Annotated in this window: 105 protein-coding genes, 1 tRNA gene and 2 pseudogenes; 53 read left to right on the forward strand and 55 right to left on the reverse strand. The window is 58.6% G+C overall.

Going from position 1 to position 98,533, the window contains the following annotated elements:
* Positions 1 to 12: 12 nt before the first annotated feature.
* Entirely contained in the window at positions 13 to 462 is a 450-nt protein-coding gene (gene rpiB / locus ACR0FE_RS14165; RefSeq protein ID WP_170614764.1) for a ribose 5-phosphate isomerase B, read from the reverse strand.
* 67 nt (positions 463 to 529) lie between these two features.
* Positions 530 to 1,549: a ribose-phosphate pyrophosphokinase gene (locus ACR0FE_RS14170; protein WP_170614763.1), complete on the reverse strand. Its 1,020-nt coding sequence runs from the start codon at positions 1,547 to 1,549 to the stop codon at positions 530 to 532.
* Between the two features lie 107 nt (positions 1,550 to 1,656).
* Here ACR0FE_RS14170 and ACR0FE_RS14175 point away from each other — a divergent pair, with 107 nt between their 5' ends.
* Both ACR0FE_RS14175 and ACR0FE_RS14180 read left to right on the forward strand, forming a co-directional pair.
* Positions 1,657 to 2,259, forward strand: a complete 603-nt coding sequence (locus ACR0FE_RS14175; RefSeq protein ID WP_480913423.1) for a DsbA family protein — start codon at positions 1,657 to 1,659, stop codon at positions 2,257 to 2,259.
* On the forward strand, positions 2,256 to 3,080 hold the full coding sequence (locus ACR0FE_RS14180) for an alpha/beta fold hydrolase (protein WP_480913425.1): 825 nt from the start codon (positions 2,256 to 2,258) through the stop codon (positions 3,078 to 3,080). Before ACR0FE_RS14175 ends, ACR0FE_RS14180 begins: the two co-directional genes overlap by 4 nt.
* Positions 3,081 to 3,115: 35 nt before the next feature.
* Here the strand turns inward: ACR0FE_RS14180 and ACR0FE_RS14185 are convergent, their stop codons facing one another.
* The 7 genes from ACR0FE_RS14185 to ACR0FE_RS14215 all read right to left on the reverse strand — a co-directional run bounded on the left by ACR0FE_RS14185 (position 3,116) and on the right by ACR0FE_RS14215 (position 9,290).
* The gene (locus ACR0FE_RS14185; protein WP_480913427.1) at positions 3,116 to 4,150 is read right to left on the reverse strand and encodes a threonine aldolase family protein; all 1,035 of its coding nucleotides are present in this window, start codon (positions 4,148 to 4,150) and stop codon (positions 3,116 to 3,118) included.
* The gene (locus tag ACR0FE_RS14190) at positions 4,150 to 4,623 is read right to left on the reverse strand and encodes a YcgN family cysteine cluster protein (protein WP_480913429.1); all 474 of its coding nucleotides are present in this window, start codon (positions 4,621 to 4,623) and stop codon (positions 4,150 to 4,152) included. Before ACR0FE_RS14190 ends, ACR0FE_RS14185 begins: the two co-directional genes overlap by 1 nt.
* Positions 4,620 to 5,552, reverse strand: a complete 933-nt coding sequence (locus tag ACR0FE_RS14195) for a bifunctional riboflavin kinase/FAD synthetase (RefSeq protein ID WP_480913431.1) — start codon at positions 5,550 to 5,552, stop codon at positions 4,620 to 4,622. The genes ACR0FE_RS14190 and ACR0FE_RS14195 overlap by 4 nt, the downstream gene beginning before the upstream one ends.
* A gap of 68 nt (positions 5,553 to 5,620) precedes the next feature.
* Complete coding sequence (locus ACR0FE_RS14200) at positions 5,621 to 6,064, reverse strand: MaoC family dehydratase (protein WP_170614757.1); 444 nt, start codon at positions 6,062 to 6,064, stop codon at positions 5,621 to 5,623.
* Between the two features lie 101 nt (positions 6,065 to 6,165).
* Complete coding sequence (locus ACR0FE_RS14205) at positions 6,166 to 7,041, reverse strand: HAD family hydrolase (RefSeq protein ID WP_480913433.1); 876 nt, start codon at positions 7,039 to 7,041, stop codon at positions 6,166 to 6,168.
* Positions 7,042 to 7,280: 239 nt separating this feature from the next.
* Complete coding sequence (locus tag ACR0FE_RS14210; RefSeq protein ID WP_480913435.1) at positions 7,281 to 8,201, reverse strand: manganese-dependent inorganic pyrophosphatase; 921 nt, start codon at positions 8,199 to 8,201, stop codon at positions 7,281 to 7,283.
* 108 nt (positions 8,202 to 8,309) lie between these two features.
* Positions 8,310 to 9,290 carry a TraB/GumN family protein gene (locus ACR0FE_RS14215; RefSeq protein ID WP_480913437.1) on the reverse strand — a complete coding sequence of 327 codons (981 nt, stop codon included), beginning with the start codon at positions 9,288 to 9,290 and terminating at the stop codon, positions 8,310 to 8,312.
* A 121-nt stretch (positions 9,291 to 9,411) separates the two neighbouring features.
* Between ACR0FE_RS14215 and ACR0FE_RS14220 the strand changes: the two genes are divergently transcribed.
* The 6 genes from ACR0FE_RS14220 (at position 9,412) to ACR0FE_RS14245 (ending at position 15,285) form a co-directional block, all read left to right on the forward strand.
* Positions 9,412 to 10,086, forward strand: coding sequence for a DUF2161 domain-containing phosphodiesterase (locus tag ACR0FE_RS14220; RefSeq protein ID WP_480913439.1), 675 nt, complete (start codon positions 9,412 to 9,414; stop codon positions 10,084 to 10,086).
* A gap of 174 nt (positions 10,087 to 10,260) precedes the next feature.
* Positions 10,261 to 10,548, forward strand: coding sequence for a co-chaperone GroES (locus ACR0FE_RS14225; protein ID WP_170614752.1), 288 nt, complete (start codon positions 10,261 to 10,263; stop codon positions 10,546 to 10,548).
* Between the two features lie 55 nt (positions 10,549 to 10,603).
* The gene (gene groL, locus ACR0FE_RS14230; RefSeq protein WP_480913441.1) at positions 10,604 to 12,244 is read left to right on the forward strand and encodes a chaperonin GroEL; all 1,641 of its coding nucleotides are present in this window, start codon (positions 10,604 to 10,606) and stop codon (positions 12,242 to 12,244) included.
* A gap of 238 nt (positions 12,245 to 12,482) precedes the next feature.
* Positions 12,483 to 13,325 (forward strand): DMT family transporter, encoded by an 843-nt coding sequence (locus ACR0FE_RS14235; RefSeq protein WP_480913443.1) that lies wholly within the window; start codon positions 12,483 to 12,485, stop codon positions 13,323 to 13,325.
* 38 nt (positions 13,326 to 13,363) lie between these two features.
* On the forward strand, positions 13,364 to 14,137 hold the full coding sequence (locus ACR0FE_RS14240; RefSeq protein WP_480524309.1) for an alpha/beta fold hydrolase: 774 nt from the start codon (positions 13,364 to 13,366) through the stop codon (positions 14,135 to 14,137).
* On the forward strand, positions 14,134 to 15,285 hold the full coding sequence (locus ACR0FE_RS14245; protein WP_480913445.1) for an alpha-D-ribose 1-methylphosphonate 5-triphosphate diphosphatase: 1,152 nt from the start codon (positions 14,134 to 14,136) through the stop codon (positions 15,283 to 15,285). The genes ACR0FE_RS14240 and ACR0FE_RS14245 overlap by 4 nt, the downstream gene beginning before the upstream one ends.
* 67 nt (positions 15,286 to 15,352) lie before the next feature.
* Here ACR0FE_RS14245 and ACR0FE_RS14250 read toward each other — a convergent pair whose 3' ends face one another.
* From ACR0FE_RS14250 to ACR0FE_RS14260, 3 genes are all read right to left on the reverse strand, one after another.
* The gene (locus ACR0FE_RS14250) at positions 15,353 to 16,420 is read right to left on the reverse strand and encodes a 5-(carboxyamino)imidazole ribonucleotide synthase (protein WP_480913446.1); all 1,068 of its coding nucleotides are present in this window, start codon (positions 16,418 to 16,420) and stop codon (positions 15,353 to 15,355) included.
* Positions 16,413 to 16,901 carry a 5-(carboxyamino)imidazole ribonucleotide mutase gene (gene purE, locus ACR0FE_RS14255; RefSeq protein ID WP_321254452.1) on the reverse strand — a complete coding sequence of 163 codons (489 nt, stop codon included), beginning with the start codon at positions 16,899 to 16,901 and terminating at the stop codon, positions 16,413 to 16,415. Before purE ends, ACR0FE_RS14250 begins: the two co-directional genes overlap by 8 nt.
* Before the next feature lie 64 nt (positions 16,902 to 16,965).
* Entirely contained in the window at positions 16,966 to 17,190 is a 225-nt protein-coding gene (locus ACR0FE_RS14260; RefSeq protein WP_037308505.1) for a YdcH family protein, read from the reverse strand.
* Positions 17,191 to 17,354: 164 nt separating this feature from the next.
* On the opposite strand from ACR0FE_RS14260, the gene ACR0FE_RS14265 reads away from it, so the two are divergent.
* The 4 genes from ACR0FE_RS14265 to ACR0FE_RS14280 all read left to right on the forward strand — a co-directional run bounded on the left by ACR0FE_RS14265 (position 17,355) and on the right by ACR0FE_RS14280 (position 19,868).
* Positions 17,355 to 17,768, forward strand: a complete 414-nt coding sequence (locus ACR0FE_RS14265; RefSeq protein ID WP_010441788.1) for an Hsp20 family protein — start codon at positions 17,355 to 17,357, stop codon at positions 17,766 to 17,768.
* Positions 17,769 to 17,773: 5 nt separating this feature from the next.
* Positions 17,774 to 17,998, forward strand: a complete 225-nt coding sequence (locus ACR0FE_RS14270; protein ID WP_170614745.1) for a DUF1150 family protein — start codon at positions 17,774 to 17,776, stop codon at positions 17,996 to 17,998.
* A 113-nt stretch (positions 17,999 to 18,111) separates the two neighbouring features.
* A complete protein-coding gene (locus ACR0FE_RS14275) occupies positions 18,112 to 18,999 on the forward strand; it encodes a PhzF family phenazine biosynthesis protein (protein ID WP_480913449.1) in 888 nt (295 codons plus the stop codon).
* Positions 18,996 to 19,868: a glycosyltransferase family 10 domain-containing protein gene (locus tag ACR0FE_RS14280; protein WP_480913451.1), complete on the forward strand. Its 873-nt coding sequence runs from the start codon at positions 18,996 to 18,998 to the stop codon at positions 19,866 to 19,868. Before ACR0FE_RS14275 ends, ACR0FE_RS14280 begins: the two co-directional genes overlap by 4 nt.
* A 56-nt stretch (positions 19,869 to 19,924) precedes the next feature.
* Here the strand turns inward: ACR0FE_RS14280 and ACR0FE_RS14285 are convergent, their stop codons facing one another.
* The 3 genes from ACR0FE_RS14285 to trxB form a co-directional block, all read right to left on the reverse strand.
* Positions 19,925 to 21,643: a bifunctional sulfate adenylyltransferase/adenylylsulfate kinase gene (locus ACR0FE_RS14285; protein WP_170807918.1), complete on the reverse strand. Its 1,719-nt coding sequence runs from the start codon at positions 21,641 to 21,643 to the stop codon at positions 19,925 to 19,927.
* Between the two features lie 206 nt (positions 21,644 to 21,849).
* Positions 21,850 to 23,520 (reverse strand): adenylate/guanylate cyclase domain-containing protein, encoded by a 1,671-nt coding sequence (locus tag ACR0FE_RS14290; RefSeq protein WP_480913452.1) that lies wholly within the window; start codon positions 23,518 to 23,520, stop codon positions 21,850 to 21,852.
* Between the two features lie 123 nt (positions 23,521 to 23,643).
* Positions 23,644 to 24,585 carry a thioredoxin-disulfide reductase gene (gene trxB / locus ACR0FE_RS14295; RefSeq protein WP_480913454.1) on the reverse strand — a complete coding sequence of 314 codons (942 nt, stop codon included), beginning with the start codon at positions 24,583 to 24,585 and terminating at the stop codon, positions 23,644 to 23,646.
* 227 nt (positions 24,586 to 24,812) lie between these two features.
* On the opposite strand from trxB, the gene ACR0FE_RS14300 reads away from it, so the two are divergent.
* A complete protein-coding gene (locus ACR0FE_RS14300) occupies positions 24,813 to 25,313 on the forward strand; it encodes an Lrp/AsnC family transcriptional regulator (protein ID WP_170619551.1) in 501 nt (166 codons plus the stop codon).
* A gap of 117 nt (positions 25,314 to 25,430) precedes the next feature.
* Here ACR0FE_RS14300 and ACR0FE_RS14305 read toward each other — a convergent pair whose 3' ends face one another.
* From ACR0FE_RS14305 to lgt, 4 genes are all read right to left on the reverse strand, one after another.
* Positions 25,431 to 26,213: a Hint domain-containing protein gene (locus ACR0FE_RS14305; RefSeq protein ID WP_170614738.1), complete on the reverse strand. Its 783-nt coding sequence runs from the start codon at positions 26,211 to 26,213 to the stop codon at positions 25,431 to 25,433.
* Positions 26,214 to 26,949: 736 nt separating this feature from the next.
* Positions 26,950 to 27,708, reverse strand: a complete 759-nt coding sequence (gene pgeF / locus ACR0FE_RS14310) for a peptidoglycan editing factor PgeF (protein WP_480913456.1) — start codon at positions 27,706 to 27,708, stop codon at positions 26,950 to 26,952.
* Positions 27,705 to 28,772, reverse strand: coding sequence for a class I SAM-dependent methyltransferase (locus ACR0FE_RS14315; protein WP_480913458.1), 1,068 nt, complete (start codon positions 28,770 to 28,772; stop codon positions 27,705 to 27,707). Before ACR0FE_RS14315 ends, pgeF begins: the two co-directional genes overlap by 4 nt.
* A complete protein-coding gene (gene lgt, locus ACR0FE_RS14320) occupies positions 28,769 to 29,656 on the reverse strand; it encodes a prolipoprotein diacylglyceryl transferase (protein WP_480913460.1) in 888 nt (295 codons plus the stop codon). Before lgt ends, ACR0FE_RS14315 begins: the two co-directional genes overlap by 4 nt.
* Positions 29,657 to 29,754: 98 nt before the next feature.
* On the opposite strand from lgt, the gene ACR0FE_RS14325 reads away from it, so the two are divergent.
* From ACR0FE_RS14325 to ACR0FE_RS14345, 5 genes are all read left to right on the forward strand, one after another.
* Positions 29,755 to 30,003, forward strand: coding sequence for an accessory factor UbiK family protein (locus tag ACR0FE_RS14325; protein WP_050604795.1), 249 nt, complete (start codon positions 29,755 to 29,757; stop codon positions 30,001 to 30,003).
* Positions 30,004 to 30,330: 327 nt separating this feature from the next.
* Complete coding sequence (locus ACR0FE_RS14330; RefSeq protein WP_170614734.1) at positions 30,331 to 30,831, forward strand: type III secretion system chaperone family protein; 501 nt, start codon at positions 30,331 to 30,333, stop codon at positions 30,829 to 30,831.
* Between the two features lie 39 nt (positions 30,832 to 30,870).
* Entirely contained in the window at positions 30,871 to 31,686 is an 816-nt protein-coding gene (gene proC, locus ACR0FE_RS14335) for a pyrroline-5-carboxylate reductase (RefSeq protein ID WP_170614733.1), read from the forward strand.
* Positions 31,679 to 32,017: a tRNA-binding protein gene (locus tag ACR0FE_RS14340; RefSeq protein ID WP_480913462.1), complete on the forward strand. Its 339-nt coding sequence runs from the start codon at positions 31,679 to 31,681 to the stop codon at positions 32,015 to 32,017. Before proC ends, ACR0FE_RS14340 begins: the two co-directional genes overlap by 8 nt.
* Entirely contained in the window at positions 32,017 to 32,967 is a 951-nt protein-coding gene (locus tag ACR0FE_RS14345) for a 2-hydroxyacid dehydrogenase (RefSeq protein ID WP_480913464.1), read from the forward strand. Before ACR0FE_RS14340 ends, ACR0FE_RS14345 begins: the two co-directional genes overlap by 1 nt.
* On the opposite strand, the gene ACR0FE_RS14350 is transcribed toward ACR0FE_RS14345, so the two are convergent.
* On the reverse strand, positions 32,964 to 33,542 hold the full coding sequence (locus ACR0FE_RS14350; RefSeq protein ID WP_480913466.1) for a thymidine kinase: 579 nt from the start codon (positions 33,540 to 33,542) through the stop codon (positions 32,964 to 32,966). The two genes, ACR0FE_RS14345 and ACR0FE_RS14350, sit on opposite strands and share 4 nt — an antisense overlap.
* Positions 33,543 to 33,897: 355 nt before the next feature.
* Between ACR0FE_RS14350 and ACR0FE_RS14355 the strand changes: the two genes are divergently transcribed.
* Positions 33,898 to 34,359 carry a hypothetical protein gene (locus tag ACR0FE_RS14355; protein WP_170614729.1) on the forward strand — a complete coding sequence of 154 codons (462 nt, stop codon included), beginning with the start codon at positions 33,898 to 33,900 and terminating at the stop codon, positions 34,357 to 34,359.
* A gap of 65 nt (positions 34,360 to 34,424) precedes the next feature.
* Here the strand turns inward: ACR0FE_RS14355 and ACR0FE_RS14360 are convergent, their stop codons facing one another.
* Positions 34,425 to 35,549: a beta-ketoacyl-ACP synthase III gene (locus ACR0FE_RS14360; protein ID WP_480913468.1), complete on the reverse strand. Its 1,125-nt coding sequence runs from the start codon at positions 35,547 to 35,549 to the stop codon at positions 34,425 to 34,427.
* Between the two features lie 219 nt (positions 35,550 to 35,768).
* Positions 35,769 to 39,113, reverse strand: coding sequence for a carbamoyl-phosphate synthase large subunit (carB, locus tag ACR0FE_RS14365; protein WP_480913470.1), 3,345 nt, complete (start codon positions 39,111 to 39,113; stop codon positions 35,769 to 35,771).
* A 178-nt stretch (positions 39,114 to 39,291) separates the two neighbouring features.
* On the opposite strand from carB, the gene ACR0FE_RS14370 reads away from it, so the two are divergent.
* The 4 genes from ACR0FE_RS14370 to aspS all read left to right on the forward strand — a co-directional run bounded on the left by ACR0FE_RS14370 (position 39,292) and on the right by aspS (position 43,544).
* The gene (locus ACR0FE_RS14370; RefSeq protein WP_480913472.1) at positions 39,292 to 40,419 is read left to right on the forward strand and encodes an aminodeoxychorismate synthase component I; all 1,128 of its coding nucleotides are present in this window, start codon (positions 39,292 to 39,294) and stop codon (positions 40,417 to 40,419) included.
* Complete coding sequence (locus tag ACR0FE_RS14375; protein ID WP_170680879.1) at positions 40,374 to 41,021, forward strand: aminotransferase class IV family protein; 648 nt, start codon at positions 40,374 to 40,376, stop codon at positions 41,019 to 41,021. The genes ACR0FE_RS14370 and ACR0FE_RS14375 overlap by 46 nt, the downstream gene beginning before the upstream one ends.
* Positions 41,018 to 41,689 carry a CPBP family intramembrane glutamic endopeptidase gene (locus ACR0FE_RS14380; RefSeq protein WP_480812294.1) on the forward strand — a complete coding sequence of 224 codons (672 nt, stop codon included), beginning with the start codon at positions 41,018 to 41,020 and terminating at the stop codon, positions 41,687 to 41,689. The genes ACR0FE_RS14375 and ACR0FE_RS14380 overlap by 4 nt, the downstream gene beginning before the upstream one ends.
* 79 nt (positions 41,690 to 41,768) lie before the next feature.
* A complete protein-coding gene (gene aspS, locus ACR0FE_RS14385) occupies positions 41,769 to 43,544 on the forward strand; it encodes an aspartate--tRNA ligase (protein WP_480913474.1) in 1,776 nt (591 codons plus the stop codon).
* Between the two features lie 346 nt (positions 43,545 to 43,890).
* On the opposite strand, the gene ACR0FE_RS14390 is transcribed toward aspS, so the two are convergent.
* Positions 43,891 to 44,610 (reverse strand): response regulator, encoded by a 720-nt coding sequence (locus tag ACR0FE_RS14390; protein ID WP_480913476.1) that lies wholly within the window; start codon positions 44,608 to 44,610, stop codon positions 43,891 to 43,893.
* 151 nt (positions 44,611 to 44,761) lie between these two features.
* Between ACR0FE_RS14390 and ACR0FE_RS14395 the strand changes: the two genes are divergently transcribed.
* Entirely contained in the window at positions 44,762 to 45,736 is a 975-nt protein-coding gene (locus tag ACR0FE_RS14395) for a 2-dehydropantoate 2-reductase (RefSeq protein ID WP_480913478.1), read from the forward strand.
* 6 nt (positions 45,737 to 45,742) lie between these two features.
* Here ACR0FE_RS14395 and ACR0FE_RS14400 read toward each other — a convergent pair whose 3' ends face one another.
* The 3 genes from ACR0FE_RS14400 to hrpB form a co-directional block, all read right to left on the reverse strand.
* On the reverse strand, positions 45,743 to 47,221 hold the full coding sequence (locus ACR0FE_RS14400) for an inorganic phosphate transporter (RefSeq protein ID WP_170614721.1): 1,479 nt from the start codon (positions 47,219 to 47,221) through the stop codon (positions 45,743 to 45,745).
* Between the two features lie 90 nt (positions 47,222 to 47,311).
* A complete protein-coding gene (locus ACR0FE_RS14405) occupies positions 47,312 to 47,770 on the reverse strand; it encodes an NUDIX hydrolase (protein ID WP_170614720.1) in 459 nt (152 codons plus the stop codon).
* Positions 47,771 to 47,947: 177 nt separating this feature from the next.
* Positions 47,948 to 50,395: an ATP-dependent helicase HrpB gene (gene hrpB / locus ACR0FE_RS14410; protein WP_480913481.1), complete on the reverse strand. Its 2,448-nt coding sequence runs from the start codon at positions 50,393 to 50,395 to the stop codon at positions 47,948 to 47,950.
* Positions 50,396 to 50,518: 123 nt separating this feature from the next.
* Here hrpB and meaB point away from each other — a divergent pair, with 123 nt between their 5' ends.
* The 5 genes from meaB to ACR0FE_RS14435 all read left to right on the forward strand — a co-directional run bounded on the left by meaB (position 50,519) and on the right by ACR0FE_RS14435 (position 54,570).
* A complete protein-coding gene (gene meaB, locus ACR0FE_RS14415) occupies positions 50,519 to 51,496 on the forward strand; it encodes a methylmalonyl Co-A mutase-associated GTPase MeaB (protein ID WP_170614718.1) in 978 nt (325 codons plus the stop codon).
* A gap of 165 nt (positions 51,497 to 51,661) precedes the next feature.
* Complete coding sequence (locus ACR0FE_RS14420; RefSeq protein WP_480913483.1) at positions 51,662 to 52,798, forward strand: Hint domain-containing protein; 1,137 nt, start codon at positions 51,662 to 51,664, stop codon at positions 52,796 to 52,798.
* A gap of 222 nt (positions 52,799 to 53,020) precedes the next feature.
* On the forward strand, positions 53,021 to 53,308 hold the full coding sequence (gene rpmB / locus ACR0FE_RS14425; RefSeq protein WP_170614716.1) for a 50S ribosomal protein L28: 288 nt from the start codon (positions 53,021 to 53,023) through the stop codon (positions 53,306 to 53,308).
* A 397-nt stretch (positions 53,309 to 53,705) separates the two neighbouring features.
* On the forward strand, positions 53,706 to 54,056 hold the full coding sequence (locus ACR0FE_RS14430) for a hypothetical protein (RefSeq protein WP_170614715.1): 351 nt from the start codon (positions 53,706 to 53,708) through the stop codon (positions 54,054 to 54,056).
* A 40-nt stretch (positions 54,057 to 54,096) separates the two neighbouring features.
* The gene (locus tag ACR0FE_RS14435) at positions 54,097 to 54,570 is read left to right on the forward strand and encodes a copper chaperone PCu(A)C (protein WP_480913485.1); all 474 of its coding nucleotides are present in this window, start codon (positions 54,097 to 54,099) and stop codon (positions 54,568 to 54,570) included.
* A gap of 96 nt (positions 54,571 to 54,666) precedes the next feature.
* Here ACR0FE_RS14435 and ACR0FE_RS14440 read toward each other — a convergent pair whose 3' ends face one another.
* Together ACR0FE_RS14440 and ACR0FE_RS14445 are read right to left on the reverse strand one after the other, a co-directional pair.
* Positions 54,667 to 55,275 (reverse strand): HdeD family acid-resistance protein, encoded by a 609-nt coding sequence (locus ACR0FE_RS14440; RefSeq protein WP_480913487.1) that lies wholly within the window; start codon positions 55,273 to 55,275, stop codon positions 54,667 to 54,669.
* Positions 55,276 to 55,336: 61 nt separating this feature from the next.
* On the reverse strand, positions 55,337 to 56,032 hold the full coding sequence (locus tag ACR0FE_RS14445) for an NAD-dependent deacylase (protein ID WP_480491807.1): 696 nt from the start codon (positions 56,030 to 56,032) through the stop codon (positions 55,337 to 55,339).
* A 28-nt stretch (positions 56,033 to 56,060) separates the two neighbouring features.
* On the opposite strand from ACR0FE_RS14445, the gene ACR0FE_RS14450 reads away from it, so the two are divergent.
* Positions 56,061 to 56,504 carry a low molecular weight protein-tyrosine-phosphatase gene (locus ACR0FE_RS14450; RefSeq protein WP_480491642.1) on the forward strand — a complete coding sequence of 148 codons (444 nt, stop codon included), beginning with the start codon at positions 56,061 to 56,063 and terminating at the stop codon, positions 56,502 to 56,504.
* On the opposite strand, the gene ACR0FE_RS14455 is transcribed toward ACR0FE_RS14450, so the two are convergent.
* The gene (locus ACR0FE_RS14455; RefSeq protein ID WP_170614711.1) at positions 56,501 to 57,451 is read right to left on the reverse strand and encodes a LysR family transcriptional regulator; all 951 of its coding nucleotides are present in this window, start codon (positions 57,449 to 57,451) and stop codon (positions 56,501 to 56,503) included. The genes ACR0FE_RS14450 and ACR0FE_RS14455 overlap by 4 nt on opposite strands.
* A 65-nt stretch (positions 57,452 to 57,516) precedes the next feature.
* On the reverse strand, positions 57,517 to 57,828 hold the full coding sequence (locus ACR0FE_RS14460; RefSeq protein ID WP_170614710.1) for a hypothetical protein: 312 nt from the start codon (positions 57,826 to 57,828) through the stop codon (positions 57,517 to 57,519).
* 520 nt (positions 57,829 to 58,348) lie between these two features.
* Here ACR0FE_RS14460 and lepA point away from each other — a divergent pair.
* From lepA to ACR0FE_RS14480, 4 genes are all read left to right on the forward strand, one after another.
* Positions 58,349 to 60,148 (forward strand): translation elongation factor 4, encoded by a 1,800-nt coding sequence (gene lepA / locus ACR0FE_RS14465; protein WP_170807942.1) that lies wholly within the window; start codon positions 58,349 to 58,351, stop codon positions 60,146 to 60,148.
* 211 nt (positions 60,149 to 60,359) lie between these two features.
* Positions 60,360 to 61,181 (forward strand): hypothetical protein, encoded by an 822-nt coding sequence (locus tag ACR0FE_RS14470; RefSeq protein ID WP_480913491.1) that lies wholly within the window; start codon positions 60,360 to 60,362, stop codon positions 61,179 to 61,181.
* Positions 61,182 to 61,509: 328 nt separating this feature from the next.
* The gene (locus ACR0FE_RS14475; protein ID WP_480491646.1) at positions 61,510 to 61,995 is read left to right on the forward strand and encodes a hypothetical protein; all 486 of its coding nucleotides are present in this window, start codon (positions 61,510 to 61,512) and stop codon (positions 61,993 to 61,995) included.
* Positions 61,996 to 62,163: 168 nt separating this feature from the next.
* On the forward strand, positions 62,164 to 62,616 hold the full coding sequence (locus ACR0FE_RS14480; RefSeq protein ID WP_480913493.1) for a hypothetical protein: 453 nt from the start codon (positions 62,164 to 62,166) through the stop codon (positions 62,614 to 62,616).
* Positions 62,617 to 62,837: 221 nt separating this feature from the next.
* On the opposite strand, the gene ACR0FE_RS14485 is transcribed toward ACR0FE_RS14480, so the two are convergent.
* The 3 genes from ACR0FE_RS14485 to ACR0FE_RS14495 form a co-directional block, all read right to left on the reverse strand.
* Complete coding sequence (locus tag ACR0FE_RS14485; RefSeq protein WP_480913495.1) at positions 62,838 to 63,119, reverse strand: type II toxin-antitoxin system Phd/YefM family antitoxin; 282 nt, start codon at positions 63,117 to 63,119, stop codon at positions 62,838 to 62,840.
* Between the two features lie 442 nt (positions 63,120 to 63,561).
* Complete coding sequence (locus ACR0FE_RS14490; protein ID WP_480913497.1) at positions 63,562 to 63,771, reverse strand: hypothetical protein; 210 nt, start codon at positions 63,769 to 63,771, stop codon at positions 63,562 to 63,564.
* Between the two features lie 243 nt (positions 63,772 to 64,014).
* Positions 64,015 to 64,356: a metalloregulator ArsR/SmtB family transcription factor gene (locus ACR0FE_RS14495; RefSeq protein ID WP_170614702.1), complete on the reverse strand. Its 342-nt coding sequence runs from the start codon at positions 64,354 to 64,356 to the stop codon at positions 64,015 to 64,017.
* A gap of 341 nt (positions 64,357 to 64,697) precedes the next feature.
* On the opposite strand from ACR0FE_RS14495, the gene ACR0FE_RS14500 reads away from it, so the two are divergent.
* The 6 genes from ACR0FE_RS14500 (at position 64,698) to ACR0FE_RS14525 (ending at position 68,576) form a co-directional block, all read left to right on the forward strand.
* Positions 64,698 to 65,330, forward strand: coding sequence for an ATP-dependent Clp protease proteolytic subunit (locus ACR0FE_RS14500; protein ID WP_170614701.1), 633 nt, complete (start codon positions 64,698 to 64,700; stop codon positions 65,328 to 65,330).
* A 133-nt stretch (positions 65,331 to 65,463) separates the two neighbouring features.
* The gene (gene clpX, locus ACR0FE_RS14505; RefSeq protein WP_170614700.1) at positions 65,464 to 66,732 is read left to right on the forward strand and encodes an ATP-dependent Clp protease ATP-binding subunit ClpX; all 1,269 of its coding nucleotides are present in this window, start codon (positions 65,464 to 65,466) and stop codon (positions 66,730 to 66,732) included.
* A gap of 200 nt (positions 66,733 to 66,932) precedes the next feature.
* Positions 66,933 to 67,292: a RidA family protein gene (locus ACR0FE_RS14510; protein WP_480913500.1), complete on the forward strand. Its 360-nt coding sequence runs from the start codon at positions 66,933 to 66,935 to the stop codon at positions 67,290 to 67,292.
* 79 nt (positions 67,293 to 67,371) lie between these two features.
* Complete coding sequence (locus ACR0FE_RS14515; RefSeq protein ID WP_170680842.1) at positions 67,372 to 67,755, forward strand: NADH:ubiquinone oxidoreductase subunit NDUFA12; 384 nt, start codon at positions 67,372 to 67,374, stop codon at positions 67,753 to 67,755.
* Between the two features lie 12 nt (positions 67,756 to 67,767).
* Positions 67,768 to 68,220 carry an outer membrane lipid asymmetry maintenance protein MlaD gene (mlaD, locus tag ACR0FE_RS14520; protein ID WP_170614697.1) on the forward strand — a complete coding sequence of 151 codons (453 nt, stop codon included), beginning with the start codon at positions 67,768 to 67,770 and terminating at the stop codon, positions 68,218 to 68,220.
* Positions 68,217 to 68,576: a DUF2155 domain-containing protein gene (locus tag ACR0FE_RS14525; RefSeq protein WP_480913502.1), complete on the forward strand. Its 360-nt coding sequence runs from the start codon at positions 68,217 to 68,219 to the stop codon at positions 68,574 to 68,576. Before mlaD ends, ACR0FE_RS14525 begins: the two co-directional genes overlap by 4 nt.
* Here the strand turns inward: ACR0FE_RS14525 and aat are convergent.
* The 4 genes from aat to ACR0FE_RS14545 form a co-directional block, all read right to left on the reverse strand.
* The gene (gene aat, locus ACR0FE_RS14530) at positions 68,540 to 69,172 is read right to left on the reverse strand and encodes a leucyl/phenylalanyl-tRNA--protein transferase (protein WP_170614695.1); all 633 of its coding nucleotides are present in this window, start codon (positions 69,170 to 69,172) and stop codon (positions 68,540 to 68,542) included. The two genes, ACR0FE_RS14525 and aat, sit on opposite strands and share 37 nt — an antisense overlap.
* Before the next feature lie 48 nt (positions 69,173 to 69,220).
* Positions 69,221 to 70,570, reverse strand: coding sequence for an acetyl-CoA carboxylase biotin carboxylase subunit (gene accC, locus ACR0FE_RS14535; protein ID WP_170614694.1), 1,350 nt, complete (start codon positions 70,568 to 70,570; stop codon positions 69,221 to 69,223).
* A gap of 9 nt (positions 70,571 to 70,579) precedes the next feature.
* Positions 70,580 to 71,083 carry an acetyl-CoA carboxylase biotin carboxyl carrier protein gene (gene accB, locus ACR0FE_RS14540; protein ID WP_170807950.1) on the reverse strand — a complete coding sequence of 168 codons (504 nt, stop codon included), beginning with the start codon at positions 71,081 to 71,083 and terminating at the stop codon, positions 70,580 to 70,582.
* 152 nt (positions 71,084 to 71,235) lie between these two features.
* Positions 71,236 to 71,772, reverse strand: coding sequence for a LuxR C-terminal-related transcriptional regulator (locus tag ACR0FE_RS14545; protein ID WP_170614692.1), 537 nt, complete (start codon positions 71,770 to 71,772; stop codon positions 71,236 to 71,238).
* A gap of 224 nt (positions 71,773 to 71,996) precedes the next feature.
* Here ACR0FE_RS14545 and ACR0FE_RS14550 point away from each other — a divergent pair, with 224 nt between their 5' ends.
* The 5 genes from ACR0FE_RS14550 (at position 71,997) to ACR0FE_RS14570 (ending at position 77,835) form a co-directional block, all read left to right on the forward strand.
* On the forward strand, positions 71,997 to 73,292 hold the full coding sequence (locus ACR0FE_RS14550; protein ID WP_480907572.1) for a helix-turn-helix domain-containing protein: 1,296 nt from the start codon (positions 71,997 to 71,999) through the stop codon (positions 73,290 to 73,292).
* Positions 73,293 to 73,370: 78 nt separating this feature from the next.
* Positions 73,371 to 73,751: a response regulator gene (locus tag ACR0FE_RS14555; RefSeq protein WP_170614691.1), complete on the forward strand. Its 381-nt coding sequence runs from the start codon at positions 73,371 to 73,373 to the stop codon at positions 73,749 to 73,751.
* Positions 73,748 to 74,062: a hypothetical protein gene (locus ACR0FE_RS14560; RefSeq protein WP_170807953.1), complete on the forward strand. Its 315-nt coding sequence runs from the start codon at positions 73,748 to 73,750 to the stop codon at positions 74,060 to 74,062. The genes ACR0FE_RS14555 and ACR0FE_RS14560 overlap by 4 nt, the downstream gene beginning before the upstream one ends.
* Positions 74,050 to 76,728, forward strand: a complete 2,679-nt coding sequence (locus ACR0FE_RS14565; protein ID WP_480913506.1) for an ATP-binding protein — start codon at positions 74,050 to 74,052, stop codon at positions 76,726 to 76,728. Before ACR0FE_RS14560 ends, ACR0FE_RS14565 begins: the two co-directional genes overlap by 13 nt.
* Before the next feature lie 78 nt (positions 76,729 to 76,806).
* A complete protein-coding gene (locus ACR0FE_RS14570) occupies positions 76,807 to 77,835 on the forward strand; it encodes a FliM/FliN family flagellar motor C-terminal domain-containing protein (RefSeq protein ID WP_480913508.1) in 1,029 nt (342 codons plus the stop codon).
* A gap of 81 nt (positions 77,836 to 77,916) precedes the next feature.
* On the opposite strand, the gene ACR0FE_RS14575 is transcribed toward ACR0FE_RS14570, so the two are convergent.
* Genes ACR0FE_RS14575 through ACR0FE_RS14590 form a run of 4 tightly spaced genes read right to left on the reverse strand, consistent with a single transcriptional unit; the run spans position 77,917 to position 80,108 of the window.
* Entirely contained in the window at positions 77,917 to 78,348 is a 432-nt protein-coding gene (locus ACR0FE_RS14575) for a protein tyrosine phosphatase family protein (protein ID WP_480913510.1), read from the reverse strand.
* Between the two features lie 9 nt (positions 78,349 to 78,357).
* Positions 78,358 to 78,789, reverse strand: coding sequence for a DUF6691 family protein (locus tag ACR0FE_RS14580; RefSeq protein ID WP_170680821.1), 432 nt, complete (start codon positions 78,787 to 78,789; stop codon positions 78,358 to 78,360).
* Positions 78,789 to 79,211, reverse strand: a complete 423-nt coding sequence (locus tag ACR0FE_RS14585; protein WP_480913512.1) for a YeeE/YedE family protein — start codon at positions 79,209 to 79,211, stop codon at positions 78,789 to 78,791. The genes ACR0FE_RS14580 and ACR0FE_RS14585 overlap by 1 nt, the downstream gene beginning before the upstream one ends.
* A 33-nt stretch (positions 79,212 to 79,244) precedes the next feature.
* The gene (locus ACR0FE_RS14590; protein WP_480913514.1) at positions 79,245 to 80,108 is read right to left on the reverse strand and encodes an MBL fold metallo-hydrolase; all 864 of its coding nucleotides are present in this window, start codon (positions 80,106 to 80,108) and stop codon (positions 79,245 to 79,247) included.
* Between the two features lie 253 nt (positions 80,109 to 80,361).
* Here ACR0FE_RS14590 and ACR0FE_RS14595 point away from each other — a divergent pair, with 253 nt between their 5' ends.
* Complete coding sequence (locus ACR0FE_RS14595) at positions 80,362 to 80,577, forward strand: hypothetical protein (RefSeq protein WP_170614683.1); 216 nt, start codon at positions 80,362 to 80,364, stop codon at positions 80,575 to 80,577.
* Between the two features lie 10 nt (positions 80,578 to 80,587).
* Here the strand turns inward: ACR0FE_RS14595 and ACR0FE_RS14600 are convergent, their stop codons facing one another.
* Complete coding sequence (locus ACR0FE_RS14600; RefSeq protein WP_480913515.1) at positions 80,588 to 80,806, reverse strand: hypothetical protein; 219 nt, start codon at positions 80,804 to 80,806, stop codon at positions 80,588 to 80,590.
* Between the two features lie 163 nt (positions 80,807 to 80,969).
* On the opposite strand from ACR0FE_RS14600, the gene ACR0FE_RS14605 reads away from it, so the two are divergent.
* Entirely contained in the window at positions 80,970 to 81,239 is a 270-nt protein-coding gene (locus ACR0FE_RS14605) for a DUF2312 domain-containing protein (protein ID WP_170614681.1), read from the forward strand.
* A gap of 193 nt (positions 81,240 to 81,432) precedes the next feature.
* On the opposite strand, the gene ACR0FE_RS14610 is transcribed toward ACR0FE_RS14605, so the two are convergent.
* On the reverse strand, positions 81,433 to 82,308 hold the full coding sequence (locus ACR0FE_RS14610; protein WP_480913517.1) for a hypothetical protein: 876 nt from the start codon (positions 82,306 to 82,308) through the stop codon (positions 81,433 to 81,435).
* Between the two features lie 181 nt (positions 82,309 to 82,489).
* Between ACR0FE_RS14610 and ACR0FE_RS14615 the strand changes: the two genes are divergently transcribed.
* Positions 82,490 to 82,565 (forward strand) — tRNA-Thr (locus ACR0FE_RS14615).
* Between the two features lie 432 nt (positions 82,566 to 82,997).
* Here the strand turns inward: ACR0FE_RS14615 and ACR0FE_RS14620 are convergent.
* From ACR0FE_RS14620 to ACR0FE_RS14630, 3 genes and pseudogenes are all read right to left on the reverse strand, one after another.
* Complete coding sequence (locus ACR0FE_RS14620; protein ID WP_480553112.1) at positions 82,998 to 84,362, reverse strand: alpha/beta fold hydrolase; 1,365 nt, start codon at positions 84,360 to 84,362, stop codon at positions 82,998 to 83,000.
* Positions 84,363 to 84,841: 479 nt separating this feature from the next.
* Positions 84,842 to 85,381 carry a luciferase domain-containing protein gene (locus ACR0FE_RS14625; RefSeq protein WP_480553113.1) on the reverse strand — a complete coding sequence of 180 codons (540 nt, stop codon included), beginning with the start codon at positions 85,379 to 85,381 and terminating at the stop codon, positions 84,842 to 84,844.
* Positions 85,382 to 85,446: 65 nt separating this feature from the next.
* Positions 85,447 to 86,038 (reverse strand): annotated as a pseudogene (locus tag ACR0FE_RS14630) (YceI family protein).
* 111 nt (positions 86,039 to 86,149) lie between these two features.
* Here ACR0FE_RS14630 and ACR0FE_RS14635 point away from each other — a divergent pair.
* The gene (locus ACR0FE_RS14635) at positions 86,150 to 86,731 is read left to right on the forward strand and encodes a TetR/AcrR family transcriptional regulator (RefSeq protein WP_480909505.1); all 582 of its coding nucleotides are present in this window, start codon (positions 86,150 to 86,152) and stop codon (positions 86,729 to 86,731) included.
* Between the two features lie 767 nt (positions 86,732 to 87,498).
* On the opposite strand, the gene ACR0FE_RS14640 is transcribed toward ACR0FE_RS14635, so the two are convergent.
* The 3 genes from ACR0FE_RS14640 to ACR0FE_RS14650 form a co-directional block, all read right to left on the reverse strand.
* Positions 87,499 to 88,008 carry a nucleoside deaminase gene (locus ACR0FE_RS14640; RefSeq protein ID WP_480553115.1) on the reverse strand — a complete coding sequence of 170 codons (510 nt, stop codon included), beginning with the start codon at positions 88,006 to 88,008 and terminating at the stop codon, positions 87,499 to 87,501.
* 137 nt (positions 88,009 to 88,145) lie between these two features.
* Complete coding sequence (locus ACR0FE_RS14645; protein ID WP_480553116.1) at positions 88,146 to 88,823, reverse strand: ankyrin repeat domain-containing protein; 678 nt, start codon at positions 88,821 to 88,823, stop codon at positions 88,146 to 88,148.
* 206 nt (positions 88,824 to 89,029) lie between these two features.
* Entirely contained in the window at positions 89,030 to 89,533 is a 504-nt protein-coding gene (locus ACR0FE_RS14650) for a GNAT family N-acetyltransferase (protein ID WP_480553117.1), read from the reverse strand.
* Between the two features lie 556 nt (positions 89,534 to 90,089).
* Between ACR0FE_RS14650 and ACR0FE_RS14655 the strand changes: the two genes are divergently transcribed.
* A complete protein-coding gene (locus ACR0FE_RS14655; RefSeq protein ID WP_480913521.1) occupies positions 90,090 to 90,761 on the forward strand; it encodes an ion channel in 672 nt (223 codons plus the stop codon).
* Between the two features lie 6 nt (positions 90,762 to 90,767).
* On the opposite strand, the gene ACR0FE_RS14660 is transcribed toward ACR0FE_RS14655, so the two are convergent.
* Positions 90,768 to 91,532, reverse strand: coding sequence for a bestrophin-like domain (locus ACR0FE_RS14660; protein ID WP_170676228.1), 765 nt, complete (start codon positions 91,530 to 91,532; stop codon positions 90,768 to 90,770).
* Between the two features lie 361 nt (positions 91,533 to 91,893).
* On the opposite strand from ACR0FE_RS14660, the gene ACR0FE_RS14665 reads away from it, so the two are divergent.
* Positions 91,894 to 92,409 carry a hypothetical protein gene (locus ACR0FE_RS14665; protein ID WP_480913523.1) on the forward strand — a complete coding sequence of 172 codons (516 nt, stop codon included), beginning with the start codon at positions 91,894 to 91,896 and terminating at the stop codon, positions 92,407 to 92,409.
* A 65-nt stretch (positions 92,410 to 92,474) separates the two neighbouring features.
* Here the strand turns inward: ACR0FE_RS14665 and ACR0FE_RS14670 are convergent, their stop codons facing one another.
* From ACR0FE_RS14670 to ACR0FE_RS14690, 5 genes and pseudogenes are all read right to left on the reverse strand, one after another.
* Positions 92,475 to 93,476 carry an AraC family transcriptional regulator gene (locus tag ACR0FE_RS14670; RefSeq protein WP_480913525.1) on the reverse strand — a complete coding sequence of 334 codons (1,002 nt, stop codon included), beginning with the start codon at positions 93,474 to 93,476 and terminating at the stop codon, positions 92,475 to 92,477.
* A 273-nt stretch (positions 93,477 to 93,749) separates the two neighbouring features.
* Positions 93,750 to 93,986 (reverse strand): annotated as a pseudogene (locus tag ACR0FE_RS14675) (integrase core domain-containing protein); the annotation flags it as partial.
* Positions 93,987 to 94,320: 334 nt separating this feature from the next.
* The gene (locus tag ACR0FE_RS14680) at positions 94,321 to 94,785 is read right to left on the reverse strand and encodes a CoA-binding protein (RefSeq protein WP_480909246.1); all 465 of its coding nucleotides are present in this window, start codon (positions 94,783 to 94,785) and stop codon (positions 94,321 to 94,323) included.
* Between the two features lie 3 nt (positions 94,786 to 94,788).
* Complete coding sequence (locus ACR0FE_RS14685; RefSeq protein ID WP_480499791.1) at positions 94,789 to 95,148, reverse strand: 2Fe-2S iron-sulfur cluster-binding protein; 360 nt, start codon at positions 95,146 to 95,148, stop codon at positions 94,789 to 94,791.
* Positions 95,149 to 95,150: 2 nt separating this feature from the next.
* Positions 95,151 to 96,506: a selenium-binding family protein gene (locus ACR0FE_RS14690; RefSeq protein WP_480714034.1), complete on the reverse strand. Its 1,356-nt coding sequence runs from the start codon at positions 96,504 to 96,506 to the stop codon at positions 95,151 to 95,153.
* A gap of 70 nt (positions 96,507 to 96,576) precedes the next feature.
* On the opposite strand from ACR0FE_RS14690, the gene ACR0FE_RS14695 reads away from it, so the two are divergent.
* Positions 96,577 to 97,338 (forward strand): IclR family transcriptional regulator, encoded by a 762-nt coding sequence (locus ACR0FE_RS14695; RefSeq protein ID WP_480714035.1) that lies wholly within the window; start codon positions 96,577 to 96,579, stop codon positions 97,336 to 97,338.
* Positions 97,339 to 97,435: 97 nt separating this feature from the next.
* Positions 97,436 to 97,789 (forward strand): putative quinol monooxygenase, encoded by a 354-nt coding sequence (locus ACR0FE_RS14700; protein WP_480714036.1) that lies wholly within the window; start codon positions 97,436 to 97,438, stop codon positions 97,787 to 97,789.
* Positions 97,790 to 98,533: the final 744 nt, after the last annotated feature.

Consider the following 98,533-nt stretch of genomic DNA (forward strand, 5'->3'; position numbering starts at 1 on the left):
GAAGCCCGTTTCTTACGCGTCGGTGCCTTCGATCATGTCCACGCGTGTTGCGTGGCGGCCACCTTCGAACGCGGCCCCCAAAAACGCGTCCACGATATCCAGCGCCTGACCTTCGCCAATGACGCGCGCGCCCATGGACAGCATGTTGGCATCATTGTGCTGCCGGATCATCCTGGCTGAGAATGTGTCGGAACACACACCGCAACGGATGCCCGGAACCTTGTTTGCCGCCATCATGATGCCCTGACCGGTGCCACACAACAGGATGCCAAGAGCACAATCGCCCGAGGCGACGCGCTCGGCAGCGGCCTTGCCATGCAGGGGATAATGTGTGCTTTCCGGGGTGGTCGGGCCGATATCCACGACCTCCCACCCGGCGTCCGCGATATGTGCGGCGATTGCCTGGCGCAGTCCGATGGCGGCATGGTCACTGGAAAGGACGACGCGTTTGTTGTCAGTCATGAAAAGGCTGTCCGTTCTGAGATGCGCGTGTAAGAAAGATGGGCCCTGTCCAGGCGCCCCTTTCCGGTCAGTTCATCTGATACAGGGATTCGTAGATTGGTGTCAGTGTCTTGTCTTCGAACAGCGAAGAAACGCTTGTGCCGTTCCAGATGTTCAGGATCGCCTGGGTAAAGATCGGTGCCGTCGGGACGATCCGGATGTTCTTGGCCTTGGCGATTGCGTCGGTGGGCTGGATCGTGTCGGTCAGCACCAGCGACTTCATGACCGAGTTGGTCACACGTTCGACCGCCGGGCCGCTCATGACGCCGTGGGTGATGTACGAGTGAACCTCTTTCGCGCCGTTATCCAGTAGCACCTGCGCCGCTTTGCAAAGCGTACCGGCAGTGTCGCACATGTCGTCCACGATCAGGCAGATCTTGTCCTTGACGTCGCCGATTACGGTCATCTCGGCCACTTCACCGGCTTTCTCGCGGCGTTTGTCCACGATCGACAGGGGGGCGTTGATCCGTTTGGCCAGTTCGCGCGCACGGGCCACGCCGCCGACGTCGGGCGACACCACCATGATTTCATCCAGGCTGTCCTTGAACTGGTGTTTCACATCCAGGGCAAAGATCGGCGAGGCATAGAGGTTGTCCACCGGAATATCGAAGAAACCCTGAATCTGGGCCGCGTGCAGGTCCATGGTCAGGACCCGCTCGATTCCGGCACCGGTCAGCATGTTGGCGACCAGCTTGGCAGAGATCGGCGTACGCGCCTTTGTGCGGCGGTCCTGACGGGCATACCCGAAATAGGGGATCACGGCAGTGATCCGCTGGGCCGACGACCGACGCAGCGCGTCGGCGATGATCAGAAGTTCCATCAGGTTGTCATTGGCCGGGTTCGAGGTCGGCTGGATGATGAACATGTCCTCGCCGCGCACATTCTCGAACACCTCGACGAAGATCTCGCCATCGTTGAACCGTTCGACCCGCGCATCGACCAGCCCCTGATCGACGCCGCGGTAAAGGCTCATGCGGCGGGCTATGGTTTTGGCAAGCGGAAGGTTGGCGTTCCCAGCGATTAGCTTGGGTTCGTGAAGTGTCGGCATCGGCTGAGGTCCCCGGGCAGCAATGGCAATGTGACAGATTCGTGATGTTGACACCGCTTAGCATGGCCTTACCGTCCCGCAAAGGTAACGCAGCGGAGAAAGTGCACATGACCCAGATTGACTACTATTTTGCGACACTCTCGCCCTATTCCTATCTGGCCGGAACCCGGTTGGAGGAGATCGCGGCAAAGCGCGGTGCGACGATCAACTACAAGCCGTTGGACATTATCGCTCTGTTCTCGCGCACTGGTGGGGTTCCGCCAAAGGATCGGCACATCTCTCGCATCGAATACCGGGCTCAGGAATTGCTGCGCCAGTCCAGAAATCTGGGAATGGAATTCAACCTGCAACCCGCGCACTGGCCAACGAATATGGCCCCCTCATCCTACGCCGTGATCGCCGCCGTTCAGGACGGGTCCGGCGATGTCGGGCAGCTTTGCCATTCAATCCTGCGTGCCTGCTGGGCCGAGGAAAAGGACATCGCTCAGGATGATGTGATCCGCGATTGCCTGTCACAGGCCGGGTTCGATCCCGGACTTGCCGACAGCGGCCTGCTTGTGGGTGCGGAAACCTACGCCGCCAATCTTGAAGAGGCCGTTGATCGCGGCGTGTTCGGCGCGCCGTTTTATATCACCCCGGATGACCAGCGGTTCTGGGGGCAGGACAGGCTGGACGATCTGGACCGGCACCTGTCGACGCTGAAGGCATGACAGGCCGTACCCTGCCGCAAGATGTCTTTGTGCGAACACTGGGCAAGGGCGCGCATCAGGTGCTCGCCCTGCATTGCACCATTGCCCATTCCGGCGCCTGGTCGGGCCTTGCAGCTGCGCTGAGCGGGAAGGCAAGCCTGATTGCGCCGGACATGCTGTCACACGGCCGCAGCCCCGATTGGGACGGGCGCGGCGACTTTTTTGACCGGATGACCGAACTGGCGGCCAGCCAGCTGCAAAAACCGATGGATGTGATCGGCCACTCCTTCGGTGCGATGATCGCGTTGCGCCTGGCGGTCGAACACCCCGACCTCGTGCGCCGCGCTATTCTGATCGAGCCGGTCTTTTTTGCCCTGGCAAAGCTGGACGCCCCGAACCTTTACGATCAGCATGAGCGAGATGCAGAACCCTTTGTCTCCGCGCTCGCCACAGGCAACGCATCGCAGGCAGCCCGCCTGTTCAACCGCATGTGGAGCACACAGGACAGCCCCCGCTGGGCGGATCTGCCGGACCGTACCCGCGCCGCAATGATCCGCGGGGTGCATGTAGTCCCGGCCTCCAACAATGCCCTATACGAGGACGGTGCGGGCCTGTTGCAACCGTGCAAACTTGAACGCGCCCAGATGCCGGTCCGGATCCTCAGCGGATCGCTGACGCACCCGGTCATCCCCGCAATATGCAACAGCCTGCAACGCCGTCTGCCTGCGGCAACCACCGAAATCATCCCGGGGGCAGGGCACATGCTGCCGATTTCCCATCCAAAAGAGACGGCGCGCAGCCTGTCGGAGTTCTTCCGAATTCCGTTGGCTTCTTCTGTCTGAATTTGCTGCGGCGGGGGCGACGCCACCGACAACCGTCAGAAAAGGGCCAGAAACCGGTCGATCTGTTCCGCACTGATGGACCAGTCGCAGACAAGGCGGCAGGCCAGCATCTCGTCTTCGTCCGCCCCGTCCAGTTCATCACCCCACATGTGATAGACCGCGCCCTTTTCGTGCAGGCGACGATGCAGGTGCCTCGGGAAACGGGCGAAAACGATATTGGCTTTCGGCTCGTGCAGGAAATCCGCACCGGCCGCCTGCAATCCTGCCGCCAGCCTTGCGCAATTCGCGTTTGCCTGCCGGGCTGCGCGCAGCCACAGATCGTCCCGCAGATAGGCCGCCATCTGCGCGGACAGATAGCGGTGTTTGGAAAACAGATGCGCGCCCCGCTTGCGGCGCAATTCGAATTCCCATGCTTTGCTTTCGTCAAAGAAAACAACGGCTTCGACGCCCATTAGCCCGTTCTTGGTGCCGCCAAAGCTTACGGCGTCCACCCCGGCTTTCCACGTCATTTCGGCAGGCGAACAGTTCAGCGCGACCAGAGCATTGGCGAACCGTGCCCCGTCCAGATGCACCGGCAGGCCGTATTCCCGTGCCACACCGCACAGCCCCTGCAATTCGGCAAGCGAATAGACAGAACCGCGCTCGGTCACCTGAGTGATCGATACAGGGCCGCGCTGCGGACCATGTACGCCGCGGGTCTCCTCGCCCAGAATGCTGCTGCGCAATGCCTCTGGCTGCATCTTGTCGCCGCCGGGCACCAGCGTCAGCTTGGCGCCGCTGTAGAACTCGGGCGCGTTGCACTCATCCTCGTGAATGTGGGCGACGGGCGAGCAAAAGACGGTGTCCCAAGGGTTCGCCAGTGTCGCCAGCGCCAGCGAGTTTGCAGCCGTGCCTGTCGCCACCAGGTATACCGCCGCGCCCGGCGCCTCGAAGACGCCCCGGATCCGGTCGCGCACCTCGTTCATCAGCGTGTCGGCGCCATAGGCCATCTGATAGCCCTGATTGGCTTCACTCAGCGCGGTCAGCACTTCGGGATGGACTGGTCCGGAATTGTCAGAGGCGAAAAACATCAGACGGGCTCCTCGATAATATGGTCTTCCCACTCTTCCAGAGGGGTCTCGAATTCGGAAACGGTGCGCCCCTGAACGGAAACCCCGGCCGCATGAACGCTGTCCGGCGTCCCCGATATCAAGGGGTGCCAGTCATACAAGGGCTTGCCTTCCCACAGCAGCCGGTAGGCACAGGTCTGCGGCAGCCAATAGGCGTGATCGTCAATATTGTCCGGGGTCATCACGATGCATTCCGGCACGAACTGATGGCGGATGTCGTATTGCGTGCAGCGGCAGCTTTCGTCGTCCAGCAGGCGGCAGGCGACGCAGGTCAGGGCGACCTCGCCCGTGTCTTCATCTTCCAGCTTGTTCAGGCAGCATTTACCGCAGCCATCACACAGGGCCTCCCATTCGCGCTCGTTCAGGCGACGCAGGGGCTTACGCTCCCAAAAGCGATGCGACAGGCCGCCGCGTTCGATCGGGTCTTGTTTCATTGGCCCGCCAGAACCTCGCGGGCACGGGCACAATCCGCATCCATCTGCGCGACCAGCCCGTCCAGCCCCTCAAACGTCATTTCCGGGCGCAGATAGTCCACCAGCCCCACCGACAATGTGGCCCCGTAAAGATCGCCCGAGAAGTCGAACAGAAAGGTCTCGATATTCGGCACTGCGCCATTGAACATCGGGCGCGTCCCAACGGATGCGGCACCGCGATAGCTGCCCTGATTGGGTCCATCCAGAACGTCAACCAGCACCGCGTAGACGCCGAATTTCGGCGGGTGCAGCCCTTCGATGGACATGTTGGCCGTCGGAAAACCCAGTTCGCGCCCGCGTTGTTCCCCACCGATGACCTCGCCTTCGATCCGGTGCCAGTGACCCAGCATCGAGGCGGCGTCGCGCGGGCGTCCGTCACTCAGCGCCTGTCGGATCGCGGTGGATGAGACCACATGCTCGGACCGTTCCATCAGCGGCGCGATGGTGACCCCAAACCCCATGCCCTGGCCAAACCGGACCATGTCATCGGCTGTGCCGCTGCGTCCCTTGCCAAAACAGAAATCGGCCCCCACCACCACATGCGCCAGACCCAGGCCTTTGCAAATGACATCGCGCGCGAATTCCTCGGGGGTCAGGCCGGCCAGCGCACTGTTGAAGGGCAGTTCATACAGCTTCTGCACCCCCAGCTTTTCCAGCCGATGCGCTCTGCTGTTACCACGCATCAGCCGAAAGGGGGGGCTGTCCGGCGCGAAAAACTCGCGCGGATGCGGCTCGAACGTCATGACACCCAAGGGCGCATCCGGCGCGGCCTTGCGCGCCAGTTCGATGACCGACTGATGGCCGATATGAACGCCGTCAAAATTCCCGATCGCCACGCTGGCGCCCCGGTCCTGAGGCTCGACAAACTGAAAATCCCGGATGATGCGCATGGCGTCTGCCTAGCGGGACTGAGAGGCGGGTTCAAGACCTGCCGATACCGGACCAGTCAGAGTTCGCCTCAGTCGAATTTCCGCGAGGGGGCCAGAACCATGGCTTCGCCAACCAGAACCTTTTTACCTTCGACAGAACAATGGCAGTCCAGCTTGACGCGCCGCTTCGAAAAGTCGATGTCGATGACCTTGACCTCGGCATAAACCATGTCCCCGGGACGGACCGGAGCCAGAAACTTCAGCGACTGCCCCATGTACACGGTACCGTGGCCGGGCAGCTGTTCGCCGATTACCGCCGAAATCAGGCCGGCCGTCAGCATCCCATGCGCGATGCGCCCTTCGAAAATCGTGTCGCGGGCATAATCGTCGTCCAGATGAACCGGGTTCCGGTCGGTCGACACCTGGGCAAACATCTCGATGTCCTCGTCCGTCACCACTTTGCGCAGGTGGCGGCTCATGCCCATTTCAATGTCTTCGATACAGATCGTTCCGCGCGGAAGATTGTCCAACATGTTGCCCTCACTTGCAGTTGGCGGAGAAATAAAAAACCGCCCGTAGTCATCGATTGGCAACTTTATTACTTCGCAAGTGCAGAAAATCAAGCCCTATTTTATTACCTCAGACGGCCGATCGAATAGGTTGGGTTTATTTTTTCTTTTTCAATATAGCTGTTTAGCGCATCCGGGTCAGGCTGGTATGACGTTTTTGTCTCGGATGCAGCCAGACCGCCGGATATGAACAGGGAATCAATCCCTTCCCCCATGCCGCCGGCGATGTCCGTATGTGGACCGTCACCGATTGCCAGAATATCGGCATCGGCAATGTCTGCGCCCAGTTCCTGCAGCCTGCGCCGGGCCAGATCGTAAATCGGCGGATGAGGCTTGCCAAAATACAGGCTCTCACCGCCCATTTCGGTGTAAAGGCGGGCCAGAGCCCCTGCACACCATTCCCGCACTTCACCACGATCCACGACAATATCGGGGTTTGCGCAGAGCAGCTTCAGCCCTTTTTGTTTGGCGTACAGAAAATCGGCCCGGTTGACCGCCGGGTCCGCCATGGGGTCGAACGGGCCGCAGCAAACGATCCCTTCGGCCTCATCCAACGGCACCCGTTCGATCTGGATTGGGTGATGCAACAGCTTGAGCGGTTCAAAGAACCCTTCGTCGCGCTCCCATTCGCCCATGAAAAAGACCTTCTGACCAACCGTTCCGCGGAACATGGCCGACCGGGCCGAGTCGCCACTGGTGGCGATGGTGTCATAGGCGTCGGCCGGTACGTTGAACTGCGTCAGTTGCATTGCCACACCGGCACGGGGTTTTGGTGAGTTTGTGACCAGAACCACCAAACCACCCGACGCGCGGTAAGATTGCAGCGCAGCAACCGCTTCGGGGAAGGCTGTAATGCCATTGTGCACGCAGCCCCACAGGTCGACGAACAGAGCTTTGTAGCGGTCGGAAACCTCGGCAAGCGATTGGATGATCTGTGTCATGTCAGGCCCCTGTTGACGCGGTGGGAAAGTCATCAAAGCCTATGGCAGAGGAATACCGGTTTGGCCAGTAGGGGCTTTGCCCCCGCCGCCCTTCGGGCGTCTCCCCCAGGATACTTTCAGCCAGATGAAGCAGGGGATCCAAACTTCATCTGGCCAAAAATATCCCGGAGCGCGAGGCAGAGCCTCGCAAAAAAAAGGCGCCCGATAAGGGCGCCTGACAATCTGAAAAGAGTTCGGTGTCAGACCTTGAGGTTCGGGATGATCTGTTTCTTGCGGCTCATGATGCCGGGCAAAACCACTGCATCGTCGTCGACCGAGGCGCCAAAGCTTTTTTCGGCAACGGATTTGACCAGATCGTTCGGAACCAACAGGGTGGCTTCTTCGTTCAGGATGTCCACAACGAACAGCAGAACCTGATCCACACCATCTTCCCTGGCGACATCCGCCATCGAGCCTGCCAGGCTGTCCTTGCGGTCCAGAACAACACCGGGCGCGGTGGTTTCTAGAACCGAGACGCGGAATTTGGTGCCGTCGACTTCGTATTCCTTGCTGTCCATGCGGATCAGTTCCGCGTCGGAAAAGCACGAAACGTCCGACTTCGCGGCGAACATGTCGGCAGCGTATTCCGAAATATCCAACTCAAGTTCGGCGGCGAGCTTTTCCGCGACCGCACGATCGCGCGGTGTTGTTGTGGGCGAGCGGAACTCCAGCGTATCGGACAGAATGCAGGTCAGCGCCGCGCCTTTGATGGCGTCAGGCATCTTGGCCGCGTCATCCCCGATCAGGTCGATCATGATGGTTGCGGTACAGGCCAGCGGGCGAACGGTAATGTCGATCGGGCCTTTGGTTTCCAGGCCGCCGACCAGCTTGTGGTGATCGATGATGGCGCGGATATCGGCGCCGTTGATACCGGCAGGCAGCTCGGCGGGGTTGTTGGTGTCGACGATGACGACCGGAGCGCCCTCACTCACGTCATCGATGATCCGCGGTTTCGGCAGATCCCAGTGGCGCAGCATGAAGGCGGCTTCGGTATTGGGCTCGCCCAGCAGCACCGGCTCGGCTTTCTCGCCCTGGATTTCGTTCAGATACCAGGCCCACAGAATGGGCGAGCCGGTCGAGTCAGTGTCGGGGGACTTGTGGCCGAAAACCTGAATTGTCATGTCAGTGTCCTGCAGAAATGGGATTTTGCGGGCCTTATAGGGTGGACAGACAGGCTTGTCACCCGGCTGTGCGCCAGATGCGACTGTTAGTCAAATCTGACTGTCAGATCAAAAGGGCGCGCGGGTCAGCGTGAAACCCGCAAGCTGTAATTGATGCAACAACCCCTGCTGACCTGCCAGATGCCCCGCACCCACGGCGATGACGGCCGTTTGGTTCTTCAGTTCCAGAATGTGCTTCAGCCAGTTGTCGTTGCGCTGGATCAGCAATTGCTGCTCGAACGCCTTCCATTCGGCATCAAATTCTTCCTGCGTCAGATCTGATGCGTCGAACCCCTGCAGCAAGGAAAGCTGGATGATTTCGGCATGTTTTTCTTCCAGATAGGCGTTGGTCATCGTGGCCAGCTGGTCTTCGCTGGCCTCCAGCGCGCCGGCAAGCCGGGCCAGTGACTGGGCCTGTTCTTCGATCGGATGACTTTCGAACATCGCAATGACATTCTCGACCTGTTCCAGCGAGTATTGCGGAATACCATGGGTATCGGCGAGTTCGGACAGGCGTGCATCCATGCCGCGGTCTCCGTCCGGGGTCTGGGCGACGCAGGATGGCACGCCCAATGTCAGGCTCAAAAACCAGGGGCGCAACTTGGCGGCGGTCCAGGCGGGAATGCCGCGTTTGGCCAAGGTGGCTGACAGGGCGGCCCAATCCTCGGCCGACATCAGATCAATCAGAGTCGGCCCCGATGTGATCAGCAAAGGGCTGGGGTCCTTGGCCAGAGCCTGCTCGAACGCTTTCATCTCGGCCTGCGAGGTTTCAAAGAAAAAGGCGTCGGCGTCTTTCAGGAGCGGTTCCAGCCGCTCGACCACGGCGGACATGCGCGGGTCATTGACGTGCAGGGTTCCGATCAGATGCAACACCGTGTCGCCCCTGACAGCAACCCAGTGGTTGCCTTCGGGAAAGGGGATGCCGTCCAAGGCGTGTTCAAGGCGGGTCGCCATCTCGGGTGTCATGTCCGCCCTCAGGTCGCGGCCTTCGCAAGCGGCGTGAAGGCTGGCAGGCAAGATCAGGCACAACAGAAATATCAGAAGGCGCATCGTTTTCCCCGGTTTGACGGTTATCCTATCGGGCGCGACATTGCCTTTCCTTTCGGCGGGGCGCAAGCTGAAGGGGGTGGCAACGTCTGGCAATCCCGGCCGAATAGCCTAGCATGGTGAGATGAAGCGCGAACAGGACCTATACCCGCCGATCAAGGCGTTGCTTGAACGTCAGGGATACACCGTCAAGGGCGAGGTCGGCGCAGCCGATATCGTCGCCGCGCGCGACGGCGATGATCCGGTCATTGTCGAACTGAAGCTGGGGTTTTCGCTGGCCCTGTTTCATCAGGCGATCACGCGCCTGAAAGTGACCGATCAGGTCTATGTCGGCGTGCGTAAACCCAAGGGCCGGACCGCAAGGCGGGCGCTGAGGGATAACCTGTCCTTGTGTCGCAGGTTGGGTTTGGGCCTGATTACCGTCCGGGAAGATGGCCGGGCCGAGGTGCATTGCGACCCGGGGCCTTACGCGCCTCGCAAGAACAAGGTAAGGGCCGCGCGGTTGTTGCGGGAATTCGACCGGCTGCAGGGCGACCCGAATGCGGGCGGGGCCACGCGGCACGGAATCGTGACCGGGTACCGCCAAGACGCCCTGAAATGTGCGGCCCATCTGGCGGAATGCGGCGCGACCAAGGGATCTGACGTGGCCAGCGCAACCGGAGTTACCGGCGCGACGCGCATCATGCGCGACAATCACTATGGCTGGTTCGAAAAAGTCGAAAAGGGGGTCTACCAATTGTCGGCCTGTGGATCCGAGGGGCTGAAGCACTGGGCCTACAGCTGGGAACAGCAGGACTGAAGCCTGAAACGGCCCCGCTGGAATCCCTGACGCAAAAAGTTTCTCACATCTTGTTGACTCGGCCTTTCCAACTCCCTAGCTATGCGTCGTTATCACTCGGGTGACTCGAGTGCTAACGCCTCGCCATTAGGTGAGGGGAGGATAAACAAACTTTGAGCCCAAGGAGCTGCAAAGATGGCATTGAAACCGCTTCATGACCGTGTGCTGGTCCGTCGCGTTGAAAGCGAAGAGAAAACAGCAGGCGGCCTGATCATTCCTGACAGCGCAAAAGAAAAGCCCAGCGAAGGCGAAGTCGTTGCAACCGGCGAAGGTGCACGCAAGGACAGCGGCGAACTGATCGCAATGGCCGTAAAAGCCGGCGACAAGATCCTGTTCGGCAAATGGTCGGGCACCGAGGTCAACGTCGGCGGCGAAGAGCTGCTGATGATGAAAGAAAGCGACATCATGGGGATCATCGAGTAAGCCCACGCGCTTTCTCTGATCTTCATTTCCAACATATTTCTCAAGGAGAAACGACATGGCTGCAAAGGACGTCAAGTTCGACACCGATGCCCGCAACCGTATGCTGAAGGGTGTGAACATCCTGGCTGACGCGGTTAAAGTGACCCTGGGCCCCAAAGGCCGCAACGTGGTTCTGGACAAATCCTTCGGCGCGCCGCGCATCACCAAAGACGGTGTTTCGGTTGCCAAGGAAATCGAACTGGAAGACAAGTTCGAAAACATGGGCGCGCAGATGGTGAAAGAAGTCGCCAGCCGCACCAATGACGAAGCCGGCGACGGCACCACCACCGCAACTGTTCTGGCACAGGCCATCGTCAAAGAAGGTCTGAAGCAGGTTGCAGCGGGCCTGAACCCGATGGACCTGAAGCGCGGCATCGACCTGGCAACCGCCAAGGTTGTTGAAGGCATCAAGGCCGCTTCGCGCGAAGTCAAGGACTCGGCAGAAGTTGCTCAGGTTGGCACCATCTCGGCCAACGGCGAAGCCGAAATCGGTCAGCAGATCGCAGACGCGATGCAGAAGGTTGGCAACGAAGGCGTTATCACCGTCGAAGAAAACAAAGGTCTGGAAACCGAGACCGACGTTGTCGAAGGTATGCAGTTCGACCGTGGCTACCTGTCGCCCTACTTCGTCACCAACGCAGACAAGATGATCGCAGAACTCGACGACTGCATGATCCTGCTGCACGAAAAAAAACTGTCTTCGCTGCAGCCGATGGTTCCGCTGCTCGAGCAGGTGATCCAGTCGCAAAAGCCGCTGCTGATCATTGCCGAGGACGTTGAAGGCGAAGCGCTGGCAACTCTGGTTGTCAACAAACTGCGCGGCGGCCTGAAAATTGCTGCTGTCAAAGCACCGGGCTTCGGCGATCGCCGCAAAGCCATGCTGCAGGACATCGCAATCCTGACCGGCGGTCAGGTCATCAGCGAAGACCTGGGCATGAAGCTTGAGTCCGTCACCATGGACATGCTGGGCACCGCCAAGAAAATCGAAATCACCAAAGACGAAACCACCATCGTCGACGGTGCTGGCGAGAAAGCCGAGATTGAAGCACGTGTTGCACAGATCCGCACCCAGATCGAAGAAACCTCGTCGGATTACGACCGCGAGAAGCTGCAAGAGCGCGTTGCCAAACTGGCAGGCGGTGTTGCTGTTATCCGCGTCGGCGGCATGACCGAAGTTGAAGTGAAAGAGCGTAAGGACCGTGTGGACGATGCTCTGAACGCAACACGCGCTGCCGTTCAGGAAGGCGTCGTTGTGGGCGGTGGTGTTGCTCTGGTTCAGGCCGGTAAAGCACTGGAAACTCTGAAGGGTGCAAACGCTGATCAGGACGCAGGCATCAACATCGTTCGTAAGGCTATCGAAGCGCCGCTGCGCCAGATCGCCGAGAACGCAGGTGTCGACGGTGCGGTTGTTGCAGGCAAAGTTCGCGAATCCTCGGATGCTGCCTTCGGCTTCAACGCGCAGACCGAAGAATATGGCGACATGTTCTCGTTCGGCGTGATCGACCCGGCCAAAGTTGTCCGTACCGCTCTGGAAGACGCGGCATCGGTTGCCGGTCTGCTGGTCACCACCGAAGCGATGGTTGCAGACAAGCCGCAGAAAGACGCACCTGCCGCAGGCGGCATGCCCGACATGGGCGGCATGGGCGGCATGATGTAAGACGTCGAATTCGCTCCGGCGAATTCTGACGACCCCGACAGGTGCCAGGCCCCATGGCCAGGTTGCTTCACGGGGACGCACAGTGCAAAGGAACGGGGTCGTCTTCGGGCGGCCCCGTTTCGGTTTCGATGGCCGCGATGCGGCCATGCCTCCGGCGGGAGTATTTGGGAAAAGATGAAGCGCCGGGTGTTTGCGGAAAGGACTGTCCAGTTCGCAGCGAACCAGCTATGCGGTTGATATGAGACTGTTCTTGCTGACCACCCTGACCATGTGCGCCTTCGCGGCGAACTCGATCCTGAACCGGCTGGCAATCGACAGCGGTGTCGCCGATCCGGCGGGATTTGCCGTGGTGCGGGTTCTGTCTGGGGCCTTGATGCTGGTGGTGCTGGTCCGGCAACAAGGCGGGCATCTGCCGGTATTTCACAAACGCAGGGTTATCGGGGCAGGGTCACTGTCCCTTTATATGATCGGGTTTTCGATGGCGTATCTGACCCTTGATGCGGGATTGGGGGCGTTGATCCTGTTCGGGGTCGTACAGATTTCCATGTTTGCCTTTGGCACCGTGACAGGTTCGGGCCCCACCGCGCGCCAGTTGGCCGGAGCGGGGATTGCACTCGCCGGACTTGGCTATGTGTTGTGGCCATCTGGTGCTGTTCAGGTCGACTTGTCCGGTGCCGCGCTGATGACAGCGGCGGGTGTGGGCTGGGCCGCCTATTCGCTGGCAGGCCGGTCCGAGCCCGACGCATTGCAGGGAACAGCTGCCAATTTCGTGGTGGCCCTGCCGGTCACGTCCGTTGCGCTGTTTTTGTTGGGCGGAGCGTGGCAGATGGCACCCGCTGGGTATGCGCTGGCGATTTTGTCCGGCGCCGTGACTTCGGGGCTGGGTTATGCGCTGTGGTACCGGGTTCTGCCTCAGCTTTTGCCTGCGACTGCGGCCGTGGTGCAACTGAGCGTTCCGATCATAGCCATCGCGGCTGGCATTGCCCTGCTGGGGGAAACGGCAGGTCTACGTCTGGCCGTTGGAACCGTCGCGGTTCTGGGCGGCATTGCGATGGCCATATCGCGACGGAAGACCGGCTAGGGGTTTTCACGATCCACGATAAGCCTTATCTGGCGGCTATGAGATTTCTGGTCGTATTGCTTCTTTGCCTCGCTCCATCTTTTGCCAGCGCGAAATGCGTTGTTTTGCTGCATGGGCTTGCGCGCACCAAGGCTTCGTTTTCGGTGATGGAGCAATTGTTTAGCGCCCACGGCTACAAAGTCGTGCGTCCGGATTACCCGTCAACGGATCTGCCCATACCCGAACTGGCCCGGCAAACCGTGCCGGGCGCCCTTGCCGCCTGCGGGGACGAGACCGCAAATGTCGTGGCCCATTCGATGGGCGGAATTCTTCTGCGGTACTGGCTGCAGGACAATACACCGGACAACCTGGGCCGCGTGGTCATGCTGGGCCCGCCAAACCAGGGCAGCCAACTGGTTGATGAGCTTGGCTCATGGGAGGTTTTCGGTATGCTCAACGGTCCAGCCGGGTTGGCGCTGGGAACCGGACCGGAGGGTATTCCCGGCCAGTTGCCGCCGGTCGAATTCGATCTTGGAGTAATCGCGGGAGAGAACTCGCTGAACCCTTTGTTTTCGTCGATGATCGAGGGGCGGGATGATGGAAAGGTGTCAGTGCGAACCACCCGTGTCGCAGGCATGGCCGATCACATCGTATTGCCGGTGACCCATACCTTCATGATGAACAACCCCCGGGTCATGGCGCAGGCGCTGCATTTTATCGAATTTGGCCGCTTTGATCCGCAGATCACCTGGCTGGACGGTGTCATGGATGTCATTGACGAGATCTGTATCGGAGAGGACTGTTCAGAACCTCCGTCGGAGCCGACGCGATGACCGCACTTGAACTGACCTTCACCCGGGCGGATGTTCTTGTGTCGGGTCACGAAGTGACGCGAACCGAACTGGCCGTGGCGGACGGGATCATTCAGTCCTCGGGGGCCGGACGGCAGATCGATCTGTCGGGATACACCATCCTGCCGGGGATCGTCGATCTGCACGGGGACGGGTTTGAGCGCCATCTTGCCCCGCGTCGCGGAGCGATGAAGCAAATGGCCGAAGGTCTGGTGTCGGCCGAGGCGGAACTGGCCGCAAATGGTATTACCACAGCCGTGCTGGCCCAGTTCCATAGCTGGGAGGGCGGCGTGCGCGGCCCGGGATTTGCGGGCCAGGTCTTTGACGCGATTGCCGGGGTCAGGGATACCGTCGTGACGGATCTGTTGCCCCAGTTGCGGTTTGAAACCCACATGCTGGACGACTATGCGGACCTGCCCGAGCGTATTGCCCGGTGGCAGGTGCCTTATGTGGTGTTCAATGATCATCTGCCGCATGACCGCCTGGCGCAAGGGCGCACACCGCCGCGTCTGACCGGGCAGGCGCTCAAGGCCGGGCGCAGCCCTGAAGCGCATCTCGAAATGCTGCAAGAAATGCATGCCCGGTCAGGGGAAGTACCGGCAGCGCTGGAACAGCTTTGCGCCACGCTGTCCGATCGCGGTGTCCGGTTGGGCAGTCATGACGACGCCACGGCCCGGGCCCGGGCAGACTGGCGCGCGCGTGGGGCCCGGATATCAGAGTTTCCCGAAACGCTGGAAGCCGCCGAGGCGGCCCGTGCTGCCGGTGATCACGTCATACTGGGGTCTCCGAACGTGGTGCGGGGCGGCTCGCACAAAGGCAATGCCAGCGCGCTTGACCTGATCACGATGGGCCTGTGCGACGCGCTGGCGTCGGATTACCATTACCCCAGCCCGCGCCGCGCGGCCCTGATGCTGGCCAAAAGCGGTCTGCTGGATCTGGCCGGGGCCTGGGCGCTGGTCTCGTCAGGGCCTGCGCAGGTGCTGGGTCTGACGGATCGCGGCACGCTTGCATCGGGCAAACGGGCCGATCTGGTGATCTTGGAAACCGCCACCAACCGTGTCGCGGCCACTCTGGCGGGTGGGCGCGTCAGCTACATGTCCGGGGACATCGCGGCGCGCCTGGTGGCATAAGCGCGCTGCGTCTCCTCTAGTTCACGAACAGCTTCGACTGAGGCATCGCACGCCGGCACGATACCCCTCAGCGGATGACCCGGTTGAAATGGCCCATCTTGCGGCCTGCCTTGACGTCGGCCTTGCCGTAAAGATGCAGCGCCACATCCCGCTCGCGGGCCAGATCGGGCACACGGTCCATATCGGCGCCGATCAGGTTCTCCATGACCACGTCGGAATGCCGCTGGCCATCCCCCAGAGGCCACCCTGCGACAGCGCGGATGTGCTGTTCGAACTGATCCACGGCGCATCCATTCTGGGTCCAATGTCCCGAGTTGTGAACACGCGGGGCGATTTCGTTGACGATAAGACCCTCGGCCGTGACAAACAGTTCAACGCCCATCACCCCGACATAATCCAGCGCGTTCAGAATATTGGCCGCCAGCAGCACGGCATCCGTTCGCTGCGAGGGCGACAGCCGCGCCGGTACGGTCGTTGTATGCAGGATACCGTCACGGTGGACGTTTTCACCGGGATCGAAACAGGCAACTTGACCGTCCAGACCACGGGCGGCGATGACGGACACCTCGTGCGAGAAATCCACGAAGCCTTCCAAAATGGCAGGCGCCCCCGCCATATCGGCCAGTGCGGATTCGGCGTCGTCGGGCGCGCGCAGCCGGGCTTGACCTTTGCCGTCATAACCGAACCGGCGGGTTTTCAGAATGGCGGGTGTGCCGATCTCATCAATCGCTGCGCGCAGGCTGTCCAGATCTGTGATGTCGGCAAAGGGTGCCGTTTTCAGGCCCAGTCCCTGCAGAAAGCTCTTCTCGGTCAGCCGGTCCTGACTGACCCGCAGGGCTTCGCGGCCCGGGCGAATGGGGCGATGCGCTTCCAGCAGATCCAGTGCCTCGGTCGGGATGTTCTCGAACTCATAGGTGATGAAATCCACGTCTTCGGCAAAGGCACTCAGGGCGTCGGCATCGTCATAGGCGGTAGTGGTCACGCGGTCGGCGACGTGGCCAGCAGGCGGGTTCGCGCCTGGCTCAAATATATGCGTGACAAACCCCAGACGGGCCGCTGCGACCGACAGCATCCGGCCCAGCTGGCCACCGCCCAGAATTCCGATCCGAGCCCCGGTTTGCAATGCTTCAGTCATCGGCAGGCTCCTCGGGGATAGAGGCCGACAGGGCCTCGCGCCAGGCATCCAGCCGTCCGGCCAGTTCGGCATCCTGCAGGGCCAGGATACCAGCAGCCATCAACCCGGCATTGGCACCACCCGCCGATCCGATGGCCATGGTCGCCACCGGAAACCCTTTCGGCATCTGAACGATGGAATAGAGGGAATCGACACCCGACAGGGCCCGCGTCTGAACCGGCACTCCGATCACCGGAATCCGTGTCTTCGAAGCCATCATGCCCGGAAGATGCGCTGCCCCGCCGGCACCCGCAATGATCACCTGCAAGCCGCGCGATACAGCGGTTTTTCCATAGTCCCACAGGCGATCCGGCGTGCGATGGGCCGACACGATGCGCGCCTCGTAGGCAACACCCAGTTCGTCCAGAATATCCGCGGCTTCCTTCATCGTGGGCCAGTCCGACTGGCTGCCCATGATGATGCCTACCTTGATCTCACCCATCCGCATTTTCCCCGGCTTTTCAAAGAGCGCGCACTATAGCCAAATCCACCTGTCTGGCAATGCGTCAGGCGATGATGTCGGGGGTCAGGCGGTCCTCGATCAGCCGGATGATGTCCTTCAGCCGCAGTTTCTGCTTTTTCAGACGTTTGATGGTCAGCTGGTCCGAGGTACCCGTTGCCTGCAGCGCCTCGATCGCTTCGTCCAGATCGCGGTGCTGACGTCGGAACACCTCAAGTTCAACCCGCAAAACCTCATCAGTTTTCATGGAAAGATCGGTAGGCGCATTCATAGGCGACTCAGTCGTAGTTGTGGTGCTTTCCACACAAGATAGTGTGTCAGGGTTTATCGGGCCAGACCTTGTGGACATCCCTGCATATTCCCATATTCTATTACACGCGGTTGCCGCAACGGGGCCGCACTACCCGTCGCTTTGACATAAAAGGACGAGAAAACGTGTCAAAACTTACTCTTGGCTCATACCCGCATCTTTTGGGGTTCGAGCAGTTGGAACGCCTTCTGGAACGGTCTGCAAAGGCTGGCAACGAAGGATACCCGCCCTACAATATCGAACAGACATCGGATTTTTCGTATCGCATCACCCTGGCCGTGGCCGGGTTCGCGGAAGAAGATCTGTCGATCACCATCGAGGATCGCCAGTTGGTGATCCGGGGCCGTCAACGCGACGACAGCGAGGGGCGCATCTTTTTGCACCGTGGCATCGCGGCGCGTCAGTTTCAGCGCATGTTTGTGCTGGCTGATGGGGTCGAAGTCGGCGAGGCGATCATGGAAAACGGTCTGCTGCACGTGGATCTGACCCGCGCTGTTCCGGAAACCGTGGTGCAGACGATCAACATAAAGAAGGGGTAAGAGCAATGAATACACCGATTGAGATTAACACCGAAGGCGACCGGATCGTGTATGTCAAAGCGGTCGATGTTGCCGATCTTCCCTTGGAAGTGCGAGAGCAGGCTGGTGATCTGGATCAGCTCTACGCGGTTCACGATTCCGACGGACAGCAATTGGCGCTGGTCGCCGACCGGAAACTGGCCTTTGTCCTGGCCCGTGAACATGACTTTTCACCGGTGGCCGTTCACTGAACGGCCCCGCCTCCGGCTGATTTTAGCGTGACAATTGCCGCCATAGCGGCGACATATGCGAACCGGAAGGGCCGGATGCGCCCGTAATTCATATGGTTCGGGGAAAGTGACGCATGAGCTGGTTCGATTTTGACTGGGTAGACGCCTTCAGCGACCGGGCATTTGGCGGAAACGGTTGTGCCGTGGTCCACGGTGGTGCCGTATTGCCGCAGGAAGTGTGCATGGCCTATGTCCGCGAAACCTCGCTTGTGGAATGCACCTTCACCGGCCCTTCGGAAGTCGCGGATGTGCATGTGCGTTACTTCCTGGCCAGCCGCGAAATCCCATTTGCCGGGCATCCCACCATCGCCACGGTTGCAGCCATGCGGTCGCGCGGGTTGTTCGAAGGCGACAGCCTAACGCTGGAAACCGGGGCAGGGATCGTATCGATCAACCTGAACGGCGATGAAATTGAGATGACGCAGGTTGCCCCCCAATTTGGCCAACACGTGCCCGCGGAACTTGTTGCCGCCGCGATCGGCCTGCCTGAAAGCGCCATCATCTCCCCGCCCCAGTTCGTGTCGACCGGATTACCGTTCTGCATCACCGTGTTGCGCGATCATGATGCCCTGCGCGCCGCAAAACTGTCCGAAGAGCCTCTGCGCAAGGTGGCCGAGAAGGCAGGTTTTTCGGGCTCAGATATGGCCGAACCCTTCCTAGTGACGCTGAAGGGTGCAACGTCTGCAGGTGACACATTCTCGCGCCTGCTGCTGGCGCCACCCAGCCCGCCAGAGGATCCGTTCACCGGCTCGGCCACGGGCGCCATGGCGGCTTACCTGTGGAAATACGGCCTGATGTCCAATGACAGCTTTGTGGCAGAGCAGGGGCACGACATGGGCCGCCCCGGACAGGCGACTGTCACGCGAGTCGGTCCCCCGGACGCGATGACCGGGATCAGGGTTGCCGGTCGCGGCCATGTCCTGATGCGTGGTCAGGTCGACCTGACTGAGATGTTGCAATGACCCGTCCCGCGATTGCCATTTTGCCCTACGGCCACCGTCTGGGTCCGAAACTGGGGGCAGTTCCACTGTCCGATCTCATCTGGCCCGAGGGCTGCCCGGAGCGCCTGACCGGCAAGACCATCGGCGATCTCGAGCGCACCGATCACCTGATCATGTACCCCAACTCTACCGTACATTTGCGGTTGCGTCGGGGCACACGCGCGCGCATTTCGTTGATGATGGGGGAACCTTCGGCCATTCACGCCAAGCACGACCGGATGCTGCGCTGGACCCATCGCCGTTTTTTCCGGGTGTTCACCTTTCACGACATCCTTCTGCAGACCATCCCGAACGCCGTGTTCCTGCCCTACGGCGATACGCAGGTGTTGGACTGGCAGGATCTGAAAATTGAAAAAAACCGCTCCTGTTCCCTCATCGCGTCTGCCAAACGGGATCAGGTTGGGCATGAATTGCGGCACGAACTGATTGACTGGGTCCGGGAAAGTGGCGCGGATGTCGATGTAATGGGCCGGGGTTACAAACCGTTTGAAAACAAGTCCGATGGTCTGGCCCCATACCGGTACTCGGTGGTTATCGAGAACGTCCGGGAACGGAACTACTTCTCGGAAAAGCTGATCGATGCGATCCTGTGTTCGACCGTGCCGATCTACTGGGGATGCCCGAATATCGACGACTTCATGGACACTTCGGGCATGATCCTGTGCGAATCCAAGGCTGAAATTCAGCAGGCGATTGCGGATGCATCGCCACAGGATTACACTGCCCGTCTGCCGCATGTGCAGGCCATTCAGGCCAAAGCCGCCGAATTTGGCGCCTTCGAACGCCGCGCGGTCGAGGCGCTGCGCGCGGAACTGAATTCCGGCAGTTAAGACAAAAAACCCCCGGCAAAGACCGGGGGCTTCCATGTTCAGGTTCTGAAACCGGCTCAGGTCGCGGCAATCAGGCCCATGCTTTCCAGTTTCAGCAGTACCTGGTGGGCGCAGTTGTCGACCTCGACATTCTCGGTTTCAACGCGCAGTTCCGGGTTCTGCGGTACGTCGTAAGGGTCCGAGATGCCGGTGAACTCCTTGATCTTGCCTTCCCGTGCCAGCTTGTACAGGCCCTTGCGGTCGCGGCGCTCGCATTCCTCGATCGTGGTGGCCACGTGAACCTCGCAGAACGCGCCGAACTGCTCGATCTCCTCGCGAACCGCGCGGCGGGTTGTGGCGTAGGGCGCGATCGGCGCGCAGATGGCGATGCCTCCGTTCTTGGTGATTTCGGACGCCACATAGCCGATGCGGCGGATGTTCAGGTCGCGGTGTTCCTTCGAGAAGCCCAGTTCCGATGACAGGTTCTTACGCACAATGTCACCGTCCAGCAGAGTCACCGGGCGGCCGCCCATTTCCATCAGCTTAACCATAAGCGCGTTGGCGATGGTGGATTTGCCCGAGCCCGAGAAACCGGTGAAGAACACCGTAAAGCCCTGCTGGCTGCGCGGCGGCTTGGTCTTGCGCAGTTCTGCAACGACTTCGGGGAAGCTGAACCATTCGGGGATTTCCAGACCTTCGGCCAGACGGCGGCGCAGTTCGGTGCCCGAGATGTTTAGGATCGTGACCTTGTCCTTGTCCAGGATCTCGTCATTCGGCTCGTACTGAGCACGCTCCTGAACATAGACCATGTGTTTGAAGTCGACCATCTCGACGCCGATTTCGTCCTGAAACTGGCGGAACAGATCCTGCGCGTCGTAGGGGCCATAGAAATCCTCGCCCTGGCTGTTCTTGCCGGGGCCGGCATGGTCGCGGCCCACGATGAAATGGGTGCAGCCGTGGTTGGCGCGGATCAGCCCGTGCCAGACCGCCTCGCGCGGGCCGGCCATGCGCATCGCCAGGTTCAGCAGCGACATCGATGTGGTGGATGCGGGATACTTGTCCAGTACCGCCTCGTAGCAGCGGACGCGGGTAAAGTGATCGACATCACCCGGCTTGGTCATGCCGACAACCGGATGGATCAGCAGGTTGGCCTGCGCCTCCTTGGCGGCGCGGAAGGTCAGTTCCTGATGCGCTCGGTGCAGCGGGTTGCGGGTCTGGAACGCCACGATGCGGCGCCAGCCCAGCTTGCGGAAATAGGCGCGCAGCTCGTTTGGGGTGTCGCGGCGGGCGCGGAAATCGTAGTGGACCGGTTGCTGAATGCCGACCACGGGGCCGCCCAGATATACCTTGCCGGCCACGTTGTGCAGATAGTTCACGGCCGGGTGCGCGTCGTCGTCCGCGCCAAAGACTTTCTCGGCCTCACGCGCCTTGTCCGGTGTCCAACGGTCGGTCACGGTCATGGTGCCCAGAATGACACCTTCCTGGTCGCGCAGGGCAATGTCCTGACCCAGTTCGATGTTCTCGGCAAAATCTTCGCTGACATCCAGCGTAATCGGCATCGGCCACAGGGTGCCGTCAGCCAGGCGCATGTTTTCCACGACGTTGTCGTAGTCGGCCTCGGACAGGAAACCCTTGAGCGGGTTGAACCCACCATTCATCAGCAGCTCCAGATCGCAGATCTGGCGCGGGCTCAGGTCCCAGCTTGTCAGATCGGCGGCTTCGACCTTCAGTTTCTGGGCCGAGTCATAGGATACGTACAGTTCAGGGATCGGTGCCAGATTGCTTAACATCGTCATCAGAATACTCTTATTACAGTGTGGTGTTGCCTGTCGTCGCGGCGCATGTGCCCCGATGCAGGCCCGGAGTCCATATACCTTCATGAAACAAAGGACGATATGCGTCGAATTCTCCCGGATTGGAAGGATTTTCCATGTTTGGAATGCAATTGCGATCGAGGTTCTTCAAATTGGCAACAATTCCGCCGTATTCAGCGAATGTGTTCCTATGCCGCGACGCTCAGCTCAAGTTCCGATGCACGCTTGACGGTCAGGGCCGGCACCGGGTGGCTCACACCGCGCAGCTCGAAAAAGTGGATGTCTGAAACGCTGTAATCAAACTCCGCCGCCTGCAAAAGCGTCTCGGACACCAGCAGTTCCGCACCCAGTGCCTTGGTTTCGGCTTCCAACCGGCTGGCCACGTTCACGGCATCCCCGATAATGGTGTGAGAAGCCGAACCGGCAGCGCCGATCTCGCCCAAAACCAGATCGCCCAGATGCAGACCCATGCCGATCCGGACACCCGGTGCGCCTTCGCCCTCAAGCTGACGGTTGAACTGCTGCAGCGCCTGGCTGATCTCGGCTGCCGCCTTCAGCCCGGCCCGGGCCGAGCTTGCGGTATCCGGTGTTTCAAACACGGCCAGCAGCCCATCGCCCATGTATTTGTCGACAACACCGCCCTGGGCAGTGATGGGCGGCACGATCGCGTCAAAGAACCGGTTCAGAAGGAACACAATGTCATACGGCAATTGGCCGGTCGTGCGCGCGGTGAACCCGCGCATGTCCAGAAACAGCACGGCAAGCTGGCGCTCTTTTCCCTGACTGGCATGCGCGCGCCCGCGGCGGCCTTCAGGGCGGAACATGCGGAACACGGTTGCGGGTTCGGTCGGGCGAATCTGACAGGCCAGGCGCGCGCCCTGCGGGGCGTTTACGGCGCTCAGACTGCGTGCCTCGACTGCACTGGGGGACGGAAGATCGTCGGCGCCTTTCTCGACAATTACACGGCAGGTGGTGCAACGCCCCTTGCCGCCGCACAATGCAGTGTGCGGGATGCCGTTGGCCTGAGAAATCTCAAGCAGGGTCATGCCTTTCTCTGCCACTACCTCGGGGCCGTCCACATACCGGACACGCACCGAATGCCTGCGCCGCCACATCTTGCGCCCGAAATAGATCAGAAGCGTCGCCCCAAGGGCCACCCAGAACACCATTAGCGAGGTGTTCTTGACACCGAACATGGTTTGGAAAGCTTCGGGGGAGGGCCAGTTGTAGTGCTCGATATACTGCTCGCGAAGGTCATCATCGGCGAAATCCAACCACAGCCGCCGCCCCTCGGTCAGCAGCCCCGCAAGCGCAAAGGTTGGGATGAAAACGGCCAATCCAATCAGATAGGGCACGGCCCGTGACCACCAACGGGTCAGGCGCAGCCACATATGCAGGCCGATACAGCCATGTATCCAGACCAACAACAGCAACAGGCTTTGCATCCAGATCGCGATGCTGGGCCACATCAGGATGATGATATAGCCCATCTCGTCATTCACATCGAAAATCTCGTGCGCATACCGTGTATGAACAATGTGAGAGATCAGCTGCAGCGGGATCAGCAACCCCAGAACAACCTGCAATCCGGTGCTGAACGGCATGCGCAGGGTTCTGCGCTGGGCGATGGAATAAAGCGCCAGACCGGCATGGGTGAACAGCGCCGCATACAGAAGGATTGCCCCGGCATCGTGCCGGGTCACAGCCTGACGCCCATCCTGCATGCCATGCAGGTAATCCGTGTGAAACAGGCCCAGGCCAATGTTGATGAAATGGAAGAAGGCAAAGGTAAACAGGACAAGGCCGCTGCCGATCCGAAGACGGGTAGCCCATCCGCCGCGCCACAGAACGTTACTCAATGATGCCACCCATATCCGGCCTTTCGTGCCCCAAAGTCTGATACGGGGTAGGGCGGCGGTCAAGACGGCCATCGGGCGAAGGACTGAATTCACCGTGCGGCGCTGGTGAATTCAGCCAATTGCTTATTCCTGTTCGGCCAGGAAACGCTCGGCGTCCAGTGCGGCCATGCAACCCATTCCGGCGCTGGTGACGGCCTGGCGATAGATATGGTCCGTCAGGTCACCCGCAGCGAAAACACCGGGAACCGAGGTTTCGCTGGACCCCGGTTTGGTCACGACATAGCCACCCATATGGGTTTCCAGCGTGTCCTTGACCAGTTCGTTGGCCGGAGCGTGGCCGATGGCCACGAATACGCCCTTGCAAGGAATTTCCGTGATCTCGCCGGTTTTCACGTTCTTCACGCGCACGCCTTCCACGCCCAGCGGAGCATCGGTTCCGTTCACCTCGTCCAGTTCATGGAACCACAGCGCCTCGATCTTTTCGTTTTTGAACAGGCGATCCTGCAGGATTTTTTCTGCCCGCAGTTCATCCCGGCGGTGAATCAGCGTGACCTTGCTTGCAAAGTTGGTCAGGAACAGCGCCTCTTCGACGGCGGTATTGCCGCCACCGATCACCACGATCTCCTGTCCACGATAGAAGAACCCGTCGCAGGTGGCGCAGGCAGATACGCCAAAGCCCTTGAACTTGTCTTCCGAGGGCAGGCCAAGCCACTTGGCGCGGGCGCCAGTGGCAAGAATGACCGCGTCTGCCGTGTAAACCGTGCCGCTGTCACCCTTCGCGGTGAACGGGCGCTTGCTGATATCCAGATCGCTGATGATGTCGCCGATGATCTCGCAGCCCATCGCCGCTGCGTGTTCCTGCATCTTGATCATCAGATCGGGGCCCTGCACCTCGGTAAAGCCGGGATAGTTCTCGACATCGGTTGTGGTGGTCAGCTGGCCGCCGGGCTCGATCCCCTGTACCAGGATCGGCTCCAGCATTGCCCGGCTCGCATAAACGCCGGCCGTGTATCCGGCCGGTCCCGACCCGATGATCAGAACCTTGGTGTGTTTTGTGTCGGCCATGGTACCCCCAACTCGATCTGCCTGATGTGGGCGCTCGGCCCGTTGAGGATGGATATAGCGACCGCTTGATCGGGCTTAAAGCCCCTTCCTGACGGTTCCTGTACGGCAGGCAGGTCAGGCGTTGTCGATCAATGTTGCATTACAAATAAACAATATTGCGCGGCGGTGAAATAATATTGCGCATTAGCTGGGCGCTGATATAACAACTGAAAATTCAGGAGCATTCCATGGTCGCCACACGGCTGGATGAGATTGACCGCAAAATTCTGGCGGAATTGCAGGCAGACGGTCGCATGACCAATGTAGAACTGGCCAAACGCGTGGGAATATCAGCCCCGCCGTGTCTGCGCCGAGTGCGCACGCTCGAGGAATCAGGCCTGATCCACGGCTACCACGCCGACGTCAACGCCCGCGAACTTGGGTTCGAAGTGCAGGTCTTTGCCATGGTCGGGCTCGAAAGCCAGGCCGAATCCGAACTCAGCGCGTTCGAAAATCGGTGCCGGGAATGGCCACTGGTCCGCGAATGCCACATGCTGAACGGCGAAGTCGATTTCATCCTGAAATGCGTTGCGCCAGATCTCAGCAGCTTTCAGCAGTTTCTGACAGGCGACTTGCTGACCACGCCGAACGTGGCCAGCGTCAAGACGTCGCTTGTCATCCGCGGCGCAAAAGACGAGCCCGGCGTGCCCTTCGACGTTCTGGAAGAACGAATGAACCGGACGGCGTAACCCCCGCGCGTTTTGGATGTGCCGTAACCGGCGGCAGCATTGCGGCGACCGCCAAAGATAAGATCCAACTGAGTACTAGCTGCATTATGCCCCCACTATGCAGTAATCGTTAACATTTCACGCTGATATCGCGTCCACCTCTCCATCTCCGGCGCGCGGCATAAGCAGCGGGCCAAAATCGTTGAGCGACTCGATATGAGCAAACAAGTTCAAATAGATCGACCGCAAAGAGTGGCTGATCATCCGAACAGCATTAACACCTGGATGATAAGACTCAAAAGATAACCCATCAACACTTATCACCGAATGCCGTTTGAGGCAGATATGAAACAGTTCGACCGGAGTGGGCGGCAATGTTTCGATAACGCCCATTCCGTCCTGGAACTCCCGAACCGGTGCCAGAATCGGCGCGCCGCCATGCAGGTGGCGCAAATGGGCCGGGCAGCCCAGCAGCCGGGCCGCTGGTCCGGCGATGACACCGGACATCGGTTTCTGCATCCCGAACGTGTCGGCCATGATCCGGGTCAATGGCCGCGTCCGGCCGCGAGAATCTTCGCGTCCTGGAATCAGCGTGACGGATCCTTTCCACAGCACGGTTTCCGAGGTGCCATCCTGTGTCAGGACCGTATCCCCCGGCATCAGATCTTCGATTGCAATCGGTCCGCGTTCGGTATCGACCAGCGAACCGCGCGTGAAAGCGCAGAACGCGTCCTCGAACATGGGCAGCGCCGGTGCGATGTGGCGGGTTTGCGAAACTTCACCGTTTTTCAGCAAGGTGCTGACTTCGTAGCGCCGCAGCTGCGCCTTTGCCTTTACTGGCGGTTGTTGGGCTTCGCGCAGCATCGCCGACGTTTCGACGGCATTTCTGGCGGCGCGTGCCAATGAATTTGGAATAGTCATATTTATTCCGTCCCCTCTAAATACCGGTCATGCAGGCCGAACCCTAGGGCAGACCCACCAGATCGGTGTTGTTCTTTGTCTTGAATGAAACGAGAGACCACAGGACGGCAGTCGGAATTCCCGCGCGTCGCGACGCAATATCGCATAACTTTGGTCAACACATTGACCCCCCAGACAAACTCACACAAACGCAAACTGAAATTGTTCACGCACACACGCCCCGTATCAGCGCCACGCAGTATGGTCGTGGCAGCTCGTGCATCGGGCCGGAGCACCCTCCCGTTGCACGTATTAGCCCTTGGAACCGGCAGCATGGTTCCGCGGGCCTTCATGATCAGCGCCGCGCCGCCAGACGGCGTGCAACTCTGACAGATCTGCTGGAAACTCGCTTCCATGGCATGTCAGGGTTTTGATCCCTGATCGCCGCGAAAACAGCGCTTAGAAAGCGTGATCTCGTCTTCATAACTTTGTCCTGCTCAATTATTGGGGCTTAGGCCCGTTTTCCCTTGTGTGAACCATTTGTGACGCTGATTTGCGGCACCGATAAGGCTGATCCGGGATCAATTGAGGACAAATTGAAGGTAAGCGGTTCCCTTTTGTTAACATTGCCGCGCCAATCAAAGGTCAAAACGTATAACTGTTTGACAGCGGACAATAATTTCCGTTCGATTCTGATTGGAATAAACACCAAAAATGTGGCGGAAAAGCGGCAAAATTGCCTTAATCTTGTCTAAAACTACAATCTGATCGCGGAAATCAGGCGCCCGTAGTCCGCCTCTTTGGCGTGTGTCGACCGGCGGTAGGAATAGAACCTTTCAGGGTCGGAATAGGTGCAATGCCGTGTCCATTCCGCCTGCCCGATACCCGCCGCCCGCAGCCGGTGCAGGCCAAAGGCGGGCAGATCGAAATGAAGTCGATCGCCTTGCCCATTTACGAAAAACCGCATGTTATCGGGCGAGTCCGCGGCAAAGTCATCCAAAAACTCCGGCCCGACCTCATATGCGCGTTGCGAGATCGTGGGGCCTATCACCGCAATGGTGTCTTCGCGGCGCGCGCCCAGGGCCACCATGGCCTCCAACGTGGCTTCCAGCACACCATCCAGGGCACCGCGCCACCCGGCATGTGCGGCCCCGATCACATTTGCGTTTGGATCAGCAAACAGCACTGGCTGGCAGTCGGCCGTCAGGATCGTCAGGGCCAGCCCGGGCATTGCAGTCACAACCGCGTCCGCCTTTGGCTTCTCACCGGTAACCGGGGCATCGACCGTCAGGACGGTTGGGGAATGCACCTGATGCACACTGATCAGCGCGTCGGGGGCAACTGCCATCGCATCGGCCACCCGGCTGCGGTTCACGGTTACGACGTCGGTCTGGTCAGACGACCCGTACCCGCAGTTCAGCCCCGAGAAGATTCCGGATGACGCCCCGCCGCGGCGGCTGAAAAACCCATGGCGGACAGGGGACAGAAGATCAGATGTCAGAATCTCGAGCGTCATGGTTCCAGTCCCGGTGGTGGAGAAGCGTTTGCCGGATAGAGGCCCAGCACTTTGAACAGGTTTCCCATTTCCTCGGGATGCGTCAACCGGCGATGTGCCGAGACCAGCGAATCCAGCGCCGGACCGGTTAATGATTGAGCCAGTCTTTGCGCGCGTGCCGTTATGCCCAGCCGCTCAAGGAAAACGCCCTGTGGGGTCAGGCGCGTGTGGGCACAGCCCGCTGTCCGGCTGGCCGCTGCAAGGGGTTCGAAATCAACATGAGCCGTCAGGTCGGCCTGGCCCGGATCCGTCAGCACGTCTGACCGCTGATGCCCGCGCAGCGCCTGCAACGTGTCGCCCAGCGACCGCCAGTCGCCATAATCCACGATCAGGCCAACGCCACCATTTGCGGCAATGCGGCCGGAAATCTCGCTGACGAAGGGAGTGGCCGGGGCGCAAATTTCAACCAGATCACCGTCCTGGGTATCCTCCAGCCGTGTGTGCAGGGCGGGCTGTGGCCCCGACGGTCCCAAACCAAAGCTCAGCGCGCCGTGATCCGCGCCGATCAGCCGCTCGCGCCAGCCCTCGCCATCCCGTACGAATTGCCGGATCGGCAGGGCATCAAAGAACTCATTGGCGACAAGATAGGTCGGAAGGTCCGGCAACATGTCGATCGTATCAATCCAGACTGGCGCATGATCTTTCAGCATCTCAAGCTGAACGGCGCGCAGTGTGGGTGATGCCTCCAGCAACACGACCTGCGCAGCATCATGAAAACCGGGAACATCCCCCGTGGCGCGCAGGATGTCCGACATCAGGGTTCCGCGACCGGGGCCCAACTCGACAAGGGTAATCCGTGCGGGACGGCCCTGATCCAGCCAGCATTGCGCCAGACACAGGCCGATCAGTTCTCCGAACATCTGGCTGATTTCCGGGGCGGTAATGAAATCGCCCTGCACGCCCAGCGGGTCGCGGGTTGTGTAGTATCCCAAATCAGGATGCAGCAGGCATTCGCTGATGTAATCGGCAATCGTCATCGGGCCGTCCTGCCCGATCCGTGCCAGCAGGTGATCGGTCAGGGTCATTTCGCCGCCCGGGCACGCAGGGCAAACCACAGGCCAAGAGCGATCATCGGCAGAGACAACAACTGTCCCATCGTCAGCCCATAGCCGCCCACATGCCACGCAAGACCCAACGGGTTGCCGGGAGAAACAAACTGCGCATCCGGCTGGCGGAAGAACTCGACTATAAAACGCGACGCGCCGTATCCGGCCAGAAACACGCCCATGATCAGGCCGGGTTTGCGGAACGCCCCGCGCCAATAGGCCAGCCACAGCAAAAGCGCGCCAAGCAGGATGCCTTCAAGTGCAGCCTCATACAATTGTGAAGGGTGGCGCGCGCACATGCCCGCCACAACGCCGGGGCAGTCCTGCGCGGCCATGCCGGGAAAGATCACAGCCCATGGCGCATCGCTTGGCCGCCCCCAGAGTTCCGCATTGATGAAATTTGCCAGTCGCCCAAGCAACAATCCCGGCGGTACGGTGTGGGCGATCAGATCGGCCAGAGACAGCGCCGGTATATTATGCCGCCTTGCATAAAGATATGCGGCGACAACCACGCCAAGCAATCCGCCGTGAAAGGCCATGCCGCCTTGCCAGACTTTCAGGATATCCAGCGGATGCGACAGGTAGTATCCGGGCTGATAAAACAGCACGAACCCCAGCCGTCCGCCCAGAATGACGCCAAGGATGATCCACGTGACCAGATCCTCCAGCTGTTCCTTGCGCAGAGGCGGCACCTCGTCGGGCCACAGGGCAGGGCGACGCAACGCGGACAGCGCCATCCGCCACGCGATCAGAATGCCGGCGATGTAAGCCAGTGCGTACCATCGCAGCGCGAACTCCATCCCGAACAGCGAGATCGAGAACAATTCGGGCGACAGATCAGGAAAATTCAGAACAGCCTGCATGTGCGTCTCATTGCCCGGGCTTTGCAGGGCAAGTCAACCTTGAGTCCGGCTCATTCTTTACCCATATAGGGACCAACCGCGAAACCGGAGTTAGAGACATGCAAACCCGCAACAAAATCCTGGACGACGTATCCCAGCTGATGACCAACGCGATGGGCGTGGCACAGGGCGCGCGGGAGGAGGCCGAAAACGCGATGAAGTCGATGATCGACCGCTGGCTGGCCGACCGCGATTTCGTCACCCGCGAAGAGTTTGATGCCGTCCGTGCCATGGCCCAGAAAGCGCGCGAAGAAAATGCGGCACTCGAAGCGCGGATTGCAGCGCTTGAGGCGAAACTGGACAAGTGACGTTCCGTTCGCGCCGCGTTGACCAAGTTTTCAGGACAAAATTTTCTGCCGCGCAATCCGAATTAACGGGTTGTGCAATGCGGTGTATTTTGACGCGTCGCAGAATTTAATCAAGAAAAAGCTGGGCAAAGTGCCAATATTTTGGATGCCGTTGCAGGCTGTCCACAACTTATTGCTGTTATCCCCAAGAATGGGGGTTGTCAGAATATCAACCACATCGCACCATATTTAGTACAGGCCCAAGGGGGAAGCCCGGCTTGTAGAGCAGGCAACTAGCAATGGGGCGCTGCCAGCCCCGAAATGCTAGAGAAGGAGCGAGGTGGCATTATGGCCCTTTCCGAACAGTTTCTAGAAGAAGACCTTCATCCGATTGATATTGTTGAACATCTGGCCGAACACCACGACTGGGATTTTGACCGCATCGGCGATGACCAGATTGCCATGGCCGTCGAAGGCCAGTGGCGGACCTATTCGATCACGCTGGCCTGGTCCAACTATGACGAAACACTGCGGATGGTCTGTTCGTTCGAAATGGAACCGCCGGCCGAACGGGAAATGCAGCTTTACGAGCTGCTCAACAAGATGAACGATCAGTGCTGGGCTGGGGCCTTTACCTACTGGGCCAACCAGAAACTGATGGTCTACCGCTATGGTCTGGTGCTGGCGGGCGGCCAGATGGCCAGCGCCGAGCAGATCGATACGATGATCAACGCCGCCGTACTCAGCGCCGAGCGGTATTACCCGGCGATACAACTGGTCACGTGGGGCAACCGTACCCCGGAAGAGGCCATTCAGGTCGCCATTGCAGAGGCCTACGGCCGCGCGTAAAGCTTTGCCCTGAATCGTTACGTTACGAGAGGGGCAATCATGGATATGTCACGCGTCGCCGATCAGGGGCTTGTGCTTTTGGGATGTGGCAAGATGGGGTCCGCCATGCTCGCCGGATGGCTTGAGCATGGTCTTCCCGCATCTTCGGTCTGGGTTATCGACCCTTACCCGTCCGACTGGCTCAAGGCGCAGGGCGTGAACATCAACACACCGTTGCCCGAAGCGCCCGCCGTGGTGCTTGTTGCCGTCAAACCGCAGATGATGGGCGACGCGCTGCCCGCGATCAAGGCGCTGGGCGGTGGCACCAGCCTGTTCATCTCTGTTGCAGCCGGAACTTCTCTGGCCACGTTCGAGGACGTTCTGGGGCAGGGCACCCCGATCATCCGTGCCATGCCGAACACGCCCGCCGCGATCCGCCAGGGCATTACCGCGCTGATCGGCAACGCCAACGCCACAGACGCCGATGCGGATCTGGCCGAATCCCTTCTCTCGGCCATCGGACAGACGGTCCGGCTGGAGAGTGAGGACCAGATGGATGCCGTAACCGGCCTCAGCGGGTCGGGTCCGGCCTATGTGTTCCACCTGATCGAAGCGCTCGCCAAGGCGGGCGAGGCGCATGGCCTGCCGCACGAACTGGCGATGAAGCTGGCCAAATCCACCGTGGCCGGGGCCGGTGCGCTGGCCATGGCCGCCGAGGAAGACCCCGCACAACTGCGCATCAATGTCACCTCGCCCAACGGGACAACGCAGGCCGCGCTTGAGGTTCTGATGCACGAGGAAACCGGGTTCCCGGATCTTCTGCACCGCGCCGTCGGCGCTGCAACCAACCGGTCGAGGGAGCTGTCGCGTGAGTGAGATTTCCTTCGACGACTTCCTCAAGGTCGATATCCGCGTGGGTCAGGTGGTGCGCGCGGAACCATATCCCGAGGCCCGCAAACCCGCGATCAAGATGTGGATCGACTTCGGCGACGAGATCGGCGAGCGCAAAACCTCGGCTCAGATCACGGCCCATTACGACCCGTCCGGGCTTGTTGGCAAACAGGTGATGGCCGTGATCAACTTTCCGCCGCGCCAGATCGGACGTTTCATGTCCGAAGTTCTGGTGCTTGGCCTGCCGGACGAGAATGGCGAGATCGTTCTGATCGGCCCTGATGGCAAGGTCCCGCTGGGCGGGCGGATGCACTGATGAAGCTCTGGATCACCCGACCGATGACACCCGCCGTCGAAGCCCGCGCCCGCGCCGAGTTCGACGTCCAGATCAGGTCTGAAACCACGCCGCTTGACCACGCTGAAATGCATCGTGCCTTGACCGAGTTCGATCTGGTGGTGCCGACGCTGGGCGATCAGTTCTCGGCACAGATCATCGGTGAGGTGCCCGCACCGCGATGCAAGCTGCTGGCCAATTTCGGCGTGGGTTACAACCATATCGACGTGGATGCGGCACGGTCGGCAGGTATCGCCGTTACCAACACGCCTGGCGCTGTCACGGACGCCACCGCTGACATCGCCATGACCCTTTTGCTATCCACTGCTCGCCGTGCGGGCGAGGGTGAGCGGCTGGTCCGTTCGGCTGGCTGGCGGGGGTGGCACCCGACCCAGATGCTGGGCCACCACGTGACCGGCAAGCGGGTCGGCATCGTGGGCATGGGCCGTATCGGGCAGGCCATCGCACGGCGCTGTCATTTCGGGTTCGGTATGCAGGTTGCCTATCAGTCCCGCAGCCCAAAGGACGTCGATTTTCCCGCTGACTACATCCCCAAACTGAGCGACCTTGCTGCGTCTGTCGATTTCCTGGTGCTTGCCGTCCCCGGCGGCGCGGAAACAAGGCATCTGGTCAACACGCAGGTTCTTGAGGCGATGAAGCCGTCCGGCCTGCTGATCAACATCGCGAGGGGCGAGGTTGTGGACGAGGCCGCCCTGATTGCGGCCCTGCAAGACGGCCGAATCGCGGGCGCGGGTCTGGACGTATACGAATTCGAACCGATCGTCCCTCAGGCCCTTCGTGATATGGAAAACGTGACATTGTTGCCGCATCTGGGCACAGCCACCGAGGAAGCGCGTACCGATATGGGGCAGATGGCGCTGGACAATGTCGCGGCCTTTGTTGCGGGGCGTCCGTTGCCCAACCTGGTTTAGGCGCCCACCGCCTCGCGCCAGTGTTTGCGGCACAGCGAAACATAGGTTTCGTTGCCGCCGATCTGCACCTGCGCGCCTTCGGTGATGGCCTGGCCATGTTCGTCCTGCCGGATCACCATGGTCGCTTTGCGTCCGCATCTGCAGATGGTGCGCACCTCGCGCATCTCGTCGGCCAACGCCAGCAGGGCGGCCGAGCCCGGGAACAGCTTTCCGAGAAAATCAACCCGCAACCCATACGCCAGCACGGGAACATCCAGATCGTCCACCGCGCGGGCCAGTTGCCATACCTGATCCTCGGTCAGAAACTGCGCCTCATCGACGAAGACGCAGGCGATTTTGCCTTTGTTCCGGCGATCTTGGATCATCTGAAAAACGTCGTCTTCCGTTGCGAACACATCCGCTTCGGCGGATATTCCGATGCGAGAGGCGATGCGACCGACACCGGCCCGTCCATCCAGCGCGGCGGTCATCAGATAGGTATCCATGCCCCGCTCGCGATAGTTGTGCGACGCCTGCAGCAACACGGTCGATTTGCCCGCGTTCATGGTGGAATAGTTGAAATACAGTTTTGCCATGGGCCGGGTCTAAATCGGGTGAACCAAGGGGGCAAGTCATCAATGGCATTGAGGAAGCGACGTCGCCGTTGCGGTTGCATGGGCCGAGCAGATGCTCTCTGGGGATGGAACCCGCGCGCCCACAACAACGACGCCGTCGGCCAACATATGGCCTAAACAGAGCGGAGCTAAGAATCAGCTCCGCGATCACTCATTACCGGCTTGAAATGCCGCCACTCACTCACAAAATCCCCGCATATCTGAGGGATAGCCAATATATGACATTTCAATTATGAATCGAATATGGGAAATTTCCCCACCCTTTCCCCCAAATGCGGTCGGCTGAAGGGTGATTACAGGTAACAAAGGTAAAACAATGGCAGATATCGGGGCCTATCTGAAAAAGCATACCGAAGCACTGGTCAAAGATGTGGGAATCGAATCTGCCTGTAAGATAACGGGCAAGTCCAAAGCGACACTTGGGCGGTACTATTCAGACAACGCCGAACACAGCGACCGGTTCATGCCGGTGGACGCCGTAGCGCGGCTTGAGACGGTGGCAGGCTTCCCCCACGTTACCTCTGCGCTGGCCGATCTCAATAACATTACTTTGTCGTATGACGGCCGGAATTCCGACTCCCCGCGCACCGGCGGCGTGAACTCGGACGTCATCGCCTTAAGTCAGCGTTTTGCGATGCTGATGACCGAATACCAGGCTGCCATCGAAGACGGTATCATCACCGTGAACGAGGCAAAGCGGCTGCTGAGAGAAACCAGTCTGTTGCAGCAGGTGCTGATCGAAATGAAGCTGCATCTGGAAGAAGAAAGCGTCAGCTGAACCGCCGGAACTCGGGTCCGAGATGCGATTTTCGTGAACAGACGCTTGCCCGAATGATTGTGAACTCAGCCGTGCCGCTTCACAATCACAGACCCGACCGAATAACCGGCCCCGAAGGAACAGATCAGGCCGATCTGGCCATCTTCCAGATCGTCCGAGTATTTCGAGAATGCAATGATCGACCCGGCTGATGAGGTGTTAGCGTAATCCTGCAGGATATTGGGCTGCTCACCCGGATCGGGCACGCGGCCCAGAACCTTTTTGCCGATGAAATCGTTCATGGTCTTGTTGGCCTGATGCAGCCACAGCCGTTTCAGATCGTCACTGCCTAGCCCCTCGGCCTCCATGTGATCGGTGATGTGCTGGCTGACCATCGGCAGCACCTCCTTGAACACCTTGCGCCCGTTCTGCATGAACTGCATGTCGCGCCGATCTTCCATCCCGGCCGGTCGGGTGCGGCGCAAAAAGCCGTTGTTGTTGCGGATGTTGTTGGAAAATGCCGTGGCGCAGCGGGTCGAGAGAATCTCAAAATGGGCGCCCGTGGCATCCTCCTGCCGCTCGATCAGCGTGGCGGTTGCAACATCGCCGAAAATGAAGTGGCAATCGCGGTCGCGCCATTCCAGATGGCCCGAGCAGATCTCGGGGTTGACCACCAGCGCCGCCCGGACAGACCCCGACCGGACCATATCCGCAGCCGCCTGAATCCCGAACGTGGCCGAGGAACAGGCGACATTCATGTCAAACCCGAAGCCCGTGATGCCAAGCGCCTGCTGGATCTCGATGGCAATGGCAGGATAAGCGCGCTCGTGGTTCGAGGCGGCGCAGATCACCAGATCAATGTCATCCGCCGTGCGACCGGCCTGCGCCATCGCCTTTTTGCAGGCATCCACCGCCATTTCGGTCATAATCCCCGGCTCATCATCGCCGCGCTGACGCAGAAGCGGGTGCATCACGTCCGGATCCAGAACGCCGGATTTGTCCATAACATAGCGGTTTTCGATCCCTGACGCCTTCAGGATGAACTCTTCCGACGAATGCTGCATCGCCTCCATGCGCCCGTCCGCGATGGCCTGCGCGTTCGCGGCGTTCTGTTTGTCGGCATAGGCGTTGAACGCTTCGACAAGCTCGGCATTGGTGATGACATTTTCGGGTGTGAAAACCCCGGAGCCGGTGATGGCAGGCGTATACATGGTCGGTCCTGATTGGTCTGGATCAGCACAAAATGCCGATGCAAGGCGGGCAGATCAAGGTTGGGTGACCTAAGGGAATGCGCGGGAACACGCCGGGTGATGTAACCTCCGGCGTGATTGCTTTTGCTTACCCGACTATGTGAACAACCTGCCCGAGACAGAAAAAACCCTCGGATTGCTCCGAGGGTTTCGCGTGACATTTTGGGGCGCTGAACCGTGTCAGCCCTGCAACGACCTGACCTCGACATCACCCTCGGCCTGCGCCTTGATTGCCAGAGCGGCAGCATGGCTGGCCGCGGCTGTGGTGAAATACGGGATCTTGTCATAAAGCGCGATCGAGCGGATGGCCTTACTGTCCTCGACCGCCTGCGCGCCTTCGGTGGTGTTCATCAGCAACTGAACCTGACCGTCTTTCAGCATGTCGACCACGTCCGGGCGGCCTTCATAAACCTTGTTGACCACGTCGCAGGGCACGCCCTGTTCAGCCAGCCAGCTTTGCGTGCCCCGGGTCGCGACAAGTGTAAAGCCCTGCGCCACCAGCACCTGCGCCGCTTCAAGCATCGTCCAGCCCTTGTCCGCGTCCTTGATCGAGATGAACGCGCGCCCCGAAGACGGCAGGACCATCCCGGCGCCCATCTGCGCCTTCAGGAAGGCGCGCGGGAAGCTGCGGTCCCAGCCCATCACTTCCCCGGTCGAGCGCATTTCGGGGCCTAGGATCGTGTCGACGCCGGGGAAGCGGGCAAAGGGCAGCACCGCCTCTTTAACCGAAAACCACGGCATGTCCGGGTCGGCCAGTGTCATCTGATCGGCGATCTTGGTGTCGTCCACGGTCTTGTAGGCCGGACGCATCGGGAAGTTCGAAAGCTTTTCACCCGCCATCACCCGCGCCGCGATCGAGGCAATCGCACTGTCGGTCGCCTTGGCGACAAACGGCACCGTGCGGCTGGCGCGCGGGTTGACCTCGATCAGGAAAATCTCGTCGTCCTTGATCGCGAACTGCACGTTCATCAGGCCGACGACGTTCAGCGCCTTGGCCAGTTTGAACGCCTGTTCCTTGATCTGGCCGATGATCTCTTTCGACAACGAATAAGGCGGTAGCGAACAGGCCGAGTCGCCCGAATGCACACCTGCTTCCTCGATATGCTGCATGATGCCGGCCACATGCACGTCAGTGCCGTCGCACAGGGCATCCACGTCCAGTTCGACCGCACCGGCCAGATAGCTGTCCAGCAGAACCGGGCTGTCGCCAGACACAACCACGGCCTCGTTGATATAGCGTTTCAACTGATCCATATCGCGCACGATTTCCATCGCGCGGCCACCCAACACGTAGGACGGGCGGATCACCAGCGGGAAACCGATCTTTTCGGCGATCTCAAGCGCCTGCTCGCCGGTCGAGGCGATACCGTTCTTGGGTTGCTTCAGACCCAGCTCGTTGACCAGCGCCTGGAACCGTTCGCGGTCTTCGGCCAGGTCGATGGCGTCCGGTGTGGTGCCGAGGATCGGAATGCCTTCGGCCTCCAGCGCGTTGGCCAGTTTCAGCGGGGTCTGACCGCCGAACTGAACGATGACGCCGTGCAGCGTGCCGTTTTCCTGTTCCTTCGTCAGGATTTCCATGACGTGCTCAAAGGTCAGCGGCTCGAAATACAGGCGGTCCGAGGTGTCATAGTCGGTCGACACCGTCTCGGGGTTGCAGTTGACCATAATAGTCTCATACCCAGCCTCGGTCAGCGCGAAACAGGCGTGACAGCAGCAATAGTCGAACTCGATGCCCTGACCGATCCGGTTCGGGCCACCACCGAGGATGACAACCTTCTTGCGGTCGCTTGGGCGCGCCTCGCATTCAACCTCACCCATCATCGGGGCTTCGTAGGTCGAGTACATATAGGGCGTCTGCGCTTCGAACTCGGCGGCACAGGTGTCGATGCGCTTAAACACGGCATTCACACCCAGATTGCGGCGGGCGCGGCGGACGTTGGCTTCGTCGCGGCCAGACAGATTGCCCAGACGCGCATCGGTGAAGCCCAGCATTTTCAGCTTGCGGATACCGTCCTCGGTAACCGGCAGGCCGTTTTTTCGGACCGTGCGCTCGGCCTCGATGATCTCGCGGATACGGGCCAGGAACCACGGGTCGAACTTGGTAACACCGAAAATCTCATCATCCGTCAGACCGTGACGCATGGCCTGCGCGATGGTGCGCAGACGGTCGGGGGTCTGCTGGCTGATCGCCTTGATCACGGCGGCTTTGTCATCGGCTTCGTCCCAGAGGCCAACGTTCAGGCCGGGGATTTCGATCTCATCAAACCCGGTCAGGCCCGATTCCATCGATGCCAGAGCTTTCTGCATCGATTCGTGGATCGTGCGGCCGATGGACATGGCCTCACCCACCGACTTCATCGCGGTGGTCAGGTAGGGTTCCGAACCTGGGAATTTCTCGAATGCGAATTTCGGGATTTTGGTGACAACATAGTCGATGGTCGGCTCAAACGAAGCCGGGGTGACCTTGGTGATGTCGTTGTCCAACTCGTCCAGCGTGTATCCAACAGCCAGTTTCGCCGCGATCTTGGCAATCGGGAAACCGGTCGCTTTCGAGGCCAGCGCCGAGGAGCGCGACACGCGCGGGTTCATCTCGATCACGACCATGCGGCCATCTTCGGGGTTGATCGCCCACTGCACGTTCGACCCACCGGTTTCGACGCCAATCTCACGCAGAACGGCGATCGAGCCGTTGCGCATGATCTGGTATTCCTTGTCGGTCAGCGTCAGGGCAGGGGCCACGGTGATCGAGTCGCCGGTGTGCACGCCCATCGGGTCCACGTTTTCGATGGAACAGACGATGATGGCGTTGTCGGCGGTGTCGCGAACCACCTCCATCTCGTATTCCTTCCAACCCAGCAGGCTTTCGTCGACGAGGATCTGGTTAACCGGCGAGGCATCCATGCCCGAGCGGCAAAAATGAATATAATCCTCACGGTTATAAGCAACACCACCGCCGGTTCCGCCCAGTGTAAAGGCGGGGCGGATGATCGCAGGCAGGCCGATTTCTTCCAGTTCGTCCAACGCCATCTGCACGCCGGCATCTAGATCGGTAGAACCGTTCTCGCGCTTGGGTGCGGTCACGATGGTTGCCTTGGGGTTCTCAAGACCCAGCCGATCCATCGCCTCGCGGAACAGGGCGCGGTCCTCGGCCATTTCGATGGCATTGCGCTTGGCGCCAATCATCTCGACCCCGAACTTCTCGAGCACACCCATCTCTTCCAAAGCCAGCGAGGTGTTCAGACCGGTCTGCCCGCCCATCGTGGGCAGCAGGGCGTCGGGGCGCTCTTTCTCGATGATCTTGGCAACCACTTCGGGCGTGATCGGCTCGATATAGGTGGCATCCGCAAGACCGGGGTCGGTCATGATCGTAGCGGGGTTCGAGTTCACCAGAATGACCCGGTACCCTTCTTCCCGCAGCGCCTTGCAGGCCTGTGCGCCCGAATAGTCGAATTCGCAGGCCTGTCCGATGACAATGGGGCCGGCCCCGATGATCATGATCGACTGGATGTCGGTTCTTCTGGGCATGGCCTGGTTCCTTCGATTGTCCGCGAGTCAGGGCACCCTCCGAGTGCCCAAATTGTCCTGCGTTATAGGGACCGCGCCAAAAGGTTCAAGGGGGATCGGAAACAGGGATGAAATTGCCGCTTTCCCCTCTTTCCCTTACCGCCGTATTCTCTATACCGCGCAGCACGGTAAATTGAGGATGCACGTGCGAATTCGTTTCGATCAGGGGCCAGCCGGACCCGGAACCAGTTTCGACCGACCAGCCAGAGTGATCCGCGTGGACAGGGCGGAGGACGTGCCCCAGGCGATGGCGGCGCTGGATTCGGCGCGCGCTGACGGTGCATGGCTGGCAGGCTACGCCAGTTACGAGCTTGGATATGTTTTAGAGCCGCGCCTTAACGACCGCCTGCCGGAAGATCGCCGCCTGCCGCTTCTGTGTTTTGGCGTTTATGACGCGCCCACACAACGTGATCTTCCCGCCGCCGCCAGCGGGGTGACCGGTTTTCAGCCACGCTGGGATGAGGCCCGGTATACCCGCGCCTTTCGACAGGTTCATGACGCGATCGGGGCCGGGGATATCTATCAGGCCAATCTGACCTTTCCGATCGATCTGACGGTCGAAGGCGACAGCGCCGCGCTATACGCGGCCCTTGCAGCAGGCCAGCCTGTCGGCCATGGCGCGTTGATCGAGCAAGACGATCTGCCCGATCTGCTCAGCCGCTCGCCCGAGCTGTTTTTCCGCACCGACGCCGACCGCGGGATCGAAACCCGCCCGATGAAAGGCACTCAGCCTCGCAGCGAGGACATGGCGGAAGACGCCCGCCGCCGCGCATTCCTGTCGACCGACGACAAGAACCGCGCCGAGAACCTGATGATCGTTGATCTGCTGCGCAACGATATCAGCCGCGTCGCCTTGCCCGGATCGGTCCGGGTGCCCGAACTGTTCAAGGTCGAAACCTACGCCACCGTCCATCAGATGGTCTCGCTGGTGCAGGCGCAACTTCATATGGGCGCGGAATTGTCCGATATCCTCACGGCACTTTTTCCCTGTGGCTCGATCACCGGCGCGCCCAAAATCCGCGCGATGGAGATCTTGTCCGACCTCGAACTCTGGCCGCGCGACATTTATTGCGGCACAATCGGCTGGGCAGCGCCGGACGGACGGTCGGAATTCAACGTGGCGATCCGTACGCTGATGGTGGAAAACGGCGCTGCCACGCTGAATGTCGGCGGCGGCGTCGTCTGGGACAGCACCGCCCCGTCCGAATATGAGGAAGCGCTATGGAAAGCCCGCTTTGCCCGCCAGCCGAGACTGACTTCCGCCTGATTGAAACACTGGCCTACCGGCCGGGGCAGGGGATGATCCGGCTGGATCTTCATCTGAACCGGATGCAGCGCACAGCAAACGCCCTGCACCTGCCGTTTTCCCCGGACGACGCACAATCGGCGCTGCAGACCATAACGGGCGATACCCCGCTCCGGTGTCGTCTGACGATGGACGTGTCAGGCCGTTTCGAGGTGACCACCGGGGTGTTGGCCGACAACCCCGCAGTCTGGCGGATTGCCGTGGCCGAAACACGGCTATCTTCGTCGGATATCTGGTTGCGGCACAAGACCACGCAACGCGAAACCTATGACACCGCCCGGGCCTCGTTGCCTGCTGGAACGGATGAGCTGATTTTCCTGAACGAACTGGACGAGCTGTGCGAGGGCACCATAACGAACCTGTTCATCGAAACCTCGCGGGGCCAGCACCTGACACCGGCACTGACCTGCGGTCTTCTGCCGGGCATTCTGCGGCAGCAGCTTCTGGAAACAGGAAAAACCACTCAGGCGGTCCTTACCCTGGCCGATCTGCGCAACGCCCGGAACCTCTGGGTCGGCAATTCCCTTCGCGGCCTTATCCCGGCTGAACTGGTGCAGCATTGAGCGCGTTTGGCGAATGGGCCCTTCCGCCGACAACCCGCGTCCGGCTCTGGCTGGAGTTCGGATTGTTCTTCGTTGTGGCCCCGGTCCTGATTGCGGTCCTTTTCCCGCCGAACTGGATGTTTCCGATGCTGTTCATCTTCACGGCAATCGGGATCGTTCTGTTGCACAACACGCCCGGCTTTTCATGGGCCGAACTACGCTGGAACTGGCGCAACTGGTCCTGGGCCGAACTGTTGGTGTTCATCTTCGCCATGGCCCTGTTCTGCTCGATCCTGGTGTTGTGGACACGGCAGGACGCAGCGTTCTACCTGCTGCTCCAGCGGCCCGAGTTTCTGGCCATCATCTGGCTCGGGTATCCGCTGGCCTCGGCCCTGCCGCAGGAGCTGCTTTTCCGGCCCCTGTTCTTTCGCCGCTATCACGGGATCCTGCCGGACGGCCGCGCGGCCTATCTACTCAATGCAGCGCTGTTTTCACTGGCGCACCTGATGTACTGGAGCTGGATTGTCGCCCTCATGACCTTCGGCGGCGGGCTGCTGTTCACCTGGGCCTACCGCAAGCGCGGATCGTTTTTCTACGCGGTGCTGCTGCACGCGATTGCGGGCAATATCATATTCGCGGCCGGGCTGGGCGTCTATTTCTACTCGGGCAACGTGCAAAGGCCGTTTTGACGGCGCGACCCGCCTTGACTTTCCAAGCCCGACGGGGTGTATCGGCGCGACGAATTCTGCGCCCGAAGGGATATGATCCATGCACGCCTACCGCAGCCACACCTGCGCCGCTCTGACCGCCGCCAATGTCGGTGAAACCGTCCGCCTGTCCGGCTGGGTGCATCGGGTCCGAGATCACGGCGGCGTGCTGTTCATCGATCTGCGCGACCATTTCGGCGTAACCCAGGTGCTGTGCGACGGCGACAGCGCCGCCTTTGCTGCCCTGGAAAAGGTGCGGTCCGAGTGGTGCATCCGCATCGACGGCACTGTCAAGGCGCGTGATGCCGAACTGGTGAACCCGAAATTGCCGACCGGCGAGATCGAGGTATATGTCCGCGAACTCGAAGTGCTGGGCGCCGCCGAAGAACTGCCGCTGATGGTCTTTGGCGATCAGGAATACCCCGAGGAAACCCGCCTGCGCTATCGCTATCTGGACCTGCGCCGCGAGGCGATGCAGCAGAACATGACCCTGCGCTCGGACGTTGTCGCCTCGATGCGCAAACGTATGTGGGATCAGGGCTTCCGCGAGTATCAAACGCCGATCATCACCGCCTCGTCACCCGAAGGCGCGCGCGACTTCCTGGTGCCCTCGCGCCTGCATCCGGGCAAGTTCTACGCCCTGCCGCAGGCCCCGCAGCAGTTCAAGCAGCTGATCATGGTGTCGGGCTTTGACAAGTATTTCCAGATCGCGCCGTGCTTTCGCGACGAAGACCCTCGCGCCGACCGCTCGCCTACCGATTTCTACCAGCTCGACCTCGAGATGTCGTTTGTCGAGCAGCAGGACGTGTTCGATACCATCCAACCCGTTCTGACCGGCGTGTTCGAAGAATTCGGCGGTGGTCGCAAGGTCGATCAGGACTGGCCGCAGATTTCCTACAAGGACTCGGCCCTGTGGTACGGCACCGACAAGCCCGACCTGCGCAATCCTATCAAAATGCAAGTGGTCTCCGACCACTTCCGTGGGTCTGGCTTTGCGATATTCGCGAAGCTGCTCGAGCAGGAAGGCACCGAAATCCGCGCCATCCCTGCGCCGACTGGTGGCAGCCGAAAGTTCTGTGACCGTATGAACGCCTTTGCCCAGAAAGAAGGTCTGCCCGGTATGGGCTACATCTTCTGGCGCGATCAGGGCGAAGGCATGGAGGCCGCCGGCCCGCTGGCCAAGAACATCGGCCACGAGCGGACCGAGGCGATCCGTCAGCAGTTGGGTCTGGGTGTCGGCGATGCGGCTTTCTTCCTGGGCGGCAAGCCGAAAGCCTTTGAAAAGGTTGCAGGCAAAGGGCGCGACGTGATCGGCGAAGAACTGAACCTGACCGAGAAGGACCGTTTTGCCTTTGCCTGGATCGTGGATTTCCCGATCTACGAGCAGGACGAGGAAACCGGTGCGATCGATTTTGAGCACAACCCGTTCTCGATGCCCCAAGGCGGGATGGAGGCGCTGAACGGCAATCCGTTGGACGTGCGCGGCTATCAGTACGATCTGGCCTGCAACGGCTATGAACTGGTTTCGGGCGCGATCCGGAACCACAAACCCGAAATCATGCTGAAGGCCTTTGAACTGGCCGGTTATGGTGAGGACGAAGTCAAATCCCGCTTCGGTGCCCTGTTCAATGCCTTCCATTACGGCGCGCCGCCGCACGGTGGCTGTGCTGCCGGTATCGACCGGATCGTTATGCTGCTGGCCGATGAGGCCAACATCCGCGAGGTCATGATGTTCCCGATGAACCAACGCGCCGAGGATCTGATGATGGACGCCCCGTCCGATCCGACCTCGGATCAGCTTATGGAACTGGGCTTGCGCCTCATTCCGCAGGAGTGATCCGGTAACGCCCGCCTTGCGCGGGCGGTTGCCCTGACGGGCCGTTTCCGGGATCGCGCCATAGGCCCCGCGCATCGATACGCGCTGACCGGTGATGCAATCCCTTAATCCACACGAACCCACCTCATTTGGCGCAAGGCGTGAATTGCCTTTCCCCTCGGCATCCTGGCCTCACCACTCACGCAGGGGTCTGACCGGACGACGATCAGCCGCTCAGCCAGCGGATCAGTCAAGCGGGTTTTCCAGATGCTGCCGGTTGTTTCGAATACTTCGCGCCGCCGTGCGCGTCTGCCGGTAGGCCCATAGAAACAGCAGCGTGGCCGTGATGAAATACGCCGTGACCATGTCAGATCGCCTCCCGCTGTTGTAAGCGGGACTGAACGATACCGGCCACCTGCGCCGCCCGCGCGGTCACAGGCGCACCCGCAGCCCGGGACGCGGCCAGCTTTTGCGCGGTGTCTGCCAGCACCGTGTCTTCCGCATCGCGGGCCACGCCGGTCAGAAATTGCGCGGCATAGTCCAGTGTCCGGTGGTCGTTTGGCCCGGCCAGAACGTCGGCGATATGGGCCATGTCGTCCTGATAGGCCATCGGATCGGGGCGTATGACCTCATCCTGGATGGCATGCAGTCCGCCGGGGCGGCGATCTTCGGGCAGCAACTCCAGAATGGTGCGCTGGAAACAGGCCAGAGAGTTCAGGGGCTTGTTCAGAAAACCGTCTGCACCGGCCTGCATTGCCAGTTGCTCGGCACAGTCATCGCCGGACAGACCCAATATGACGCCGATCCGGGGCGAGGCCTCGTTAAGTTCGGCAATCAGGTCCGCCCCGGGCCCGTCGGGCAGCCCCATGTCCACCAGAATGACCGATGGGCGATAGATCTTCAGATGACGCCGCGCAGATGTCAGACAGTCCGCCCGCCGGATCCGCGCGCCGCTGTGCAGACACATCAGCCGGATCGCATCGCAGGCATAACGGCTGTCCTCGACAACCAGAATGGTTTGCCCCAAAAGCGGGCGCGTGGCGGTGGGCAAAGGGCGTGTGGCCTCGAAAGGGTTCGAATCGTCCATGGCAGACCTCCTGATCAGCAGATGCCTCACGCTAGGATCTCCTGGCTAACACAGGGTTAATTTTGCACTGCACGCCAGAGGCAAACACTGGCCGTTTCCCGTCGGCTCGTGCTACCAAACCTTCTGACCCGCCAACGGCAGGAGGGCCGTCATGAACATCGTCATTGCCGGAGCCGGCAGCATCGGGTGCTATTGCGGCGCGTTACTGGCCGATGCGGGGCATCAGGTCACCTTGCTGGGTCGCGCCCGAATTCTGGACCCGATCCGGGGGCAGGGCCTGACGGTGACCGATTTCTCGGGCCTGCATCGTCACATCGCGCCGGACAGATTGACCCTGAGCGAAGACCCGGCCTGCCTGTCCCGGGCCGGGATCGTGATTGTGTCGGTCAAAACGGGCGCCACGGCGGATCTGGCGGCGGATATAGCTCGCTTCACACCGACAAGCGCACCGATTGTGTCGTGGCAAAATGGTATGGAAAACGCACGCATCCTGCGCGCAGCCTTGCCGGGGCACGATGTGCGCGCCGGAATGGTGCCATTCAACGTTGTGCCGACAGAACCCGCCTGTTTTCACCGGGCAACCTCCGACGATATCATAATCGAAAGCGGATCAGGCGCATTGGGCCAGACGCTGGGCAGCGCGGATTTGCCGGTGTCTGAAAGTGACGATATTCAGGCGGTGCAATGGGGCAAACTGGTCATCAACCTCAACAACGCCCTGAATGCCCTGTCCGGCCTGACCCTGCGCGAACAGCTCATGAACCGGGCGTGGCGGCGTTTGATGGCCGATCAGATGGGTGAAGCACTGCGCGTGCTGAAAGCCGCCGGTCATCCCGTCGCGTCGACCACGCCGCTTCCGGCGTGGATGACGCCATATGTTTTGCGTCTGCCAACACCGCTTTTTACCCGGATTGCATCCCGGATGCTGACCATTGACCCCAGCGCACGCACATCCATGGCCTATGACCTCGCGGCAGGCCGGCCGACGGAAATCGACAGTTTGCAGGGCGAGATCGTTCGCATCGCCAATGAAGCTGGCACTTCGGCGCCACTGTGCACAAAGGTACAGGCCCTGATCGAAAGAGCCCCTGCCGAGCCTTTGACACCGGACCGGGTCCGGGCTTGAGACAGCTCAGGAAAACGCCGTCAGCACCCAGAATATCACCGCAGACATTGCCGCTGCCGCAGGCACTGTAATGACCCATGCCGCCACAATGGTCATGAAATGCGACCGGCGTACCAGCTTGCGGCGTTGGTACTCTTCAGGTGCCAGCTGCAACTCGGACGAGCGCCGGCGGTTGGTAACTTTCCGTCGGCGGTCCGAGTGCCACTCGCGGTAGAAGCCAACCCCGAAAACCGCGCCCACAGCGATGTGGGTCGAGCTGACGGGCAGGCCCAGCCAACTGGCGAAGATTACCGTAATGGCTGCCGACAGGGCCACGCAGAATGCGCGCATCGGGTTCAGTTTGGTGATCTGGCTTCCGACCATGCGGATCAGCTTGGGGCCGAACAGGAACAGGCCAAACGAGATGCCGAAGGCCCCAATGACCATCACCCAAGTGGGAATGGACACCTTGGCCGAGAAATCTCCGAACTCTGCCGCGTGCACAATCGCCGCAAGCGGGCCAACCGCGTTGGCGACGTCATTGGCACCGTGGGCAAAACTCAGAAACGTGGCCGAAATGACCAAAGGCAACCCGAAAAGGGTTTTCAGCGATCGGGTGCGGTTTTCAAGACCTTCGGACTTGCGACGCACCCAAGGCACGGTAACCGCCCAGACCAGCAGGGCTGCGGCCAGGCCGATCAGCAGGGCGTATTCCAGATCGATCTTCACGATCCGCTTCAGGCCCTTAACGGACAGATAGGTGGCAAATGCCCCGGCCATGACCGCGACGAGGATCGGAACCCAAAAGCGGGCAGCGGCAATCTTGTCGTCCTGATACTGGATCTTGGCCTTGATCAGCGCCAGGAAACAGGCGGCGATTGCGCCGCCCAGCACCGGCGAAATGACCCAACTGGCGGCAATGGCCCCCATGGTGCCCCAGCTCACCGCGCTCAGCCCGGCGGCGGCAATTCCGGCGCCCATGACGCCGCCGACCACCGAATGAGTCGTGGATACCGGCGCGCCGATCCAGGTGGCCAGGTTGACCCACATGGCCGATGAAATCAGCGCTGCCATCATCGCCCATATGAAGACGTTGTTGTTTTGCACCGACATCGGATCGATGATGCCTTTCGAGATGGTCGAAACCACATCGCCGCCAGCCAGCAAAGCTCCGGCGCTTTCGGCAACGGCGGCGATCAGGATCGCACCGCCCATGGTCAGAGCGTTGGCACCTACCGCAGGGCCCATATTGTTGGCCACGTCATTGGCGCCGATATTGATCGCCATATAGGCCCCGAACCCTGCGGCCGCGACCACGATCAGACTGCCATCGGCCTGACCGAACAGTACCGCTGCGGACAAACCGGCCAGCGCGATGAAGGCCAGCGCGATCCCCGGGGCCAGCAACGGCCGCGCCACATGCGCATTCGCATGCTCGAGCCGTGAAATACGGTGAAGGTCGCTGTCCAGTGCGCGCCAGCGGGATTTGGTCTGCGATTCTGACATCTGTTTGGGCCGTTAGGGATTTGGATGCAGGCCGCTAACGGTTTTCGGCAGGTTGGGCAACCGACATGTCATCAATTTTACGTTTTACTGTTACAAATGCAGCAGCAAATCGCGCAATTCCGGCTCGTTCACACGTTCCGCGGCCACTTTGGGCGACACCCAGCACCGCTGACGCTCATGCGCCTCGGGGTATTGATCCGACAGTTCCGTCACCGGTATGCGGTAGACATTTGTCCGGACCGCCTGGGATGTGCCGTCCTTCAGGATCTTGTCATAGGTGAAATGCCCGATCGGCGTTTTGTCGAAAGATGTGGCCCGCACGCCGGCCTCTTCCCACGCTTCCTGCAAAGCGGTCTCGGCCCCGTCGAGGCCGTCAATCGGCCAGCCCTTGGGAATGACCCACCTTTTGGTTTCGCGGCTGGTGATCAGCAGAACATCCTCACCGGTTTCGGTTCTGCGTGTGCAAAGCGCGGCAAACTGCACCCGTTCCGGGCGCTGAAACAGAGGTTTGCCGACCTCGTTCCAGAGCTTTTGTAGCTTGTTTTTCATGTGTTCGCGTCAGTTTCCATAACCTACATTAGGCAGATATCATTTAGGAACCTAACGGAGTGTTTTCAACGAGCTTTCATTTCCGGAAAGTGTTGCCGCTCCGACTCTACCACGTGCTCACGAACACCCGGTGGCGGTCACGAAAATTCACTGAAAATCCCGCGCGGGGAGCTGTCTTCACTTGTGGCGCCTGTTGGCGCGAAGGGTCGGGTCGGCCTGAGTCGGATCTTCCGGCCAGGGGTGTTTGGGATATTGCGCCCGCATATCCTTGCGCACATCCGCATAGGAGCCCGCCCAGAAACCCGGCAAATCGCGCGTGATCTGGATCGGACGCTGTGCCGGCGACAGCAGGGTGATCTTCAACGGTTCATCCCCGATGACCGGGTGGCGCGTCACTCCGAACATTTCCTGCAACCGGACCGAGATTTCGGGCACCGCCCCGCCATAGTCGATCGGAATTTTCCGACCCAGCGGCGTCTCGAACGATCCTGGTGCGCGGCGGTCCAGCTCCTGCGTCTGCGTCCAGTCCAGTCGCCCCCGCAGGGCAGGCAACAGATCGAAGCGTTTCCAGTCTTCTGCATTGCGCACGCCCGCCAACATCGGCAGCAACCAGCTTTCCAGATCCGCCAGCAGCCCTTCGACCGAGAAGTCCGGCAGGTCCACCCCTCCGGCCCGGACCAGTTCCACCCGGGAAGCAAGCCGGGCGGCGGCCCCGTCCAGACGCAACCCCAGATCGCGTACACCGTCCAACATGGCGCGCGCCACCTGTTCTGCGGGCACGTCCTTCCAGATCCTGTCGTCCAGAGCGATCGCCCCGAACCTTTCCTGCTGGCGGGCCACGACCCTGCGTTCGCGCCTAGACCAGTCGCAACTGTCGATCCATGCGATCTGATCGATGAACAGGTCGCGGATGTCCCGCTCGGTGATCTGCACCGCCATTCGCACGCGGGCCTCACGCGGGTTTCCGTCCGTATCGATCACCACCAGATAGGGTGCGGCCGCCAGCGTGTCGCCATTGTCCAGCACAACACCCTTGCCGCCTGAAAGGACATATCGTGGTACGTCCCCCTTGCGCCGCTGACCGACGCGGTCGGGATAGGCCAGCGCCGCCATGGCCGCAGGGGACAATTCACCGGCCCCGCCGGGCTGTGCCCGCAACCGCCTGGTTTCGCCCTTGATGCGCTCCACAACACTCATGTTCACCGGCCAGACCCGATTGCGTTGGAACGCGCGTGGATCTCGTAACGCTTCAAGCCGAAGGGACAGATCGGCTGGCGCGCCCTTCAACGGATCCCGTTCGGCCATCAACGCCGCCAGCGGCGCGGCGTCAGCACCCGCGTGCACCAGCATGTGCCCCAACCGAGGGTGCAGGGTCAGCGCCGCAAGCGCCCGCCCGTGATCAGTGATCCGCCCACGGGCATCCAGCGCACCCAGCATCGCCAACAGTGCCCGCGCTTCGGACATGGCCCCCTCGGGTGGTGGCGTCAGAAATGCCAGATCGCCCGGTTCGGCCCCCCACAATGCCACTTCCAGCGCCAGACCGGTCAGGTCCGCCGCCTCGATCTCGGCGGGCGGGTAGGCGGCCAATGCGCCATCCTCGCCTTTCGACCACAGCCGATAGCACAGGCCTTCGGCGACACGACCGGCTCGGCCCGCGCGTTGCGTGGCCTCGGCCCGCGTGACCCGTTCGGTCACCAGCCGGGACATGCCCGATCCGGCATCGAACCGCGCCCGTCGCGCCTGTCCCATGTCGACCACCACCCGTATGTCGGGGATGGTCAGAGAGGTTTCGGCAATCGAGGTTGCCAGCACCACCTTGCGCCCCTGATCAACTGGCGCAATTGCGGCGCGCTGGGCGGCAAAGGGCATTGTCCCGAACAAGGGCCGTACCACGCAGTCGCCGGGCAACCGCCCCGACAAGGCCGACTCGGCGCGCCGGATTTCACCTTCGCCCGGCAGAAACACCAGCATCCCGCCGCCTGCCGGGCGGCTGTCACGCTCAGCCCGCACGACCAGATCGACCAGCGCATCCAGCCGTCGTGCCTGCGCGCTCAAAGGCCGGTCCAGCCAGCGTGTTTCAACCGGGTAGCTGCGCCCTTCTGACGTTACCAGGGGGGCATCCATCAGTTGCCCCACCGGTTCCGCATCCAGTGTCGCCGACATCGCCAGCAAGATCAGGTCGTCCCGCAACGCACCCGTGACCTCAAGACACAGGGCCAGACCCAGATCAGCATTCAGGGACCGTTCGTGGAATTCATCGAAAATCACCGCGCCAATACCCGGCAGGTCGGGTTCGGACTGCAGCATCCGGGTCAGAATACCTTCGGTGACAACCTCGATCCGGGTCGTTTTCGAGACTTTGGCATCGCCGCGCACCCGATAGCCCACGGTCTGTCCCGCGCGCTCTCCCAGGGTTTCGGCCATGCGCTCGGCTGCCGCCCGCGCAGCCAGACGCCGGGGTTCCAGCATCACGATCCGGCCCTCGCACAGACCAGCCTCGAGCATCGCCAGAGGCACCCGGGTGGTCTTGCCTGCGCCGGGCGGGGCCTGCAAAACGGCACGGCCTCGCGCCTTCAGCGCTGAGATCAGATCGGGCAGGGCATCATCTATAGGCAGTCGGGTCATGCCGCCTTATCCCCAATGGCACCGCCAAGGTCCAGAACGCGTGCGCCGAAACCCTGCCGCGGGTACTGGACAAACCCGGCCCCACTCCGTCATCTAGGGCAAATTTCGACGAGGGACCCATCCATGAACACCGCCGAGCTTGGGGACAGAATTCTGCAGGGCGACCGCCGCGCGCTGGCACGCGCCATCACGCTGGTAGAAAGCCGCCGCGCCGATCACCGGGCGCAGGCCGCCGAATTGCTATCCCATCTGGCAACAGCGGATCGGCAATCGCTGCGCATCGGCCTTTCGGGGACGCCGGGTGTCGGCAAATCCACCTTCATCGAAAGCTTTGGCATGATGCTGACGGAGCAGGGGCTGCGCGTCGCGGTTCTGGCGGTCGACCCCAGTTCGGCCCGCTCGGGCGGCTCGATTCTGGGCGACAAGACCCGGATGGAACGGCTGAGCCGCGAGAAGAACGCTTTTATCCGCCCGTCCCCCAGCCAAAGCCACCTGGGCGGTGTTGCCCGCCGCACGCGCGAGGCGATTGCCCTGTGCGAAGCGGCCGGCTTTGACGTGGTGCTGATCGAAACCGTGGGCGTCGGCCAGTCCGAGACCGTGGTTTCGGAAATGTCCGATCTGTTCCTGCTGCTGCTTGCGCCCGCAGGCGGCGACGAATTGCAGGGCGTCAAGCGCGGCATCATGGAAATGGCCGACATGATTCTGGTCAACAAGGCCGACGGCGACCTGAAGGCCACCGCCACCCGCACCTGCGCCGATTATGCCGGTGCGCTGCGCCTGCTGCGCAAACGTCCGCAGGACCCCGAAGGTTTTCCGAAAGCGATGACCGTCTCGGCGGTCGAGGAACATGGACTGGAACAGGCCTGGGACGAGATGCAATCCCTCACCCAATGGCGCCGCGACAACGGTCATTGGCACGCGAACCGGGCTGCGCAGGCCCGCTTCTGGTTCGATCAGGAGGTGCGCCATGCCCTTCTGGCGCAGCTTGACGCACCCGAAATCCGCGCCGAGATGGAGCGGCTGAGCGCCGAGGTCGGTTCGGGCAATATCAGCCCCACCGCAGCGGCGGATCGTATGCTCGGCACCCTATCCGGGCATTAGGTCCGGGCCGGAATTCCGGCAAAGGTGGTGCGATTCCATCTGATGTTGTATTAGATATGAATACTTAACGGGATCCGGGCGCTCGGGCGCTCGTCCCTCAAGGTGGCACACGTTGAGGCCGCAGGGCAGGAGCCAGACTGAACAGATCAACGGGAACTGTCGATCATGCCCAATATCAATGGCACCAACGGTGCCGACAACATCGACGTCACCAATAACAACGGCACCCTGAACGGCACGCCGCAGGGTTCACCGATCGACAATATCCGTGGGCGGCAGGGCAATGACGTCATCAACGTCTCGAACAGCACGGTCGTGGGTGATGTGCGCGGCAATGCCGGAAGCGATGACATCACCATCACGGGCAGCACCATCGGCGGCACGCTGGCGGCCGGCGGAGCAGGCGACACGGTCACCGTCCGTGGGTCGGACGTTTCCAACATCCGCCTGGGCGGCGGCAATGATACGCTCGATTTCCAAAGCACCAATGTGTCCGGCGATATACGCGGTGGCAGCGGAACCGATACGCTGAACCTGCCTACGGGCACGGTCATCACCGACAACACATTTGGCACCATCACGGTTGTGGCCGGGACCGGCTATTCGTTGTCCAGTGGCACGTTCACCCTGCCGTCGGGCAGTACCGTCACCTATTCCACCTTCGAAAACGGAGCCGGTGTTCCCTGCTTTACCCGCGACACGGAAATTCAGACCGAACACGGACCCGTGCCCATCCAGAACCTGCGCACGGGCGACAGAATTCCCACTGGCGGCCACGGGCTGCAGCCCATTCGCTGGATCGGTCGCCGCCGCATGGGCGCAAAGATTCTTGCCGCCAACCCCAAACTCCGGCCCGTCCGGATCCACGCCGGAGCCCTGGGCGGCGGGTTGCCGCAGCAGGATCTGTTGGTCTCCCGGCAGCACCGCATGGTGGTGCGGTCGAAAATCGCGATGCGCATGTTCGGCGCGCCCGAGGTGCTAATCCCCGCGATCAAGCTGACGCAACTGCCGGGTATCCATGTTGATGACACGCTGGCTGAGGTTGAGTATTTTCACCTGCTCTTCGACCGGCACGAGATCATCTTCGCCGAAGACGCCCCCACCGAAAGCCTTTTCACCGGACCCGAAGCGCTCAAGACCCTCAGCGATGCGGCGCGCGAGGAGATTTTCGCCATTTTCCCGGAACTGGCGGACGTGACACATGAGTCGCATCCCGCCCGTTTCATTCCGCGCGGACCGCAACAGGCACGGCTGGTCGCGCGCCACTTGCGCAACAACAAGCCCCTGCTTCTGAACTCGTGATCCGGGCAGCAAGGATTGCGATTATTGCCCGAAACGGATAGCCCGTTCTGACATCGCGGAATACCTCTGAGGACGCAGGAAAGAATTCGCAGCATCCGTCTTGACCCTTCCGCCGATTCCCACTACACGCATCCAACCAGTTTTCGGGCGCGACTTCGGGTTGCGCCCCTTGTGATTTGGCCGCAGGCAGTAGCCCGGCCTCCAGAAACAAAGGAAGAAACCATGTCGCGCCGTTGCGAACTGACCGGAAAAGGCCCGATGACTGGCAACAATGTCAGCCACGCCAATAACAAAACCAAGCGTCGCTTTCTGCCAAACCTGAACGACGTTACTCTGCAGTCCGAAACACTGGGCCGTGGCGTCAAGCTGCGCATCTCGGCTGCTGCTCTGCGTTCGGTTGACCACCGCGGTGGTCTGGACGCGTTCCTGGCCAAAGCCAAAGACGATGAGCTGTCGGCAAATGCGCTGAAAGTGAAAAAGGAAATCGCCAAGGCACAAGCCTCGGCCTGATCTTTTCCACAGCGGGTATTTCGGCCCTGCACCGGTCCGGTGCGGGGCCTTTTTCATGGCCCGATTGCAAACTGTTCCCCAAAGGGAAATAGTTTTATTCTCTTTCGTGAAATTGTTCACAGACGCCCATCGGTGACAGGTCTATTGTCTGACTCGCAATTCCGGTGGAGATTGTGGATATGTCGTTAAAATCGTTTTACTTTTTCTCTCTGTTAGCTACCGTTTGCGCCAAAACCTTTGCGGCCTGCACGCGGATGCAGAGACGGGTGAACCATCTTCACACCAGCCTGACCAAAAGCCAAGTCCGTCGTAACGGCGTGGATACCTGACGCGGAGAAAAGGACGCAGGCGAATGCCCTTGTGACGCGCGCGAAAGCGGGCGTATATCGCGGATAAGATGAGATCCGTATTCAAGCAAAATCTGGCTCTGGCCATTTCCCTGCTCGTCATTCTGACCGGGCAGGGGGTGGCTGTATCGCGGGGGATGGACCGCGCCGTTGGTCAGATGGTGCTGTGCACTGGAACCGGCCCGGTTGTCGTCTACATGGACGAAGACGGCCAGCCCACCAAAGCCCCGCATTACTGCCCTGACTACGCCCTGAGCCTTCTGGGGGCGTTGGCGGCGGCGCAACCCGAGTTGCCTGCTGCTCCGCGCCTTTCGCAACCGGCCCCATTGCCGTTGGCCGAAAACCTCGTCGCCCGGACGCTGCCGCGCAAACCGGCCCGCGCGCCTCCTTTTCTGATCTGATTCCAAGCCAGTTTTCAGATCAAATCAAAGGAGAGGCACAATGTCCTTCAAATCCACCCTGTTCGCCACCATCGCCACCGCAGCCATGGCCACTACTGCATTTGCTCAGGATCTGATCCTGGTCGAAGATGCCTATGCCAGATCCTCGGGCAAATCGGCCAAGGCCGGCGCAGCTTTCATGATGATCCGGAATGACAGCGGTCAGGATGACCGCCTGGTCGGTGTGACGTCGGATGTGGCGGCACGGGTCGAGCTTCATACCCACGAGGTAGACGAAAACGGCGTCGCCAAGATGATGCATGTCGAGGAAGGCTTTGCCATCCCGGCGGGCGAGGTCCACATGCTGAAACGCGGCGGCGATCACGTGATGTTCATGGGCCTGAAGCAGCCGTTCGAACAGGGTGCAACCGTTCCTGTCATCCTGATTTTCGAGCAGGCCGGTGAAGTCACGGTCGAGGTCCCGGTCGATCTCGAGCGTCAGGATCAGGGCGGCCACGGCTCGCATTCCAACTGAACCAACGCCTGTCTTCAGGCCGCTCTGCGGCCGTCATCCATGCGTCAGGCCGGGTTTAGCCCGGCCTGTTGCCCTTTGGCGGTCCGGGTATTTTTGCTATCTGTTGACGACACGCATGTCGATCCGGTCATGGGCACGTTTGAACCGGGCCGTCAGCCAGAACATTACGGCGGCAAATGCCAGCGCAGAAAACGCGATTGCCCATCCCAGCGCAACCAACCCGCTGCCGGGCCAGAACATCAGAACCAAACCGATCAGAATGGCGATGATTCCGGAATTGCGCAGGGTCGGCCCTGCCGGGTCCATCTGGTGCATCTGTCGCCACGCCATGACGGATCCGATCCCGACAATCAACGCCCAGGCCCCAAGCAGGAAGAAGGCAAGCCGGGCGGTCCCTTCGGGCCATATCAGCAGGATAAGGCCAATCAGCACGGCGCCGATGCCGAACCCGCCAATCAACCCGCGCCGCCCGAACCCCAGCAACGTCAGCCCGCCATCGAGAATCAGCAACAGACCGACCAGTTGCAACAGAACCGTAATGCTGCCGGCCGGCCAGAACAGGGCCGCAAGCCCAAGTGCGGCGGCCATCAGCCCACGCAGCAGAAATGTCCACCAAAGATTGGCGAGCTTGTCACCAAGCGCGTCCCGACCTGTAAATGTGCCGTCTTCCAGAACTTCACCGCTCCGGGTCTGATGTTCCTCCATCGGGGTCTCCTGTCTTCGGGTCTTATTCCAATACGCGTGAACCCGATTGTAACGGATGGCATCAGGTCCGATCCAGCAGCCGATCCACCCACCCGGGCACGATCTGTGTGGCCGGGCCAAATACCGTCTCATCAAAATGGGACGCTCCGGAGGACGGTTCAAGGTTCAGCTCGATCGTCCGCGCCCCGGCGGCTTGCGCCTCGTGCACAAAAGCCGCCGCAGGATAGACCTGACCCGATGTGCCGATGGCGGCAAAGATCGCGGCGTCGGCCAGATGATCATAGATGTCGTCCATGAAATAGGGCATCTCGCCAAACCAGACGACACCGGGGCGGGCGGTTGGATGGTCACAGGCGGGACAACGTTCGCCCACTACCATTTCCGTCGGGGCCTGCCAGCGATGGTTGCAGGCCGAGCACAATGCGCCGGCCAGAGTGCCATGCATATGGATGACCCCTTTGGCACCGCCCGCCTCATGCAAGCCGTCAACATTCTGGGTCACGATGACCACGTCTCCGCGCCAATCCCGCTGCAGCCGTGCCAAGGCTTCATGCGCCGCGTTTGGCTGCACCTGCGCGGCCTGTTTTCTGCGGGCATTGTAGAACCCGTGGACCAGCGCGGGATCGCGGGCAAAACCTTCGGGCGTGGCCACATCTTCGATGCGGTGCTGCGCCCATAATCCGCCTTCATCGCGAAACGTGCTCAACCCGCTTTCGGCTGAAATTCCGGCTCCGGTCAGAATGACGATCTTTCCCATGTCTCCTCCGCGCGCTAAACCTTGGCCCATGACCCACCGTATCCTGTTTGTCTGTCTCGGCAATATCTGCCGCTCACCCGCGGCCGAGGGCGTGTTCCGCGCCCGTGCCCCGCAACACGAAACCGACAGCGCCGGCACCATGGGCTGGCACATCGGCACTCCGCCCTATGGCCCGATGCAGACCGCTGCCCGCGCCCTGGGCATCGACCTGAGCGACCTGCGCGCGCGGCAGTTCCTGGCGGCCGATTTCAACCGGTTCGACCTGATCATCGGTATGGACGCCAGCAACATCGAAGATATCGAGGCCTTGCGGCCACCGGGGAACCAAACCCCTGTCCGCCTGCTGACCGACTTCGCGCCCCAGACCGGGGCCGACCATGTGCCCGATCCGTACTATACCCGTGATTTTGACGGTGCGCTTGACCTGATTGAAGCGGCGGTCGAAGGGCTGGACGCCCATCTGAGGGCTTAGCCGATCACCTTCAGCCGGTCGCTGAGCCACGGCACCTGCTCGATCGCGGGGTCAAGGATATGGCTCCGCATCAGCCTTTGAATCATGCCCGCAATCTCGCGCGGAACCTCGTCGGGCCAGTCCGTGCGGGTGAACAGTGAGATGGTGCGCGAAAACTCTCCGAACGGGGCCGGATAGACTTCAAGCCCGTCATGAAACCGCGCCGCCCGCATATAGCCCAGCGGTGTGGTGATCGCCCAGCCCAAGCCCCGCGCCACCATCGCCATCAGCGCCAGATGCGAGCCGATCTCGAACCGTTCCTCGAACTCGACCTGCTGCCGCGCCAACTGGCTCTCGATCTGGCGGCTGATCAACTGTTCGCGGGCATACCGCAGGAACGGCAAGTCCCGCAGCGCGGCCTCCACACCTCCGGCGCCTTTTGGGGCCACCAGTATGAACGGATCGCGGACCAGAGGGTACTCAACCACGCCCTCCAGCACCTCGCCGCTATGGGCCGAGACCGCCAGATGCAGCCGCTGGTCCTCAAGCGCCTGAAACAGGTCAAGGCTGGACAGCGTGATCAGCTTGAATTTCGACCGGGTCAGGCTGTCGGCCAGCAACGTTGCCAGCCGTGGGGTCAGTTCGTTGTCGAAATCGTCGATCAGACCGATGGACAGCGTGGCCAGATGCCCCAGGTCCATTACGGAAAGCTCGCTCTGCGCCATCTGCAATTCGGCCAGCACGGCTCTGGTCCGGGCCAGAAAGCTGCGCCCGGCCTGCGTCAGCCGCATCGGTCGCCGCCCATGATCCACAAGCTCGGCCCCCAGCGCGTTTTCCAGATTGCGCAACTGCTGGCTGACCGACGGCTGGCTTAGCCCGGTGATCTCGGCCGCCTGCGCCACCGATCCCGTCCGCGCCAGCGCCTCGAACACTTCGAGGCCGCGCAAGCTCAGCCCTTTCATAACCATGCAAAATCCTCTCGCTGCGCCTTTTCTGAGGGGCAGCGGGCGTCAGGTCAAGGATTGCGTCCGGCTTAGCTGCAGATCGCCTGCGCCATCTGGCCGAAGTTCTGATACCGATCCCACAGCGCGTCATCGCGCGCGGTTTTCGACATCTTCAACTCCTGCGCCTTGTGGGGGTCGGTAAACCACTTGGCGACGGTCTTCTGGTCGCTGCGCGTCAATGCCTGATTGGCCACATGCTGAATGCAGCTGCACCGATCCCGCGTCGCCGCCGCCCGGTCGGACGCCAGACATGCCTGTTTGATCTTGGCCGCATACGAAGGGGCCGGAGCCACCGCCGTCAGCGACGCCGCACAGAATGCGATTAAGAGGAACTGTTTCATACTCGAGCCTCGTTTTTATTGCCTGCCCGGAGAGATCTGACGCCCCTCTCGGTCTGCGGCGGAGTATGAATTAATCGGGGGTTCGGATCAATCATGCGTTGCGAAAAAGTGATTACTGGGGTCAACCCCGCCACACCCGTAGGCCGGGCTTCAGCCCGGCACCGGTCAAGGCAGGAACGCCAACCACTCTTGAACAGCTTCAATGGACGCTTCGATTGTCTGGAATACTCGGCAGTATGCACTGGCCCCGGCGACCGGAATGTTCCATCGGATAACCCCTTCTTCGGCAGGATCAGTTCTGCGCGCACCAGACCTGCAGGTCTTCCAATCCAACCTTCAGCATCGTCCCTCAGGCAAGACACGATTGCCGACGCAGGTGACGGCAGTTTCACTGCAACCCACCGCAGAGCACAGTATTGTCGGCATTCGTTTGCCAAGCTCCAATTCTTTCTTGGCTCAGGTTCCGATTGCAGTCGTTCTCCACCTTGACCGCCTTAAAAAACCCGCTAATACGCGGAACATGACAGACCTCGCTCATATCCGCAATTTCTCCATCGTCGCGCATATCGACCATGGCAAATCCACCCTTGCCGACCGGCTCATCCAGGAGACCGGAACGGTGCAGGATCGCGACATGAAGGAACAGTTGCTCGACAGCATGGATATCGAGCGCGAGCGGGGCATCACCATCAAGGCCAACACGGTCCGCATCGACTATACCGCCGACAACGGCGAGCAATACGTGTTGAACCTGATCGACACCCCCGGCCACGTCGACTTCGCCTATGAGGTCTCGCGGTCCATGCGCGCGGTCGAAGGGTCGTTGCTGGTCGTGGACTCGACCCAAGGGGTCGAGGCGCAGACGCTTGCGAACGTCTATCAGGCCATCGACGCCGATCATGAGATCGTTCCGGTGCTGAACAAGATCGACCTGCCCGCGTCCGACTGTGACCGCGTGGCCGAGCAGATCGAGGACGTGATCGGCATCGACGCGACCGACGCCATTCAGGTCAGCGCCAAGACCGGGCAGGGCATCCACGAGACGCTGGAAGCCATCGTGCGTCAACTGCCCGCGCCGAAGGGTACTCTGGACGCGCCGCTCAAGGCGATGCTGGTCGACTCGTGGTACGACGCCTATCTGGGTGTGATCGTTCTGGTCCGCATCATGGACGGCACGCTGAAAAAGGGTATGCGGGTCAAGTTCATGTCGAACGGCACCCTGCATCATGTCGACCGCGTCGGCGTGTTCCGGCCCGAAATGCAGATGATCGACAGCCTTGGCCCCGGCGAGATCGGCTTTCTCACCGCCTCCATCAAGCAGGTCCGCGACACCCGCGTCGGTGACACCATCACCAATGACCGCAATGGCACCGAGGTCGCCCTGCCGGGCTTCAAACCCGCGCAACCGGTGGTCTTCTGCGGCCTTTTTCCCGTGGACTCGGCCGAATTCGAAGACCTGCGCGACGCGATCGATAAGCTGGCCCTGAACGACGCTTCGTTCAGCTTTGAGATGGAAACCTCGGCTGCGCTGGGCTTTGGCTTCCGCTGCGGCTTTCTGGGCCTCTTGCACCTTGAGGTCATCCGCGACCGCATCGAACGCGAATACGATATCGACCTCATCACCACGGCGCCGTCGGTGATCTACCACGTCTACATGAAAGACGGCGAGATGATCGAGCTGCACAACCCCGCCGACATGCCGGACCTGTCCAAAGTCGATCATCTGGAAGAACCGCGCATCAAGGCGACCATCCTGGTGCCCGACGAATACCTCGGCGACGTGCTGAAACTCTGTCAGGACCGCCGCGGCATCCAGATGGACCTGACTTATGCGGGCAGCCGCGCCATGGTTGTCTATGACCTGCCGCTGAACGAGGTCGTCTTTGACTTCTACGACCGCCTGAAATCGGTGACCAAGGGCTATGCCAGCTTCGACTACCAGATGACCGGCTACCGTGAGGACGCGCTGGTCAAGATGTCGATCCTTGTGAATGACGAGCCGGTCGACGCGCTGTCGACCATGGTTCACCGCGACCGCGCCGAGATGCGGGGCCGGGCGATGTGCGAAAAGCTCAAGGACCTGATCCCGCGCCACATGTTCAAGATCCCGATCCAGGCCGCCATCGGAGGCAAGGTCATCGCCCGCGAGACCCTCTCGGCGCTGCGCAAGGATGTGACCGCGAAATGCTACGGAGGCGACGCCACGCGGAAACGCAAACTGCTGGACAAGCAGAAGGCCGGTAAGAAGAAGATGCGCCAGTTCGGGAAAGTGGATATCCCGCAGGAGGCGTTCATCTCTGCGTTGAAGATGGACAGCTAAAAGCTGGCCATTATTACGGCGGGTGGGCGAAAGCGTTTGGCGCAGCCAACTGCGTGCCCACGCGGTGGAAACAGTACAGTGAAGTTTGCATCTCTATTGATCGGGCACTCGTTCGGTCGAAGCCATTTCTATTGCTTTTCAAGGTTTTGTTAGTAACTCTTCACCAAATTCAAGATTTGAAGAAGAGGTTTTCGTGTCAAACGTGCAAACTATGAACTATTTAGACAAATCAAGCGTTGTTCTAACATTAACCTTAGATAACAGTCAGCCAATTGAGCTCGGAGCATTCGTTAGTGCCTTCACGTCATTAGCCTCTGACTACAGGAAAAGCCTCGAAGGTAAGGGCTTGGATGCTGACGCTGAAATCTACATCACCGAGGTGCGGTCGGGTTCTATTGTAGCTGATTTGATGCCAGTAATCGCTACTGCATTTCCGGCTATCGCCGCCAGTGCGGAGCAAGTGGGTCAAGCTATAGATTTTGTTAATACTTGGAAGGAAAGGCTTGGAAAGTTAAAGGACGGATTAGTACCGGAAGGCCTTTCCAAGTCAGAACTGAAAACGTTTACCGATGCCGTACAAGCTGTGGCTCGGGACCCCGACGCTAACCAGAAGCTTGAAGCAGCAACTTTCGAAGATGGTAAACGTCAGGTAAAAGCGGCATTTAAATTTTCGTCAAATGATGCTCGGGCAATTCAGAAGACGATTGAAGGAGAGTTCAAACGGCTTGAAGAACCGGATGAGAAAAAACATCGGCGGGTTCTAATGTACTTTACCCGTTCCGATATTGGGGATGCGCCAATAGAAAAGAGGAGTGGTGAACGGGCCGTGATTGAAGAGATTTCCGAAAAAGACCTCCCGATCATGTATGCCTCGGAATTGGCTGAAGAGCGGATAAAGCATGAAATAAGAGAGCCTGACGAGAATATTTACAAGAAAGGGTTCAACGTTGACGTCGTTGTTCAGACGCGTAATGGGAAGCCCGTAGTCTATAAGGTGCTAGAAGTTCACCAAGTTATTGATTTGTCAGATTGAACTCATCAGCCCACCCGCCCGGCGGCACCGCCGGGCCGCGCCGACCCGCCCCAATGGGGCGGCGCGTTTGCGCCTCCCCTCGGGTCGGTCGCGGCCCTCAGCTCTGCCTATCAACCGTGGCAAACACGTTTGCGCGCCGGGGCTCTACCCACCCGGTCGGCCAACCGCTGCCCTCAATTCCACCGACCACCCGCTACGCCATACGCGCAATTTAGACCCAACCATCTGATCAGAATGTGGTATTGTCTCTCCGGGGGACCGCGTTCAGGTGGACGCATTTCTTGTCCGGAAACTTGCAACGCCCAGGCCTCAGAAACGAGAGGGTATAATGCAAAAGTTCTTTCAGACGACTGCAATCTCTGTGCTTGCCATCGGACTGTTCGCCGCCTCGGCATCCGCGGAAACCTATGATTCCGCGGGCAAGGGGATGGGTATGAATGCCAACGAAGTCTACGGCATTTCTGACGGCCACGCGGTGGTGAAAACGCAGACCAATTACGACAGTTTCGAGGTCCCGTCCGGCCATCCGCTGGAAGGGGCGACAGGGGCCTGCTTTGGCGCTTTGCTGATCAATGCGGGCGCGGCCTCGGGCACTGGCAACTGCGTGTTCGACACCGCGTCAGGGGACAAGGCGGTGCTGAGCTGGGTCGCCAAGGGCCTCGGCGCGGATGGCGCACTGACCGGAGACTGGACCGTGTCGGGTGGCACTGGCGGATGGGGAACCGCTTCGGGGAGCGGCACGTTTTCATCGCTGACCGACTCGGAAACCAAGACATTCGTGAACACGATAACCGGCAGTATCACGATGAACTGACTTAACAGTTTAAAGCCATGGTATCGGGCGCGCGGGCAGGGGTTCGCGCGCCCAATCCGCGTGGGCGTTGCCTGAACGTTGGATGAACCGATCATGAAGTTTCCCTAAGGTAAGTTGCAACCCGCTTTCGCCCTCCCAATCTGTTTGGCAGAGAGAAGGAGAGAGCCCATGACCAGATACATGACCGCCGGAGCCGCTGCTCTGGCCACCACACTCGCCCTTGGAACCGCCGCGCTGGCAGATGCCACACCGGATCTGCGCGGCACCTGGGCCGGCAGCTACACCACGGTTTCCCCCTCGCGCACCGCCACCGGTGAAGTGCCGCGCTTTAACAATGCCGAATGGGTGCTGCATATCGAAAAGCAGCAGGACAACGTGTTCTGGGGACCCAGCAAATGGCGGCGTGCGGCCAGCGAGGACTGGACTTTCTATGACGCCACCGGCTCGGTCAGTCTGGACGGGTCGGGCAAGATCGGCATCGTTGAAAGCTCGGCCGATCCGACGATTGGCGTGAATGCCCTGATCGATGCCCGCTATGAGGATGGCAAGATCTATGCGGATTTCCGTAGCCTGCGGAACGGAACGACCTACAGCACTGTTCTGGAACGTCAGGTGAACTGAAGTGTTTCCGGCCCGGTCGGGCTGTAGGGGGTACTGGCTGTCGTTGGTAGCGCGTAATAGGTAATCCCGCCCGGGCCGGAACGCTTCTCAAAAACGGAACCAGCGTCTCCGCCAGGAGGGGACAGGCCGGGCGGCAAGCTCGCCGCCCGCGACAGGGTCCAGACCGCCCCGCGCAAGAATGCGGCGTTCCTCGGCGCGGGTCATCTGGATTTCGCGAACCTTCAGCGCGGCCCCGCGCGCGGTGACATAGGTGCCGTCCGGCCCCGGTTCCATCCCCGGAATGTTCCGCCCCCGGACCACATTCCGCGGATGCCGCTCAGAAGGTGTTTCCACCCGATTTCGTCATCGTCCTGCAGGTGCCAGATCCGGCTGGCCTCGGTGATCGAGATCAACGCAGCCAGCGGTTTGCCGTGGCGGGTCCGGATGATCACCTCGCGGGGATCCTGGGCGCGGGTGACCAGATCACACAGATGGGCGCGGGCGTGGGAAATTGTGCAGCGCATCGGCGAATCTCCGTATGTACGATTCGAAAGATCGCGGGTTCGATGAATGTACAAACCCTGCAATTTCGGCCTAGAGCACCGCGCAGGGTCTTCGCACCTGCAGAAATAGCCCAAAATCGGGCCGCTGTTTCATGTCCGGACTTATCCACCCGCAACCCCGCGCGGCATCGCGGATTTCAGAGTTGTCCACAACTCTTTCCCGGTGGATACCAACAGGTTATCCCCGTCTAATTTTCATGCTGCAGTGCTATTTTCTTGTCGGTTGAGGGTGTGAATGTAACAGTCTGATCACCGCAGCGGTTCTTAGGAACCCAAGCGGGACGCAAGGGCCAAGGGGGCCGCGGTGATGAAGGCGGATCTTAGGATTTAGTTTTGATCACAATGGCTTACCGGTGGCGGATCGGTGAGTTGGGCTTTATGTCCGGATCAGATGATCAGCCTCTCAGACGGTTCGTGCGTGCTGCGCCGCGACATTGAGCGTGACGTAGCGGCTTTGGTCCTTTCGGGGGCCGGGCAACTGGATCGAGATGTCTTTCGGGACGGATCGGACCGGCAAGGCGTCAGGGGTGTCCGCAAGGATACATGCAAAGACCGCGTCTGCGCACCTGACGCCTTTTCCTTTTTCGAACCCCGGGTTCATACAGGCTGCCACTACTCACCTGCCAACGAGAGCGGGGTTCTTTTGCTTGAGCAAAAGAACCCCGCATTTGTGTCAGGATATGCAATGCCGCGTCTATGCACCTGTGGGCAACACCCTACATGACCTTATTGAAGTGCGCAACTATATATAGGGTACACTGCTGCCGCCGACGCAATATGCGGAGGACCTTCGCGGTTGTTCAGTATGTGACCATTGAGTTATACGGTCTGTCCGTTGTCCGTAGTGGAACAGTTGTCAGGCGTGTTTCCCGGCGCAGAACAGCTCGTAAACCACTTCCAGTATCCGGCGCGGGCGATCATCTGCCAGGCGGTAATAAATGGCTTTGCCTTCCCGGCGGGGCGTCACAAGGCCTTCCAACCGCAAACGGGAAAGTTGTTGCGATACAGCGGCCTGACGGGCAGACAGCAAAGTCTCCAGCTCGGTCACAGATTTCTCTCCGGACACCAGATGGCACAGGATCATGAGGCGACCTTCGTGACTGATAGCTTTTAGAAAGTTGGACGCTTCTGTGGCGCTGGTCACCATACGGTCCAGGTCTTCAGGGTTCATGTCCTGTGCGAGCTGAGGCAGTGCCATTGTTCCGATCCTTTTTGGCCCGATAAAAGGGCAGGTGTTAACCAATTACAGACGCTCAATATGGGCTGTGTAGATACAGTTATTGATCATGCATCACAATATGCACGCATCAAAATACCGTGATGAAAGACATACGCCACCGAAGCCTAACCGCATTTCGATGATTTTCCGGACACCGATCCAAACCACGAGCGCCCTCAAATGCCACTCGACAATTCCAAAAGCAAGAATACCTGACCGATGTCAGCCGACCCCTTGCAGCCCCTCTGTGCCGATACTAAGACTCGTGTAACTTTTCTTCGGGTAGTGTCCCGATCCATAGCAAAGCAGGCAGGTTCCGAATGTTCGATCCCGTAGACACATATATGAACACTCTTGTCCCGATGGTCGTCGAACAGACCAGCCGGGGCGAGCGCGCATACGACATCTTCTCGCGCCTCCTGAAAGAGCGGATCATTTTCATCAACGGTCCGATACACGATGGCATGAGCCACCTGATCGTGGCGCAACTGCTGCACCTTGAGGCGGAAAACCCGAACAAGGAAATCTCGATCTACATCAACTCGCCCGGCGGCGTCGTCACCAGCGGTTTGTCGATTTACGACACAATGCAGTACATCAAGCCGAAATGTTCGACATTGGTGATCGGTCAGGCGGCCTCGATGGGTTCGGTTCTGCTGGCCGGCGGCGAGAAAGGCATGCGCTTTTCGCTGCCCAACAGCCGGATCATGGTGCACCAGCCCAGCGGTGGCTATCAGGGTCAGGCCAGCGATATCATGATCCATGCGGCCGAGACGCAAAAGCTCAAGGATCGCCTGTATGATATCTACGTGCGTCATACCGGACAGACCAAAAAGGCGGTTGAAAAAGCGCTGGATCGTGACAATTTCATGAGCCCGGAAGAAGCCAAGGACTGGGGCCATATCGACGAGATCGTCGAAAACCGCGCCAAGATGGGCGGAGAAGAGGCCTGAGTTCAAAACCTCGCGCGCACTGCGCGAGGTGCGATTTTGAGATTGTAGCGGCCCCGGCGCTGGCCTAAGCTGCGTCAAAAGGCGGCAAGCGCGGCTCGATGGGGTCGCTGGGATGGAGCCCGAAAGGTAGAACATGGCGACGAATTCAGGCGGTGACGGCAAGAACACGCTCTACTGCAGTTTCTGCGGCAAGAGCCAGCATGAGGTGCGCAAACTGATTGCCGGCCCGACCGTGTTCATTTGCGACGAATGCGTCGAGCTGTGCATGGATATCATTCGCGAGGAAACCAAGGCCAGCGGCTTGAAATCTTCGGATGGCGTGCCGACGCCCAAGGATATCTGTGAGGTGCTGGACGATTATGTCATCGGTCAGGCCACTGCCAAACGGGTTCTGTCGGTTGCCGTGCACAACCACTACAAGCGCCTGAATCATGCCCAGAAGGCGGGCAATGATATTGAACTGGCGAAATCGAACATCCTGCTGATCGGCCCCACCGGTTGCGGCAAAACCCTGCTGGCGCAAACGCTGGCACGGATTCTGGATGTGCCATTTACCATGGCGGATGCGACTACGCTGACCGAGGCCGGATATGTGGGTGAGGATGTCGAAAACATCATCCTCAAGCTGCTTCAGGCCAGCGAATACAACGTCGAGCGTGCGCAACGCGGCATTGTCTATATCGACGAAGTCGACAAGATCACGCGCAAGTCAGAAAACCCATCGATCACCCGCGATGTCTCGGGCGAGGGCGTCCAGCAAGCGCTGCTGAAACTGATGGAAGGCACCGTGGCCAGTGTTCCGCCGCAAGGTGGCCGCAAGCATCCGCAGCAGGAGTTCCTGCAAGTGGATACCACGAATATCCTGTTCATCTGCGGTGGTGCGTTTGCCGGCCTCGACAAGATCATCGCGCAGCGCGGCAAGGGTTCGGCCATGGGTTTCGGCGCAGACGTCCGCGAGAATGACGAGCGCGGTGTCGGCGAGATTTTCAAGGATCTTGAGCCGGAAGACCTGCTGAAATTCGGCCTGATCCCGGAATTTGTCGGCCGTCTTCCGGTTCTGGCCACGCTGGAAGATCTGGATGAGGACGCTTTGGTCACCATCCTGACCAAGCCCAAGAACGCCTTGGTCAAGCAGTATCAGCGTCTGTTCGAGCTGGAAGATGCCGAGTTGGCCTTTACCGATGACGCATTGCAGGCAATCGCCAAGAAGGCCATCGAACGCAAGACCGGCGCGCGTGGTTTGCGCTCGATCCTCGAAGACATCCTGCTGGATACCATGTTCGACTTGCCGGGGATGAAAAACGTGACCGAAGTGGTGGTCAACGAAGAGGCCGTGATGTCAGACGCTCAGCCTCTGTTCATCTATGCCGATGCCGGACAGGAATCCGCCTCTGCGGGTTGATCGGACGCGGTTTCAAAAAATCGGTTGGTTTCGGCCTTTCGAGGGGGGCGCTGCCCCCATCGCGGCGGGCCGCGATTCCCCCGGGATATTTTTAGCCAGATGAATAAAGGATCCCGTGTTCACCTGGCCGCAAATATCCCGGAGCGCGAGGCGGAGCCTCGCAAAATCACCCCCGGATGAACCTTCTTAAGGAGAGCAGTGTGATCAAGCGTATTTCCTCGGGCGGCGAGTTTGAGGCCAAGGTCGGGTATTGCCGCGCGGTTGTGGCCGGTGGGTTTGTTCATGTCGCGGGCACGGTCGGGCAGGGCGATACGGTGGCCGAACAATGCCGGTCCGCGTTGGGTATCATCGAAAAGGTACTGGCCGAGGCCGGAGCGGGTTTCGCCGACGTGGTTCGGGTCACCTATATGCTGCCGGACCGGATGGAATTTGCGCCGTGCTGGCCAATCCTGGCCGAAACATTCGGAGAGCACCCTCCGGCCGCGACGATGATCGAGTGTGGCCTGATCGACCCCAAATACAGGATCGAAATAGAAGTAACCGCGGTTTTGCCGGAATGACGCAGTTGCGTTGCGTGGTACTGGACCTTGCCCGGCCTTTGGTCCATACCTTCCTTGACTTAAATGCCGGAGGCAACCGATGGGAATCCTGAACACTCTATTGCGGGCGGTGACCTGGTGGAATGGGGCGACCCTGAACACACGGATTTTCACCTCGCGCAATGGCATCAAGGTTGGCGAAGACAACGAAGGCAATGTTTTTTACCGCAATGCCGATGACAGCAAGCGCTGGGTCATCTTCAATGGCGAGGTCGAGGCCAGCCGGGTCGATCCGGATTGGCACGGTTGGCTGCACCGTACCTGGGATGAGCCGCCCACCGACAAGCCGCTTGCGCACAAATCCTGGGAAAAACCGCATCAGGAAAACCTGACGGGAACAGCTTTGGCATACATGCCTGCCGGATCGTTGCGCCGGGCCGAACCGGTCGAGCGATCCGACTATGAGGCCTGGAGCCCGGAATAGGCGAGGCGAGCGATGTCTACCCATAACATGACCGAAGTCTTGGTCGGCGGTGTTGTACTGGCATGCGCCGTCGCATTTGGCGTTTATGCCAGCCAATCCACCGGCCTGTCGCAAAACCGCACAGGCTATGAACTGGGCGCATCCTTCCGATCCCTGGAAGGTGTGGGGGTCGGAACAGACGTGCGCTTGGCGGGGGTGAAGATCGGGACTGTAACGGGTGTTGAACTGAACGCCGATACCTATCGTGCCGATACAACCTTCACGATTGCGGATGGTGTCCTGGTGCCGGATGACAGTGCCATCGTGATCTCTTCCGAGGGGTTGCTCGGCGGGAACTTTGTTGAAGTCATGCCCGGCGGTTCGCCCTTCTTTTTTGAACCGGGAGACGTTGTCGAGGATACGCAGGGTGCCGTCAGTCTGATCTCACTGCTGGTCAAGTTTGTGGCCGGAGACGGCAGCGAATGATGCGCGCCGCGCTTTTGGCGCTTATCCTTTCCTCAACCGGCGCAATGGCCCAGCAAAAAGTGGCGTCTGGGCCGGGTGCCATGCTGCGTGGTCTGGACAAGGTCAGTGGCCAGACCGTTGATGTCGAGTTGCAAAGCGGCGAGACGCAGACCATCTTTGGGCTGGATGTCGCTTTGGGCGATTGCAGGTATCCGATTGAAAACCCCACCGGCGATGCGTTTGCCTTCCTGACAATCTGGGAACAGGGCAAGACCGAGCAATTGTTTGACGGCTGGATGATTGCAACCTCGCCCGCGCTGAATGCGCTGGACCATTCCCGTTATGACGTTTGGGTAATCCGCTGTATGACCCCCTGAGGGGTTTGAGAGATTTCGGCGGAAAAATGAGCGCTGGCATTGACCGCCCTTTCCAGAGCCTGCTGGTAGCGCGCGCGCGGGATTTCAATTGCGCCAAGCGAGGCTAGGTGCGCTGTCAGAAACTGCGTATCGAACAATTGAAATCCGGTCTGACTTAATCGGTCCACCAAATAGGCCAGGGCGATCTTCGACGCATCGGTATGGTACGAAAACATGCTTTCGCCAAAAAACGCGGCACCGAGGGCCACGCCATAGACGCCTCCGACCAATCTGTCTTGGGCGTATACTTCCAGCGAATGGGCATGGCCCGAGCGATGAAGCTGCAGATATAGATCGCGCAGTTCGGCGTTTATCCAGGTGTCCGCGCGGTCTGCGCATCCATCGACAACCCCGGCGAAATCACGATCGATTGAAACAGAATAGTCCGCGTTTCGTATGCGACGGGCCAGGCTTCGGGAAATGTGAAACCCATCCAGCGGAAACACTCCGCGCAGTTTGGGATCAACCCAGAACAGTTCAGCCGCGTCCCGGTGCTCGGCCATCGGAAAGATACCGATGGAATACCCGTGCAGCAGAAGTTCAGGAGACAGGCTCATGATTTTTGGCCGGGCATTGGGTGGGTGTGACCACCCAATGCCGCTGTCTTACTGGGCCATGTTTTGCGCAAGCCAACGCTCCAGCCAGTGAATGTTGTAGTCACCGCTGTGAATGTCGGATTCCTGCAAAAGCGCGTGGAACAGGGGAACCGTGGTGTCGATACCGTCGACGATCAATTCACCCAGCGCTCGTTCCAGCCGCGCCAGCGCTTCGGCCCGGTCACGGCCTTGCACGATCAGCTTGGCAATCAGAGAGTCGTAATAGGGCGGGATCGAATACCCGTCGTAAAGCGCCGAATCCATCCGGACGCCCAGTCCGCCCGGCGCGTGGTACGCTGTGATCTTGCCCGGGCAGGGCGAGAAGTTGGGCAGTTTTTCAGCGTTGATCCGAACTTCGATGGCGTGACCGTTGATCTCCAGATCGTCCTGGCCGAAGGACATCGGCTCACCTGCGGCGACGCGGATTTGCTCGCGCACCAGATCGACGCCAAAGATACCTTCGGTGACGGGATGTTCTACCTGCAGGCGGGTGTTCATCTCGATGAAATAGAACTCGCCTTTCTCATAGAGAAACTCGATGGTCCCGGCGCCGATGTAGTTAATCTTGGCCACCGCATCCGCGCACACCTTGCCGATCTTTGCGCGTTCTTCCGGGGTGATGCAGGGGCCGGGGGCCTCTTCAAACACCTTCTGGTGGCGACGCTGCAGCGAACAATCGCGCTCGCCCAGATGTACGGCCTTGCCTTTGCCATCGCCGAACACCTGAATCTCGATGTGGCGCGGCGTGGTCAGGTATTTCTCGATATAGACCTCGTCGTTGCCAAAGGCGGCCTTGCCCTCGGCGCGCGCGGTCATAAAGGCGCTTTCCATCTCGTCGGCATTCATCGCGACTTTCATGCCGCGGCCGCCGCCACCGGCGGTGGCCTTGATGATGACGGGATAGCCGAATTCCTCGCCGATCTGCTTGGCTGTTGCCAGATCAGGCACTCCGCCATCCGATCCCGGAACGCAGGGCACGCCCAGGGCTTTCATCGTATCCTTGGCGGTGATCTTGTCGCCCATGATGCGGATATGTTCCGCAGTGGGGCCGATGAAGGTAATGCCGTGGTCCTCGACGATCTGCACGAACTCGGCATTCTCGGACAGGAAGCCATAGCCGGGGTGAATGGCCTGCGCGCCGGTGATTTCACAGGCCGATATGATCGCAGGCATCGACAGGTAGCTTTGCGGGCTGGGCGGAGGGCCGATACACACCGATTCGTCCGCCATACGCACATGCATGGCGTCGCTGTCAGCGGTAGAATGCACGGCGACCGTCTTAATCCCCATCTCGCGCGCGGCACGGATCACGCGCAGGGCGATCTCGCCTCGGTTGGCAATCAGGATCTTGTCGAACATGGGCCCGCCTTACTCGATGATGACCAGAGGGGTGCCGAATTCCACAGCGTCGCCATCGCCGACCAGAATACGTTTGACTGTACCCGACTTGGGGGCGTGGATGTGGTTCATGGTCTTCATCGCCTCGACAATCAGCAACGTGTCGCCTTCGGACACGGATGCCCCGACAGAGATGAAAGAGGGTGCACCGGGTTCGGCCTGCATGTAGACAGTGCCAACCATGGGCGACGTCACGGCGCCGGGGTGGCTGGCGGGATCTTCGGCAGCGGCGGGCGCTTCCGCAGGGGCCGGAGCCGCAGCAGCAACGGGGGCGGCAGCGACCGGTGCAGCGGTCGGAACGGTCATCTGAACCGGGGCAGGCACGGCCTGCGACATGCGGCTGACGCGTACGTTCAGGCTGTCTTCCTCGCCATACTCGCGCTTGACCTGCAATTCGGTCAGGTCATTTTCGCGCAACAGTTCGGCCAATGCCTTGATGAACGCCACATCCGCTTCGTGCTTGGTATCTGTCATGAGTGTCCTCGACGGTTCCCCTTTGGCCCGTCTGTTTCGTGCGGGCTTTGGTCTGATTAGGCAGCGTTATAAGCCATGCGCACGGTCATGAAAAGTGCCGTCTCGCCCTGCTAAATTGGGGTTTTATTCAGAAACGTGAGGGGGTGAGGCGCTTATAATGGCATCCCCGACAATTTGGCGACAAGCTCGGGCAGTTTCCGGGCGCCGAACTTCTCCAGAAGCCGCGCGCGGTAGGCCTCGATGGTGCGATAGCTCAGGCCCAGTTCTCCGCCGATCTCCTTGGCGGATAGCCCCCGGCACGACAGGATGGCCACTTCGCGTTCCCGCGCGGTCAACTCGACCAGTGGCCGTTCTTCGGAGATGTCAGAAAAGCTCCAGATTCCATGTCGAAACGGGTCATCAGGCGTCAGCGAGCGTCCGCGCGCCCGGCACCAGAACAGATCACCATTGCGCCGACGCATGACGCGTTCATCCGTGTAATACCCGGTATCGCGCATCACCTGCAGACTGCGCGCGCCAATGCGCTCCCAGTCGGCCACGGACGGGTAGAGATGAAGCAGAGGCATGTTGCGATATTCCGCTTCTTCGCCGCCAAAGGTGCGCGCGAATTGCAGATTGCATCGCCGGATGATCCGGTTTTCCAACTCGACAAGGCCGATCGGCGCGTATTCGAATGCAGGGTCGCTCATTTCTGTATCGTGCCGGGATTTGTGGTGAAAATGAAGTGGTATGTAGAAATAGATCGAACGGGGATGCCTGTTGGTGAATATTTAACGAAACGCATGGTACGGTATAGCTTGTCAATTGTGTAAAGACTGTTTGAAAATAGTGCCCTAAACTTCTTTTATTAATAATTTTATCTGAAAACAAATCTGGGATATACAGTAGCGGCAACCGAAGGGGGGATGCTGCAATTCGGGGTGTATTGACAGGAAGCCGTATCAGGGAACGTCGGCAGATTGCTGGTATGCGCCAGTCCGAACTTGCCCGGCAGGTCGGCATTTCGGCCTCTTACCTGAATCTGATCGAACACAATCGACGCCGGATCGGCGGTAAGCTGTTGGTCGATATAGCGTCAGTTCTGATGGTGGAACCTTCGGTACTGACGCAAGGTATCGAGGCCACGCTGATTTCAGCCCTGCGGGAGGCTGCGGCGGAATCGGTCGGCCATTCCGCCGAAATTGACGGGCTGGAAGAATTTGCCGGTCGCTTTCCTGGGTGGGCGAAGGTGCTGGCACAGATGCATCGGCGGGTCGTGTCGCTTGAACGCACGGTCGAAACACTGTCCGATCGCCTGACGCATGACCCGCACCTGGCCGCATCCATGCACGAGGTTCTGTCGACGGCAGCAGCGATTCGATCCACGGCAGCCATTCTGGTCGACACCCGGGATATCGAGGCCGAGTGGCAGGACCGGTTTCATCGAAACCTTCATCAGGATGCAGAACGTCTGGCCGACAGTTCAAAGGCGTTGGTGGCCTATTTGGATGACAACGACTCGGCAAACGATCGCAGGGGTGTGCCGCTGGAAGAGGCCGAGGCGTTCTTCTCGGATCATGCGCACCATTTCCCAATGATCGAAGAGAACGGAGCGACCGGCGAAATAGACCTCAACGCGCTTGATTCTGGTGCCGCCAGGGCCGTCACACGCGATCTTCTGGGGCTTTATGCACGGGACGCACAGGCCCTGCCGCTTGAGCCACTGAAGGCAGCCCTGGCTGATACAGGAACAGATCCGCTGAAACTGGCGGCGCGGTTTTCGGTCGACCACGCCACGGTATTGCGCAGGCTGGCCTTTTTGCCCAAAGACACGCTGACCCGCCCGACAGGCCTGGTGATCTGCGACGCCTCGGGAAGCATCCTTTTCTTCAAGCCGGTACAAGGGTTTGCCTTGCCGCGATACGGCGAAGCCTGCCCGCTGTGGCCGTTGTATCAGGCGTTGAACCGGCCATTGGTGCCGATCCGCAGGCGTGTTCTGCAACTTGGCAGAACAGCGGCAGAATTCGAGTGTCATGCGGTGGCCTGGCCGCATAGCATATCGGGTCACGAGGACGGGCCGGATTACCGGTCTGTCATGCTGGTGCAACCGGTCGAGTTTGCCGGAGACACAAGTAATGCAAGTGTCCGCGCCGGTCCCGGCTGCCGCGTGTGTCCAAACCCGGAGTGCGGGTCGCGCCGCGAACCGTCGATTCTGAGTGAAGGTTTTTGACAGTTTCGTAACATAGCGCTTAATCTGAATGTGACAGGTCGCCAGGCGCGTGGCCGGTCTCGGGGAGGAATTGCAAATATGAGCCGTAAGGTTCTGTTGATTGAGGATGAGCCGAACATTGCTGAGGCCATTCGGTTTTTGCTGACGCGTGAAGGCTGGCAGGTCGAAACCCATGCCGAGGGTACGAATGCGGTTGAAGTGATTCAGGGGGCAAACCCTGATCTGGTGATACTGGACGTGATGTTGCCGGGTAAAAACGGCATGGACATCCTGCGGGATTTACGCGAGCTGGACGAGATGAAAGCTCTGCCGGTCCTGATGCTGACTGCGCGGGGCCAGTCCCGTGACCGCGAGATGGCTGAAAATGCCGGGGTCAGCCGGTTCATGACCAAGCCGTTTTCCAATGCCGAAGTTCTGACAGCGGTGCGGGACCTGCACGCACAGGCCACCCGGACATGAGCCAGAGCGAAGACCATCAGCCGCCAGCAGGGCGGTCTTCGCTGTTTCTTGAACGTCAAGGCTATCGTCGGCGCAGGTTGATGGATGCGGCCCGGTTGCTGCCCGTTCTGGGTGGCGCCCTTGTTGCAATCCCGCTGTTATGGCCCTCGGTAGATAGCGCCGGGGCCGGTGTTCCATTGTCCTCGGCCATCTATTACATCTTTGCCTGCTGGGGGCTGCTTATTCTGGCCAGTGTGGGATTTGGCTATGCGGCCAGGCGTTTGTCCCGGCGCGACGAAACCGAGGCGGATACGGATCAATGGCAACGCTGAACCTCCTGATCCTGGTCTGCCTGGGCTATGTCGTGTTGCTGTTTGGCGTTGCGTTCGCTGCCGACAGAATGGCGGCAGCGGGCAAGGGCAAATGGCTGCGTTCACCGCTGATATATACACTGTCCCTGTCGATCTACTGCACCGCCTGGACCTTCTACGGTGCGGTCGGAAACGCAGCCCGTTCGGGGCTGGAATTCGTGACCATTTATCTGGGGCCGACTTTGGTGATGATCGGTTGGTGGTGGGGCCTGCGCAAATTGGTCCGGGTCGGACGCAGCCAGCGCGTGACTTCGATCGCGGACCTGATCTCATCCCGCTACGGCAAGTCGAACACGCTGGCCATCTGCGTGACAATTCTGGCGGTACTGGGCGGTACGCCCTACATCGCGCTGCAATTGCAGTCGATAACCCTGTCCTTTTCCATTTTTGCCGAAGCAGACCCCTCGGGCCTCTATCGCGAAGGTTCCAGTGTATTCTGGGTCGCGGCAGGTCTTGCCGTTTTTGCAATCCTGTTCGGCACACGCAACCTGGACGCGAACGAGCGACACCACGGTGTGGTGACGGCCATCGCTCTGGAATCCGTGGTAAAACTGTTCGCCCTGCTTGCCGTCGGTGCGTTTGTGGTCTGGGGCGTTGCGGGTGGGATCTCCCCGATGATGGAGCGTATCGACGCGTCGGATATCGGTCGATGGAACGTGGATGCAGGCCGATGGACCACCTTTGTTTTCCTGTCCGCCGCTGCCTTTGTCTGTCTGCCGCGCATGTTCCAGGTCATGGTGGTGGAAAACGATGACGAAAGTCATCTGCGAACCGCTGCATGGGCATTTCCGCTGTATCTGCTGCTGATGAGTCTGTTTGTCGTTCCGATTGCCGTTGTGGGGCTGGATCTGTTGCCCGAAGGCTCGAACCCGGACCTGTTCGTTCTGACCGTGCCGCTGTCGCAGGGCAATGACTGGCTGGCGATGCTGTCCTTTATCGGCGGGTTCTCCTCGGCCACGTCGATGGTGATCGTGACTGCGATGGCGCTGTCGACCATGGTATCGAACCATATCGTCATGCCGATCTGGCTGAGCACGCAGGAAGGTTCCGGTTCGGTTTCGGGTGACGTGCGCAACGTGGTGTTGATGTCGCGCCGTGTGTCCATCGCAGCCTTGATGGCGCTGGGCTACTTTTACTACCGACTGTCGGGGGGCGGGGCGGCTTTGGCCTCGATCGGTCTGATTGCCTTTGCAGGTGTATCCCAGATTCTGCCGGCGATGGTCGGCGGCCTGTTCTGGCGCGGTGCCACTCGAACCGGAGCGCTTGCCGGGCTCAGCGTTGGGTTCGTCCTGTGGATCTACACCCTGCTTCTGCCGGGAATGGGCGGCGCCATAATGCCTGACAGCGTTGTGCAGAACGGGCTGTTCGGTTGGGGCTGGCTGCGGCCACAGGCGCTGTTCGGGATCGAGGGGATCGACCCGATGGTGCATTCCGTCCTGTGGTCCATGTCGCTGAACACTGTTGCCTTCTGTATCGCCTCGCTGCTGAGCTTTCCCAGCCCGCTTGAACGCCTGCAGGGTGCGCAGTTCGTGAATGTCTTTGATCACTCTGTCGCGCCGGGTGGCTGGACAGGTTCAGTTGCTCAAAGCGAAGATCTGATGATCATGACCCAGCGGATTCTGGGTGCGGGTCCCGCGCAGGAGTTCTTTCAGTCCGAAGCCAGACAACAGGGCGGGCGCGCCGATCTGCCTGAACCGACGCCGGGGTTTCTGGAACGGCTGGAACGCGAGTTGAGCGGTTCGGTTGGTGCGGCCACGGCCCATGCGATGATCGGACAGATCGTTGGCGGTGCATCGGTTTCCGTCGAAGATCTGCTGGCGGTCGCGGACGAATCCGCGGAACTGCTGGAATATTCCAGCAAGCTTGAGGAGAAGTCCGCAGAACTCAGCCGCACGGCGCGGAAACTGCGCGAAGCCAACACGAAGTTGACGCAGATTTCCGAGCAAAAGGACACATTCCTCAGTCAGGTCAGCCACGAATTGCGTACGCCAATGACCTCGATCCGGGCTTTTTCCGAGATCATGCGTGACACGGACGGACTGAAGCGTGAGGAGCAGACCCGATATGCCGCGATCATTCATGACGAGGCGTTGCGTTTGACTCGTTTGCTGGACGATCTGCTGGATCTGAGTGTTCTGGAAAGTGGCAAGGTCAGTCTGAATATGGGAGACGACACGCTGCGCTCGGTTCTGGATCGAGCGGTCGCCAGCGCGCTTGCAGGAACCGAAAAGACTCTGAGTGTGCGGCGGGTGCGTGGTGCTGAACGGATTCCGCTGCACACGGATCTGGACCGCCTCGCCCAGGTGTTCATCAACCTGATTTCGAACGCTCAGAAATACTGCGACGCGGCCGATCCGGAACTGACGATTTCGGCTCATGACATTGGCGGTCAGGTGGTGATCGACTTCGTAGACAACGGCACCGGCATCCCCCCCGAAGCGCGTTCGGTTGTGTTCGAGAAATTTGCGCGCGTAGGGGTAGAAAAAGCTCAGGGGGCGGGGTTGGGTCTGGCGATCTGCCGCGAGATTGTGCAGAGGCTGGGCGGCGAGATCAACTATCTCGCGGGGCAGGGTGGGGCGGCGTTCCGGGTCAGCCTGCCGCTGGCTTACCGGCACGCTGCGCAATAACGGCCGTCTAAAGACATTCGTAACTTTGGCTGGGTTACACCTAAACCTGGAATTCGGAATAAGGTGGCGAACAGGGCGATGACACAACCCGTCAATGCGGCTTTGGCGCGCAAGCTTGCAATCAGGCCGACCGAACCCGACGACACGCTCCAACCGGTGCTGCGGGCCCTCCGACTGGCACTGGCCAGGGCGGCGGGCGAACAATGGAACCTACCACTAACTGTAATCGGCGCAAAACAGACGACCTGCCCGCAGGACGGGTTGGCTGACCTGATAGGGAAAGACTGGCTTTTGCTGTTGTTTCGGGCGGACAATGGGGTCATGGCTGCCGTTTGTCTGAACCCCGGTGCTGTGTCCGCGATCGTGCAGGCGCAAACCTTCGGTGAGGTGCTGCCGGGTGAACCTCAGCCGCGCCCTTTCACTGAAACAGATGCGGCCATGGTGGCACCTCTGATCGAAGATGCGCTGGCTCGGTCCGTCAATCTGGTCGCCTTGGCGTCCGATCAGGCGTGCCTGTCGGGGTTTGAGTTTGCTTCCCGCCTGCCGGATATACGGGCCTTGTCACTGGCGTTGGTGGAAGACAGATACTGCCTTTTCGACCTGACTGTGGAGCTGGGCGGAGGGGCGCGGCAAGGTCAGATGGGCTTTCTGCAACCCGAGCCAGCACAGGTTGCGGAAACCGGTGACGCGGCCATTCAGGACGCAGGGCCCCGACTGGATCAGGCGACCGGCGTTTTACGGGCTGAACTGAACTCCGTGATCTGCCGGATGTCGCTGCCCCTGACGGAATTGTCGGAACTAAAGGTGGGCGATGTTGTTCCCCTGACCGGCGCAAGGCTGGACTGTACCAGGCTCCTGACGATTGACAAAAGCCCCGTCGCTGTCGGTCGTCTGGGTCAATGTGGGGGAATGCGCGCTGTTCGGCTGAATGAGCAAGGAATTACACCTGTTCCCGCCGATGCGGCAGCGTTGGCATTTCTGGAAAGCAAGCCCGACGAAAAACAGTCGATCCCCAACGATCCAACCGCACAAGTCGATGCGCTTGAGGCCTCCTCGCCAAGAGACACGCGTTTGCTGACATCAGCCGATGCGGAACTGAATTTTTAGGATGCCGATCAAATGGCCGCCGAGATATCCCAGCTTGCTGGATTGACCGGGCCGGAAACCGACCCGGGCCATAATTTCTGATCAGCTTTTTTCCTGGCGGATGTGATCCAATGCCGGACGCAGGTTTTCCAGCATGTAACCTGCATTGGTTGTGGCGGACAGGATGTCATCCGTGCTCATCCGATCACATTGCCCCAGCGCCCAGACCACCGAGCATCGCGTGCCTGATGCGCAATAAGCCAGAACCGGCCCGCTGCAGCTTTCCGCCAGTTCACGTTGAAGTGCCACGTTCTCGGGGGTCATGGTCTGGTGTGTCAGTTCCAGAACCTCGTATTCCATCCCTGCATCGCGAACTGCCTGTCCGATGGCGTCAGACTGCATGTTCTCCGGAACTTCGATGTTGGGCCTGTTGCAGATGACTTTGACGAATCCTGCCGCAGCGATAGCTGGCACATCCTCGACCGTGATTTGTGGCGAGACGGCATAGCGGGGGGTGATTGGTCGAATCTTCATTCTGATTGCTTAGGCCGGGTTTGCGGTTCTGTCCAGTTGCGAACCAAGGGTTGGAGCCATCAACATTCCCGTGATCATTGCGACCATAAACACAACGCCGCCAACCCCGCCGTAGCTGAGCGACGCAATGGCCGGGCCCGGGCACAATCCGGCCAGCCCCCAGCCGGCCCCGAACAGAACCGATCCCACGATCAGACGGCGATCCAGTTCCGACGAAGGTGCGGTCGGAAACTGCCCACCCACCAGAGGTGCGCGGTTGGTCGTCAGCTGCCAGGCAACCAACATAGGCAAAATTGCACCTCCCATCACAAAGGCTAGGGTCGGATCCCAATTGCCGAACACGTCCAGCCAGCCTTGCACCTTGGTGGTGTCCGTCATCCCCGAGATCAGAAGACCCGCGCCAAAAAGGGATCCGGCAATCAGAGAAATCAGAACGCGCATCAGATCACCCCCCAGACGTGCCGCAGCAGGGCAATCGTCAGCCCGCCCGCGGCGATGTAGACAATCGTGGCAACGATTCCACGCGCAGAAAATCGCGAGATGCCGCACACACCGTGCCCGGAGGTGCAGCCGTTTGCGATCCGGGTGCCGACGCCAACCAGAAGGCCGGCGGCTATCACAACCGCGATGTTTCCGGTCAGATGGGTTTCAGCTTGCGGATTCATCAAGGGGCGAAGCAATGCTGGTATGGCGACAACACCGGCGATGAACGCCAAACGCTCGGCCATTCTGCCGCTGCGATCCACCAACCCGCCAAGGATACCGCTGGCGCCCATGATGCGGCCGTTTCCCAACAGATAAACTGCGGCGCCAAGCCCGATCAGAAGGCCTCCGGCGAGGCCCCATATCCAGTCTGCATTCATGTTGTTTTGCCTTCTTCTAAGCGCCTGTACGCGTCAAAGCTTGTTGAGGGGCAGCTTCAGAAATACGTCGCCTTTTTCGTCCGCAGGCGGCATCTGCCCGGCCCGCATATTGACCTGTAGCGATGGCAGGATCAGCCGGGGCATCGCCAGTGTGGCATCCCGCGCATCCCGCATTTCCACGAATTCTTCGATGCTGCGTCCCTGTCCGATATGTACGTTCAGCGCCTTTTGCTCGCCCACCGTCGTTTCCCAGGCAAACTCATCGCGTCCGGGGGCCTTGTAGTCGTGCCCGACGAAAATCCGGGTTTCATCCGGCAAGGACAGGATTTTCTGGATCGAGGTATACAGCATTTCCGAGGAGCCGCCTGGAAAATCGCAACGTGCGGTTCCGAAATCGGGCATGAACAGGGTATCCCCGACAAAAGCCGCGTCACCGATCACATAGGTCATGCAAGCCGGGGTGTGCCCGGGCGTATGCAGAACGTCGCCCCGCATCTGGCCGATGTGAAAGCTGTCATCTTCCGAGAACAGAGCGTCGAACTGACTGCCGTCGCGTTGGAACTCCGTACCTTCATTGAACACCTTGCCGAACGTGTCCTGCACCGTGACGATCTGGGCGCCTATCCCGATCTTTCCGCCCAACTGCTGCTGCAGATAGGGCGCGGCCGACAGGTGATCCGCATGCACATGGCTTTCCAGAATCCATTCGACTTTCAGTCCGCCGGACCTGACGTATTCGATGATCCGGTCTGCCGAACCGGTGCCGGTCCGCCCCGATGCATGGTCAAAATCCAGCACGCTGTCGATAATGGCGCACGCTGTGCCTTCGGGCTCTTGCACGACATAGGATACGGTGAATGTATCCTGGTCGAAAAAGGCTTTCACTACTGGTGTCATGCACACCCCCACTAAACGTATCATCTGTCATATAGTAAATTCGGAATGTGATGCAATCATCAATTCCTTGTTGATGTCGGTCAAGGCATTCTGACTCGGAACCGCATAAAATTCATGCAGTGCGCGCAAAGTGGCGAAATCTTCCCCGGGAACCGGCGGGAATCCGCAACCTTGGGTGGAAATGTTCTGAAAGTCGCAATACCGTTACTTACTGCGCATATCTGCAAGACTGGCACCATTTGGGAGGATGGAAATGTCGAAACAGAATCTCTACTCCGAAGCTGAACAACTGGAGCGTCAATTGCAGGGTGCATGCCTTGAAACACGACTGGCCCTTCAGCCCTCCGTCAGCAAAATGATTGACCGTCTGCATCAGCGGGGGCTGCATGTGCCGTCCCGCCTGAAGCGTCTGGATGCGTCGCTGTGCGAAGACGCCATGGAAGCGCGCTTCGACAACCTGCCAGTCTGAGCTTAGTTGGTCATCCGAACGAGATGCCGAGGATGACCAGCATCAGCCCGATCACCGATAAAAACAATGAGGCGAGGTTCCACGGCAGAACGCTTTGAACAGCCGCGCGCAATTCATCATCCGAAAGGCCGGCTTTGCGCGCCGTCATAACGCGCAGAATGCACCAAACCAGCCCGGCCAGCCCCGCCAGCGAAAGAGCAGCCCCGCTCCATGTGATGAGTTCGAACATGGCTTTCCACATATTGCCTTTTTCTCAAGCTGCGCTTAGCGGATCAGGCCGGATTGCACAAGCCTGGCCCGCTATTGGGTGCTTGCGGCCCGGACGGCACCGATGTATCCGGCATATTGCCCGATGTCACAGCATCAGACCGCAGCCTCTGGGAGAGACGTAAATGGAAGACATGACCGAAGATCAGGCCACCGCCAACTACCGTGTGACGGCGGGTGAATTGCGCCAGTTCATCGAACGATTCGAGCGCCTCGATGCCGAGAAAAAGGACATTGCCGAACAGCAAAAAGAGGTGATGGCAGAAGCCAAGGCGCGCGGTTACGACACCAAGGTCATGCGCAAGGTAATCGCGCTGCGCAAACGGGACAAGGACGACATCGCCGAGGAAGAGGCGGTTCTTGAAATGTACAAAGAAGCTTTGGGTATGAGCTAGGCTCAGAACCACGGGGTTCTGTGCTGCCATTCTGCTCGGGTCCTAGGGGGAAGCCCGCGAATTTCGGGCTGTCGCAGCGTTCAGGCGCAGTGTGGGTCTTCAATCCTTGCTAACGTAAATCATCAAACCCAATACGAGGTTCACCCGCGGTGGTAGCAACCCATACCGGATGACTGCTACCCTCGGCCGACCATCAGGGTTTCAGAAAGCGAATGTCCGGCATGGATTGAATTCGGGCCAGGTCCTGTTCGTAAAGCTCGGAAAACGCTTCAACTATATCTGCGCTCCAGCCGGGCAATTCCAACTCCTCTTCAACCTCTTCAGGCGATGCGTGTGTTTCAAAGATCCCGGCCAGTTCCTCGCGCAGAACATGCTTGTCGGGTTGAGGGTCCTGACGGATCAGCGCCAGAACCTCGCGCTTGCCAGGGTCCGTCAGAAGGGAGGAGAGGAAGGCATATTCGTCCTGCATCACCATACCGTCGTCAAGCCCGGCCATCGCGCGCAGAACATCCCCCCAGATCAGAGGCGTATCCTCGTTGCACCAAAGCGTTATGCCGACCCCGGGTGCAAGATCGCGAATATCTTCTATCGTGCTGAGCCAACTCAGGCAGCTCAGATCGGTGTCGCGAAGGATCTGATCGCGACGGTCTTGCGGAAGTGCTGCCAGGGTTTTCGGAATGAAGCTTGCGGGATTGATCAGTCCGAAAAACAGCTCGACCTGATCATTGGGGAAGGCGTGTTCCAGGATGGCCATGCGTTGCCCGGCCGCAGGATAGAACTGTCCATCCTTTATGGCCTCGACCGGCTCACCGACAAAATCCGGGCTGGTGAATATTGTACGCTGAGTGTTTTCGTCATCCGGCAGTATTTCCATAAGCCGGACAAGCTCATCAGTGGAAACCGGATGCGATCCTATCGCGTTGAACACAGGCCGAAAAACCTGTCGATAGCGCCGTGGTCCAACCAGAGACACCCCATGCGCAGACAGGATGTTCAAATTCGCCTGCAATGAGTTCAGCAGCCGACCATCGTCCGCAAAAGCTCCGCCTGCGTGAATGACAACCTGCATCTTTCCGTTTCAGCCCTTGCGTCCCCATGGTGCCCTGTCGGGTTACAGCCTGCAGCAACCACAGTCAAATTCGCAACGGGGGAACAGAGGTGCAGTTATCAAAACGTTCTGGGATAGATTTCTATGCGGGCAAAATTTGTGGGTTGCAGTCCCTTTCCGGAGAGAGTAATCGGACGCCAGCGCCCCTATAGCTCAGCTGGTAGAGCAACTGATTTGTAATCAGTAGGTCCGCGGTTCGAGTCCGTGTGGGGGCACCATAACACAAGATAAAATGCTGTAATTTAACGTTTTTCAGAGCGATAGCTTGTGTATCCCCTGATTTATCCCCTGTTTATTTGTTGATGGATGTGAACCCAAAATTTCTTGCCATCGTTTCCGTTGATACGCATTCTTCTAATAAGATTGATGATAGTAAATGTTGGTATTTGTTGGAATTAGGCTGTGAAAATGTCCCAACTTTAACGGGCAACCCGACCTAGGTTTAATACCTAATAACGATGCTAGGCTCCGACGGCAGCTTTCATGAACAACGGACGTTTATCGAAACTGGGCGACTGACCGAGTTGCGGACAAAGCGGTCGATGACGAGAAGCCTAGAGTTTTTAAATTCCAGTATCGAAAATCGAAGGGCGCACGGCATCCTCTTACCTTCGAACAATAAAGTTTTGGCGATGAACAACGTACACTGCTCAAATTGAGTTCAAAAAACCCTCTATTTCCACTAGGGCTTTAGGCCAGGCAGGATCATACTCTGGCATCGTATTGTTTGCTGTCTCAAGGCCAATAAAGCGCGCATTCTGGATGCCGGAGGCGAATATCCTACCTTGTTCAACACTGTGCATCCTGTCTCGATTAGCGTGCATAACCAGAGCCGGACAGGTGATCCGCAGAAGTAGATCGGTTACGTCGACCCCTGCGACCAGTGGTCCAATCTTGAGCCAATCCTGATGGTCCATTGCCACTTTCATAAATTCTGCATAAGTGCGCTGGTCATGTGGACTTGCGGTTGGAGCAAATGATTGCGCCATCAAGTCTCTTGCAGACGGGTATTCATCGTTCCAGCCTTCAAGACTCATATCCATCATTGCTTGCCCAAGCGCAGCAATTCCGGGCTGTGAACGCACCGCGAGTCCTTGTGCAAATCCACCGAGTAGAACCAACCCCGAAACACGGTCAGGATTATGTGCGGCAAAAGCCGCGGCAATGGTTGCCCCAAAAGAAATGCCAAACAATGGAACTTTTTCGATCCCGGCTGCGTCCAGTACGGCCTCAACATCTTCGACGATCCGATTCAATGACACATCCTGCACGCCCCTCTGGGACAAGCCATTGTTTCTACCATCAAACCGATAAAGGCAGTGATTTTCAGAAAGCAGCGGCAACCACCCGGCGATGGTGTTCATCGTCCAATCGTATTCCAGATGCCTAAGCCAGTTTGGTGTGACCAGTAACTTTCTACCACTTCCAGTGGATGTCCAGGCAAGCGTTGTACCGTCTTTTGATTTTGCAAAGCGGACGTCTTGAGAGCTAGCCAGCAGCTTGTTCTTTGCGCGTCTTTTGTCACCATCTAAATCAATAGAGTAGGCTTCCACTGGATTTGGAATTCCCTTCAACCGTATCGAGCTTTCTGGTCGCAAAGCAACCGCCAGCGAAGTTCCCGCAACTTCAGCAGCTGTCTTGCTGACGAGACAACTTCCAATATGCGCGCTGGACTGAAGGCGCGACGCAACATTCACGGCCTCTCCGAACAAGTCTGTGCCATTTGGCATTACGTCGCCAACGTGGAGACCTCCTCGAAGTGTTACGTCTTCATCTCTCATCTGATTGAAAATCTGGCTGGCAGCATTAATTGCGTCTGTGGCTGCAACAAACTCAACCAAGGCACCATCTCCCATCAGCTTGAATATTCGTCCTTTGTTTTCATGGACCAACGGTCTGATCACATCGTCCAAAATGCGTTGTAGAGTGTTCAGCGTGGTCTCAGCATCCTCTGACATGCGCTTGGTATAATCGACGACATCGAGGCTTAGGATCGCAGCAATTTTCCGCTTCATCAGTCGATGTGATCCTTTTAGCTAAACCAATTCCTCTGAACCAAAATTAACAGACGAATAGATTTTTGTGACCAAAACTTGTGCCTGGGCATTTTGCTAAGCCTGCAAGTTCCCAAACTTGCGTTGAAACACACAGCCGAGCAAAATGTCTTCTTGGCTGGCGAAACCTAGAATTAAGGTGAATGATTAACGCATTTCGCGTCGCTAACGAAGGTTCACTTCGAAATATCCATTCCAATGGTATCAGTCCGTAGTTCTTCTCATCTGTGACCGATGGCAGCCCGAAGCGGAACTTCGACTCCGAGCTTTGCAAAATCTAACAAGCGGAAGGCAGCTACCATTAGTGTGAATGGCTTGAAGGTATCGAGCGCTTCGCCACGGCGACAATTCAAGAAAAAAATGAACGCGAGAAACAAGGTGGCTGAAACTGCTCTTTGACAGAAAACAGGCGTCCCCGCACACTTTCGCGCAATTCGAGCTTAGCCCAAGGTGTTGCCGGTGATGAAGGTGTACGAGCTTTCTACCAGATCGATGACGACATCCAACTCTTCTGGTGTGGTCGGTGTATATATCATGACAAAGCCGCTCCACCCAGGACGTTGCTTGGCCCAAGGGTGAGCTACGGCCCAGCCAGCCTCAATTGCCCGTCGCGCCATTGCCGGATGCAGCGACGCGTGCAAGCTGCCATCAGGATGCATATGCGCAAACTCAAACCCACCCACGATAGAGTTCGGTTGAGACAGCAGCATGTCGGGATCAAGCTGAAAACCAATCGCGCCAGGAAGCGATATGCGTGTCGGGCCAAGTGTGACCCCTGGGATTTGCGCAACACGCTCCAGCAATAGCTTGGCCAAGTCGGTATCAATTTCGACACCAATCTGAGTATGCGGTACGCCGCTTGTCGTTTCAGGACGGGGTGAGGTGCGCTCCGGCAAGGGGCGCTCTTGTGCGGATGCCAACGGGCACGTCAATGCCACCGCCGTTGCAGCAACCGCCAATGCTCTCAGGATTTCATTCATCGTGTTGACCATCCGCCAAAATCAAGGAATGAGCGTTCAGCGCAGTATCGGCGCCCTTGCACACATCATTCAGCCTTTAAAGCTTCGATATTGATCAAGAGCTCTATCTCGTCGCTCACCGCTGGCACAAAGACCCCAAGTCCGAATTCAGACCGCACGATGGTCGCCGTGGCTGCCAGGCCCAGGGTCGACGTGCCCTCTTTTTGGGCCAAACGGGTGCGGAGCTGACTTGTTAAGCGTTGTTTCCAAAACAACAGGTTTGGTGATGCCATTCATGGTCAGGTCGCCAGAAATATTCGCGGTATTGTCCCCGGTGACTTCAATGCTGGTCGAGGCGAATGTGACCATGTCACTGTCACTTGCGCTAAAAAAGTCATCGGACATGAAGTGTTGCAGACGGGCGTCCCAGCCCGTGATCATGGATTTTACAGGCATAGACACTAAGACAGATGATGATAACGGATCATCTTCGTTAAACTCTATCTCACAGCTAAAACCTGAGAACATTCCAAATGTTTCTGAAAAACCGATGTGGTCGTAGCTGAACAATACCTGGCTATGTCCAGGATCCAGCTCGTAGGTGCCACTCTCGGACAATGCGTTTGTCGCACCCATCGATAAGAGTACCGCCAGCGGGGTTGCTGCCACTTTGAACATTGATACGCTCCCGTTTTGACAAGACGTATTTGTGGGATTTAGGTTTTGACCGACCAAGATTTTAGAACAAAATGTTCTACTGTGCAACAAAATGTTCTATAGGAGAGGTGATTGAAAGAAGATCCTAGGCTGATCGCCACACGACAGGCGGCGCTTGATGCGGCGCAAAAGATACTGATGGATGAAGGCGTGCTGCACGTAACTCATGGCGCAGTTTCAAAGGCAACGGGCATTTCGCGCAGTACACTTTACAGGCACTGGCCAGATGCGCGTAGTCTGCGTGATGCAGCATTCCGGCGCATCGCAACACCACCGAACATACCGCCCAAAACCGATGGCCCTCTGCGATCTGACCTGCGTTGGTTACTCGGCGTACTGATGGGAGCCTTGAATGACACACCATGGGGTCAAATCGCACCTCAGGTAGTCGCTTCTGCGTCCACCGATGCAGAAGCGCGGTTGGTGATCACTGAATTCATGAAAGACAGGTTCGCAAGTGTTGAAGCAGTATTTGCAGCCGCAATAGACCGAGGTGAGATTGCCGCGGATGTTCCGGTTGAACAGCTTATAGAACTAGCTGTCGCAGCACTTTATTTCCGCAAGCTCATACGTCACGAGGCGCTGAACGAAGAATGGTTGGACAAACATGTCGATCTACTTTGCAGTATCGCGAAAACCAATTCGGGACAGTGACCATCGCCTGACCTTGAAATCAAAGCGACCTGCACCTGGCGCGAGATTTCGACAGAACAGCAAGTTATGATCAATAGCCTGTCCAGCCAGTTCCTCATAGCTGCCGCTCCAAAAGGTCTCGGCAAACGTTCACTATGATCGTTCGTTGAGGTTTGCAAAGTTTGCTTTCTGCGCATTCCTGTCGTTGGGGCACCGTGCAACATCGGTCAATTTGGGCTCGAAGCAGATCTTAGCTTGAGTCAGTTGAAAGGGTGCTTTGCGGACAATGCCGACATTGATTTGATTTGGCAGCAAAGGTCTCAGCGGTTTGCAAACGTGTGATTGGCTTGGCTAGAGAGCAAGGGTATCACACCGTCAGGCTGATGACGGGCGAACGTCAGGTTACTGCCAGGCGGCTGTACGAAAGGCTTGGTTTCAAGATGGTCACTTCCTGGGATGCCAACCCACACGAAGCCCACGATTATTTCGAGCTAGGCATCGCGTGAATTTGCCGTAGTCAGGCCAATCCTGCGGCTTTGAACCATTCTGCCATGGGCTATCAACGGACAAGGCTCCTTTTGCATAGCTAGTCTATCTCCCTAATTTCACTCACTTGGCGGGCTGGGTTGACGGTCACACCTTCGTGCGACTGCAACTTGATGAAAATCGAAAGCAACAACGGGCTCACACGGCCATTCGTTGCGGCTTTCACAATTGCCCTCACTGGGCCAATTCCCATCGCCGGATGCGAACGCAACAGTAAACTTTGCTGGTGACTGAGAACCTATCTAACCGCAAAGCTTCGGTGATCCCGCGCTCCTGATTTCCCGGCCAAAGAACATGTGACGAACCCCAGCCCAAAAAGCCGCTGCTTCACACATGGAACAGGGCTTGGAAGATGAGTACATGACCGATCTGGTCAAATCTCGATCATTGAGACGGCGCGCCGCGTCCCTGATCGCGGCCATTTCAGCGTGGCCCGTGGGGTCTTGATCCAAAATAACCCTGCTCCATGATTGGCCAATAATAACATTGTCGCGAACCACGACTGCACCGAACCCCTGGTCTCCATGGTCAATTGCATATTGTTGCATCTCGAAAGCGCGCTCCATGAACGTGGCATCGCTGGGGTCACTTGGTTGAGGTATCGTGTCGTCCATCCTCGAGGAAGTTTGTCCCGCGACGGAGCCAGTCAAGCCGACCGTCAGTGCGCCAGAGCCGGACGCAGCAAGAAAGCCACGCCTCGCGAAAACGAGTGCGCGGTGGCGGTCCTGCTCAATTTTTCTAAACTTGTTCATTTTGCCAAAATCCGTGAGATGTATGCATCTTCGCCACTACCCTACCACGAGGAGGCCTCGAACTGAGGCCGGTCCAATCCAAGCTGCTATAGGCACCTTTTAGGTGAGCCTCACCGCTTCAGCCTGCTTGATTGGTTTCAGTCCTTTTTTCTTAGCCGATCTGCCATCTCAGAAAACCCGCGCAGCTCGGCGTGTTCGAGCGGCGTAGTTCCGTTTCGATCGGCAAGCGTTCTGTCAGCACCCGCCGCTAATAATGCATCCAGAACTTTAAGATGATCCGGGCCGCCGTCACCAAGCACAACGGCTTCCATAACTGCGGTCCAGTGCAGATTGTTCACATGGTCCAGAGGCGCGCCAGCAGCGATCAGCCGTCGGACAATCTCGACATGACCGAGGTGCGCAGCTGCTATCAGAGCCGTTCCTTCATAAGGGCTGGTCGTTAGACCCGGATAATTGCCTAACTCGATGGCGAGCGTCATCAATTCTGGATCGTTTGCAACGGCCGCAATAGTGACCACGTCGTAGGCCTGACCCTCAAGCGCATTCATGTCGGCACCGGCCTCAGCGAGTGCACGCAATGCCTCGTCCTCTGAAGCAAAGGCTGCCACATGGGCTGGTGTGCGGCCTCGCGAGTCCCTCGCGTTGACATTTGCCCCCGCCGCAACGAGCTGCCGGATCATTTCTTGGTTGCCGGTGTGAGCGGCTGCGAAGAGACCGTCGTAATTCTCGACTTCACCAACCGAAGGTGGTGTCTGCGCCGTGCCCGCGTTGACGGCGAGAACCATCACAAACGCAAATAGAAAAAGACGAAACATGGCCAATCCCTTTACTCAAATACTGGTGAAAGTCTCCAAGCTCGCAGACCTTCTATCAAGAAATAGCTGCAACGAGCACCAACGACTGCTCAGGGCAGCATAGTCAAAAGCTACTGAACGTCAGGAATGGGCCAATTGCGAAAGTGAGTACGAAGGCCCTTGTCCACCTCAACCCAAGTTAGCCGGACAAGACCATTGAGAGTTAGCTAGGCTAAATTATCTGGCCCGGGATGACGCCAGATTTGCATCGAACCCAATACAGGATGTTGAAAAGGTGCCTCGAACTCAGCACCCAAGCGTCGAGCCAGAGCAAATGATCGTAGATTGTCTTCCACGATCAAGCTGATTGCTGTCGTCCAGCCGAGAGCTGAATACGCAAACTCACGAGCTGCAAACGAGGCTTCGAAAGCGATGCCCTTACCTTCACCGCCTTCGAAAACAGACCAAGCGATTTCAGGCTCGGGCCAATCCTCGGGAAACCACAACCCTACAACCCCGAGAGGCTCGTCCGATACGCGGTCGGCCACGATCCAACGACCAAATCCGTGCAAAACCCAATGGCCAAACAGTTCACCGAATTGCCCATAGGCCTCTGAGCGCGTGAATGGACCGCCAACCGCGGACGCCCGTTCCGACATTCGGAACGCGACAAATGGCTCAAAATCAGACGCCAACGGTGCGCGACGGCGTAGGCGCCGTGTTTCTAGCATTGGGATATCTACGAGGCACGGTGTCATGTCTTCTCAAATGCTGAATGCACTTTAGCCTCAATCGGAACGTCACGCTATGACTGCGAATGGCACGGCGCGGACATTCGCGGCATTACCGAGAGTGACCGCCTTGCGGGCAAAGTGATCTTTCTCGGCGGTCGTACCAACGCCTTGCATTCGGGGTAGCCCCACACAGACTGCGTTAAAAGCCCTGTAGACTGAGCTGGGTCGACGTCACTCACTACCGACGACCCAGCAACGTGGGTACCTTATGCGAACCTCGCGGATCGCATCTGCAAGTATCATTCCCTGGCCGACGAGAACATCAACTTGCTGTAGCTTCTGAACCATTTCCTCAGGATTGTGTTTCTTGTTCGACATTCTCGGATCTCCGTTTCTCAAACATTACGGTAGTCCAAATCAAAAGGGGCACTTCAGCACAAACAAAGAAACTACCAGAGGAATTGCTCACTGTGCCACGGCGTATACTGCAAGCGAATGGCGGAATTGGGGCGACGGGCTCGCGCTTTGCTAGTACCGGTACTAAGCTTGCGTAATGAACGCTTTGAAATCTGTAACCTCCAAGATTGCCTCGTGGGGGGAACTTATGCTTCCGGCCTGCCTTTTGTTAATCATTTTTGGTTGGCCGTTCTTTTGGGGATCCCAAGTCTCAGAGCAGGTATTCGAAGGCGTCTTCCTGATACTCATTGTCGTAGCGGGTGCGGCGTCATCGACCGGTCGTGTGACATTCATCGCTGTGGTAGTATTCGGTCTATTCGCCTTCTTTTTCGACTCAGTTTCGGGCGACACCCGTCCGATCTTCGAGCGGCTTGGGACCGTTTTTGATCTGTTATTCTCATTGGGCCTCACACTCGTTCTTACCGAAAGAATCTTTGGCGCAACCGGTGGCGTGAGTTGGAGAGTGGTCGCCAACGCTCTGAGTGTCTATCTGTTGATCGGTTTCGCCTTTGCTGCAATCTATAATCTAGTCGGGTTTGGGGATGTCTCGCTTGATCTTGGATTTGCGAAGGGTGACCCCGATCTGGACGCTTTCGCCGCAACCTATTTCAGCTTCGTAACCCTAACCACACTTGGGTATGGCGACATCACGCCTGAAAATGCGCGCATCGCCAGCTTAGCGGTCGTACAGGTGCTGATAGGGCAATTCTACCTTGCTGTGATAGTGGCGCGATTGGTCGCGCTTGTGGTAGTCAGGTCTCAGGATTGAAAGCAGTTATTTGCCTTTTTCAATGGTCCGCTCCAGCACCTTCAAGAACGGTGTCGGCTGAATTGGAAATGTAGTGGAAAACGGGTGGGAGAAGCCAATGATGGCAAAAAACACCAAGCCATTAATGCCCGCGAACATACCGAGGAAAGATGAACGCACCAAACCGTGCGGCATTGGAAAGAACGACAAGCAGGTCAACACCAATCCAACGACTGCGATCATCCAGAACATCGGACTGATAGGTTCTTCAATATCGAAACTGCGTTGACCCCGCTCGTTCTCGATGTCGTTAATGTCGTCCAGCAGCGCACTAGCTAAGCTTGATCGGTCCGAGTTGTCCGCCAGATCGATGATTTGACGGTATATTACATCGACCAGTAAATCGGCTTTTTCCAGAGGACTTCCGGCCGCCATGGTCGGCCATTCCTCGTTAATAACCATCTTAGTATAACGCTCTACCGCGTCTTGGATCGCCTCAGCCTCAGCTGTGCCAAACCCTTGCAAACCACGATAGAGTTGCTCGATGGCCAACGCTTCGCTGTCGATGCTTTCCTGCAATTCGTTATACTCTGCTCGCACACTGGAAAAGGCGAGCGCCAGAATGAGAGCGTGAACCGCCCCGATCCTGACAGACCCCCACTTGGCGGCTTCCAAAGTTTCCTCTGACGGCTCGATTGGAAAAAGCAAATGAACGCCTCGATGCGCGACCATTACTATCAACGCAGGGATAAGAAACCAAATCGCGGCGTCAAAGATCGGTAGAGCTGTCATGAAATACGTTCACGCTTCAAAATGATGCTGCCCAGACATTACGAGAAATGGATCCAAACCACAATTCCGGTGTTGTCAGTGGCCACTCTGCCACTGTTTCCATGAATCCGTCAGAGCAGCTCTCCGGCGAATGACCTTAAGTCCGCAATTCTGGCATTAAGCCTCTATCCAGAAACCGACCTACCTCCTGCATCTAAACTAAGAAACAACTGTGGTTGGCCCGGTTTCACTTCGCTTTGGCCGAAAAAGGAACACTTTTGGCTGAAATTCAGAAGAGTGATTGGACACGCCAAACCAATATTGAATGACGCGCCAAACAAAGCGCCTTGCAAGTTACAGAGATAGAGTTGGAGCGTCAGTCATGAAGACCGAAGCAGTCAGTGCCGTCGAAGTAATAAACATGCATTTGAACAGACACTATGAACCCGATCAACGCGCAGATGCTGTTGTCGAAATGTTGCTTGCAAATGAAATTTCCAGCGCAGATTTCTGGCCTTTGTTGAGGGGTTTATGGGGTGGGTTCGAAAAAATCGATCACACCATGTTTGTTCACGCGATGGATGCTAATAAACGAAAATCATGTTGGGTTCCGACGAAACAGTGGCATCGGCTTCCCAATGCAATCTCGGTTTTTCGCGGTCAAAGCCTGGGAAAAGAAGTTGGCTTGTCTTGGACGACAAGCTCTGATGCAGCATTGGACTATGCAATTAGATGTCATGGTTCGACGGCCAAAATTCCGATTACCCTTGAAACCAAAATCCCCAAGAGCGCTGTTGCAATGGTTATCGAAGAAGGTGAGCAAGATGAGCTTGTCTTGTGGAGAGCACCACAGATTTCAAACTGCATAGTCACCCAAATTTCCAACACTACGCACTAATCAAACAGCGGCGTTTCTCAGGTGTGGTCCAACAGCGAAGGTCGAAGTCAGGACATCGCGTCGGTTCAATTTTGTTTTTGAAATTCACGCGGCGTTAGCCCTGTCCAATGTTTGAATGCAGTGGAAAACGCGGGCTGGTCGGCAAAATCCAAGTAGAATGCAACTTCTCCGATGCCGAACCCGTCTTTAAGATACGTCTTCGCAAGATCGCATCTGATGTTTTTTACGATACCACGAAAACTCTGGCCTTCCTCATTGAGACGTCGCGAGAGAGAACGCGCGCTGAGCCCAAGGCTTGATGCCACTTCCTGCGCGCTTAACATTCGTCCTAGGAGCTTATTCAATATCTGGGCCTCAACCTTACCGCGTATCCCTAGTGAACTCGCGGCATGCATTCTCAAAAGGTTGTTTCCGTAGTCCGTAAGATGGTTTCTGAGTGCGGGGTCATAGCTTGGAATTGGGAGATCAAGCGATGCAAGCGATAGATTAATTTCATTTTCTTCGGAACCAAAGGATATCGTGCAGCCCGCCGCCTTTTTCATTGCGGATGCCGAAGACTTAACTACATGCTTGTACCGAACTCCCAGAGGGTGAAGTTGAGTATTCGTAACAATGCGCATCAATGAAATTGTCGAGAACAAGAGAAACTCGGTGCGTCGATGATACCTGCTGAGCTCGCCGTTAACAATTTGCATCCTTAGCGAAGCGTGGTTTTCTGACTCGACAAGTCTGTATTCAATACTCTCATCAACCAAAGCACCGTAGTGTGAAGCGTTTTCAATAGCTTCTTTGAGATTCTGTGAATACTTTGAGATATACCATACTATGTCGCGAGGCGTATCAAACGCCAAACCAGCTATTGTAGCGAAGGCTCGGTCTCTTAAATGATCACAAGCCAAGCGAATAAACTGACCCTCCTTCAACGGGTCGATCTCTCTGGTGGACTCTTTCAAGTCGCCTCGCTTCAGACCAGAGCTTTTTAAGACTTCCTCAAATTCACTTGCATCTTCCGTGCGCTCCGCGAACATTTGGGCAAAATGCCGTAACCAAGCGTTGTCGACACCCATCTGGCTACCCCCATAATGCGCCGTGGTTTTTGAGACCGGATGTTCCTAAGTGATACTTATCGAAGGGCTGTACGTCACACTATAAAACACCAAAGATCACGTGTATTGACAGGAACATTTGCCACAAAATTTATCCAAGCAGTTTAGCGGCCACATCTGGCTGGCGTCCGTCGTCAAATCTTTTTGGGCAGATAGCCGCTTGATCTAAGAGAGGATCTGACTCGCCTAGCTGCTGTGATCCGCGGCGGATTTGCGATGAAACAAGCGCCAGGTTTAGATTGTCTTCCGTTTGATCCTTGTTCGTTGTTTCAGAATGGATTGGCTGCGCCCGAAGTAGACATTGGCTTTTGTGAGGTTTTGCAAGCTCTCGTGATAGCGCCGGTGGTTGTTGTGGTCGACAAAGGCGTCAATCTGTTGCCTGAGATCACCGGGCAGATGGTAGTTTTTTCGAAAGATGCGGTTCTTCAAGGTCTGGTGCCATCGCTTGATTTTCGTCTGAGTTCGTGGGTGATACTCGCGGCGTTTCGACGCCTTTTGATTGGCCGAAAATCCGTTTTTTGAAGCGCAGAGCGGCTGGTCGCTGCGTCGCAGCGCACCATCTTGCAATGAATAATCGCTTTGGGCTCAACGCGCTCATTCGCCGCTGTGCGGCGCTGGGACGTGGCCCGATTATCTTCTCGCGGACAAGGTGGCCGTTGGTTCTCTAAAAAACTGTCATTCTTGGGTTTAGAGTACGCAGGTTTCGAAAAGTGGGCAGGATTACGTGTCTTCTCTTCCGGACGCGAAATGTCTCAATTGGCACCTTCATTAGATGCTGAAGAGGCCGCCACCAATCGACTTTCCATCATATCTTTAAGTCCAGGCGCGGCTTCCAAAAAGGGCGGAAGAGTTCAATCTTGGGGCATCGGTTCATCACGACCTTAAGGCCCGCTGCTTCGGCGAGTTGCGCTGCTTTGTCGTCGTACACGCCGATCTGACCCCAAAGTACATTTGCCCCGATTGCAATTGCCTTCTCGGCAAGGCCGTATAACTCTTCTTTCGGACGGAAGACGTCTACCATATCAACATGTTTGTCGATCTCTTCCAGCGAGTGGTAGACTTTGAGCCCTCTGATTTCCGAAACATTTGGGTTGGGGTTCACCGGTAGAATATCATAGCCGATTTCGCTGAGCTGTCGCAGAACGCCATAGCTGAATTTTGTTTTGTCCGCGCTGGCCCCCACCATTGCAATGGTTTTGACCGATTGCAGGATGTCGGCAAGGTACTTGGGGTCGTAATCGTAGATGCGATCGATGTCTGCTTCGGGCATCGGTTAACCTTCCTTCGGCGTCGCAATGTCAGCCTTGAGTTCGTGGGGTTTGAGAGGGTCGAGAAATGGATTGCGGTACAGCTTGTCATGGCTCTCGACTCCGATCTCAAGCGTGATGTCGGATGTCGGACGTGCCACGCAAAGGATCACATAGCCGTTCGCGATTTGCCGATTATTCAGCGCAACCTGTCGGCGTTGGTCGATCGCGCCAGTCTTTAATTTTGCCGCGCAGGTAATGCAGCCGCCATACTTGCACCCAAAAGGCAAGTCGACGCCCTGTTCTCTCAGCGTTTCCAGAAGTGAACGCCGCGCATCCACACAGTATTGCGCGCCATCTCTGTTCGCGATCGTCACGGTATACATAGTCATAGCCAGATGTCGCTTGTGCAATCACCGCCCGGATACCGGCTCTCGTGACAGCGCGATGGACCATTCGGTTCTTTGCCAAAGTCCACAATGAAATCCTCGTTGATCTTCATACCACCGTTTTCAGGGTCGCAATCGATCATCACCATAACCCCGCCCTTTTCGCGGATCTCGGGATAGAACTGGTTATCCCAAGTCGAGAACAGCGAGGTCGTGACGTAAAGCCTTCGTCCGTCGAGAGAGAGCTGGAACATTTGAGGACCACCCGCGACCTCGACCCCGTTAACGATCGGAGCTTTACCCAAAAGGCCTCCCATAAACACTTGGCCGGTCAGCTTGGGATTATGCGGGTCGGTGATGTCATACTGGCGCATATCTCCATGCAGCCAATTGTTCAGGTACAAGTATTTGTCGTCCATCGAAATCAGGATCGCCGACATAACCCCCGGCAACGGGATCGGCCATTCGGGGTGCATCTCGTTTTCCACGTCAATGATCTTTTCCCACCGCCACTTTTTAGCATCGTCTTGCCACCAATGGATCACATTGGTCGAAAGAGCTGCGCCACAGAACCCATGCGTGCTGTCAGGGTCATGGTGGAACTTGACTTCCAGTGGCAACAGCCCGTCTTCACCCAAATAGAAGCTTTCGACCGGTTCGCGCTTTTCGAAATCCCAAAAATGCAGCTCCCGCCCATATTTCAGATGGCCTACTTCTTCCAGATCGAAGCCCGGCATAAATGTATTGGGCGCAGCCCATTCGGAACTGACCATCACGTTGTGGCGCGGTTGGTACCAGAAATCGTAGCCAAACTTGATATCGCCCATGGAGCTTTCCCAGCGACCGACGATGTTGAACTCTTTGTCGAGATGCAGGTAGCCTCCAGGAGCTTCACCCTTGGCATTTCCAAGGAAGGAGATGATGATTTCCGAGCCCAAACAATGCACCGTATGCGGGCCCGATAAATCTGCCTTGGCCTTGATCTCGGCCCCGTCGATGACCTTATGCAACTGCGGCGCACGCGGGTCAGTGGCTGTATCAACGATGTGAAGGTTGTTAGAGCGTACGCCTGGCAGGATCAGGTATTTGCGGGACATCGAGCCGTCGTCGTGACAGGACGAACAGGCGTTCCACCCCATGTGGTGAAGCTCGTCCCCAATCCCCGGCATTTCCAGCCTATGGATTACCTGAGAATAGGTCGGGCTGTCTGGGTCGACATCCACTGTAGCAAGGTAATCAGGTTTCTGGATCCCTGTCCCGGTGTAGATGGCGATCGTGTATAGTAGCTTTTCACGGGGGGCTTTAATGGCTTCTTGCGGACTCCTGAAGCCCGGCCCACAGCAATGTCCGTCCATGGTGTGCTCCTCCCTTGATTCTCCTAAATGTATCGTATATCGAAAAATCTATTATCATAAAGTGAGAAGTATGCATCTCGAACGATTAGCGCTGATTTTGGAAATCGTGGGTCAAAAAGGACGTGCGTCTGTAACGGATATCTGTGCCCAGTCCGATATTCCCAAACCTACAGCCTACCGGCTGGTTCAAGACCTTGTTTTGTCCGGCCTCCTTGAATCACCAGCCCGCGGTGAGTTCGCGATTGGGATTAGGCTAAAGCGTATCACGTTGAGCGATCACTCTGATCCCGCTCTTTTGCAAGTGATTGCGCCTGTCCTATCTGGCGCCGCGAATGACTATGGCGCTGCGTTTTTCTTGTCTCGACTACGGGGCCATTGGGTAGAGATTATTCATGTGGAGACACCGCAGACGGGCGTGTCTTTTCTTCATCCAGGTATGGGCAAACGACCAATGCACGCGTGCTCTTGCGCCAAGGCAATCGCCGCCGTGTCGCCTGAGCTGCTGTCTCATGACGAACTGAATGGGCAGCTCAAGCGATACACAGAGCGCACAATTACAAACCGAGAGAGTTTGGTCGCGGAACTCGACGCCGTCAGGGCAAAAGGCTATGCCGAATGTGTCGAGGAGTTGGAACGCGGGATCAGCTCAGTAGCAACAACACTGGCAAAATCAGGTGTTGGTGCCACGCTGTCAATCGGCGCTACAGCTTCCCTTCGGGTGTTTACACCCTCGAAGCGAGAAAAGATCGGCCAAATACTTAACGCGATGTCGGACAAGCTTTCACGCGCGCTAGGATGGGGTGAAGCAGATGAGAAAAGGATACCCGCTTAGGGTCATGAGTATAGCAATGCTGTAGGTTAATACCCTGCAAGAGGATTGGCGTATTTTGTGACCTTCGTCCGCTTGTAGGTCAATGAAGGAGAAAATTATGGACGAAGCAATGTTTGGTGGTTTCTTCGTGATCAACGTCAAACCTGAGTATCGACAGCCCTTTTTGGATGCCAGTATTTTCCAAGCGCAAAATGTTGTCAGTGAAGAACCCGAAGTTTTCCAGTTTCACATTATGGCGGATGAGGCAAACCCAAATCGTTTCTATTTCTACGAAGTTTTCAGGGATGAAGCTGCGGTCCAGGATCATTGGGAATCTGAAACCTTCAATAACTGGTTGAACACTGTCCGAATGATGCTGGATGGCGAGATCGAGCTTGTTGCCAGGATGCGCTCGCTTTTTCCGACTACAAAAGGTTTCAAGGCGCAAAAAGCAAGCCTGCTACTTTGGTAAAATTGACCGACGTTTGAAGCTATCGCCGGTTCGAGGAAATTATGGATTTTGGTGCTGGTCCGCGTTGGGCTCGGTGCCCTCGTTCGCTGCATCTGGCGTGAACGACTGCTATGCGGACCAAGCTGCCGTTTGCTGCGGCGCAGAGCTCCGGAATCAATTGAAGGATTGCTCAGCAGGCGGAGCTGACGAACAGAGTTATCTTTCGCTGTCGGACCTAAAAGCGCGGACCCTCATCGCCCATCTCAGGGCAAAAGCCTTCTTCCACTACAGGATCGATACATAGCTTGCGGCGGACGCTCTATTTAGAAAAAAGGCCAAAAGAAGAAAATACAGCAATACGGGAAAAGCAATCATAGCCTTCCTTATCGAGGATTTTAGGGCGCCATTTTTGTGTGGGCTAAAAGTTTCGACCTTGGTGTAACTTAAAGGTGGGAATAGATCCCTTTTGCTTTGCTTAATCATAGTCAACTCGTGAAAAACTGACTAATCTTTTTCAAACCCCACATTAACCGAAGATTAACGTTCAAATTATTTCAGTTTTGGCGTTTTTTTTGACCGCTTTTGGAGACAAAAGCTCCAAGCCAATAACTATTGTCAACAGTATTAATGCTTCCCCAGTGATTCTTTTGGGAGTAACGGCTAAGCTGTTAATATTAAATTAAAAATATCCACTCCGAAATGTCGGATCGTTGCCACATTCTGGCCCCGTTTTGACAACACTCTTAAGTGTGGCATTTGCACGTC

The sequence above is a fragment of the Ruegeria sp. K7 genome, assembly GCF_056531785.1.

Coding starts and splice junctions, on each gene's coding strand:
- ACR0FE_RS14275 (WP_480913449.1), top strand. CDS start 18,112: ATGAGCTGGTTCGATTTTGACTGGGTAGACGCCTTCAGCGACCGGGCA.
- ACR0FE_RS14240 (WP_480524309.1), top strand. CDS start 13,364: ATGAGATTTCTGGTCGTATTGCTTCTTTGCCTCGCTCCATCTTTTGCC.
- ACR0FE_RS14245 (WP_480913445.1), top strand. CDS start 14,134: ATGACCGCACTTGAACTGACCTTCACCCGGGCGGATGTTCTTGTGTCG.
- ACR0FE_RS14640 (WP_480553115.1), bottom strand. CDS start 88,008: ATGAACAAGTTTAGAAAAATTGAGCAGGACCGCCACCGCGCACTCGTT.
- ACR0FE_RS14665 (WP_480913523.1), top strand. CDS start 91,894: ATGAAGACCGAAGCAGTCAGTGCCGTCGAAGTAATAAACATGCATTTG.
- ACR0FE_RS14345 (WP_480913464.1), top strand. CDS start 32,017: ATGAAGCTCTGGATCACCCGACCGATGACACCCGCCGTCGAAGCCCGC.
- aat (WP_170614695.1), bottom strand. CDS start 69,172: ATGAGCCTGTCTCCTGAACTTCTGCTGCACGGGTATTCCATCGGTATC.
- pgeF (WP_480913456.1), bottom strand. CDS start 27,708: ATGACGCTCGAGATTCTGACATCTGATCTTCTGTCCCCTGTCCGCCAT.
- ACR0FE_RS14220 (WP_480913439.1), top strand. CDS start 9,412: ATGAAGCGCGAACAGGACCTATACCCGCCGATCAAGGCGTTGCTTGAA.
- ACR0FE_RS14570 (WP_480913508.1), top strand. CDS start 76,807: ATGACACAACCCGTCAATGCGGCTTTGGCGCGCAAGCTTGCAATCAGG.
- ACR0FE_RS14430 (WP_170614715.1), top strand. CDS start 53,706: ATGAGATCCGTATTCAAGCAAAATCTGGCTCTGGCCATTTCCCTGCTC.
- ACR0FE_RS14600 (WP_480913515.1), bottom strand. CDS start 80,806: ATGTTCGAACTCATCACATGGAGCGGGGCTGCTCTTTCGCTGGCGGGG.
- ACR0FE_RS14690 (WP_480714034.1), bottom strand. CDS start 96,506: ATGGACGGACATTGCTGTGGGCCGGGCTTCAGGAGTCCGCAAGAAGCC.
- ACR0FE_RS14190 (WP_480913429.1), bottom strand. CDS start 4,623: ATGAAACAAGACCCGATCGAACGCGGCGGCCTGTCGCATCGCTTTTGG.
- ACR0FE_RS14250 (WP_480913446.1), bottom strand. CDS start 16,420: ATGACTGAAGCATTGCAAACCGGGGCTCGGATCGGAATTCTGGGCGGT.
- ACR0FE_RS14315 (WP_480913458.1), bottom strand. CDS start 28,772: ATGACCCTGACCGATCACCTGCTGGCACGGATCGGGCAGGACGGCCCG.
- ACR0FE_RS14585 (WP_480913512.1), bottom strand. CDS start 79,211: ATGAATGCAGACTGGATATGGGGCCTCGCCGGAGGCCTTCTGATCGGG.
- ACR0FE_RS14330 (WP_170614734.1), top strand. CDS start 30,331: ATGGCCCTTTCCGAACAGTTTCTAGAAGAAGACCTTCATCCGATTGAT.
- ACR0FE_RS14375 (WP_170680879.1), top strand. CDS start 40,374: ATGGAAAGCCCGCTTTGCCCGCCAGCCGAGACTGACTTCCGCCTGATT.
- ACR0FE_RS14440 (WP_480913487.1), bottom strand. CDS start 55,275: ATGGAGGAACATCAGACCCGGAGCGGTGAAGTTCTGGAAGACGGCACA.
- ACR0FE_RS14670 (WP_480913525.1), bottom strand. CDS start 93,476: ATGGGTGTCGACAACGCTTGGTTACGGCATTTTGCCCAAATGTTCGCG.
- mlaD (WP_170614697.1), top strand. CDS start 67,768: ATGTCTACCCATAACATGACCGAAGTCTTGGTCGGCGGTGTTGTACTG.
- ACR0FE_RS14495 (WP_170614702.1), bottom strand. CDS start 64,356: ATGGCACTGCCTCAGCTCGCACAGGACATGAACCCTGAAGACCTGGAC.
- groL (WP_480913441.1), top strand. CDS start 10,604: ATGGCTGCAAAGGACGTCAAGTTCGACACCGATGCCCGCAACCGTATG.
- ACR0FE_RS14610 (WP_480913517.1), bottom strand. CDS start 82,308: ATGCAGGTTGTCATTCACGCAGGCGGAGCTTTTGCGGACGATGGTCGG.
- ACR0FE_RS14455 (WP_170614711.1), bottom strand. CDS start 57,451: ATGGTTATGAAAGGGCTGAGCTTGCGCGGCCTCGAAGTGTTCGAGGCG.
- ACR0FE_RS14500 (WP_170614701.1), top strand. CDS start 64,698: ATGTTCGATCCCGTAGACACATATATGAACACTCTTGTCCCGATGGTC.
- ACR0FE_RS14195 (WP_480913431.1), bottom strand. CDS start 5,552: ATGCGCATCATCCGGGATTTTCAGTTTGTCGAGCCTCAGGACCGGGGC.
- ACR0FE_RS14580 (WP_170680821.1), bottom strand. CDS start 78,789: ATGCGCGTTCTGATTTCTCTGATTGCCGGATCCCTTTTTGGCGCGGGT.
- ACR0FE_RS14470 (WP_480913491.1), top strand. CDS start 60,360: ATGAACTATTTAGACAAATCAAGCGTTGTTCTAACATTAACCTTAGAT.
- ACR0FE_RS14645 (WP_480553116.1), bottom strand. CDS start 88,823: ATGTTTCGTCTTTTTCTATTTGCGTTTGTGATGGTTCTCGCCGTCAAC.
- ACR0FE_RS14565 (WP_480913506.1), top strand. CDS start 74,050: ATGGCAACGCTGAACCTCCTGATCCTGGTCTGCCTGGGCTATGTCGTG.
- ACR0FE_RS14655 (WP_480913521.1), top strand. CDS start 90,090: ATGAACGCTTTGAAATCTGTAACCTCCAAGATTGCCTCGTGGGGGGAA.
- ACR0FE_RS14405 (WP_170614720.1), bottom strand. CDS start 47,770: ATGAAAAACAAGCTACAAAAGCTCTGGAACGAGGTCGGCAAACCTCTG.
- aspS (WP_480913474.1), top strand. CDS start 41,769: ATGCACGCCTACCGCAGCCACACCTGCGCCGCTCTGACCGCCGCCAAT.
- ACR0FE_RS14595 (WP_170614683.1), top strand. CDS start 80,362: ATGTCGAAACAGAATCTCTACTCCGAAGCTGAACAACTGGAGCGTCAA.
- proC (WP_170614733.1), top strand. CDS start 30,871: ATGGATATGTCACGCGTCGCCGATCAGGGGCTTGTGCTTTTGGGATGT.
- ACR0FE_RS14680 (WP_480909246.1), bottom strand. CDS start 94,785: ATGCCCGAAGCAGACATCGATCGCATCTACGATTACGACCCCAAGTAC.
- ACR0FE_RS14185 (WP_480913427.1), bottom strand. CDS start 4,150: ATGTTTTTCGCCTCTGACAATTCCGGACCAGTCCATCCCGAAGTGCTG.
- ACR0FE_RS14590 (WP_480913514.1), bottom strand. CDS start 80,108: ATGACACCAGTAGTGAAAGCCTTTTTCGACCAGGATACATTCACCGTA.
- lepA (WP_170807942.1), top strand. CDS start 58,349: ATGACAGACCTCGCTCATATCCGCAATTTCTCCATCGTCGCGCATATC.
- ACR0FE_RS14355 (WP_170614729.1), top strand. CDS start 33,898: ATGGCAGATATCGGGGCCTATCTGAAAAAGCATACCGAAGCACTGGTC.
- ACR0FE_RS14445 (WP_480491807.1), bottom strand. CDS start 56,032: ATGGGAAAGATCGTCATTCTGACCGGAGCCGGAATTTCAGCCGAAAGC.
- ACR0FE_RS14485 (WP_480913495.1), bottom strand. CDS start 63,119: ATGCGCTGCACAATTTCCCACGCCCGCGCCCATCTGTGTGATCTGGTC.
- clpX (WP_170614700.1), top strand. CDS start 65,464: ATGGCGACGAATTCAGGCGGTGACGGCAAGAACACGCTCTACTGCAGT.
- ACR0FE_RS14350 (WP_480913466.1), bottom strand. CDS start 33,542: ATGGCAAAACTGTATTTCAACTATTCCACCATGAACGCGGGCAAATCG.
- ACR0FE_RS14420 (WP_480913483.1), top strand. CDS start 51,662: ATGCCCAATATCAATGGCACCAACGGTGCCGACAACATCGACGTCACC.
- ACR0FE_RS14460 (WP_170614710.1), bottom strand. CDS start 57,828: ATGAAACAGTTCCTCTTAATCGCATTCTGTGCGGCGTCGCTGACGGCG.
- ACR0FE_RS14555 (WP_170614691.1), top strand. CDS start 73,371: ATGAGCCGTAAGGTTCTGTTGATTGAGGATGAGCCGAACATTGCTGAG.
- ACR0FE_RS14175 (WP_480913423.1), top strand. CDS start 1,657: ATGACCCAGATTGACTACTATTTTGCGACACTCTCGCCCTATTCCTAT.
- ACR0FE_RS14685 (WP_480499791.1), bottom strand. CDS start 95,148: ATGTATACCGTGACGATCGCGAACAGAGATGGCGCGCAATACTGTGTG.
- ACR0FE_RS14270 (WP_170614745.1), top strand. CDS start 17,774: ATGAATACACCGATTGAGATTAACACCGAAGGCGACCGGATCGTGTAT.
- hrpB (WP_480913481.1), bottom strand. CDS start 50,395: ATGACCCGACTGCCTATAGATGATGCCCTGCCCGATCTGATCTCAGCG.
- ACR0FE_RS14215 (WP_480913437.1), bottom strand. CDS start 9,290: ATGCGCCTTCTGATATTTCTGTTGTGCCTGATCTTGCCTGCCAGCCTT.
- ACR0FE_RS14435 (WP_480913485.1), top strand. CDS start 54,097: ATGTCCTTCAAATCCACCCTGTTCGCCACCATCGCCACCGCAGCCATG.
- ACR0FE_RS14560 (WP_170807953.1), top strand. CDS start 73,748: ATGAGCCAGAGCGAAGACCATCAGCCGCCAGCAGGGCGGTCTTCGCTG.
- trxB (WP_480913454.1), bottom strand. CDS start 24,585: ATGGCCGACACAAAACACACCAAGGTTCTGATCATCGGGTCGGGACCG.
- ACR0FE_RS14525 (WP_480913502.1), top strand. CDS start 68,217: ATGATGCGCGCCGCGCTTTTGGCGCTTATCCTTTCCTCAACCGGCGCA.
- accC (WP_170614694.1), bottom strand. CDS start 70,570: ATGTTCGACAAGATCCTGATTGCCAACCGAGGCGAGATCGCCCTGCGC.
- ACR0FE_RS14700 (WP_480714036.1), top strand. CDS start 97,436: ATGGACGAAGCAATGTTTGGTGGTTTCTTCGTGATCAACGTCAAACCT.
- ACR0FE_RS14285 (WP_170807918.1), bottom strand. CDS start 21,643: ATGACGATGTTAAGCAATCTGGCACCGATCCCTGAACTGTACGTATCC.
- rpmB (WP_170614716.1), top strand. CDS start 53,021: ATGTCGCGCCGTTGCGAACTGACCGGAAAAGGCCCGATGACTGGCAAC.
- ACR0FE_RS14305 (WP_170614738.1), bottom strand. CDS start 26,213: ATGACTATTCCAAATTCATTGGCACGCGCCGCCAGAAATGCCGTCGAA.
- ACR0FE_RS14605 (WP_170614681.1), top strand. CDS start 80,970: ATGGAAGACATGACCGAAGATCAGGCCACCGCCAACTACCGTGTGACG.
- rpiB (WP_170614764.1), bottom strand. CDS start 462: ATGACTGACAACAAACGCGTCGTCCTTTCCAGTGACCATGCCGCCATC.
- ACR0FE_RS14370 (WP_480913472.1), top strand. CDS start 39,292: ATGCACGTGCGAATTCGTTTCGATCAGGGGCCAGCCGGACCCGGAACC.
- ACR0FE_RS14515 (WP_170680842.1), top strand. CDS start 67,372: ATGGGAATCCTGAACACTCTATTGCGGGCGGTGACCTGGTGGAATGGG.
- ACR0FE_RS14225 (WP_170614752.1), top strand. CDS start 10,261: ATGGCATTGAAACCGCTTCATGACCGTGTGCTGGTCCGTCGCGTTGAA.
- meaB (WP_170614718.1), top strand. CDS start 50,519: ATGAACACCGCCGAGCTTGGGGACAGAATTCTGCAGGGCGACCGCCGC.
- ACR0FE_RS14400 (WP_170614721.1), bottom strand. CDS start 47,221: ATGTCAGAATCGCAGACCAAATCCCGCTGGCGCGCACTGGACAGCGAC.
- ACR0FE_RS14235 (WP_480913443.1), top strand. CDS start 12,483: ATGAGACTGTTCTTGCTGACCACCCTGACCATGTGCGCCTTCGCGGCG.
- ACR0FE_RS14625 (WP_480553113.1), bottom strand. CDS start 85,381: ATGAATGAAATCCTGAGAGCATTGGCGGTTGCTGCAACGGCGGTGGCA.
- ACR0FE_RS14200 (WP_170614757.1), bottom strand. CDS start 6,064: ATGTTGGACAATCTTCCGCGCGGAACGATCTGTATCGAAGACATTGAA.
- ACR0FE_RS14360 (WP_480913468.1), bottom strand. CDS start 35,549: ATGTATACGCCTGCCATCACCGGCTCCGGGGTTTTCACACCCGAAAAT.
- ACR0FE_RS14300 (WP_170619551.1), top strand. CDS start 24,813: ATGGTCGCCACACGGCTGGATGAGATTGACCGCAAAATTCTGGCGGAA.
- ACR0FE_RS14395 (WP_480913478.1), top strand. CDS start 44,762: ATGAACATCGTCATTGCCGGAGCCGGCAGCATCGGGTGCTATTGCGGC.
- ACR0FE_RS14325 (WP_050604795.1), top strand. CDS start 29,755: ATGCAAACCCGCAACAAAATCCTGGACGACGTATCCCAGCTGATGACC.
- carB (WP_480913470.1), bottom strand. CDS start 39,113: ATGCCCAGAAGAACCGACATCCAGTCGATCATGATCATCGGGGCCGGC.
- ACR0FE_RS14260 (WP_037308505.1), bottom strand. CDS start 17,190: ATGAATGCGCCTACCGATCTTTCCATGAAAACTGATGAGGTTTTGCGG.
- ACR0FE_RS14695 (WP_480714035.1), top strand. CDS start 96,577: ATGCATCTCGAACGATTAGCGCTGATTTTGGAAATCGTGGGTCAAAAA.
- ACR0FE_RS14205 (WP_480913433.1), bottom strand. CDS start 7,041: ATGACACAGATCATCCAATCGCTTGCCGAGGTTTCCGACCGCTACAAA.
- ACR0FE_RS14170 (WP_170614763.1), bottom strand. CDS start 1,549: ATGCCGACACTTCACGAACCCAAGCTAATCGCTGGGAACGCCAACCTT.
- ACR0FE_RS14545 (WP_170614692.1), bottom strand. CDS start 71,772: ATGAGCGACCCTGCATTCGAATACGCGCCGATCGGCCTTGTCGAGTTG.
- ACR0FE_RS14180 (WP_480913425.1), top strand. CDS start 2,256: ATGACAGGCCGTACCCTGCCGCAAGATGTCTTTGTGCGAACACTGGGC.
- ACR0FE_RS14650 (WP_480553117.1), bottom strand. CDS start 89,533: ATGCTAGAAACACGGCGCCTACGCCGTCGCGCACCGTTGGCGTCTGAT.
- ACR0FE_RS14450 (WP_480491642.1), top strand. CDS start 56,061: ATGACCCACCGTATCCTGTTTGTCTGTCTCGGCAATATCTGCCGCTCA.
- ACR0FE_RS14475 (WP_480491646.1), top strand. CDS start 61,510: ATGCAAAAGTTCTTTCAGACGACTGCAATCTCTGTGCTTGCCATCGGA.
- ACR0FE_RS14390 (WP_480913476.1), bottom strand. CDS start 44,610: ATGGACGATTCGAACCCTTTCGAGGCCACACGCCCTTTGCCCACCGCC.
- lgt (WP_480913460.1), bottom strand. CDS start 29,656: ATGCAGGCTGTTCTGAATTTTCCTGATCTGTCGCCCGAATTGTTCTCG.
- ACR0FE_RS14660 (WP_170676228.1), bottom strand. CDS start 91,532: ATGACAGCTCTACCGATCTTTGACGCCGCGATTTGGTTTCTTATCCCT.
- accB (WP_170807950.1), bottom strand. CDS start 71,083: ATGACAGATACCAAGCACGAAGCGGATGTGGCGTTCATCAAGGCATTG.
- ACR0FE_RS14480 (WP_480913493.1), top strand. CDS start 62,164: ATGACCAGATACATGACCGCCGGAGCCGCTGCTCTGGCCACCACACTC.
- ACR0FE_RS14575 (WP_480913510.1), bottom strand. CDS start 78,348: ATGAAGATTCGACCAATCACCCCCCGCTATGCCGTCTCGCCACAAATC.
- purE (WP_321254452.1), bottom strand. CDS start 16,901: ATGGGTGAGATCAAGGTAGGCATCATCATGGGCAGCCAGTCGGACTGG.
- ACR0FE_RS14280 (WP_480913451.1), top strand. CDS start 18,996: ATGACCCGTCCCGCGATTGCCATTTTGCCCTACGGCCACCGTCTGGGT.
- ACR0FE_RS14620 (WP_480553112.1), bottom strand. CDS start 84,362: ATGAAGCGGAAAATTGCTGCGATCCTAAGCCTCGATGTCGTCGATTAT.
- ACR0FE_RS14210 (WP_480913435.1), bottom strand. CDS start 8,201: ATGACAATTCAGGTTTTCGGCCACAAGTCCCCCGACACTGACTCGACC.